The 115,343-nt window shown below is 41.8% G+C and carries 96 protein-coding genes, 1 tRNA gene and 1 pseudogene (1 of these 98 running past the window's edge); 75 read left to right on the top strand and 23 right to left on the bottom strand.

Annotated features, from left to right (window positions below):
• Positions 1 to 914 carry the 5' portion of a YeiH family protein gene (locus tag ACTJKG_RS07970; RefSeq protein ID WP_172334925.1) on the bottom strand. It extends 64 nt beyond the left edge of the window, so only the first 914 of its 978 coding nucleotides appear in the window; the start codon lies at positions 912 to 914; its stop codon lies off the left edge, out of view.
• A gap of 244 nt (positions 915 to 1,158) precedes the next feature.
• Here ACTJKG_RS07970 and ACTJKG_RS07965 point away from each other — a divergent pair, with 244 nt between their 5' ends.
• Positions 1,159 to 1,566, top strand: a complete 408-nt coding sequence (locus ACTJKG_RS07965; protein WP_440738896.1) for a DUF4199 domain-containing protein — start codon at positions 1,159 to 1,161, stop codon at positions 1,564 to 1,566.
• 4 nt (positions 1,567 to 1,570) lie between these two features.
• Here ACTJKG_RS07965 and ACTJKG_RS07960 read toward each other — a convergent pair whose 3' ends face one another.
• A complete protein-coding gene (locus ACTJKG_RS07960) occupies positions 1,571 to 2,773 on the bottom strand; it encodes an NAD(P)/FAD-dependent oxidoreductase (protein ID WP_440738895.1) in 1,203 nt (400 codons plus the stop codon).
• 221 nt (positions 2,774 to 2,994) lie between these two features.
• Between ACTJKG_RS07960 and ACTJKG_RS07955 the strand changes: the two genes are divergently transcribed.
• Positions 2,995 to 3,068: transfer RNA gene (locus ACTJKG_RS07955), tRNA-Pro, on the top strand.
• Between the two features lie 520 nt (positions 3,069 to 3,588).
• Here the strand turns inward: ACTJKG_RS07955 and ACTJKG_RS07950 are convergent.
• Genes ACTJKG_RS07950 through ACTJKG_RS07940 form a run of 3 tightly spaced genes read right to left on the bottom strand, consistent with a single transcriptional unit; the run spans position 3,589 to position 6,850 of the window.
• Positions 3,589 to 5,745: a xanthine dehydrogenase family protein molybdopterin-binding subunit gene (locus ACTJKG_RS07950; protein ID WP_172334922.1), complete on the bottom strand. Its 2,157-nt coding sequence runs from the start codon at positions 5,743 to 5,745 to the stop codon at positions 3,589 to 3,591.
• Positions 5,746 to 5,771: 26 nt separating this feature from the next.
• Positions 5,772 to 6,383, bottom strand: a complete 612-nt coding sequence (locus ACTJKG_RS07945) for a hypothetical protein (protein WP_172334921.1) — start codon at positions 6,381 to 6,383, stop codon at positions 5,772 to 5,774.
• Positions 6,380 to 6,850: a (2Fe-2S)-binding protein gene (locus ACTJKG_RS07940; protein WP_172334920.1), complete on the bottom strand. Its 471-nt coding sequence runs from the start codon at positions 6,848 to 6,850 to the stop codon at positions 6,380 to 6,382. Before ACTJKG_RS07940 ends, ACTJKG_RS07945 begins: the two co-directional genes overlap by 4 nt.
• Positions 6,851 to 7,479: 629 nt before the next feature.
• On the opposite strand from ACTJKG_RS07940, the gene ACTJKG_RS07935 reads away from it, so the two are divergent.
• Positions 7,480 to 10,665: a SusC/RagA family TonB-linked outer membrane protein gene (locus tag ACTJKG_RS07935; protein ID WP_440738894.1), complete on the top strand. Its 3,186-nt coding sequence runs from the start codon at positions 7,480 to 7,482 to the stop codon at positions 10,663 to 10,665.
• A gap of 11 nt (positions 10,666 to 10,676) precedes the next feature.
• Complete coding sequence (locus ACTJKG_RS07930) at positions 10,677 to 12,101, top strand: SusD/RagB family nutrient-binding outer membrane lipoprotein (protein WP_440738893.1); 1,425 nt, start codon at positions 10,677 to 10,679, stop codon at positions 12,099 to 12,101.
• Between the two features lie 641 nt (positions 12,102 to 12,742).
• On the opposite strand, the gene ACTJKG_RS07925 is transcribed toward ACTJKG_RS07930, so the two are convergent.
• Positions 12,743 to 13,555, bottom strand: coding sequence for a 3-keto-disaccharide hydrolase (locus ACTJKG_RS07925; protein WP_172334917.1), 813 nt, complete (start codon positions 13,553 to 13,555; stop codon positions 12,743 to 12,745).
• A gap of 572 nt (positions 13,556 to 14,127) precedes the next feature.
• Between ACTJKG_RS07925 and ACTJKG_RS07920 the strand changes: the two are divergent.
• Both ACTJKG_RS07920 and ACTJKG_RS07915 read left to right on the top strand, forming a co-directional pair.
• Positions 14,128 to 15,428 (top strand): annotated as a pseudogene (locus ACTJKG_RS07920) (NRAMP family divalent metal transporter).
• Between the two features lie 54 nt (positions 15,429 to 15,482).
• Positions 15,483 to 15,875: a BON domain-containing protein gene (locus ACTJKG_RS07915; protein ID WP_440738892.1), complete on the top strand. Its 393-nt coding sequence runs from the start codon at positions 15,483 to 15,485 to the stop codon at positions 15,873 to 15,875.
• Positions 15,876 to 16,002: 127 nt separating this feature from the next.
• Here ACTJKG_RS07915 and ACTJKG_RS07910 read toward each other — a convergent pair whose 3' ends face one another.
• The gene (locus ACTJKG_RS07910; RefSeq protein ID WP_440738891.1) at positions 16,003 to 16,773 is read right to left on the bottom strand and encodes a patatin-like phospholipase family protein; all 771 of its coding nucleotides are present in this window, start codon (positions 16,771 to 16,773) and stop codon (positions 16,003 to 16,005) included.
• A gap of 187 nt (positions 16,774 to 16,960) precedes the next feature.
• On the opposite strand from ACTJKG_RS07910, the gene ACTJKG_RS07905 reads away from it, so the two are divergent.
• Positions 16,961 to 17,335, top strand: coding sequence for a response regulator (locus ACTJKG_RS07905; protein ID WP_440738890.1), 375 nt, complete (start codon positions 16,961 to 16,963; stop codon positions 17,333 to 17,335).
• Positions 17,336 to 17,476: 141 nt separating this feature from the next.
• The gene (locus ACTJKG_RS07900) at positions 17,477 to 18,343 is read left to right on the top strand and encodes a universal stress protein (RefSeq protein ID WP_440738889.1); all 867 of its coding nucleotides are present in this window, start codon (positions 17,477 to 17,479) and stop codon (positions 18,341 to 18,343) included.
• 164 nt (positions 18,344 to 18,507) lie between these two features.
• On the opposite strand, the gene ACTJKG_RS07895 is transcribed toward ACTJKG_RS07900, so the two are convergent.
• The gene (locus ACTJKG_RS07895; protein WP_440738888.1) at positions 18,508 to 18,810 is read right to left on the bottom strand and encodes a hypothetical protein; all 303 of its coding nucleotides are present in this window, start codon (positions 18,808 to 18,810) and stop codon (positions 18,508 to 18,510) included.
• Positions 18,811 to 19,145: 335 nt separating this feature from the next.
• Here ACTJKG_RS07895 and ppsA point away from each other — a divergent pair, with 335 nt between their 5' ends.
• The 36 genes from ppsA (at position 19,146) to ACTJKG_RS07715 (ending at position 63,312) form a co-directional block, all read left to right on the top strand.
• On the top strand, positions 19,146 to 21,587 hold the full coding sequence (ppsA, locus tag ACTJKG_RS07890) for a phosphoenolpyruvate synthase (RefSeq protein ID WP_440738887.1): 2,442 nt from the start codon (positions 19,146 to 19,148) through the stop codon (positions 21,585 to 21,587).
• A gap of 55 nt (positions 21,588 to 21,642) precedes the next feature.
• On the top strand, positions 21,643 to 22,248 hold the full coding sequence (locus tag ACTJKG_RS07885) for an HdeD family acid-resistance protein (protein WP_440738886.1): 606 nt from the start codon (positions 21,643 to 21,645) through the stop codon (positions 22,246 to 22,248).
• 209 nt (positions 22,249 to 22,457) lie between these two features.
• Positions 22,458 to 23,252 (top strand): MlaE family ABC transporter permease, encoded by a 795-nt coding sequence (locus tag ACTJKG_RS07880; RefSeq protein ID WP_440739105.1) that lies wholly within the window; start codon positions 22,458 to 22,460, stop codon positions 23,250 to 23,252.
• 5 nt (positions 23,253 to 23,257) lie between these two features.
• Entirely contained in the window at positions 23,258 to 24,037 is a 780-nt protein-coding gene (locus ACTJKG_RS07875; RefSeq protein WP_440738885.1) for an ABC transporter ATP-binding protein, read from the top strand.
• Between the two features lie 6 nt (positions 24,038 to 24,043).
• Positions 24,044 to 25,024, top strand: coding sequence for an MlaD family protein (locus tag ACTJKG_RS07870; protein ID WP_440738884.1), 981 nt, complete (start codon positions 24,044 to 24,046; stop codon positions 25,022 to 25,024).
• Positions 25,025 to 25,039: 15 nt separating this feature from the next.
• Positions 25,040 to 26,632 carry an oleate hydratase gene (locus ACTJKG_RS07865; RefSeq protein WP_440738883.1) on the top strand — a complete coding sequence of 531 codons (1,593 nt, stop codon included), beginning with the start codon at positions 25,040 to 25,042 and terminating at the stop codon, positions 26,630 to 26,632.
• 641 nt (positions 26,633 to 27,273) lie between these two features.
• On the top strand, positions 27,274 to 29,112 hold the full coding sequence (glmS, locus tag ACTJKG_RS07860; RefSeq protein WP_440738882.1) for a glutamine--fructose-6-phosphate transaminase (isomerizing): 1,839 nt from the start codon (positions 27,274 to 27,276) through the stop codon (positions 29,110 to 29,112).
• Between the two features lie 641 nt (positions 29,113 to 29,753).
• Positions 29,754 to 30,416 (top strand): polysaccharide biosynthesis/export family protein, encoded by a 663-nt coding sequence (locus ACTJKG_RS07855; RefSeq protein ID WP_440738881.1) that lies wholly within the window; start codon positions 29,754 to 29,756, stop codon positions 30,414 to 30,416.
• Between the two features lie 39 nt (positions 30,417 to 30,455).
• Entirely contained in the window at positions 30,456 to 32,759 is a 2,304-nt protein-coding gene (locus ACTJKG_RS07850) for a GumC family protein (RefSeq protein WP_440738880.1), read from the top strand.
• A gap of 278 nt (positions 32,760 to 33,037) precedes the next feature.
• Positions 33,038 to 33,583, top strand: coding sequence for a UpxY family transcription antiterminator (locus ACTJKG_RS07845; RefSeq protein WP_440738879.1), 546 nt, complete (start codon positions 33,038 to 33,040; stop codon positions 33,581 to 33,583).
• Complete coding sequence (locus tag ACTJKG_RS07840) at positions 33,570 to 34,859, top strand: nucleotide sugar dehydrogenase (protein ID WP_440738878.1); 1,290 nt, start codon at positions 33,570 to 33,572, stop codon at positions 34,857 to 34,859. Before ACTJKG_RS07845 ends, ACTJKG_RS07840 begins: the two co-directional genes overlap by 14 nt.
• Positions 34,860 to 34,871: 12 nt before the next feature.
• Positions 34,872 to 36,311, top strand: coding sequence for a lipopolysaccharide biosynthesis protein (locus ACTJKG_RS07835; protein WP_440738877.1), 1,440 nt, complete (start codon positions 34,872 to 34,874; stop codon positions 36,309 to 36,311).
• Complete coding sequence (locus tag ACTJKG_RS07830; protein ID WP_440738876.1) at positions 36,308 to 37,483, top strand: DegT/DnrJ/EryC1/StrS family aminotransferase; 1,176 nt, start codon at positions 36,308 to 36,310, stop codon at positions 37,481 to 37,483. The genes ACTJKG_RS07835 and ACTJKG_RS07830 overlap by 4 nt, the downstream gene beginning before the upstream one ends.
• On the top strand, positions 37,480 to 38,340 hold the full coding sequence (locus ACTJKG_RS07825) for a glycosyltransferase family 2 protein (protein WP_440738875.1): 861 nt from the start codon (positions 37,480 to 37,482) through the stop codon (positions 38,338 to 38,340). Before ACTJKG_RS07830 ends, ACTJKG_RS07825 begins: the two co-directional genes overlap by 4 nt.
• Before the next feature lie 12 nt (positions 38,341 to 38,352).
• Entirely contained in the window at positions 38,353 to 39,474 is a 1,122-nt protein-coding gene (locus tag ACTJKG_RS07820; protein ID WP_440738874.1) for a glycosyltransferase, read from the top strand.
• Between the two features lie 32 nt (positions 39,475 to 39,506).
• A complete protein-coding gene (locus ACTJKG_RS07815; protein ID WP_440738873.1) occupies positions 39,507 to 40,277 on the top strand; it encodes a DUF2334 domain-containing protein in 771 nt (256 codons plus the stop codon).
• 22 nt (positions 40,278 to 40,299) lie between these two features.
• A complete protein-coding gene (locus tag ACTJKG_RS07810; RefSeq protein ID WP_440738872.1) occupies positions 40,300 to 41,562 on the top strand; it encodes a DegT/DnrJ/EryC1/StrS family aminotransferase in 1,263 nt (420 codons plus the stop codon).
• 16 nt (positions 41,563 to 41,578) lie between these two features.
• Positions 41,579 to 42,175 (top strand): sugar transferase, encoded by a 597-nt coding sequence (locus ACTJKG_RS07805; RefSeq protein ID WP_440738871.1) that lies wholly within the window; start codon positions 41,579 to 41,581, stop codon positions 42,173 to 42,175.
• Between the two features lie 224 nt (positions 42,176 to 42,399).
• Complete coding sequence (locus ACTJKG_RS07800) at positions 42,400 to 43,458, top strand: O-antigen ligase family protein (RefSeq protein ID WP_440738870.1); 1,059 nt, start codon at positions 42,400 to 42,402, stop codon at positions 43,456 to 43,458.
• Positions 43,458 to 44,519: a glycosyltransferase family 4 protein gene (locus ACTJKG_RS07795; RefSeq protein ID WP_440738869.1), complete on the top strand. Its 1,062-nt coding sequence runs from the start codon at positions 43,458 to 43,460 to the stop codon at positions 44,517 to 44,519. The genes ACTJKG_RS07800 and ACTJKG_RS07795 overlap by 1 nt, the downstream gene beginning before the upstream one ends.
• Before the next feature lie 17 nt (positions 44,520 to 44,536).
• On the top strand, positions 44,537 to 46,378 hold the full coding sequence (asnB, locus tag ACTJKG_RS07790; RefSeq protein ID WP_440738868.1) for an asparagine synthase (glutamine-hydrolyzing): 1,842 nt from the start codon (positions 44,537 to 44,539) through the stop codon (positions 46,376 to 46,378).
• A gap of 57 nt (positions 46,379 to 46,435) precedes the next feature.
• A complete protein-coding gene (locus tag ACTJKG_RS07785) occupies positions 46,436 to 47,134 on the top strand; it encodes a hypothetical protein (RefSeq protein WP_440738867.1) in 699 nt (232 codons plus the stop codon).
• Positions 47,131 to 48,036 (top strand): glucosamine inositolphosphorylceramide transferase family protein, encoded by a 906-nt coding sequence (locus ACTJKG_RS07780; protein ID WP_440738866.1) that lies wholly within the window; start codon positions 47,131 to 47,133, stop codon positions 48,034 to 48,036. The genes ACTJKG_RS07785 and ACTJKG_RS07780 overlap by 4 nt, the downstream gene beginning before the upstream one ends.
• 379 nt (positions 48,037 to 48,415) lie before the next feature.
• On the top strand, positions 48,416 to 49,135 hold the full coding sequence (locus ACTJKG_RS07775) for a glycosyltransferase (protein ID WP_440738865.1): 720 nt from the start codon (positions 48,416 to 48,418) through the stop codon (positions 49,133 to 49,135).
• 36 nt (positions 49,136 to 49,171) lie between these two features.
• Positions 49,172 to 49,624, top strand: a complete 453-nt coding sequence (locus tag ACTJKG_RS07770; protein WP_440738864.1) for a hypothetical protein — start codon at positions 49,172 to 49,174, stop codon at positions 49,622 to 49,624.
• A gap of 214 nt (positions 49,625 to 49,838) precedes the next feature.
• Entirely contained in the window at positions 49,839 to 50,933 is a 1,095-nt protein-coding gene (locus ACTJKG_RS07765; protein WP_440738863.1) for an NAD-dependent epimerase, read from the top strand.
• A gap of 195 nt (positions 50,934 to 51,128) precedes the next feature.
• Positions 51,129 to 52,547 carry a pectate lyase family protein gene (locus ACTJKG_RS07760; protein ID WP_440738862.1) on the top strand — a complete coding sequence of 473 codons (1,419 nt, stop codon included), beginning with the start codon at positions 51,129 to 51,131 and terminating at the stop codon, positions 52,545 to 52,547.
• Positions 52,548 to 52,819: 272 nt separating this feature from the next.
• A complete protein-coding gene (locus tag ACTJKG_RS07755; RefSeq protein ID WP_440738861.1) occupies positions 52,820 to 53,983 on the top strand; it encodes a glycosyltransferase family 4 protein in 1,164 nt (387 codons plus the stop codon).
• A gap of 12 nt (positions 53,984 to 53,995) precedes the next feature.
• The gene (locus ACTJKG_RS07750) at positions 53,996 to 54,799 is read left to right on the top strand and encodes a phytanoyl-CoA dioxygenase family protein (RefSeq protein WP_440738860.1); all 804 of its coding nucleotides are present in this window, start codon (positions 53,996 to 53,998) and stop codon (positions 54,797 to 54,799) included.
• A 36-nt stretch (positions 54,800 to 54,835) separates the two neighbouring features.
• The gene (locus ACTJKG_RS07745) at positions 54,836 to 55,807 is read left to right on the top strand and encodes a hypothetical protein (RefSeq protein ID WP_440738859.1); all 972 of its coding nucleotides are present in this window, start codon (positions 54,836 to 54,838) and stop codon (positions 55,805 to 55,807) included.
• Complete coding sequence (locus tag ACTJKG_RS07740; protein WP_440738858.1) at positions 55,804 to 56,310, top strand: GNAT family N-acetyltransferase; 507 nt, start codon at positions 55,804 to 55,806, stop codon at positions 56,308 to 56,310. Before ACTJKG_RS07745 ends, ACTJKG_RS07740 begins: the two co-directional genes overlap by 4 nt.
• Positions 56,311 to 56,337: 27 nt before the next feature.
• Entirely contained in the window at positions 56,338 to 57,363 is a 1,026-nt protein-coding gene (locus ACTJKG_RS07735) for a GNAT family N-acetyltransferase (protein WP_440738857.1), read from the top strand.
• Positions 57,364 to 57,584: 221 nt separating this feature from the next.
• The gene (locus ACTJKG_RS07730; protein ID WP_440738856.1) at positions 57,585 to 59,348 is read left to right on the top strand and encodes an SDR family NAD(P)-dependent oxidoreductase; all 1,764 of its coding nucleotides are present in this window, start codon (positions 57,585 to 57,587) and stop codon (positions 59,346 to 59,348) included.
• Between the two features lie 255 nt (positions 59,349 to 59,603).
• On the top strand, positions 59,604 to 60,056 hold the full coding sequence (locus ACTJKG_RS07725) for a hypothetical protein (RefSeq protein ID WP_440738855.1): 453 nt from the start codon (positions 59,604 to 59,606) through the stop codon (positions 60,054 to 60,056).
• A gap of 391 nt (positions 60,057 to 60,447) precedes the next feature.
• Complete coding sequence (locus ACTJKG_RS07720; RefSeq protein ID WP_440738854.1) at positions 60,448 to 61,920, top strand: PAS domain-containing protein; 1,473 nt, start codon at positions 60,448 to 60,450, stop codon at positions 61,918 to 61,920.
• A gap of 339 nt (positions 61,921 to 62,259) precedes the next feature.
• Positions 62,260 to 63,312 (top strand): response regulator, encoded by a 1,053-nt coding sequence (locus ACTJKG_RS07715; RefSeq protein ID WP_440738853.1) that lies wholly within the window; start codon positions 62,260 to 62,262, stop codon positions 63,310 to 63,312.
• Between the two features lie 410 nt (positions 63,313 to 63,722).
• Here the strand turns inward: ACTJKG_RS07715 and ACTJKG_RS07710 are convergent, their stop codons facing one another.
• The 4 genes from ACTJKG_RS07710 to ACTJKG_RS07695 form a co-directional block, all read right to left on the bottom strand.
• On the bottom strand, positions 63,723 to 64,988 hold the full coding sequence (locus ACTJKG_RS07710; RefSeq protein ID WP_440738852.1) for a L,D-transpeptidase family protein: 1,266 nt from the start codon (positions 64,986 to 64,988) through the stop codon (positions 63,723 to 63,725).
• A 589-nt stretch (positions 64,989 to 65,577) separates the two neighbouring features.
• Entirely contained in the window at positions 65,578 to 68,124 is a 2,547-nt protein-coding gene (locus ACTJKG_RS07705) for a cation-translocating P-type ATPase (RefSeq protein ID WP_440738851.1), read from the bottom strand.
• Positions 68,125 to 68,203: 79 nt separating this feature from the next.
• A complete protein-coding gene (locus tag ACTJKG_RS07700; protein WP_440738850.1) occupies positions 68,204 to 69,211 on the bottom strand; it encodes a zinc-dependent alcohol dehydrogenase family protein in 1,008 nt (335 codons plus the stop codon).
• Positions 69,212 to 69,249: 38 nt separating this feature from the next.
• The gene (locus tag ACTJKG_RS07695; protein ID WP_440738849.1) at positions 69,250 to 70,134 is read right to left on the bottom strand and encodes a universal stress protein; all 885 of its coding nucleotides are present in this window, start codon (positions 70,132 to 70,134) and stop codon (positions 69,250 to 69,252) included.
• A 228-nt stretch (positions 70,135 to 70,362) separates the two neighbouring features.
• Between ACTJKG_RS07695 and ACTJKG_RS07690 the strand changes: the two genes are divergently transcribed.
• Positions 70,363 to 71,019, top strand: coding sequence for a BON domain-containing protein (locus ACTJKG_RS07690; RefSeq protein ID WP_440738848.1), 657 nt, complete (start codon positions 70,363 to 70,365; stop codon positions 71,017 to 71,019).
• A 76-nt stretch (positions 71,020 to 71,095) separates the two neighbouring features.
• On the opposite strand, the gene ACTJKG_RS07685 is transcribed toward ACTJKG_RS07690, so the two are convergent.
• Both ACTJKG_RS07685 and ACTJKG_RS07680 read right to left on the bottom strand, forming a co-directional pair.
• Positions 71,096 to 71,497 carry a hypothetical protein gene (locus ACTJKG_RS07685; RefSeq protein ID WP_440738847.1) on the bottom strand — a complete coding sequence of 134 codons (402 nt, stop codon included), beginning with the start codon at positions 71,495 to 71,497 and terminating at the stop codon, positions 71,096 to 71,098.
• Between the two features lie 38 nt (positions 71,498 to 71,535).
• The gene (locus tag ACTJKG_RS07680) at positions 71,536 to 71,967 is read right to left on the bottom strand and encodes an Hsp20/alpha crystallin family protein (protein WP_440738846.1); all 432 of its coding nucleotides are present in this window, start codon (positions 71,965 to 71,967) and stop codon (positions 71,536 to 71,538) included.
• A gap of 159 nt (positions 71,968 to 72,126) precedes the next feature.
• Between ACTJKG_RS07680 and ACTJKG_RS07675 the strand changes: the two genes are divergently transcribed.
• A complete protein-coding gene (locus ACTJKG_RS07675) occupies positions 72,127 to 73,554 on the top strand; it encodes an MBL fold metallo-hydrolase RNA specificity domain-containing protein (protein WP_440739104.1) in 1,428 nt (475 codons plus the stop codon).
• Between the two features lie 96 nt (positions 73,555 to 73,650).
• On the opposite strand, the gene ACTJKG_RS07670 is transcribed toward ACTJKG_RS07675, so the two are convergent.
• Positions 73,651 to 74,412, bottom strand: a complete 762-nt coding sequence (locus ACTJKG_RS07670; protein WP_440738845.1) for a CHAD domain-containing protein — start codon at positions 74,410 to 74,412, stop codon at positions 73,651 to 73,653.
• Between the two features lie 349 nt (positions 74,413 to 74,761).
• On the opposite strand from ACTJKG_RS07670, the gene ACTJKG_RS07665 reads away from it, so the two are divergent.
• The 4 genes from ACTJKG_RS07665 (at position 74,762) to ACTJKG_RS07650 (ending at position 77,662) form a co-directional block, all read left to right on the top strand.
• Entirely contained in the window at positions 74,762 to 75,199 is a 438-nt protein-coding gene (locus tag ACTJKG_RS07665; protein WP_440738844.1) for a pyridoxamine 5'-phosphate oxidase family protein, read from the top strand.
• A 268-nt stretch (positions 75,200 to 75,467) separates the two neighbouring features.
• Positions 75,468 to 76,337 carry a universal stress protein gene (locus ACTJKG_RS07660; protein WP_440738843.1) on the top strand — a complete coding sequence of 290 codons (870 nt, stop codon included), beginning with the start codon at positions 75,468 to 75,470 and terminating at the stop codon, positions 76,335 to 76,337.
• Between the two features lie 30 nt (positions 76,338 to 76,367).
• Positions 76,368 to 76,799 carry a hypothetical protein gene (locus tag ACTJKG_RS07655; RefSeq protein ID WP_440738842.1) on the top strand — a complete coding sequence of 144 codons (432 nt, stop codon included), beginning with the start codon at positions 76,368 to 76,370 and terminating at the stop codon, positions 76,797 to 76,799.
• Between the two features lie 17 nt (positions 76,800 to 76,816).
• Positions 76,817 to 77,662 carry a universal stress protein gene (locus ACTJKG_RS07650; protein WP_440738841.1) on the top strand — a complete coding sequence of 282 codons (846 nt, stop codon included), beginning with the start codon at positions 76,817 to 76,819 and terminating at the stop codon, positions 77,660 to 77,662.
• Between the two features lie 60 nt (positions 77,663 to 77,722).
• Here ACTJKG_RS07650 and ACTJKG_RS07645 read toward each other — a convergent pair whose 3' ends face one another.
• Entirely contained in the window at positions 77,723 to 79,504 is a 1,782-nt protein-coding gene (locus ACTJKG_RS07645; RefSeq protein ID WP_440738840.1) for a hypothetical protein, read from the bottom strand.
• A 46-nt stretch (positions 79,505 to 79,550) separates the two neighbouring features.
• On the bottom strand, positions 79,551 to 80,519 hold the full coding sequence (locus ACTJKG_RS07640; protein ID WP_440738839.1) for a DUF542 domain-containing protein: 969 nt from the start codon (positions 80,517 to 80,519) through the stop codon (positions 79,551 to 79,553).
• Positions 80,520 to 80,677: 158 nt separating this feature from the next.
• Here ACTJKG_RS07640 and ACTJKG_RS07635 point away from each other — a divergent pair, with 158 nt between their 5' ends.
• The 12 genes from ACTJKG_RS07635 (at position 80,678) to ACTJKG_RS07580 (ending at position 94,570) form a co-directional block, all read left to right on the top strand.
• Positions 80,678 to 83,068 (top strand): heavy metal translocating P-type ATPase, encoded by a 2,391-nt coding sequence (locus tag ACTJKG_RS07635; protein WP_440738838.1) that lies wholly within the window; start codon positions 80,678 to 80,680, stop codon positions 83,066 to 83,068.
• Positions 83,065 to 83,226, top strand: coding sequence for a cbb3-type cytochrome oxidase assembly protein CcoS (ccoS, locus tag ACTJKG_RS07630; RefSeq protein WP_440738837.1), 162 nt, complete (start codon positions 83,065 to 83,067; stop codon positions 83,224 to 83,226). The genes ACTJKG_RS07635 and ccoS overlap by 4 nt, the downstream gene beginning before the upstream one ends.
• An 85-nt stretch (positions 83,227 to 83,311) precedes the next feature.
• Positions 83,312 to 85,444 carry a cytochrome-c oxidase, cbb3-type subunit I gene (ccoN, locus tag ACTJKG_RS07625; RefSeq protein WP_440739103.1) on the top strand — a complete coding sequence of 711 codons (2,133 nt, stop codon included), beginning with the start codon at positions 83,312 to 83,314 and terminating at the stop codon, positions 85,442 to 85,444.
• A gap of 196 nt (positions 85,445 to 85,640) precedes the next feature.
• Positions 85,641 to 86,549, top strand: coding sequence for a cbb3-type cytochrome c oxidase N-terminal domain-containing protein (locus ACTJKG_RS07620; RefSeq protein ID WP_440738836.1), 909 nt, complete (start codon positions 85,641 to 85,643; stop codon positions 86,547 to 86,549).
• A gap of 3 nt (positions 86,550 to 86,552) precedes the next feature.
• Complete coding sequence (gene ccoG / locus ACTJKG_RS07615) at positions 86,553 to 87,929, top strand: cytochrome c oxidase accessory protein CcoG (protein ID WP_440738835.1); 1,377 nt, start codon at positions 86,553 to 86,555, stop codon at positions 87,927 to 87,929.
• Between the two features lie 4 nt (positions 87,930 to 87,933).
• Positions 87,934 to 88,356 (top strand): FixH family protein, encoded by a 423-nt coding sequence (locus ACTJKG_RS07610; RefSeq protein WP_440738834.1) that lies wholly within the window; start codon positions 87,934 to 87,936, stop codon positions 88,354 to 88,356.
• Positions 88,353 to 89,042 (top strand): sulfite exporter TauE/SafE family protein, encoded by a 690-nt coding sequence (locus ACTJKG_RS07605; RefSeq protein ID WP_440738833.1) that lies wholly within the window; start codon positions 88,353 to 88,355, stop codon positions 89,040 to 89,042. Before ACTJKG_RS07610 ends, ACTJKG_RS07605 begins: the two co-directional genes overlap by 4 nt.
• 405 nt (positions 89,043 to 89,447) lie before the next feature.
• A complete protein-coding gene (locus ACTJKG_RS07600; protein ID WP_440738832.1) occupies positions 89,448 to 91,496 on the top strand; it encodes a tetratricopeptide repeat-containing sensor histidine kinase in 2,049 nt (682 codons plus the stop codon).
• A 944-nt stretch (positions 91,497 to 92,440) separates the two neighbouring features.
• A complete protein-coding gene (locus tag ACTJKG_RS07595; RefSeq protein WP_440738831.1) occupies positions 92,441 to 92,785 on the top strand; it encodes a hypothetical protein in 345 nt (114 codons plus the stop codon).
• Between the two features lie 34 nt (positions 92,786 to 92,819).
• Positions 92,820 to 93,854: an alcohol dehydrogenase AdhP gene (adhP, locus tag ACTJKG_RS07590; protein WP_440738830.1), complete on the top strand. Its 1,035-nt coding sequence runs from the start codon at positions 92,820 to 92,822 to the stop codon at positions 93,852 to 93,854.
• Between the two features lie 19 nt (positions 93,855 to 93,873).
• Positions 93,874 to 94,077: a ferrochelatase gene (locus ACTJKG_RS07585; protein WP_440738829.1), complete on the top strand. Its 204-nt coding sequence runs from the start codon at positions 93,874 to 93,876 to the stop codon at positions 94,075 to 94,077.
• Positions 93,980 to 94,570 (top strand): ferrochelatase, encoded by a 591-nt coding sequence (locus tag ACTJKG_RS07580; protein ID WP_440738828.1) that lies wholly within the window; start codon positions 93,980 to 93,982, stop codon positions 94,568 to 94,570. Before ACTJKG_RS07585 ends, ACTJKG_RS07580 begins: the two co-directional genes overlap by 98 nt.
• Here ACTJKG_RS07580 and hemN read toward each other — a convergent pair.
• The 4 genes from hemN to ACTJKG_RS07560 all read right to left on the bottom strand — a co-directional run bounded on the left by hemN (position 94,550) and on the right by ACTJKG_RS07560 (position 99,273).
• Complete coding sequence (gene hemN / locus ACTJKG_RS07575; RefSeq protein WP_172334911.1) at positions 94,550 to 95,920, bottom strand: oxygen-independent coproporphyrinogen III oxidase; 1,371 nt, start codon at positions 95,918 to 95,920, stop codon at positions 94,550 to 94,552. The genes ACTJKG_RS07580 and hemN overlap by 21 nt on opposite strands.
• Before the next feature lie 3 nt (positions 95,921 to 95,923).
• Entirely contained in the window at positions 95,924 to 96,955 is a 1,032-nt protein-coding gene (locus tag ACTJKG_RS07570) for a 2-hydroxyacid dehydrogenase (protein WP_440738827.1), read from the bottom strand.
• An 81-nt stretch (positions 96,956 to 97,036) separates the two neighbouring features.
• Positions 97,037 to 98,089, bottom strand: coding sequence for a response regulator (locus tag ACTJKG_RS07565; RefSeq protein WP_172334909.1), 1,053 nt, complete (start codon positions 98,087 to 98,089; stop codon positions 97,037 to 97,039).
• Positions 98,086 to 99,273, bottom strand: coding sequence for a PAS domain-containing sensor histidine kinase (locus ACTJKG_RS07560; protein WP_172334908.1), 1,188 nt, complete (start codon positions 99,271 to 99,273; stop codon positions 98,086 to 98,088). Before ACTJKG_RS07560 ends, ACTJKG_RS07565 begins: the two co-directional genes overlap by 4 nt.
• Before the next feature lie 239 nt (positions 99,274 to 99,512).
• Between ACTJKG_RS07560 and ACTJKG_RS07555 the strand changes: the two genes are divergently transcribed.
• The 9 genes from ACTJKG_RS07555 (at position 99,513) to ACTJKG_RS07515 (ending at position 111,563) form a co-directional block, all read left to right on the top strand.
• On the top strand, positions 99,513 to 100,700 hold the full coding sequence (locus ACTJKG_RS07555; RefSeq protein WP_172334907.1) for an acetate/propionate family kinase: 1,188 nt from the start codon (positions 99,513 to 99,515) through the stop codon (positions 100,698 to 100,700).
• A 15-nt stretch (positions 100,701 to 100,715) separates the two neighbouring features.
• The gene (locus ACTJKG_RS07550; RefSeq protein ID WP_440738826.1) at positions 100,716 to 103,073 is read left to right on the top strand and encodes a phosphoketolase family protein; all 2,358 of its coding nucleotides are present in this window, start codon (positions 100,716 to 100,718) and stop codon (positions 103,071 to 103,073) included.
• A gap of 131 nt (positions 103,074 to 103,204) precedes the next feature.
• Positions 103,205 to 104,038, top strand: coding sequence for a hypothetical protein (locus ACTJKG_RS07545; protein WP_172334905.1), 834 nt, complete (start codon positions 103,205 to 103,207; stop codon positions 104,036 to 104,038).
• Positions 104,039 to 104,045: 7 nt separating this feature from the next.
• Positions 104,046 to 106,607 (top strand): magnesium-translocating P-type ATPase, encoded by a 2,562-nt coding sequence (gene mgtA / locus ACTJKG_RS07540; RefSeq protein ID WP_440738825.1) that lies wholly within the window; start codon positions 104,046 to 104,048, stop codon positions 106,605 to 106,607.
• A gap of 10 nt (positions 106,608 to 106,617) precedes the next feature.
• Positions 106,618 to 107,337, top strand: a complete 720-nt coding sequence (locus tag ACTJKG_RS07535) for a TIGR00730 family Rossman fold protein (protein WP_440738824.1) — start codon at positions 106,618 to 106,620, stop codon at positions 107,335 to 107,337.
• Between the two features lie 133 nt (positions 107,338 to 107,470).
• A complete protein-coding gene (locus ACTJKG_RS07530; protein WP_440738823.1) occupies positions 107,471 to 108,271 on the top strand; it encodes a sensor histidine kinase in 801 nt (266 codons plus the stop codon).
• Positions 108,272 to 108,402: 131 nt separating this feature from the next.
• A complete protein-coding gene (locus ACTJKG_RS07525) occupies positions 108,403 to 109,512 on the top strand; it encodes a sensor histidine kinase (protein ID WP_440738822.1) in 1,110 nt (369 codons plus the stop codon).
• A complete protein-coding gene (locus ACTJKG_RS07520; RefSeq protein WP_440738821.1) occupies positions 109,509 to 109,946 on the top strand; it encodes a response regulator in 438 nt (145 codons plus the stop codon). Before ACTJKG_RS07525 ends, ACTJKG_RS07520 begins: the two co-directional genes overlap by 4 nt.
• A 156-nt stretch (positions 109,947 to 110,102) precedes the next feature.
• Entirely contained in the window at positions 110,103 to 111,563 is a 1,461-nt protein-coding gene (locus ACTJKG_RS07515) for a L,D-transpeptidase family protein (protein ID WP_440738820.1), read from the top strand.
• 29 nt (positions 111,564 to 111,592) lie between these two features.
• On the opposite strand, the gene ACTJKG_RS07510 is transcribed toward ACTJKG_RS07515, so the two are convergent.
• Positions 111,593 to 111,868, bottom strand: a complete 276-nt coding sequence (locus ACTJKG_RS07510) for a hypothetical protein (RefSeq protein WP_440738819.1) — start codon at positions 111,866 to 111,868, stop codon at positions 111,593 to 111,595.
• A gap of 343 nt (positions 111,869 to 112,211) precedes the next feature.
• Between ACTJKG_RS07510 and ACTJKG_RS07505 the strand changes: the two genes are divergently transcribed.
• From ACTJKG_RS07505 to ACTJKG_RS07490, 4 genes are read left to right on the top strand one after another with little or no spacing between them, the layout of a single operon-like run.
• Complete coding sequence (locus ACTJKG_RS07505) at positions 112,212 to 112,649, top strand: thioredoxin family protein (RefSeq protein WP_440738818.1); 438 nt, start codon at positions 112,212 to 112,214, stop codon at positions 112,647 to 112,649.
• A complete protein-coding gene (locus tag ACTJKG_RS07500) occupies positions 112,636 to 113,592 on the top strand; it encodes an FAD:protein FMN transferase (RefSeq protein WP_172334896.1) in 957 nt (318 codons plus the stop codon). The genes ACTJKG_RS07505 and ACTJKG_RS07500 overlap by 14 nt, the downstream gene beginning before the upstream one ends.
• Positions 113,593 to 113,595: 3 nt before the next feature.
• The gene (locus ACTJKG_RS07495; protein WP_172334895.1) at positions 113,596 to 113,823 is read left to right on the top strand and encodes a DUF4266 domain-containing protein; all 228 of its coding nucleotides are present in this window, start codon (positions 113,596 to 113,598) and stop codon (positions 113,821 to 113,823) included.
• Between the two features lie 14 nt (positions 113,824 to 113,837).
• Entirely contained in the window at positions 113,838 to 115,061 is a 1,224-nt protein-coding gene (locus ACTJKG_RS07490) for a DUF3570 domain-containing protein (protein ID WP_440738817.1), read from the top strand.
• Positions 115,062 to 115,185: 124 nt separating this feature from the next.
• Here the strand turns inward: ACTJKG_RS07490 and ACTJKG_RS07485 are convergent, their stop codons facing one another.
• Positions 115,186 to 115,338 carry a hypothetical protein gene (locus ACTJKG_RS07485; protein ID WP_440739102.1) on the bottom strand — a complete coding sequence of 51 codons (153 nt, stop codon included), beginning with the start codon at positions 115,336 to 115,338 and terminating at the stop codon, positions 115,186 to 115,188.
• Positions 115,339 to 115,343 lie beyond the last annotated feature (5 nt).

Below are 115,343 nucleotides of genomic sequence, written 5' to 3'. Positions count from 1 at the left end.
TGAAACAGAGGCCTGAAACCTACAGATAATAAAACCGCACGGGATAAACCGGCCCCGATCAGGAATAGGGTGAGCGTTAAACCTGCCTTGGCAATTTTGATGATGTAAGGGCTGATAACAGAAACGGCAGGTAAATAGGTATCAATGATCATGGCCAAAATAAACAGGCCTATAAAATAGGGCACTTTTATTTTTTTTGAGTTGTTTTTAAACAGGTATGAGGACAGAAAAGCTACAGGTATTATCCATAAAGCTCTGGCCAGTTTAACAGTAGTTGCAATTTCCAAAGCATGGGTGCCATATTTGCTGGCGGCGCCTACTACCGAACTGGTATCATGAATGGCTATCGCGCACCATAAACCAAACTGGCTTTGTGACAGGTTTAAATAATGCCCGATCAGCGGGAATATGAATAACGCTACGGAATTAAGAATAAAAATGCAGCCCAGCGCTACCGATATTTGTTTTTCTTCGGCTTTAATTACTGGTGATATCGCCGCGATGGCACTTCCGCCGCAAATAGCGGTTCCTGAAGAAATAAGGAAAGATGTTTTCTTTTCGATATTAAACCATTTACCCACGAAATATCCTAAAATAAGCGTTCCGCTGATAGAGGATATGGTAAATAGAAAACCTTCGTTACCCGCATGCAGCGCGCTATGAACGTTCATGCCAAAGCCCAAGCCTACAACCGATACCTGTAATAACAAATGTGTGGCCTTATGATTAAGATGGAGGTAAGGGTGACCGGTGAACTGAGCTATGATAAGCCCCATTAAAAGTGCTACCGCCGGACTTACAAATGGCGTTAAGCAAAGTATAAAACATATTATAAAAATTACTATGCGCGCGTTAGAGCTTACATTAAGCAATAACGTATTTGTGTTATTGGTAAATTGATGATTGGTATGCATGTGATATATAATTTAACACCACAAAAGTGAACTTTTACTCACTGCAATTTTTATCACAAAAGACAATCTTTGATAACTTTTAGTTATGGAGCGAGCGTGTTTTAATAAAATGTATATGATTAATGAAACAGGTAGGGATGTGCGTGTTTCTTCTGTAAAAGGATCAATAGATAAAATAATTGCCTTTGAATATTCCCTTTTTTATATGTAAATTTAATAAGACGCATTATTTAATACTGATCTGATGAAAAATGCATTTGTTAGCGGCTTAGTTGTAGGTATATTTAGCGGAACCTGGTTGTTCGTGATGCATACGTTTGGTTACAGTAATTCGGGTAACCATGTGTATCCTATTGAATACTTATCTATTTTAATACCATTAGTAGGTGTTTATATGGGGGTGAAAAGTTATAAGGAGAATGAGAAAGACAATAACCTTAGTTTTTTCGAAGCATTTTTTCAAAGTTTCAGAATATTAGTCATTGGTGGTATAGTTGCCTGTCTGGCCGGGCTTGTATATCTTAATTATGTGGATCAGGGTAATAACTTTCTGGGTTTTTCTGGTCGTTTATTCGGCGGAGCACTAATAGGGGTGTTGATTTGTGTAGCTGTATCTGTGGTTCTGATGAATCGTCCGGGTAAGCTGAACTAGGTTATCATCTGTTAAACCTGAAAATATCAGCGTTGTTATTTTTTTTACCCATTATCAAGTCATGTATAATTTCTGCTGCTATCACACTGAAGGTTATTCCATTACCGCCAAAACCCAGTGCAAAGAAAGTATTTGGTCTTTCCGGTATCGAACCTATATAGGGTAAGCCATCCTTTGTTGAGGCAAACGCGCCTGCCCAGCTAAAATCGGGCACCAGAGGAATGTGCGGCATTCTTTTCAAAAAAGCTTTCTGTAACATCTCTGTTTTCCGGCTAATTACCGAAGGGTGAATGTGAGGGTGGTGAAACGGATCATCTCTACCGCCTACCAAAATTCGATTTTCGCTAACTACCCTGAAATACATATAAGGGGTGGCGGTTTCCCATATCAGGCTGTTTTTATGCCAAAAGAATTCATCTGGTAATGGCTCTGATACCAATGCATAGGTTGAGTTGATGTCTGCGATTTTTTTTGGGATATATTGCAGGCTTTCGTAACCGCAGGCTATGATCAGTTTTTTTGCTTTTACCGTGTAACTATTGTTAGTATGCAGTATAATATTCTGCTTCGCATATTCAATATGTTTTACACCTGTTTTATTATAAACCTGGTGACCCGAACTCTGAAAGCTTTTAAATAAGGCATGTGTAAACAAATACGCGTCTATCTCACCACCATCGACAGAAAACAAGGCGCCTGGCGCGTCAAAATTGAATTTTTTTCTTACATCTGAGTTTTCAAGCCATTCCACTTTAAAACCGTGTTTTTTCCGAAGACTGAATTCATCTTGTAAAGCTTTAGTGTGGGTTTTAAAACTGGCGTATTGTAGGCTCGGTCGTAAGTGAAAATCAAATTTAGGTTTGAATGTCTGGCAAAGATCGCCGATATCATATATCGCCTTACGGCAAAGCTCATAACTTTTAACTGCATCCTTTTCTCCAACTAGGTTTTTCAGTTGGATTAATGGTGTATCTATCTCATATTGTAAAAAAGCAGTACTCGCGGCGGTACTGCCCATGGCAGTGTGGCCTTTATCGAAAACGGCAACAGATAATCCCGAATTTCGTAAATTATGAGCGGTTAAAGCAGCGCTTATGCCCGCACCCATAATAGCTACGTCTATTTGTAGATTTTGTTGCAAAGAGGGGTATGACGTAACAATACCATTCTTCATTAACCAATAAGGGTGCTGTTCGTAAAGATTCATGTCTGTTGAAAGTTTGTTTGAACAACAGGGTTGGTTATTTAAAGTTTTAATGCATTTCGTTATCTTAAATTATAGTAATTACAGGTTATAAACATTTACGCTGAAATTTTTTTAAGTTCAAATCTGTGCTAATGAATGGGTTAGCTTTTAACTTGAAAAATCTTTTAAAAAAAGTTTTGCAACTTGATTTAAAATCCTACTTTTGCAAACCCAATCGGGAACGGGATGTAGCGTAGCCCGGTATCGCGCCACATTTGGGATGTGGAGGCCGCAGGTTCGAATCCTGCCATCCCGACACCAGCGATACCAAACTGAGTCAAAACCCTCTAAATTGTAAGATTTGGAGGGTTTTTTTTTGACCATTTCAGTAATTATAGTCCAAGGCAACCCATATAGCACCAAACTTCTGAATGCCCTATTTCGCACCCTCTTTTTAATCTTTAAAATTGTTCAATGCGTTTTACTCGTAACTCGAGGTTGCTTGTAACTGATTTAATGTTTTAATCCGCCCAGCATAAATGGAAAGTTGTGGTGGTGGGGGAATAATATCAAATGAGTTTTAAGAATAATGGTATGAAAACAACAATTTCATTCAGCGTCCTTTTTTCTGAAAAGGATAAAGCCAGCAAGGGCCTTGCGCCCGTCTATGTGCGGATTAATGAAAAACTAGTACAGTACCGAGTGGTATGTTAGAGAGTTTCTGATCAAACAAAAAAACGAACCGACATCTACCTATCCCAATTGGAATTATAAGTTGGCAGCCGCCTGTTCATTATCTCCGTTTTGATAAACAATGACCGAGGAAATGAATGGATTTAGACGTTGTTTAAATTAAATGGGAGTTTCCTGATCCTTTTGCCGGTTAAGTCAAAAATGGCATCCGTAAGCGCAGGAGCAAAAGGGGGGAGGCCCGGCTCGCCCACGCCACCGGCATCCGCTGTGTTTTCCATAATATGCACTTCAACTGGAGGCATGTCACTCATCCTCGGCATCAGGTAGTCATAAAAGTTCTTTTGTTCTACTAACCCATTTTTGAAAGTGATCTCATGAATAGTAGCTGCGCCAAGGCCCATTACGACAGATCCTTCCACCTGCGCTTTGATAATATCGGGGTTCACATACCAGCCACAATCCATCACTGCCCAAACCTGGTCGATCTTAACTTTTCCATTGGTATGTCTGGAAACTTTAACAATCTGGCCTACAGTGGTTTCAAAACACTCGGTGATGGCTACGCCAAACCCTTGGTTCTTTTTCCTGGATTTCCAGCCTGAAACCTGTTCCATTTTATCGATCAAAGCCTGGCAGCGCTCATCCTTTAAGTATTTCCTTCGAAAGTCGAGCTGATCCTGTCCCGCTAAAACAGCCATTTCATTGATGAAGCTTTCATAGGCAAAACCATTAGTAGATGCATAAACTGAACGCCACCACATGTTGGGCAGGGGCATTTCATAAGGAACGTCAGCAAAGCTGATGTTTTTAATATTGTCGAAATAAGACTTTAAAAATCCTTCTGTTGTGCTACCATTTGCCTTATCTCTTTTGTTATTATTCCAGTGGTCTATATTTTGACCCGCCATTTTGAATTTCAAAGCGCTGATCTCGCCATTTTCAATCGATCCTTGTCCCCGGTAGGAGATCCCGGCACGATAAGGCCCCTGTGTCAGATCATCTTCTCTGGTCCAAACTACCTGCACCGGTCCGCCAATTTGCTTGGAGATGGCAACCGCTTCCTGGGTATAATCCAAAAAAGCTTTTCTCCCAAACCCGCCACCTAAAAATGTCATATTAACTACGACCTTTTCTTTCGGCATTTTGAATTTATCGCTAATGTCGCCTTGCACCCAATCTGGAGCTTGTATAGGTCCCCATATTTCTATTTTGTCGCTTTGATAATGGGCGACGCAATTTAGCGGTTCCATAGCGCCATGCGATTGATAAGGCGTCTGGTAGATCACGTCTATCTTTTTTGAGGCTTGTGCCAGTACGGGATCTGGTTCGCCTTGCTTTTTAAAAGAAAGCCCTTCTTTCGTTTTAAGTAGTTCCTCGTGGGCTTTATAGATATCGCTGGTGTTCACATGCTCAAATCCACTGTCATCCCATTCAACGCGCAGGGCTTTCCTGCCCTGCATAGCTGCCCATGTGGAATCGGCTATAACGACCACCCCATCCCGGGTAGTATTAAAAACAATCATTTGTACCTTAAATACCTGCTTAACACCAGGAACTTTTAAAGCTGCCGAACCATCAAAGCTTTTTACTTTGCCCCGTAGTCTTGGATTGCGCTCCACTGCCGCATAAAGCATTCCCGGTAGTTTTTTATCCAAACCGAAGATGGCTTCTCCATTAGTTTTCATTGGAGTATCAAGTCTTTGGAGCGGTTTGCGGATCAGTTTATATTCAGATACCTTTTTGAGCTTAACCTCTTTGGGGGCCGGTAGTTTGGATGCCGCGGTCACCAGATCCCCGTAATTCAATTTCTTGCCGGTGGGCCTGTGAATGACATGGCCAGACTCTGCATAACATTCGCTTACAGAAACGTTCCATTTGGCAGCACCAGCAATAATGAGCATTTCACGCGCAGTTGCACTTAATCTCAACAGGTTTTTATAAGCCCCTCTAATGGTCGAGCTTCCCCCGGTGATCTGACTTCCGTATTTCGTTGGACTACCTTGGGCAAATATCACATGGATATCCTTCAGATCAACTTCTAATTCTTCGGCGATAATCTGGGGTACAGATTGGTAAGAACCCTGGCCCATTTCTGCACGGTGATCGGTTAAGGTAACCTTTCCATTGGTATCGATGCGTATCCAGGCGTTAAATTCGAACGCCGCCTGATCGTCCGATACACCAGCAACTAAAATTTCCTTTTTCGCGTTTACCGGAAAATAAAAGCCCAGACATAGTGCCGTTCCAACAAGACTGGATGCTCTTATAAAATTTCTTCTTGATATTGTGTTAGTTTCCATAATGGTTACTATAATCGTTTAAATCTTTATTTTGCTTTGGCAGAGGGCGCATAAGCGCCTTTAGCTATCCATAAACGTACCTGTGTGGCGAAAGCCAGTCTGCTCATCGGCGGAAGGGTACGACCCTCTCCCGGATGCCAAGCCCAACCGACCAGTTCATCATTAGCCATATGATCTATGAGTTGTGCTTTTGTCCGTCCGCCGTTCTGCTTTGGGTCAAGCAGCTGTAGCGCGAGTTGTCGCGGCGTACGCCCCTGAAATACCATACGCATGTGAGCAGGCGGCAAGCCCCATTTAGGATTCCCTGGTGGCATATGTGGTCCGGCGGTATTTTCTGCCTGGTGGCAATTGTTGCAACGCATGGAGTAGACGCCTTTTCCATCTACACCCCGCTGTACATTCATGGTATGAATATGATTATCATCACCCTGTAACGGCGCATTGCCGGAGGGGTGGCAGTTCATGCAACGCGCGCTCATCAATACTTTATATACCGACATATATGCTTTCACAGAGCCGATACTATCCTTTGGCAGCGTAGCAAAGCTGCTTTCTTTTGTTGCCGGCAGCTCTCTGAATGACAATGTTATCATCCCTGCTATTAACACGATGCCGGTTATGATGATCAGTTTCTTCATGATTTTGCTCCTTCCGCCTGCATAGCAGCCGCTTTGTGTATCGCAGCACGGATACGCTGATAGGTTCCGCAGCGGCATATGTTGCCTGACATCGCATCATCAATATCCTGATCGGTGGGGTTTGGATTTTCCCGCAACAGTACCACTGCGGACATGATTTGTCCAGACTGACAATAACCGCATTGAGGAACATTCATTTCATTCCATGCCAATTGCAGGGGGTGATTATTACCAGAGGAGAGTCCCTCGATGGTTACAATATTTTGCCCGGCCGCCCGGCCTGTTTTTGTTACACAGGATCGCACCGCTTCACCGTTCAGATGAACGGTACAAGCTCCGCATTGAGCTGCTCCGCAACCAAATTTAGTACCTGTTAAACCAAGGATATCCCGAATGGCCCATAGAAGCGGCATATTTGGATCAACATCAATATCATGACGTTGACTGTTGACGGTAATGGTGATCATAGACGAAATGGTTAGTAAAGTAAATTTAAGCTAAAAATTAATATAAAATACCTACGCACATTAAATATTCTGAAGGATAATTACCAATCAGTCTTCGCTTTTGTCCGTTGTGACAGTTTGTTTTTTAATTACTCTTTGCCTGCTTTGAGAAGAATATGCGGTGATTAGGTATTTTTTGTCGTTCTATATAATCAATAGTCAAGGATAACCGCTAAAATACAATTTCGTCCGGATCATCGAACGCGGGCAAATCCGGCTTTAGGATGTTAAATCTATTGTTTTGGACGGTCATTATAAGTAACACTTCCTCGGCTTGAGGGACAGGCATTTGGTGAGAGCCAGGTGGGTATCCGGAAACAGGTAGATGTTTGTTTTATTGCCTTTTTATTTTTCGTTATTATGGATTGAAATGCTATTTACATTAACATAATTGTATTGATTGTAAATAGAAATAGAGTGGGAGCAAGCCATAAGTAGGGAGTCAAGGAACGCTTATCCGTTAAAAGTGATAATGTGAATGTGTTTTTCATTTTAACATATTTAATATGGAAAATTTATTTCCAAAAAAGTAATAAAGTAATCATTGAATGTTAAACTTTTGTTAATTTCAGTTCTAAAACCTACCACATATGAAAAAAAAACTACCATTTTTGGGTATTTTGCTGTTTTTCTCTGCATCTAACCTGTTTGCACAACGCACGATTAAAGGGAATGTAATTGACTTCAGAGATAAACTCCCGGTACCGGGGGTATCTGTTTCATTGAAAGGCACAACTACGGGTTCTATTACTAACAACAATGGCGATTTTAGTATTATAATTAATACGGATAACCCCATCTTAGTATTTAAATTTATTGGGTATCTGACACAGGAAGTGCCTCTGGTGCAGGAATCCGTCATCAACATTCAGCTAAAGCAGGATAATAAACAACTTAATGAAGTTGTTGTTACTGCCTTGGGTATCAAAAGAGATCAGAAATCCCTGGGGTACTCGGCTCAACAGATAAAAGGATCGGATCTTACGGTTACCAAAGATCAAAACGTTATCAATGATTTGGCCGGTAAAATTGCCGGTGCCCAGGTAACTGGTTCGTCCGGTGCGAATTTAGGCGGAACTGCCAAAATAAAACTGAGGGGTATTAACTCACTCAATGGTAGCGGTTCTCCATTAATGGTAGTAGACGGCACACCCGTAGCACAGGATAACTTTGCCGATACAGAAAATGGTGTTGACCGGGGAAATATTTCACAGGATATCAATCCTGATGATATTGAAAGTGTAAGTGTCTTGAAAGGCCCTGCTGCATCAGCCCTGTATGGATTGCGCGGGCAATATGGCGCGATACTTATCACCACTAAGAAAGGGATAAAAGGAGCTAAAAATGTATCAGTTTCGATCAACAGTGCTTTTTCCTTTGAGCATATCGGTAACTTCTTACCCCTCCAAAATACTTATGGTGTAGGTAATAACCAAATTTTCTCCACATTGGCTAACGGTCAAAAGTATATTAACGGCAATGACGAAAGCTGGGGCCCTAAAATGGACGGAACTCCCGTTAGAATGTATTACAGTTTTTATCCAGAAGACCCGCAATACGGTCAGTTAACACCATTTGTGCCACATCCTGATAATATCAAAGACTACTATCAAATTGGGCAAAATATCAATAATGGCATAACCGTTACCGGAGGAAGTGAAAATGCTGCTTATAGATTCAGCTATAACAATAACTACATCAAGGGCACTATACCCAATACTTCACTAAAGCGGAATAATTTGGGGTTAAGCACTTCTTTAAACTTAAACTCAAAATTAACCCTGGGCGCAAATGTCAGTTATGCAAATAACAGTGGCCAAAGACCTTCACAAGGTTACCAGGGATCATTTACCGGAGCCCAGCAATGGTTTCAGCGCAATTTAGATATCAACCGTTTGCGCAATTATAAATATCCCGATGGAACTATTTTAAACTGGAACGTTAACCCAAATTCGGCCGGAGTAATAATAACCAATAAACCAAGTGATTGGGATAACCCGTTTTTTGATGCATATGAAGTGCTTAATAATGATAGCAGGGATCGTGTTTTTGGGGATGTTAACTTAAGTTACCAGATATTACCCGGATTAAAATTAAGCGGTTTTGCCCGCTCAGATTTTTATACCCAAAACATCACCAATAAAACGGCTTTGGGGGGCATATCGGATGAGGGGTATGCGGTCGGTAAATATCAGAACACGGAAAATAATTATGAGTTTTTAGGGCAATACGATAAAAAATGGCATGATTTCTCGGCCAACTTCCTGTTGGGAGCCAACCTGCTTACGCAAAATTATTCCCAATTATATTCAGCTACGGTGGGTGGTTTATCCAGCCCAGGTGATTATACCATAGCGGCTTCCGTTAACAGGCCTTTAAGCACCTCTTATATCAGGAAAAAAGAGGTAAGAAGTGTGTACGCCACAGGATCATTTGGCTATAAAGACATTTATTTTTTAGAAGCTTCGATACGTAATGATATATCATCAGCATTGCCAGCCAACAACAACTCCTACTGGTATCCATCCGTATCAGGTAGTTTTGTTTTTAGTGAATTGTTGAAATGGGAGCCGCTATCATTCGGTAAAATAAGAGCTGGATATGCCATAGCAGGTGCTGACCTTGATCCCTATCAAACAAGTTTCACTTACGCCCTAGGTACTGTTTATCCAACCGCAACATCAAGCATCAATCCCTTAACAGTTCCTGATTTACTTAAGAATCCTAACATTAAACCTTCATTTGCTAATTCATTTGAATTGGGTACCGATCTTAAGTTCCTTAAGAATCGTTTCGGATTGGCGTTTACATATTATAATCAACAAAACAAAAATCAGATCATCAACTTATCAGTTTCTGGGGCAAGCGGCTATAATCAAACGGTGATTAATGCCGGCCTGATAGAAAACAAAGGCATAGAGCTTTCCTTAACCGGGCGCCCGGTACAGTCGAAGCTATTTAGTTGGGATGTTACATTTAACGCAGCCCATAACGAAAGTAGGATTAAGTCGCTATATCCGGGCATCAATACCTACCAGTTGGCTGTACAAACTTATTCAAGTGTGTCTGTTTACCTAAACTCCACTGTTAATCAGGGGTTCGGTAACATCGTAGGTCAGGGTTACCAGCGCGATCCGGCAACCGGAAAAATATTGCTGGGCACAGACAATATGCCGCTTTACGAAGCCAATCATAATTTTGGTAGTGTATTACCCAAATTTACCGGTGGTCTTCAGAACAATTTCAGGATATGGAAATTTAACCTGGCCGCTATGATTGATTTTCAAGACGGCGGGCAATTTTTCAGCTGGTCGCAAATGCTTGCTGTAAAATCTGGTCAAGCGGCAGAAACTGCCTCACAAAATGACAAAGGCTTTAATGTTCGTGACCCCTTAGCGAGTGGAGGTGGCGTTAAAATAACAGGCATCTCGAAGGCAACTGGCCAGGAAGTAACCGCATATGTAGATGCCAGGAGTTATTACCGCAATGTTTTGGGCACACAGGTGACGGAAAATTGGATATACAGTGCATCTTATATTAAATTAAGAGAAGTAAGCCTGGGCTATACATTGGATAAAAGCATACTAACAGGATCTCCGTTTAAAGCGGCAAAAATAGCCTTTATCGCCCGTAATCCATGGATGATTTGGCAAAAAGCCCCAAAAGGAGTTGACCCATCTGAACTTTCTTCCGGCAGTAATTCCATCAGCTGGATTGAAAAAGGGGAACTGCCCACAGTACGTTCATATGGCCTTAACCTGAGTCTGACATTCTAAGAAATCACAATATGAAAAAGATATTTATACATAATTGCTTATTGCTATCTGTTATTTTGTTATCGAGTAACTGCAAAAAATTCAGTCAATCAATTACAACCGATCCTAACAATCCCACAAAGGCATCAGGCACACAGCTCATCGCTAATGCCGAACTGACGCTGCCAACCCTTAGCTCATCACCTTATGGAGTGCATTACCCACAATACCTGTCCAATACATCATTTACGGATAACAGCAGGTATACTACGGTTAATTTTAATTTTTACAGCTTTTATACAGGCCCATTAAACGATCTGGAGAATGTACTCCAAACACAGCTTGATGCTAACCAAGGCCCTATAGCCAACCAAATAGCAGTAGCTAAAATTTTAAAGGCATACTTCTTTTGGCATATGACAGACCGCTGGGGGCCCCTACCATATACCGAAGCGTTAAAAGGAAACGCCCACTTTACGCCGAAATATGACAGTCAGCAGACCATTTATACTGCGGGGTTTAAATTGTTGGATGAAGCCAATGCAGGAATAGTTGCTACAAATGGAACTATAAAAAATGACATTGTTTATAATGGCGATATAACCAAGTGGAAAAAGCTGGGTAATACTATACATATGTTAATGGCGCTCAGACTATCAAAAGTTGATCCGGCAACCGGAAATCATGAATTCAACAAGGCCCTGACTAACGGTATTATGACGGCCAACAGTGATAACCTGGCTTATCCATCCGCTGCTGATCCGAATAATGAAAATTATTGGTATACCTCATTTACACGTTTGGGCAGAAATTGGTTTGCTTTGAGCAAGCCCCTGGTTGATTATATGCTTCCCTTAAATGATCCCCGCCTGCCAGTGTTTGGTGATAAAAATAGCACGGGGAATTATGTTGGTCTGGAATATGGCAAAGCTGTTCCTAATTCTAACGATATTAATAACGTGTCATTATTGGGTTCACCTCTTCGCCAGCAAACCTCGCCAGTTTATCTGGTTACTTATGCGCAGGCTTTATTTGCCATGGCTGAAGCTGCCAAACTGGGATGGATAGGCGGGGGTGATGTAACCGCAAAAAACAATTACGAATTAGCTGTGCAAACCTCTATTGCACAATGGACGGGCAGTACCGCCGGCGCGGCTGCGTATCTGGCGCAAAGCCAAATTCAATATAACCCGGCCACAGCAATAATGCAGATTGCTTACCAGCGGTGGGTACACCTGTTCCTGCATGGTTATGAGGGTTGGGCCGAATGGAGAAGAACTGGGTATCCTGTTCTGGTTGCAGCCCCAGGGGCAAATGGCGACCATATACCACGTCGGGAAGGCTATCCAACACAAGAACAAACAAATAATACCAGTAACTACCAGGCAGCCGTAGCCTCATTTCCATATGGTGGCGCTGATGATTTAAATACCAGATTATGGTGGGATAAACCATAGAAAATATGATCACGCTATCATGAATTAATATGGCCTAAAAGTTAAGCGAAAAAGCGGGTAATTGTCAGCGATTGTTGGGTTTATGTATTTTGAGAAAACCATGGGAGGAATTTGTATTAATGTGCCCTATTCGGTGCCCATCCTTTTTTTTTGATATAAAAAATTGAATATCATAGATATAAGTGGAGTTGGATCATCTGGCCATGAGCTCATTATTCATAACCTATTTATTCTTCCCCTAATTCTTTTTTCCGTTTCGCTCACATCGCTTCCTGTATGCCGGTTATGGTATTTTCCCGGTTTGTTTCAACTGCTCTACAAAAGATGCATTGCCCTCCGAATTCATATACTTGCCGCCAAAAGCGAACATATCTAAATTATTAGGCATCGTTTTGATGCCTTTTTTAGTTAAATAATACAGGGATTTTGATGCATTTTGAGACGAAGCTTTTTTATAAGAAATCCCTCCTGAACCAATAGTGCAAGCTTTGCCGTACATTACCTGTTCACAAATTCACGAAATGTATATTCTTCAATATACCTTAATTCCGTATCACCTTTTTCCTGGAATCCCACAGTCACGAGCTCTGCTAATATTGCCTGTGCTTCCGGTTTTTGGTAATGCACAAATAATAACTGGCTTAATGATCAGTCTCCGGTAACTGCTTGATCTCTATATTCCTGAAATCGACAGGCTGGCCCTCGCTTTGCAGGGCAATAAAGCCACTACTTAATGATTTTCCATCCTGTTTGTACTTCAGGTCATAGCCATGCGCCACGCCGCCGCCAATGGTGGGCTTGGAATATTGGAGCACGGTATCTCCGTTGATGATATGGGTAATTAATTTATTGCCGAGGACGATCAGCTCGCCCTTTACCCACTGCTCCCCATCATAGGTTTTTGAAGTAGAATTGATACAATGGTCAGGCGAGACCCTGCCTTTATAAACAACGTCGGTTCCGGGTGAGCACATATTCCCCGTAGGCCTTGGCTTTCCATCACCAAAGCCACCTAATAACTGCATTTCTATAGAGATAGGCCAGTCCTGATCCTTTAACATGGTCCTGGGATCCTGTGAATGAAACATGACGCCACTATTAAGCAGGGTGTAGTCCGGTGCGCCTTTTTGCTGTTTACCAACAAAGCGATACTCAAACCGCAGCTTATAGTAAGAAAACGGTGTTTTGTAATAAAGGTGGCCAAACTGATCGTTGAAATCGCCATACTGGTCATAGCTGATCCTGATCATGCCATCTTCCACCCGAAACGTATTTCCGAAATTTTCACCAACCGGGTGGTGGTTGATCTTGACAAACCAGTCGTTAATGTCTTTGCCGTTAAACAGCTTCCTCCAGCCTTTGTCTGTGTGGTTAGTATCGGCCAGTTTTTTTGTACCGGTACAACCCAAAAGAAGAAAGCAGGAAAGCATAAAAAAATAAGATGTTTTTTTCATAAGTGATAAAGTATTTTGTTATGCATATATTTCAATAATCAAAAATAGTATGTTTATATTCAGCTGTTTAGTTATTTGTTTTTAATCGGGAAATGATATTTACCAGACACTAAGTCATATATCAATTGGTTGTTTTCTGATTTTGAAAATTTGACACCAATATATTGGGATAAATCTTTAATCATATCAGTTATAGTGCCATGATAAAAATGGTCTACACCTGAGAGTATCCTCGATGGCAAATACGTCCTTAATTTAACAGGGAGCGATTTATGCGTCGTGAAATAAGAAGTTGATAAATAATAAAGATGTCTGATTCATTGTAGATGTGCTGTCTTTTACATTAATGAGCTCGATGACTAACTTAATATCAGAAGGAAGCTTTTTTGATATTAGACTCAGTGGACTTTGCAAGTTAAATAGAAATCAAGCATGGGATAAGAATTAGGACTGTTAGTTTTAGGTGGATTTATATAGCTATGAAATAATGATTAGCCTCATTTTCTTTTGTGACTGATCTCATCATTTACGAAACATTTAAGCTATAACTTTATCGAAAAGCATAAAGTTAAATGAATCTAAAGCCGATTACTAAAAGACCAAGAAACAAGCTAAGTCGATTCTTGCGGATTTTGGGACCCGGCCTTACTACGGGTGCTGCTGATGATGATCCCTCAGGTATTGCTACCTATTCTCAAACGGGAGCTCAGTTTGGCTATGGACAATTATGGACTGCATTATACATGCTAACATTTATGATCACCGTTCAGGAGGCCTGCGCGCGTATAGGCATGGTGACCGGCAGGGGTATTGCCTCAGTCGTTAAACTGCACTATAACAAAGCAGTATTGTATGGGGTTGTGTCTTTGGTACTCGTTGCTAATGTGATCAATATCGGTGCTGATATTGGCGCGATGGCATCTGCAGCACAACTCTTGGTGCCGGTCCCTTTTGTGATACTAACCTTATTCTTTACGATTATTATCCTTTTATTAGAGATATTTACCAATTACCACACTTATTCCAGAATTTTAAAATGGCTGGCGCTGACTTTGTTGGCATACCCTATAACGTTGTTTATTGTGCATCAGCCCTGGGCTACAGTGATGAGGGCAACCTTTATTCCACATTTTGAGTTTACCTTTAGTTTCCTTTTTATCATCACCGGTGTTTTAGGTACCACGATATCTCCCTATATGTTCTTTTGGGAGGCGTCGCAGGAGGTCGAAGAGGAAAAAGAGCACAACAAATTTGTGAATGAGTTGCCTGTCGTCAGTAAGGCCGCTATTAGAAATATGCGCATTGATAACAGTTCAGGTATGTTGTTTTCTGAATTTGCTACCTGGAGCATCATTATAGTTGGCGGAACGGTTTTGCACCAAAATGGTATACCGATATCAAGACGGCTGCAGATGCTGCGAAGGCATTAGAGCCGCTGGTGCACAGCTTTCCTCATGCAGGCTTCCTGGCCAAACTGATTTTTTCGATAGGGGTTATTGGGTTAGGTCTGTTGGCGATACCTGTTTTATCGGGCTCAGCCGCTTATGCCGTTTGTGAAGCATTTGCCTGGGATTCAGGTCTGAATCTCAAGTGGGATCGTGCCAAAGCTTTTTACCTCGTTATTTGCATGGCCACTCTGATTGGATTGCTGATTAATTTTATTGGGATCGACCCGGTGAAGGCACTGGTTTACGCTGCGGTATTAAATGGGGTTGCCGCGGTACCTCTACTGTTTTTAATAGTCAGGATTTCCGGCAATAAAAAGATCATGGGGGACTATAAAAATGGTCTGTTGTCCAGCTCGTTTCTTTGGTTTACATTTTTGGCTATGGGAGCCGCTGCAATAGCCATGTTTTATACAATTTTCAAATGATCGGAATCATTTAAGATTGTGTTTTTGATCTAAAGTACTTATTGCCAATACTTAATGAAATTCTCGAATGATAACACAAAAGCTCTGAAATGGAATACTGCAGTACAGGAAGAAAAGATAAAGATAAAGGTTGAGAATGGTATTGTTACCCTACAGAGCGAGGCCGAATGGGCCTTTCAACGTAATAATGCTAAAATAGCCGTCGACAATCTCGCAGGGGTACGTTCCATCATTAACCTGATTGAAGTTAAGCCGAAGATTTCCGCATTTGAACTGGAACAAAAGATCGGCGCAGCATTTCGTCGCAAGGCCAACATCGACGCCGGAAGGGTGAGGGTAGCGGTTAATGGAAGCAAGGTAATACTTACTGAGCGTGTAAGTACGCTAACGGAAAAAGATGAAGCGGAAAATGTAGTATGGGCTGTGCTCCCGGGGTGTACAGCGTAGAAAGCAAACTAAAGGTCGAAGAGCCGGAAGGTATGTTAATGTAAAGAATTGAATGCATTATTTTTTCAGGGCTGTCTCCAAAAAACGGTCCCTGTTTTCGTTTGATAAAATAAAATCCCATCTATGTTTACATCTTCGGTTCAACCCATGCTTTCAATAATTCCTTCTTTTCCAAAACGGCATCATACCCGGCTTTGAATAGCTGATCAACATGTCTCATTTCGAACATCTGATGGCCCTTTAGCTCCGGTTCCAGAAAAAGATCACACAGCCGGGCGTATTCGGCAACGGTATTGGCCACGGCAAGGTGAAAGCTTTTTTCCAGCACCTGGAGTCTTCCCAGTTGCTCCGGGTGATCGTGGTAAAGTTTATTTACATGACTGCCAAGTATCTTACGACATTTATTTCTGATGCAATGCACCGGCAGGTTGTCCCGGACACCGCCATCTATCAGGTAACGCTGAACAAATTTTACCGGTGTGAACATGCCGGGTATGGACGATGTGCCTATAAGAACAGGATGCAATTCTCCTTCAGAAAAGGTAACGGATTCGCCGGTTCCGATGTCTGTGGCAGTAACGTATAAAGGGATGGATAATTGGTCAAAGTTATTATGCGGGATAGTTTCCCTTAATAGTTTTCCAAGACCGGAAGGAGAGAAAAGTCCGGAAGGAGATAAGATCATCCTGACCAAACTGGATGAGGTGTGGGATTTAACCAGTGCTAAAATATACTCAGGAGAGTGCCCTGCCGCATATAAAGCGCCTGTCAGCGCACCTGCACTTACCCCGGAAATAATATCCGGCCGGATACCGATTTCCCCGAGCCCTTGCAGGACACCTAAATGGGCGATACCTCGTGCCCCTCCTCCGGATAATACCACTCCAATTCCAAGCATAGTTCAAGATAATAATTATATACACATCCTAATAAAAAAGATCTTTTATTAGGATGTGACTTCGGGGATGGATAAGTTACCAGGCCATCTTTAAACAACCATATGTAACATGATAAAATAGTTTTATATTTATTTCGCTTTTTGGGAAGTTTTTTAAAAATTGATCATTTGATAAATAATTTCTACAATGCCCACAACGATATTATTTATTGAAGATAACATCGATATCAGGGAGAATACAACAGAACTCCTTGAACTCGAAGGCTATCATGTTATTGTTGCCGATAACGGCCCGGATGGGATCAGCATGGCCATGCTTCATCAACCTGACCTGATCATCAGTGATGTGATCATGAGGGGAATGGATGGGTTTGAAGTTTTTGAATTGCTGCTTCTTAATGATAATACCCGGCATATTCCTTTCATTTTTACATCTGCGATGTCTGAAAGATCTCATATTGAAAAGGCATTTTCTATAGGACATTGTAATTACCTGGTCAAACCCTACGACGATAAAGATTTGTTTTCAGTTATAGAAAAGGTTCTGGGATTTAAAACCTGATTTACTTTTCCTAAATGTGCCATCAATCAAAATCTGGGATGACTTCGGTCATGGGATGCGGGCAGATGATTGGTCATATTTGTTATGTTACCTTGTGTAAAGAGGAAAAACAAAAGTTTAATGTTTTAACAAATTTTGATCATGAGAAAGATTCTGGTACTAACCGACTATACGGATAATGCGAATCATGCCGCAGCCGCAGCTGTTTCGCTGAGCGCAAAATTAAATGCGAATATTTTATTATTTAACACATTTGTCAGCCAGCCTGTTCTATCAGAATTTGGCGGTACACCTTATGCGGCGGAGCGTATGATCTGGGTGGATGAAAGCAAGGAGAAGATTACTTATCTGAAGGAGAACCTGGAAAAACTTATTGAGGAAGTGCCGCGAAGGGGGCATCGGGCAAGCATCAATTGCCAGCGGGAGGAGGGAAGTTTGGAGTATCAGCTGAAGCTCCTGTTGGAACGAAAAGACATTGAGCTCATCATAATGGGATCCCGCTCTGGGACAACCATGCAGCATTTGCTGATCGGTAGTGACACCAGCACAGTGATCAATCAAACAGATCGGCCGGTCTTAATTATTCCCGAGCACGCCGACCTTCAAAACATTAAAAAGGTTACCATCGCCTGCGACTTTGATGAAGGCGATCTGCATGCGGTACATTATCTCACCAGGCTCGGCCGCCTTTTTGGTTTTCACCTGGAAATCCTGCATGTGTCTCTTTGGGGCCATGATGATACCCGTGAAATAGAAATGAGAAATAAGTTTTCCACTCGCGTGAAAAAATACCGGTATCCTAATATATCATACCAGAACATCTCCGGTAAGGATTTGTCGAACCGGTTGAATAGACATTGCGAAGAGAACGGTTCTGATTTGCTTGTCCTGGTTCATGATCGGCATAGTTTTTTGAACCGGGTATTTAAGGGAAGCCATACCAGTGAGCAGTTAAAACGCCAGCAGATACCGATGTTGGTGATCCCGGCAGGTATGGAAGAAAGGTAAACTACCAAAATATCATGAAAGCCGCGGAAAACTTAATTTCCGCGGCTTTTTTATGAGTCCAGCATTTCTTTTTTGAAAAGAGATCTAATGAAAAAAGCCGGGTGTCTTGTAAGAACCTGGCTTGAACACGGGATGTGATTGATCACAACGAAGGGCTTTGCATTTTACATCCATTCGGCAGCAAACCGGTTGAATTCATGCCGCAATGCCATGAAAAGCTGATCTTCCGTGAAATAGTCTTCGGCTAACTGGTTATAAATGGCCACAGCATCCCGGTTAACATGACCGTCTGATCCGGCCATTTCATATTGAAGGACTTTCATGTTCTCGTGAATGCGGTGTTTCAAGCCATCCAGGTAATCGCGATGAATGATGAACTGATTTTGGAAGTGTTCCACTTTTTTGGATACGGCTTTACCTGTATTGTCTGCCGCAATTTCTTCCAGTCTTTCCTCTAGGAAATCCAATTCAAGTTGATAGAATTCGAGACCTCTCAACCACGCGTTGTGCGCGAAATTCAAGTGTTTTATACTGATCTGTTTCATAGGTCAAGGATAGGCAGCTTTTCTCACCAAAAAAATGACCGTCAGCATTTTTTGTTGTGATGCTACCGCAGAGAAGATGACCAATAAATGGGTATGAACGTGTTTTCGCGGAATGCGCAGGATCACCTGGGGTATTGACTTAGGTCATTATTTAAGCTGGTCTTTAAAGAGAAATTAGCTCTGTATTAAAACGAATGACCAGTCTGTTATACTGGATAAACAAGTAAGCCTTTTTCTAACCATTTATACTAATACATATGGAATCCTTTATAAAAAAATTCAGTGAAACCGATTTACGGGATATCGCAGAGGTGGGCGGCAAAAATGCCTCCATCGGAGAAATGTTTACGCATTTAGCAGCTACAGGAGTGCAGATCCCGGACGGCTTTACGGTTACCGCTGCGGCTTACCGGTATTTTATAAAGCGTAATGAGTTGGAACAGCGCTTGCAGGATATACTTCAGGAGCTCGACCGGGATAATTTTAACAATCTTTCCCGGATTGGGGCTAAAGCCAGGAAATTGATGATGGAAGCGGAAATGCCCCAAGATCTCCAGATAGCCATTATCGACGCTTATGACTACGTGTTTCGTTTTTCGGACCCGTCAGTAGCCGTACGCAGCAGCGCCACAGCCGAGGACCTCCCGGATGCCAGTTTCGCCGGTCAGCATGATTCCTATTTAAATATACAGGGGCATTGGGCGATCATCTACGCCGTAAAACAGTGTTTCGCATCGCTATACACTGATCGTGCCATTAAATACCGGGAAGACAAAGGCTTTGATCATGCTAAAGTGTTCCTCGCTGTGGGTATTCAGCTCATGGTTCGTTCAGACTTGGGCTGCTCAGGAGTTGGCTTTACCCTGGAACCGGAATCCGGTTTTCGCGATGTGGTGCACCTGGCTGGCGTTTGGGGTTTGGGTGAAAATATGGTACAGGGTGCCGTTGTCCCGGATGAGTTTATGGTGTTTAAGCCTACTTTGAAAAACAACGAAGAGGCGATCATACAGAAAAAATTAGGCAGCAAAAGTAAAATGCTGGTTTATGCACAGGACGGGGACGAACATCGTACAACAATCAATCAGGATACGCCCTGGGAACTGAGAGGGAAATTTGTTCTGAACGACGCGGAAATCGAACAGCTGGCTCGTTGGGCGCTGATCATCGAAGATTATTACCAAAAACCCATGGACTTTGAATGGGCCAAAGACGGGGAGAACCACCAGCTTTATATCATACAGGCCAGGCCGGAAACCGTACACAGCCGGCAAAAAGTGTTACAGATCAAAACCTGCGCTATTGCTGAAAGAGGCGAAACACTCACAACGGGAGCTGCGGTGGGGCGTCAGATCACAAGCGGATTTGCACGCTTGTTAAGTTCGCCATCTGATGCTTTTAAATTGAACCCTGGCGATATTCTTGTCACGGATACAACCAGCCCGGATTGGGATCCTATTCTCAAAAAAGTAGCCGGGATTGTCACTAATAAAGGTGGCAGAACCAGCCACGCGGCCATTATCGCCCGTGAACTGGGTGCCGTGGCTATTGTCGGTACTGAAAATGCGACTGTGAATATCAAAGATGGTGAAGAGATCACCGTCTGCTGTGCTGAGGGCAAGACTGGTACTGTTTATCGCGGTAAATTGAACTGGAATGAAACAATAACGGATATAGAGAAAATTCATCTGCCGGAACATCCCAGAGCACAGCTGATCGTCGGTGATCCGGAGCAGGCATTCCAGCTGTCATTTTATCCTAATCATGGTGTCGGGCTGATGCGGCTGGAATTCATTATTTCGCATGCCGTACAGGTGCACCCGATGGCATTGATCAATTTTGACCGTGTTACTGACGAGACGGACCGATTAAAGATCGAGCATCTGACCTCAGCCTATACGGATAAGACCTGTTATTTTGTTGACCGGCTGGCCCAGAGCGTAGCAACCATAGCTGCGGCTTTTTATCCGAAAGAAGTTGTCGTTAGAATGAGCGATTTCAAGACCAATGAATATGCCGGTTTGATCGGCGGCAAATACTTTGAACCGAAAGAAGAAAACCCGATGATAGGGTTCAGGGGAGCTTCACGTTATACCCATGAACGTTACCGGGAGGGCTTCCGTTTGGAATGTGAGGCTATGAAGAAGGTCAGGGATAATATGGGCTTTACCAATGTTAAATTGATGATCCCTTTTTGCCGTACGCTTGAGGAAGGTAAAAAGGTTCTGGCCGAGATGCAAAAGAATGGACTGACAAAGGGTGTTAATGGATTGGAGATCTTTGTAATGGCAGAAATACCCAGTAATGTTCTGCTGGCCGAAGAGTTCGCCTCGGTTTTTGATGGTTTTTCCATCGGATCCAATGATCTTACGCAATTAACACTGGGTATCGACAGGGATTCCTCCGTAATTGCGGGCTTATTTGATGAGCAAAATGCGGCCAGCAAGAAATTGATCGTTTTGATGATTCAAAAGGCCAATCAACTGCAGCGGAAGGTTGGACTTTGTGGGCAGGCACCAAGTGATTCCAAAGAATTTACCGAAATCATCGTAAATGCAGGAATTGACAGTATTTCATTTAACCCAGACGCGCTCATCAATGGTATTAACAATATCAATGATACGCTCTCTCCACTATTCCAATCGCACAAAACAGAGGACCATCCCACCAGAATTGAAAACTTAAACAACATTCATAAATAAAAACACTACAACTCATCTGCCAGGATAGCTGAAATTAAACTAACATCATTACAAAATGGAAACTTTGCCTTTTAATATTGTGCGTAACATGATCAACCGCTGGTGGCTCATGTTATTTGCCGGACTTCTTCTGATTGGTATGGGTGTCTGGGTTATAGCATCTCCTTTTGAATCCTATCTTTCACTTAGCTGGGCATTTGCCTTTTGTATGATGGGGGCCGGAGCATTTGAGGTCACGTTCTCGTTAATTAACTACAAATCAATTTATGGCTGGGGCTGGGCGTTTGCCGGCGGTCTGGTTGACTTGTTTATCGGCGGTTATTTATGGCGCTATCCACTGATCACTATGGTCATCCTGCCCTTGATTGTGGGTTTCTGGACACTTTTCCGGGGAATCATGGCGGTTGCCAATGCACTGGATATGCGCTCCTTCGGCTTTCGGGACTGGAAATTGCTTTTATTTACAGCCGTATCTATTATTGTTTTTGCTCTGCTTGTCCTGGCCTATCCTGCTTTTGGAATAGAGAACCTGATTTTCTGGACCGGGATGGCTTTCCTGCTTGCCGGTGTCTTCCGGATCTGGTTGTCTTTGAAGATAAAGAGGATCAAGGATGAACTTTCAGAACATCATCGAAGAGGAAAATCGGAAGTGGCAAGATAAAGACCTTTATCAGGAGTATACAGATTATTTGAGCTTCGGTTGGCGGCCAGGAGATGGCCGTTGACCTGGGCTTTTTGATGAGCAGTTTTCTCCCAAGTAATTGCAGGCACACAGACTTAATGATGGAGGTCATAAACATAGATGATGCTCATCATTCGCCGGCAAAAGCAGGGCTTGTACTTTTAAATAAAATTCAGACCCTGTTTAACATGGATAGCATAGATAAAACTCGTTGGGCTTTTGCTGACCACATACTGGACTTCTTTAAAGAAACTGGTCAGATAAACAGATTTACAGGGCGTTTTTTTTCTACGGGGCTGAAACCTCGTTTTGAAGTAAAGGAGCTGCTGGTCCAATGTTATTTCATTGGCTACCAGTCCCTGCCATTGATCGGCCTGACCGGATTTATTATGGGACTTGTGCTGACCATGCAGTTAAGGCCTTCCTTGGTCAGCTATGGCGTAGAGTCTGAGCTGCCAGTGATGGTCGGTATCGCTATTGTCCGGGAGATTGGCCCGGTGATTACCGCTTTGATCTTTGCCGGTAAGATCGGCAGTAGTATTGGTGCCGAGTTAGGCTCTATGAAGGTAACCGAACAGATTGATGCCATGGAAGTAAGCGGCACCAATCCCTTTAAATATTTAGTAGCCACAAGAGTACTGGCAGCAACTTTAATGTTACCCATTCTAACCATACTTAGTGATGCGATCTCCCTGTTTGGCGCTTATGTCGGGGTCAATATTCGATCGGTAACGAGTGTTCGACTGTTTTTTACCCAGGTGTTTGACAGCCTGAGCTTTGGTGACCTTACACCGGCGGTGATCAAAACCTTTTTTTTTGGGTTTGCGGTTGGTATTGTCGGATGCTACAAGGGCTATAACTCCAGTAAAGGCACCCGTGGTGTAGGAAGTTCAGCCAATACAGCCGTTGTGCTGGCTTCAGTACTGATATTTATCATTGACCTGCTGGCTGTGCAGCTCACGGATGTTCTGGGACTAAATTAATAGTTATGGAAACGTCAACCGCATCATCAATGTCAGAAAAAAAGATACGAGGAGATCGGGAAACGGTCATCGAGATCGCACATCTCTGTAAAAGATTTGGAGAAAATGTCGTGCTGGATGATTTTAACCTCAAAGTGTACCGGAATGAAAACGTGGTGGTGCTTGGCAAATCAGGAGCGGGAAAATCCGTTTTGATCAAATGTGTCATCGGGCTTTTAAAGCCGGATAGTGGAACGATCATGGTTCTGGGTAAAAATGTACCTGAATTAGATCATGAAGACCTGGATAATATCAGAACAAAAATTGGTTTTCTTTTCCAGGGAAATGCCCTCTATGATTCCATGACGGTCAGAGAAAATCTGGAGTTCTCTCTCCGGAGACAGTGGATCAAGCTGCCGCAGGCAGCGGTGGACACATTGGTGAAGGAAGCCCTTGCAAATGTAGGCTTGCCACATACCGCAGATATGATGCCCGCTGAACTTTCGGGAGGTATGCTGAAAAGAGTGGCACTCGCCCGTACACTAATTCTTAAACCAGAGATCATTTTGTATGATGAGCCGACGACTGGGCTGGACCCTGTGACGGCCAGGGAGATCGACAATCTCATTATAGCTCTCCAGAAAAAATACCACACAGCTTCCATTATTATATCACACGATATGAACTGTGTTAAAAACACAGCTGACCGGGTGGTTTTACTACTGGACGGAAAGTGCTATACTGAAGGTACCTATCAGGAATTGGAGGATGCCGCTGATGAAAATATTAAACAGTTTTTTGAGTAAAACACCATGACAAACAAGGGAGAAAATAATATAAAATTGGGCGTATTTACGCTGGCAGGACTGCTGGTGCTCATCTTTTCTTTTTATATGATCGGGAAGAATCACAACCTGTTTGGTGTTGATTATGAAGTGAAAGTGCGCTTTTCAAATCTGAATGGATTAATAGCCGGGAATAATGTGCTGTATTCCGGGATCCAGGCTGGAACGGTAAAAAATATCGAATTGCTTAACGACACGGCCATCGAGGTGACCTTATCGATCGACCCTAAAGTGAGCGCATTTATACATCAGGATGCCATTGCAACGATCGGGACCGAAGGTCTGATGGGAAACAAGGTCATTAATATTCAACCTGGAAGGGGTAAAAGAGGGGCTATCAACAAAGGCGATTACCTGCAAACCCGGAAAGCTGTAAATACCGATGCCATGCTGCAGACGCTTGATAAGACCAATAATAATATTGCATTGATCTCGGAAGAATTAAAAAATACAGTGGTCCGCATCAACCAGAGCAAAATATTCGAGGTGCTGAATGATCAGGAGCTTGGCGTTGGCCTCCGGTCATCTTTAGGCAATATTCACCAGGCAACAGCGGATGCCAGGGATATGGCCACAAACCTGAATCTTTTAGTGAAAGGGGTCAAAGAGGGAAAAGGTACAGCGGGGCTCTTATTGACCGATACCGTCTTTGCCGGGAATTTGAATAACACGATGCAAAAGGTCAGGATGGTCAGTGATAATACCAACCAGGCGACTATTCGGTTGAATACGCTGATCAATAATGTTAACCAGGATCTTTCCTCGAAAAACGGCTCCTTGTATGTACTGCTCAAAGATTCGGTGGTGGCTGGGCAGCTGAGAACTACCATGAAAAACATCCAGGACGGCACTGCAGGGTTTAACCAGAATATGGAAGCCTTAAAACATAACTTCTTGCTGCGCGGCTATTTTAAAAATCTTGAAAAACAGAAAAAACAGAAACATTAATTAAAATTTTAACAAATGAAGAATACAAATGGTATCGGAAAACATCCCCAGGTTTACCTGGTGGGTGGTGGTATAGCCTCGCTGGCCGCTGCGGCCTATTTTATACGTGATGGAGAAATCCCTGCGGATCAGATTACGATCTTTGAAGAAATGAACATTGCAGGGGGGAGTCTGGACGGCGGAGGAACACCTGAAAATGGGTACGTACTGCGCGGTGGGAGAATGCTTAACTTCAGCTATCACTGCACTTATGACCTGTTCTCTTTTATTCCTTCACTGACGGATCCGGATGTGACCGTTTTGGAAGAGATTAACGCGTTCAATAAAAAGATTAAAACACATGCCGGTGCACGTGTAGTAGAAGGCGGCAGCATCATCGATGTGTCTTCTATGGGATTCAGTAATAAAGATCGCCTGGATTTGATGGAAATAATGGCCGTAACCGAAAGTTACCTGGGGACCCGGCGGATTGACGAATGGTTCGATCCCGCTTTTTTTAAAACCAACTTCTGGTTTATGTGGGATACCATGTTTGCGTTCCAGCCCTGGCATAGTGCAGTGGAATTTAAACGATATCTCCACAGGTTCCTGCATGAGTTCAGCCGCATCAATACACTTGCTGGGGTAGATCGGACGCCTTATAACCAGTTTGATTCCCTGGCTAAACCATTGATTCGCTGGCTGAAAAAACGAGGTGTCAGGTTTGAAACGGGTGTTCAGGTGACTGCTCTTGATTTCCGGGATAAGAATGAAAAAAAAGCCGTTGAACGCATACATTATACCCAAAATCAACAGGAACTGGAAATCAGCACTACATCAAAAGATTTCGTGCTGGTGACCATCGGCTCAATGACGGCGGATTCCAGTTTGGGCACGATGCATTCGCCGCCAAAACTAATAACCGGTAAAAAAGATGGCAGTTGGAGATTGTGGGAACAAATAGCCCAGCATAGCTCAGAATTTGGTCGCCCCTTTGTATTTGACAACCGGGTGGAGGAGTCCAAATGGGAGTCTTTCACTGTGACTTGTCAGGGCTCACAGTTCTTTGACCTGATGGAAGAATTTTCAGGTAACCCTGCAGGTACCGGTGCGCTGGTCACTTTTAAAGATTCTAATTGGCTGATGTCCATTGTGCTGGCTTATCAGCCGCATTTTATTGGTCAGCCAGATGGCGTAACCGTATTTTGGGGTTATGGTTTGTTCCCGGACCAGGTCGGTAATTTTGTGCCAAAGAAAATGGCGGATTGCACAGGGGCAGAAATCATGATGGAATTGCTTTCCCATTTACGGTTTGATCATGCCAAAGAGCAGATTCTCAACACATGTAACTGTATCCCATGCATGCTGCCTTATATTACCAGCGAATTCCTGACGCGTGCTCAAGGTGACCGCCCGGAAGTGGTTCCTGATGATTCGGTAAATCTGGCTTTTATCGGGCAGTTTGCCGAAGTGCCGGATGATACGGTATTTACCGTCGAATACTCAGTCAGGACGGCACAGACGGCGGTATACAAGCTGTTGAAGCTCGACAAAGAGCCTGTGCCCATGTACCACGGTGGGCATAATCCTGAGGTGTTGTTTGATGCGATGAAAACCATGCTTACCTGAGATCTCACTGATCAGCAAAGAAAACAGACCCATTGGGGCTGTGTTCTTTGCTTTGAGCGATCTTATCGTGCCAAAGTCTGTTAATTCCGTATCCGAACGCCATAGAAAAAAGATTGAGTTATCCGTACAGGCTATGCGCGGAAATGATCATGATTACGATGATGATCGCAAAGATGATCATAGCAGTTAATCCGTTGATCCATGTTTTATCTTTTACCATCGTTTTGTTTTTATGGATTTACTCCTGTTAATACTTTCTATTGAAAGTTGGAGATAAGGGCGCAGAATAGAAATGATCTTGGTCGGAATTTAGGTACATATAGTGTTATTTTACAGGCTATTTGTCACCTGATTGTACAACAGGTATCATTTTTACAGTTTATATATTAACCCGAAAATGGCTATAGTAACTGGAGCCGACCTGGGCATCGGCAAACCCTTTGCCCCAATTTTTACCCCAGGCAGGTGCATACGTGGACCTCGTTGGTAATCGCGAAACAATAGCCGGCAGGTATTAATACTCATATACACATAAAAATCGATGTGATCAATCTCATTATTAATAGTGATAAGGATCACAACAAAGCTCATAAAAGGTAGGGATATTTAGTTTTTTTTAACAATAAAAACAACCAACCCTTATGTGTGGAATTGTAGGTTATATCGGGTTCCGTGAAGCATGGCCCATTGTAGTTAAAGGTTTAAAAAGATTAGAATACCGCGGTTATGATAGCGCAGGTATTTCCATTATAAATGATAATGGATTTAGTATTTACAAGAAAGCAGGGAAAGTGGCTTTTTTGGAGGACTTTACAAGAAACCAGGATAGAAGCGGAAGAGTAGCCATGGGGCATACCCGATGGGCAACACATGGAGAACCTTCAGACATTAATTCACATCCACATAGTTCTAATGACAAACGTTTATATATTATTCACAACGGTATAATTGAAAATTATGCTACGCTTAAAGAGGAACTGCTTAATCGTGGTCATCAATTCGAAAGTGATACAGACACAGAGGTGTTAATTCATTTGATAGAGGAGATACAAGGGATTGAACAAATAGATCTGCTGGAAGCTGTTCGCCTGGCTTTGAATACTGTAATTGGTGCATATGCTATTGTTATTATGGATCGGGAAAATCCGGATCAGTTAATTGCAGCCAGAAAAGGTAGTCCCCTGGTTATCGGTATAGGTGAGGGAGAATACTTTATTGCATCTGATGCAACGCCAATTGTAGAATACATTAAGAATGTTATTTATTTAAAGGATAATGAAATAGCATTGATAAAACGGGATGCTTTATTAGTTAAGCGCCTGGACAATGTAATTCAGACTCCATTGATCCAGGAGTTGGAGTTAAAGCTCGAGGAGCTTGAAAAGGGCGGCTTCGATCATTTTATGTTAAAGGAAATATACGAACAGCCACGTTCTGTAAGAGATTGTATGCGTGGTCGTATCAATGCCGAAGAAGGTAAAATAGAATTGGGTGGTATTAAAGAATATGCAGATAAGTTAAAAAATATTGAACGCATCATCATCATAGCATGTGGTACATCCTGGCATGCGGGTTTAACAGGAGAATATTTGATAGAGGAATACGCCCGTATACCGGTTGAAGTTGAATATGCTTCTGAATTCAGATATCGTAATCCCATTATTACTGAAAAAGATGTTGTAATTGCGATATCACAGTCGGGTGAGACTGCCGATACAATGGCCGCTATAGAAATAGCGAAAGAAAAAGGGGCGACAATTTTTGGAATTTGTAATGTAGTCGGCTCTTCTATACCACGCATTACGCATGCTGGAGTTTATACACATGCTGGCCCGGAAATAGGAGTGGCCTCAACTAAGGCTTTTACTGCACAGGTGACGGTTTTAACTTTACTTGCTTTTTATATTGCACAGCAAAAGGGCATGTTGACTGTGTCAAAACTAACTAGTCTTTTAACAGAATTGGATAGTATTCCGGATAAAATACAAACAGTTTTGGCCACAAATAATGTAATAAAAAATATAGCGGCTAAAATTAAAGACGCCAGAAATTGCTTGTTCCTGGGAAGAGGCAGTGGTTTTCCTGTTGCTTTAGAGGGGGCTTTAAAATTAAAAGAAATATCTTATATTCATGCAGAAGGTTATCCGGCTGCTGAAATGAAACACGGACCTATTGCGTTAATTGATAAAGAGATGCCAGTTGTTGTTATTGCAACTAAAAACTCATCTTATGAGAAAGTGATTAGTAACATCCAGGAAGTTAAGGCGCGTAAAGGAATAGTAATTGCCATAGTAACAGCAGGAGATAAAGAGATTGAAAAAATGGTTGATTATTGCATTGAAATACCCGATGCTGATGAGGCTTTTTTACCTCTTCTGGCCATCATTCCATTACAGTTACTTGCTTATCATGTTGCGGTACTGAGGGGCTGCAATGTAGATCAGCCTCGTAATCTGGCTAAATCAGTTACGGTGGAATGAGTTACAAATATTATAGATTAATGTGATTGTTAAAAGCATCGCTCATATACTTTATCAACTAATCTCGCAAATACCACGTTAAATGCTAAGAATATATTTATTCTTAGCATTTTTTTAACAGCTATTTCCTTCCCAAAAATGCGCATGGCACAATCTTTAAAACAAGGTTTTATGTGCCATTTATTTGAATATATAACTCATGGTGCAGTTGCCAATTCACCAATTTAGTTTGCCGTTATTTTGAAATAATTCGATTCTATACGGATGGATTATTTAACTATTTTTTATTAAATAAAAAAGCTTTGCTAAAAGCCCGTATTTATAAAAATAATCGCCGTAAATTATTCGAGATCTGCTATGGTTTTTTTACAACAGTTTTACATGTTTTGTAAACTTTATCAAGTAGATTTTTACATTTTGTGTGAAAATATATCCTTAGTTTACAATTGAAATTCAATCATAAAAATCATGCACTATATTGTTTTTCAAATAGATACATTTGATATGTAAATCAAACCAAGATAAACAAACGCTCATACTTATCACTCATGACTATAAAAGTACTATCAAGAATATGCGTCTTATTGGTTTTTGTAATAAGCGCCTGTGCACCCCGAAGAGACCTGGTTTATTTTAGTAACATGGCAAATGCTACAATTACAAAAGATGAACAAAACAATGATATTGTTATCCGTCTGAATGACATTGTTAGTGTTACGATGAACAGCTCAAATCCTGAATCTAACACCCTGTTTGCCGGCAATAAAAACGACCCTTCAAATGCGTCATTAAAAGGCTACAGGGTAAGTAAAAGTGGCACGATACATTTACCATTAATAGGTGATTATAAGATAGAAGGACTAACTGTTGAAGAAGCAGAAAAAGGAATCGCCTCTGCATTAGTTAAGTATGTGAAAAATCCGGAGATAGAAGTTCAGATCACTAATTTCAAAATTACTGTAATAGGTGAAGTAAATAAACCCTCCACATTTGTCATAACTGATGAGAAAGTCAATCTTCTGGAGGCACTTGGAATGGCGGGAGATATGACCGTGTATGGTAAACGGGAAAATGTATTGATCATTCGTAATGAAGATGGCCATAAGGTCATGAAAAGACTTAACCTGAATCAGCAGGAAACCATGAATTCACCATACTTCAATCTCAGGCAGAACGATATTGTATATGTTGAGCCTGATCGGTCAAAAGCTGTTGAATTTAGTACTAATACCCGGATAATGCCTATGATCATTGCTTCTATATCTGCTGCTGCTGTTTTGGTTGCTGTATTGCTAAAGAGGTAGAATCATTATAACTATTGCCCATATTAAAAATCTTAGATTATGGCTTCAAATTTCAGTTCAAAATCAGCTGCACGTCCCGATAATTTCAGGGAAAAGCTTATGCCATATTCAAAACGATGGTATTTATTTTTGATCACATTGAGTATAAGTATGGCAGTAGTGTGGTTTTATCTGGACTATGCAACCCCTTTATATAAAATAAGCAGCACCTTATTAATACCTGATGATAAGAAAGGAGATGGTATCCTAAAAGCCACAGCCTTTAGCGATCTTAATATGTTTCAAGAGCCCAAAACTGTAGATAATGAAATGGAGATTTTAAGATCCAAGGATTTGATCTATAAAGCACTAAAAGGCCTTAATCTGGATATATCTTATTTCTATTCACAGAGGTTCAAAACCCGTGAACTTTACGCAGATGAATTACCGTTTAAAATTTCTGTTAAAAAGCTAAACAAGGGCGCTTATCTAAAAAAACTCCAAATAAAAGGTATATCAGATTATACTTTTTTGTTACAGGAGGGTATTGTAGGGTGGGTATATCGATATGGTCAACAGATACAGCATTCCGATTTTGTATTTAAAGTAGATAAAGGCCCAGCGTTTTTAAGCACATATGGGCCAGTACAAATACAATTTAAGGATTTATATAAACTGGCCGCCACTTACAGTGCTGGAAAACTAAACGTAAACCCGGTAGTAAAAGAATCAAATACGGTTATTTTAAGTCTTACTGATCCAATACCTTCCAGGGGAGTAGATATACTCACCAAACTTATTAATACTTACAACACCGAAAACGTTGAGAAAAAAAATGTTATAGCCGTAAATACCATTTTATTTATTGATAAACGGCTTAAAGATATGGAGCGGGATCTTTCTAACGCAGAAGGGGGAATTGAGATTTATAAACAACAAAATGGAGCAGTGGATGCCGGCAGTGGCGCCCAGCTCAACTTAACAAAATCTGCCGAATATAACCAATTGCTTGAGGCATCAGATGTGCAGCTTGGTATAGTTCGGTCTATTGAAAGATATTTGGATAAATCAGTTAATCAATTTAATGTCGTTCCAAGCACTATGGGATTAAAGGATCCTGTGCTTAATACTTTAATCAGTCGATTTAACGACTTGCAACTGGAACGAAACAGGATGCTGAGCAGTGCTAATTTAAGTAACCCTCTTGTTGAAAATTTGAGTAGTCAGATATCCGACCTTCGTTTAAAGATCAAAGAAAACCTTGCGAATATTGAGCAGGGATTTACTATCGAGCATGATCATTTGAAAGTGAATTCCGCTCAATATGATTCCAGGGTCCGTTCGGTACCCGCATTGGAACGCGGGCTTCTACAGCGCAGCCGTGAGCAAAGTGTTAAAACAACCTTGTATCAGTATTTATTGCAGAAACGCGAAGAAACAGCTTTGTCTTTATCGGCAACTATTCCAACTTCACAGGTTATTGATAAACCAGCTTATGATTCCGTTCCTGAGTATCCTAAATCCTCTTTACTGTACCTATGCGGGGGGATTGTTGGTTTACTATTGCCAGCTTTGCTTATTTACGCACAGCAACTGTTGAATATAAAGGTTAAGGACCCCTCAAGTTTAAGTTATATATCGGGTGTTCGGGTTTTGGGAGAATTAAATCATCATGAAGTTGAAAATCAAATAGTCATACAAAAAGGAGAACATTCTACTATTTCCGAATTGTTCAGGTATATACGTACGAATCTGGGTGTATTAAATCCAGATGTACCCAATCAGGTAATGCTGGTGACTTCCTGCATGAAAGGGGAGGGTAAAACATTTTTTAGCATTAACCTGGGGTTAACGCTCGCATTACTCAATAAACGGGTATTGATGCTTGAATTTGATTTACGCAAGCCCGATCTGTTACAAAAAATGAACATGCTTCAGCAAAAAGGTATTACTGATTATCTGCAGGGTGATACCGACAACCTGCATGATTGTATCCAACAGTATTCTAATGCTGATAATTTATATGTAATGGGCTGTGGTTCTTTACCACAGGATCCTGCAGAATTGCTCATGAACGACCGCATGGATATGCTTTTTGATTGGGCAAAAGAAAGATTTGATTATTTAATTATAGATACATCGCCGGTTGGTGCTGTTGCAGATGCTTTTAGTTTAGCGCAATATGCCGACCTGAGTGTTTACCTGGTTCGTTATAACTATACAAACACGCATCAGTTAGATATTCTGAGGGATGTTTATGATAATGGAAAATTTAAAAACCTGATGGTGGTTTTTAATGATGCTAAAAAGGAGAACCGTCAGGCTTATGCTTATGGTTATGCTGCTGAAAAAGGCAGTAAGTAAACAATTATTGCCTGGTATCTAATTCAAGTTTAATATTTAAAAAGAAGCGCTATGTAAGTGGTATGGCGAAGCTATACCAAGCCGGCATCGCTGCCATATGATTGGGTGAAATAGAAATTAACATTCCTTAACTCGCCTGATGTCAGAAAACGCTTTACCATGATTGGCCTTAGCCAACGACCTAAATAAATAGCAATCAGTTTACCAATGGCATCATGTAAGTGATATGGCGAAGCTATTGAACCTCCCGAAACCCCGGTTATTTTCAAATCAGATATATGAATCCGAAACAGTTAAATGAAAAAAAATGGCTGGTTATTTATACCCGGCCACGATGGGAAAAAAAGGTCGACATGTTACTGCAGCGACAGGGCATAGAATCTTATTGCCCCTTAAAACAAGTTCAAAATCAATGGGCTGACCGCAAAAAGGAGGTGAGTGTGCCTTTGTTTAGCTCCTATGTTTTTGTCAGGGTTAATCTCCGTGAAGAAGGATTGGTACTTTACTGCTTAGGTGTTATGGGATATGTTTATTATATGCAGCATCCCGCGGTTGTAAGTGATACGGTGATTGAAGAGATCAAAAGAAACCTAGCCATCTACAAGGATGTTGAGGTTATTAACCTTCAAAGCATATCCATAGGCGACCGCGTGTTGGTAAAACAAGGCGCATTCGTTAACCAACCAGGCCAGGTTGTTCAGATACAAGGTAAAAATGTGCTTATGGTTTTTGATAATATTCATTGCGCATTGGTAACCCGCATACCCTTCCAGCATATCGCTATACAAAACTTAAATCAGAATAAAAAAAATGCTACAAAATAGTAAAATAGGAATTATAGGTCTTGGATACGTTGGCCTTCCCTTAGCAGTAGAATTTGCTAAACAATACAAGGTGTTTGGTTATGATATTAATTCCAGGCGAATCGATCAGCTTAAAGAAGGGCTGGATCATACCATGGAAATTAGCGAAAAAAAATTAAACGCTGTAATTACATTGGAATGTACAACTCCGAAAGGTTTGTATTGTACCAGTGAAATTGAAAAGCTGAGAGCTTGCTCTATTTATATTGTAACCGTACCTACTCCGGTTGATAAAAATAACAGACCCGACCTGAGTCCGCTGATCAATGCCAGTTTATTGATTGGTAAGATACTTAAGAAAGGAGACATTGTTATTTATGAGTCAACAGTTTATCCAGGTGTTACAGAAGACGAATGTGTACCGGTACTTGAAAAAACTTCAAAACTCCGTTATAATATTGACTTTTTTGCCGGTTACTCGCCCGAGCGGATTAACCCAGGGGATAAACTTCATACCGTAGCCAACATTCGTAAAATTACTTCAGGCTCCAATGCTAAAACCGCAGAAATTGTAGATGCACTTTATAGTTCTGTTATTTCCGCAGGTACGTTTAAAGCCGACTCCATCAAAGTGGCCGAAGCTGCAAAAGTTATTGAAAATGCACAACGCGATATCAATATAGCATTCGTCAACGAGCTTGCTATGATCTTTAACAAACTGGGAATTGATACACACAAAGTACTTGAAGCTGCCGGTACCAAATGGAATTTTCTAAATTTTCGTCCAGGACTAGTTGGTGGGCATTGTATAGGCGTTGATCCATATTATCTGGCGCAAAAAGCGCAGGAAGTCGGTTACCACCCCGAGATAATACTGGCCGGTCGCCGCATAAACGATTCCATGGGAGCTTATGTTGCTGATCAGTTCATAAAAAAAATGATTTGTAAAGGCACTTCGCTTACCACCGCAAGCGTGCTTGTATTAGGATTTACGTTTAAGGAAAATTGCCCCGATGTTCGTAATACCCGTGTGATTGATATTGTACACCGTTTGGAGGAATATAAGGTTAAGGTGCATATTCATGACCCCTGGGCAAATGCTGATCAGGCAAAACGAGCTTACGGCATCTTATGTGAAAACGGCGAATCAAAAAAACGCAAATATGATGGTGTTTTGCTGGCCGTTGCTCACGAAGAATTTAAGGCAATAGACATCAAGGCACTTTGCAAGCCGGATGCAGTTACGTATGATCTAAAAGCATTTTTACCTGATAGCGTAGTTAACGCCCGTCTTTAGAGTCTACCAAGCATGAGTTTTAAAGAAAAGGCCGTTTCCGGTGTGCTATGGTCTTTATGGCAGCAAGTAAGCGGTAAACTGGTAGGTTTTTGCATTTCTATTTTCCTGGCACGGATACTTGATCCAGCACAGTTTGGGTTGATTGCCATGTTATCCCTTTTTATAACCGTAGGAAATACTTTGTTAGATGGTGGGTTGACGGCTTCACTTATCAGAACCACCAACGCGAATCAAAGAGATCTGTCGACCATATTTTATTTTAACTTGGCTGGAAGCATTATGCTATATGGCATACTTTTCTTGGGAGCTCCGCTTATTGCACTCTTTTATAAACAACACCTTTTAATAGCCATTGTTCGTGTATATGGTTTGGTCCTGGTCCTCAATGCCTTTTTTGGAGTGCAAAGTACGCTATTAGTTAAAGAATTGAAATTTAGGAAACAGACTAATATTCAGGTCCCCGCTGCTATTAGTGGTGGCATACTGGGTATAGTGTTAGCCAAAATAGGTTATGGGGTTTGGAGTTTGGTTTGGATGGGTTTGTGTACTTCGTTTTTATCAACGGCCATGCATTGGATCTATTCGAAATGGCGACCAGGGCTCTTATTTGATAAAGAGTGTTTTAAAAAACATTTCAATTTTGGTTACAAAATGACCCTCTCAGGAATATTAGATACAATTTATCAAAATATTTACCTGATCATTATCGGAAGATATTTCTCGGCAGTCCAGTTAGGATTTTACTCCCGCGCCGAATCCATCAGTCAATTACCTATAGGTAATATATCTGCGGCGGTTAATAAGGTGGCCTATCCTATGTTTGCTGAAATATCTAATGATGTTGTACAGTTAAAAAATGTATATAAAAGGCTTATGCAACAGGTGCTTTTCTGGAATGCACCGGTACTTATCTTTTTATGTGTTGTAGCCGAGCCTCTATTCCGGTTTTTGCTAACTGATAAATGGCTACCTTCTGTTCCATATTTCCAGATTCTTTGTATCAGTGGTATCATGTACCCTTTACATGCTTACAATCTGAATGTTTTAAAAGTGATGGGTAAAAGCGCCCTGTTTCTGAAGCTGGAGATCGTTAAAAAAGTACTCAGTGTCATTGGCATTTTATCTTTCATCTCTTTTGGCATCTATGGGCTGCTTTACTTTCAGCTGTTTTTCAACTTTGTTGCCTATTACATTAACTCTATATATAGTGGCAAATTGATCCACTATCCGGTTAAGGAGCAAATTGAAGATATTCTGCCCATTCTGATACTGGCCGGTAGTATTGGAGTCGCTTGCTACTTTTTAGATATGTTACTCGTTCGCCTGTTTGCCCCAGACCTGGTGCGCATTGCAATAATTGGTATAGGCTATGCCCTTTTTTACTATGGCTTTAGCTTGCTCATCAAAATATCGGCAATGAAAGATTTTAAACAATTAATCCTGAAAAAATGATACCAGTAACCAAACCTTTTTTGCCCCCTGAGAAAGAATTTAAAGTTTATGTGAAAAGTATTTGGGAGCGGCAATGGCTCACCAATAACGGCCCACTTGTAAATACGCTGGAATTAAAGCTGAAAGAATATCTGGGATTAGATCACATGCTTTATGTATCAAACGGCACTATGGCATTGCAACTTGCCATAAAAGCACTCAACTTAACAGGCGAGATCATTACAACACCTTTTTCTTTTGTAGCCACAACCAGCACGATAGTATGGCAGGGATGCAAACCTGTATTTGTAGATATTGATGCACATACGTTTAATATTGATCCGGCTAAAATTGAGGCCGCTATAACGCCGAATACCTCAGCTATATTGGCCACACATGTTTATGGCAACCCTTGCGATATAGATGCTATACAACAAATCGCTGATAGACACGGGTTGAAAGTAATTTATGATGCGGCGCATTGTTTTGGTACCCGATACAAAAACAGGTCAATATTTGAATATGGAGACATAAGCACAACAAGCTTTCATTCTACCAAGTTATTCCATACCATTGAAGGAGGGGCCGTATTTACCCGGCAGCCCGATCTGTTAAAAAAAATGGCACTCATGCGCAATTTTGGATATTCCGGAGTAGATGAATTTGCCGAATTGGGTATCAATGCTAAAAACTGTGAGTTTCATGCAGCAATGGGCTTATGTAATTTGCCCCATATTGATGAAATTCTTAAAAAAAGAAAGTACTTGTCCTCGCATTATAAACTTCGTTTAAACAGACTTGACGTACAGTTTCAACAATTGGATAATGCGGAGGATTATAATTATGCTTATTTTCCTATACTTTTCAAGAGCGAGGATTTAATGAAGGAATGTAAGGCTAAGTTGGAACTGGCACAAATATACTGCCGCCGCTATTTTTACCCCTCCTTATCTGCATTACCTTATGTTGAAAATGTGGAAATGCCGGTTTGCGATTCTATTGCCAGCAGGATCATGTGCCTGCCCATGTATCATACTTTAACCTTATCTGATTTAGATCTTATTTGTCGCTTGTTGTTAAGAATCCAGAACAATGAAAGCAATGAAGCAGTATCGAAAAATTTCGGAGCACTGATTGTCGATCAGATCGAATCTGAAATCAATATCCAAACGGTTAAAGAAAATGGGGCATGATGAACAAGCAGAATCCAATGGTAAGTATTTGCTGCATTACCTATAATCATGAAAAATTTATCGCCCATGCAATAGAAAGTTTTATAATGCAACAAGCCAATTTTGAATTTGAGATAGTAGTTGGTAATGATTGTTCTACCGATGAAACTTCAAAAGTTGTCGAATCATTTTTAGAGAAATATCCGGCTAAGATCAAGCTGGTTTCTACAAAAAAGAATATGGGGTCTCATTATAATCTCATCAATACGCTTAAAGTGTGTCGAGGAAAATATATTGCTCTTTGTGAAGGAGACGATTATTGGACAGATTCCTATAAACTTCAGAAACAAGTAGATTTTCTGGAGAAAAATGCTGAATATATTATTTGTTGCCATTATACCCGGGTAGTTGATGAAAACAATAATACTTTATACGTCAATCCCAAGCCTATGCCTCTGATACATAGTTATCATGATTTGCTCGCCGGTAAGCAGGAGGAAACCAAAACAGCAACAGTATTATACCGTAATGTGGCTGAAGTACATCAATTATTTAACAGACCATGGTTCTTTAAATGTTATGCGGGCGATAAAATGTTTAAACTCTTTGCGACTCATTATACCGGACGCAAAATTTATGTGATGCCAGAGGTAATGAGCTGCTACCGTAATCATACCGGTGGCGTGTGGAGTATGATCAAGGCGAGTGACCGAATGGAAAGGATGATCAGTGACTTTAACCTGATTATTACCCACTTCAACTACCCGGCCATACAAAAAAAGAAACTTTTATTATTATATATTCAGCGATACTTACTGTTTGAGTTGAGACAGTTTAAAGTAAAGAAAGCCTATAACACAGTGAAGTTTTTGCTTTAGCCTTTTATTTTCATGGAAATCACATCTGCTTTGCCAAAAAAGCAACGGATACTTTTTGTAATACCTTCTTTGATGGGTGGCGGAGCAGAACGAGTGCTCATTTCTATAGCTAACCATTTCAATCAAAAAGGCTGTGTTTCGATAATAGTAACATTAAATCGGAGTGAACCTGCATACGATATAAATAAAGAAGTAAAAGTTATTTACCTGCTTGATAGAAAAAATAATAAGCTCCGACACAGATTGAAATATATGTGGCTTACGTTTTATAAATTAATGAAGCTGCTACTAAAAGAAAAACCGGATAGCGTTTTATCTTTTATTACTTCGGCAAATATTTGGACTGGGGTTACTTGTAGTGTTTTGCGCATACCTTTCGTCGTTTCAGAACGAACATCACCTAAACGCAGTATCAATCAATTCGGAGATAAGGCTAAAGTGTTAATTGCTTTATTATATCAGAAATCAAAGGCCGTTGTAGTAGGGGCACAAGGAATTGAAGAGTGTATTCGTGAAAATAAGGCTTTCAAAAACCTCAAGAATATCTGCAGAATAACGAATGCCGTACCTGTATTTAATACAGTGTCTGGCAATCCAGTGCATCATCGTCGGTTTATACTTGGGGTGGGGCGCTTAGAGCATGTAAAAGGTTTCGATATGTTGATAGCGGCCTTTAGCAATGCACAGCTGAGTGATATTGATCTGGTTATTGTTGGAGATGGCAGTGAAAAAAGCAATTTAATATGCCAGATTTATAATCTGGGATTAAGGGATAAAGTGATTCTTGCAGGTTCTAAAACAAATCTCCAGGATTATTATAGTCAGGCAGAATTGTTCGTGTTACCTTCTAGAAATGAAGGTTATCCCAATGCGCTGGTTGAGGCCATGAGTTTTGGATGTCCTTGTATTGCTATGGATTGTGAGTTTGGTCCATCTGAGATTATTAATCATGAACAAAATGGACTTTTGGTTCAGGCTACCAACACTACCGATCTGGCAAACGCCATCAATAGGTTAATAAATGCTCCACAACTTAGGGGCGAGCTAAGTAAATGTGCCTTGAATATTAATGATACCAATAGTCCCACTCTAATTGGCAAACAATGGGAAAGCTTGCTTTTAAATAACATTTAATTATAAGTGGATTAAAGTAAATAGGGGGCTGTATGGTACAATATTTAATACGATTGGATGATTTATGTCCAACCAACAACCTGAAAAAGTGGGAAAGATTCTTTAATCTTTTTGATCTCTATGATATTAAACCCATCATTGCGGTTATACCTAATAATCATGACCCTAAGCTGAGTGTATGTGGTCAGTTTAACCCATACTATTGGCCGCTTGTTCGGCATCTTCAAAAAAAAGGCTATATCATTGGAATGCATGGTTTTGAACATCTCTATCAAAATAATAATTCAGGTTTATTCCGGATCAATGGCCGTTCAGAATTTGCAGGTTTACCGCTATATGTTCAGGAACAAAAAGTGAAAGCTGCCGTTGCAATATTTAATCGGGAGGGGGTTCGTACTCCACTTTTTATAGCTCCGGCGCATACTTTTGACTATAATACACTTAAGGCACTTGGTAAGCACTCTGAAGTATTGATCATCAGCGATGGCCTATTACATTCGCCCTATATTAGGTTAGGCTTTGGTTGGGTACCTGTTCAGCTCTCGGAAGTCTGCCTAAAAACAAAGCACACCTGGACATTTAATTATCACCCAGAAACTTGTACGGACGAGGCTTTTGAAAAACTCGAACAGTTTATTGCCAAAAATTACCCGCACTTCGTATCCCTTTCGCAATTGACCTTTAGAGATTACTCCTGGAAAGATTATATTAAAGAATACTACCTCATTTATCGTAGGGTAATACTTGACTTTTTAAAAAAACAGGTTTATCGTTTTCGATATGCTAAACCGGCCAGAGTCTGATAAGCTTAATCATTATATATATATGAACAAGATAGTACCGTTTTCTCCACCTTTTATTGACAATGAAGTAGTTGAAGAGGTTTTACATACACTCTATTCAAAATGGATCACTACTGGCCCCAAAGTAGTGGCTTTAGAGCAGGAAATTGTTAAACTAACCGCATGTGCATCGGCTATTTGTGTTAACTCCTGGACGTCGGGTGCTATACTGATGTTAAAATGGTTCGGCATTAAAGAGGGAGATGAGGTTATTGTACCAGCATATACTTACTGTGCAACAGCACTTTGTGTTTTACATTGTGGTGCAACTCCGGTGATGGTTGATATCGACGAAGATTTTTGTATATCTGTTGATGCGATTCGTAAAGCTATTACTTCAAAAACAAAAGCTATTATATCTGTAGATATTGCCGGCTGGCCATGTGATTATCAGGCGCTTCATGAGCTAATCAATGAGCCCGAAATTGCCGCTTTATTCAATGCGACATCTGTTAAACAAAGCTTATTGAACCGTATTTTACTGATCAGCGACGCTGCACACTCGCTCGGATCCAGATATGGTGGTGTGGCCGCCGCAAAAGCGAGTGACGTAACCATATTCTCATTTCACGCGGTTAAAAACATTACAACAGCTGAAGGAGGATGCATCAGTTTGAATCTGCCAAGACAGTTTGACATCATAGCAGAATCCAAATATCTTAAAATGTACACGCTAAATGGACAGACCAAAGATGCTTTTTCCAAAGCACAGGGTGGCGGATGGCGATATGATATTCTTTTTCAGGGGCTTAAAATTAATATGCCTGATATTTGTGCTGCAGTAGGGTTAGCCCAGATCAGGAAGTATGAAACCGAATTATTGCCATTACGTAAGCAAATCGCCTTACAATACAGTGAAAGGTTTAAGAACCACGATTGGGCTATTCTACCTCCTTTAATGGATGAAAAACGTGAATCGAGTTATCATTTATACCCTCTTCGGATCAAAAACATAACAGAAGCACAACGCGATCTGATCATAGATGATATTACAATTACCGGGGTTTCTGTAAACGTGCATTTTATACCCATGCCTATGCTTACTTACTTTAAGAGCCTGGGGTATCAGATAACCGATTATCCGATTGCTTATCAGCAATATGCCTGCGAAATTTCACTGCCTATATATCCACAGTTAACGACTGAAGAAATAACCTATGTTATTTCTTCAGTCGTTAACGCTGTTGAAAAGCAACTTGATATTGTAACTGAATCAAGCACAAGTAACACTGTTGCAAACGTGTAATTGTAAGTTTAAAACAATGCTTTTGAAAAGGGTCTTTGATGTGTTTTTTGCTCTAATAGGGGTTATTATTTTATTACCCTTATTCGTCATTATAGCAATCTCCGTCAGTATAAACTCAAGAGGGGGCGTGTTTTATATTCAACATCGGGTTGGAAGAAATGGAGTTGATTTTAAGCTGTTAAAATTCAGAACTATGTATGCCAATGCGGATAAAGCTGGACTTTTAACTATTGGACATCATGATTATCGCATTACGACAGCCGGTTATTGGTTGCGTAGGTACAAGCTTGACGAGTTGCCGCAGCTATTCAACGTTCTCATTGGCGATATGAGTTTTGTAGGGCCGCGTCCTGAAGTAAGGAAATATGTGGAGATATACTCTCCAAAACAGCGGAGAGTATTGAGTGTAAAACCAGGCATAACGGATAAGGCTTCCATTATGTATTTTAATGAAAATGAACTTTTGGCAGCTGCCTATGAGCCAGAGCAATTTTACATCAAAGAAATTATACCATCAAAGATCCAATACAACCTGGAATATATTGATAAACACAATTTGTGGCTCGATATTAAAATTATATGGCAAACTTTAAAAAAGGTTGCCAGTAAATAACTCGGTATATGTTAGTTAAAAAGTTGATTGTTTTTAGCATAGTGCTAACCTATCTGTATACACTTGTCTTTGGCATTTTTATGACAGATATTTTTCGGGTACCCGCGCCCGTAGTTTTGGGAATACTTCTGTTACCTTTTATAAAAGCACCTGTTCAACATTTTGCCTATTATAAAGAATGCGTATTTATCATTGTTGCATTGTTCTTATACTATATAGTTGGCATGGCAGATTATAAAGCATTTTTTGCCAATGCCATCACCATCTTAACCTGCGCGTTTTACTTTAATCATTTTGTGGGTTTAAATAAACGACGTTTTAATATATCGGTCATCATCATATTCCTTTTACTATCGCTATCCATGCTCTTGATGATCCTTGACCATACACAGCAAGGCATCATTGATCCCTTAAGATCAACAATGCTTGGTGAACCTGTTAAACAAAGCCCCTCGGGCCTTGCCACAACTCAATTCACCTTTGGCTATCAAATAGCAGCCTTTACAGCTTTTGTTTTTGTAGCCACGTTCACGTTCAAGTTGCACACGATAATTAAGGTTATTGTTTTTTTTGCGTGTATAGTATGCCTTTATCTGGGTATGAACCGCTCGGCACTTATCAGCTTTGCTGCCGCTGCTGTGATATTTATATTCATTTATTACAAGTTTAAGGCTGTATTATTGCTGGCAGCAGCCACCATCATTTGTTTTCTGAGCTATACTTATTTGTTAAAAGATACCCTGGATAGTAAAAACAATATTCTTTCAAAAAATGAAGCTAAGGGGGCAAATGATTTTAACCGGGCAAACATGGCAGAAGAGAATTTGAAAATCTGTGCCGATTATCCCTTTGGTCTCATATTTTATGGTAAAACCTGGGAAGATGTAACCTACCGCAACCCCTTATTCACTTTTGGCCTAACCTCACATAACGCTTATCTCATGTTTATAACTTATTTAGGTCCTTTTTTAGGTTTGGGATTGTTAGGGGCTATTTATTATAGAGTTACACGACTGTCTCGAGAAATTATGCAACATGTAAAATTGAGGTACAATGCTTTAATGCCATCCTTATGGTTTTCTTTCATCGCAGTATCGCTGAATGCACTTTCTCATAACGGATGGTTGATGAGTGCCGATGGTCCAACCCTGTTTTTGTATTTCGGTGTAATGCAAGGAGCAAAAATATACGCGCAACAACAAAATAGTGCGGAATCATCAGGGACGCTTGAACCAGCGGCAAATTCAGCAGCTCAAGACCGGCTGCAAACCATTGTTTTATAATGAAGAAAAAGATTTTCCTGATTGTCGGATCGCTTGGGGCAGGTGGGTCCGAAAGGGTTTATTGGCTGCTTTCTCAATATTTTAATAAAGAAGCATATTCCGTATCTGTTGTGTTTTTAAATGCCAGGGAGCAATGTTTTCCGACCAATATTGAGGGGATAGAATTTATCGATCTTAAAACGATAAAAGCTTCAAGGTCATTCTTTAAACTATACAAGCTTTTAAAAGATGCCAAGCCTTTTGCTGTTTTTTCAACTAATGATCATATTAACATTTTAACAGCAATGGTTGCCTGCTTTTTGAAGGTGCCAAACCTGATAGCCAGGGCGTCAAACAATCCGCAGCAGATGAAACAATTTTATGGTCTTAAATCCCGCTTTTATAATTTATTTACCCGGTTTTTATCCTTCCGGTTTAATTTTATTGTTTGCCAATCGGTTGAGATGCAGCAGTCGATCTCCAAATTATATGGTATTAGCTTGAATAAGTTAAAGGTTATTTCCAACCCGGTTTTGTATACATCTGCAATAAAAAAACAATCATATAACTCTGCACAAAAGAAATTGATAATAGTGGCTCGTTTAAACAGAGAGAAAGGTTTGTTTCGGCTGCTCGAAGTTATGGAGGAGTTACCCGAAAATTATATTTTAACCATTGCAGGAGACGGGCCTTTAATGGGAGATCTGAAAGACCGCGTTTGTTTACGAAAACTGGATAACCGGGTTACTTTTTTAGGAGAAGTTAAAGAAGTTTCAACCTTAATTTCAGTTCATGATCTTTTTGTGTTGTGCTCATTTACGGAAGGGTTTCCGAACGTTATTCTGGAGGCGCTGGCCTCCGGAGTTCCGGTGGTGACTTTTAGAGTAGGGGGAATTGACGAGATGATTTGCGAAGGTTTTAATGGCTTTGTAGCCGAGCAAGCCAATTTGATGCAATTAAAAGAGCGGATCATAAAAGCATGTTCCCAATCATGGCAGCATGAAAAAATTAAAGCGGATACTTATTGCAAATTCTCCCTTGATAAAATAGGAAAGGCTTATGAAAGCCTCTTGCAAAATTAATACTAAAATCAATTGATATGTGTGGAATCTACGGCTCAACTGTTTACTATAATGATGAGATCATTCGGGCAAAGCTGGCAAGAGTGCAATTTCGTGGGCCTGATTATTCTGGTTTTGAGCGTGTAGAGACCGTAATTTTAGGACATAACAGGTTGGCAATTGTAGATCTGGATCCACGCTCAAATCAACCGTTTACCTATGAACATTTGAAGATTGTTTTTAATGGTGAATTATATAATTATAAACAATTACGAATTGAATTAAAATCATATGGACATCGATTTAAAACGGATTCAGATACAGAAGTACTTGCTGCTGCTTACCTTGAATACGGCATACATTGTGTGGATCATTTTAATGGGATGTTTGCTTTTGTAATTTACGATACTAAACAACAACTGCTTTTTGGTGCAAGAGATAGGCTTGGGAAAAAACCTTTTTATTATACCCATCGGGGTTTAGAGTTTGAATTTGCCAGTCAAGCAGCACAAATTACGATTGCCAGGCAGCCAGATTTAGATTTGCAAGCCATTAACGAATATTTTATATGGGGGTATATACCCGAGCCCCGTACAGCCTGGCAGAGAATTAAGAAGCTTGATGCGGGCCATACTTTCATTTTTGATATTATTTCAGGGCAATTCAAAACGGAAAAATACTGGGATCTTGCCCCTGTTGGTTTGAGCAATTATATCGGAAGCTATTCGCAAGCTAAAACAGAACTGAAAAAACTATTGAAGGATGCAGTTAATATACGGATGTATGCTGATGTAAACCTTGGCGTTTTTCTTTCTGGAGGAGTCGACTCATCGTTGGTGGCCGCATTTGCAGCTGAAAATAATAAACAGATCAAAACATTCTGCGTCAAGTTTAATGAAAAGGGGTTTGATGAAAGTGTCTTTGCCAGGAATATTGCTAAATACCTCAAAACAGATCATTATGAGATTGAATGTGACGAGGAAGAAGGTATCGGGCTAATTGGAGAATTTGGTACATATTATGATGAGCCGTTTGCTGATTCAAGTGCAATTCCAACGTTGTTGCTCAGCAAATACACCAAAAAACATGTAACGGTAGCCCTGAGTGGCGACGGAGGTGACGAAAGTTTTATGGGTTACTCCAGGTATAAATGGCTAAATATGGCCAATCAATTTTTTAATTGCCCGCTTGTATTGCGCAAAATCATGGGGGGGCTTGTAAAGCTATCACCAGACTATCGGCATAAGCTCATTGCAATGGGTATGAGTACAGCAACAGTTGATTTGCTATATGCGCTCATGCTTGGTGGATTAGAATATTCATGGCTACAACAACCTCAGGCAGGTTTAAATGTGCCATTTATGGATATGTTGTCTGCAGAATCAGGAAGTTTTTTACAAAAAATGTCAGCATTTGATATCAAAACCTATTTAAACGGTGATATCAATACGAAGGTAGATCGAGCTTCGATGGCTTTTGCAGTAGAAGCGCGGGCACCACTAATGGATCATCGGGTAGTAACATTCGCGCAACAACTCCCAGATAATTATAAATATGGCGCTGGAATACAGAAACGAATATTAAAAGACATTTTATATCAATATGTACCTGCTCACTTATTTGATAGGCCTAAGTCGGGTTTTACTATGCCTTTTAGTTATTGGTTTAGGCACCAGCTTAAGGATTATGTACTTGATCAGCTATCATTGCATGACCTGAAAAATATACCAGGTATTGAGGCAAAAACTGCATCAGACATGATTAATGATCATATGACCGGTAAATGGAACCGCGCACCTCAAATTTGGAAGCTGCTGGTACTCAAACAGTGGTTAGAGAATCAAAAAATAAGCACTTTTCCAGTATATCAAACAGTTTAGGCCCCGTTAATGATAACCTATTTTATGATCGAGATCAAAACCCAGGCTTTTCGCCTGATGCCTGTTCGTGTAATTTGGTTTGCAGGCAGACCCCAAATGTGGCGATGTCTTTTTAGCTATTACAAACAAAGTTCCTATAACAAAACGGTTTCAGGATATTACCAGGAAGCATTTTATACCAAAACTATCGATATAAGCACTCCGGTGACCGCTTTTGAATCAGCCTTTGATCAAAAAACCATTTATGAGATCAGGCGGGCTGTTAGAGATGGTGTAACAACAACTACAGAAACGAATTTTACCCGATTTATTAATTTTTATAATTTATTTTCCCAAACCAAAGGTTTGCCAAAACTCAAGACGAATTTTAGTAATTATAGATCTCATACCGTTATTACCAAAGCTGTTTACAATCAACAAGATATTGTTATGCATGCTTATGTTGTTGATGGTGAGCAGAAAAGGGTGAGGTTGTTATATTCAGCCTCGCTTTTTAGGAATGAGGAAGCGCCCCAGCTTAAAGCGACTATAGGCAGAGCAAATCGCTTATTACACTTTAAAGATATGTGCTTTTTTAAGGAACGCGGATTTGAAGTTTATGATTTAGGAGGTTATGCGGCGAATACGAATAACGCAGCACTTCAAAGAATAAATCAGTTTAAAGACAGTTTTGGAGGAGAGTTGATACAGGAAAGTGATTATTTGCCTTTACCCACATTGATTTTATCTTTTTTCAATAAAATGTTTAAATCATGAGTTTGGCCATAAAACTTCAAATGGTTTTTGATAAGCTATTTAAGAGTGATAAGTGGAATATCGGTTATATTAATCAAAGCCCTGAAAGTCTGATTAATTCACAGAAGCTAAATGACAAAATAAACTGGCTTCAAGAAGATAGCGTTGATTATGCAGCCGATCCCTTTATTGTCCATATAAATGGGAATTATCATATTTTTTATGAAGAGTTAAACTTCTTGAAGGGTAAAGGCGAAATAATGGTTACCAATGGATTAAGCTTTAAAGACAAAAAGAAGGTTAAAATTATAATGAACCGTTCTATACATTTCTCTTATCCTTACTTGTTTAGTGAAAAAGATAAACTTTACTGTATTCCTGAAACCTCTGCAATTAAACAGGTACTATTATATCAGATTGACACTGATAATTTACAGAAATTTAAAAAAGTAAGGACCATTTTAGACGGAGATGATTTCGTAGATAGTTCTATTATACAGTATAATGATAAGTATTGGTTGTTTACCAGTGTATCCGGAAAACCAGGTGCATTGTATATATATTATTCAAATACTCTACTCGGCACATTTAAGGCACATAGCTTAAACCCAATTGCGGTTGAAAACCATGCCAGTAGGTCAGCCGGGAGGTTATTTATTGTTGATCAAAAATTATATATGCCAAGTCAAAATCCCGGAAAATGTTATGGTGGTTCAATTATGATCAATGAAATTACTCATATTAATGAAACTGAATTTCAATATCGAACTGTTTTTGAGTTGTTACCACAGCATCCTTACAACATCGGTTTGCATACTATAAATTTTGCAAAAGGTTTGCTGGTTGTCGATGGTAAACGCAACAAGTTTAGTGTGTTTACCCCATTAAAAAAAATTGTTAGAAAGATCAGAAGTCATGTCTAATCCTGGCAAAATACCTACAACCGATAAAAATGTACTTTTTGTTTCCATGACCAACGCGGCTAACGGTGCAGAAAATGTGTTGTTTATGGCTGCAAGCGCTATAGGGGCACCGATGATATTTGCAAAAAAAGTAAACTTTGGTGGCTTAGATATCCCGAGCGGGCAATCGTTGTGTTACGCAAGCAGCAATAGCATGTTTGTGGGTTTTTTAAAACTTATAAAGTTACTCAAACCTTACCGAAAAGATTTCATTTTGATCAGCACTCACCCTTACTTGAACGCTTATTTGGGGTTTTTAAAAAGGGTAGGTTATATAAAATCTCAGCTTATTGTACGCGAGTGTACCTCTGTCTTTACCAGATTTACCGGATTAAAAAAAATGAGTTATGAACTGGCTTATTATTTAGGATATCCGGCTGTAGATCTTGTTGTTTGCCAAACAAGTTTGATGCGCTCTCAATTTCTACGGCATATAAATTTTATACCAAACCAAAAGGTAATAGTACAGGGAAACCCTATAAACCTAAAGCTAATTAGTACTAAGGCCAAATTACCCTTAAGTGATGCGGATACAACCGAGGACTTTATCTGCGCTGCCGGACGACTGATTCCTGAAAAAGGATTTGCGGTTTTAATACATGCCTTTAGCTATATCGAAAAGCAATATCCAACTTTAAAGTTGCTGATATTAGGTGAGGGGGGCAAAAGAACTGAGCTAAACAGGTTAATTGAAACCCTGGGACTTACAGATCGCGTCATACTAAAAGGCAGGATCGATAACCCTATCCCTTATTTTAAGCAGGCGAAAACATGTGTAGTATCATCTATTAAGGAAGGTTTTCCGAACGTACTAATGGAAATGATGTCTGTAAATCCATCAGTCGTTACAACTCTTTGCGCCGGGGGAATAGAAACAATACCCGGAATCTTGAAAGTAAAACCAGATAGCGTTAATGAACTGGTGATCGGTATTGGAAAAGCACTTGATAAAAATATTGGAAGCTCAAGCCCAGTAATTAAGCAATATCTGTATAACAGGACACCTGAAATATTTATTAACTCCTTATTAAAAAGCCTTTCCACTGTAAACGGCCTTTAAATAAAAAGGATATTGTTACACTTTAATTTAAATCACATGAGACGCAAGCAAAAGTTTCTTGAAAAAATAGTGCCTTTAATTATGTTAATAGGCATATTCATTTTTCTCAATGGTTGTAAAAAAGGATTAGAAAGTCCGGCACCTGTTAAAGTAAAAACACCTGTAGAGATAAGAGCAGGTTTATTTGCCATAGATTTTGATGGCTTAAGATCTGATGGTGGGTATGCCTGGAAAATTGGGTATGTAATAGATGGGGGAGATTCAAACGAGGCGCCCTCAGCCTCACTTCTCCGGATTTTTGAAAATGGTGTAGAGTTACATCCACCTCATTCCCCACATCAGGATATCCGTGATTTAGGAAAAGGGCGCTTTAGCCACTGGGGTACAACACTCTATTTCTCTACCACTGATAATACAGATCCGGTTGCTAATGGCCGCGAATATGCTTACACCTTAGATGGTTCAGGATATCCTGCAGCAAAAAATTGATAATATACCTGCTTGTTTTTTTATAAATTATCAAAGCGACGCTTTACTGAACTCATCTTGTCAAATTTTATAAGGAACAAAAGCTTCGAAGGTTATACATCGGTAACCACTTACTAATTTGATTTACAAGTGCTCATGCTTGTTTAATATAGACATCCTCGTTTCTCCCTTTATTTTAAAGGGTTATTAGTTCATCTTTTAAACTTAAAATCTTATGAAAATTTTAGTTACCGGCACTGCTGGTTTCATTGGCTATCATTTGGCCAAGCGGTTGTTAGATAGGGGCGATATAGTAGTCGGTATCGATAATTTAAATGATTATTATGATGTGAGATTAAAATATGCTCGACTTAAAGAAACCGGTATTAGTATAGCTGGATTGGAATATGCAAAACCTGTTTGCAGTGCAAACTATCCTAACTATACATTTATAAAACTTGATCTGCTGGATAAAGAGCGCTTGGAAGCCTGTTTTCAAAAATATAAATTTGATGCGGTGTGTAATCTGGCAGCCCAGGCTGGAGTACGCTATAGTTTAACAAATCCCGAGGTTTATATAGATTCAAATATCAAAGGATTCTTGAATATTTTAGAGTGCTGTCGGCATTTTAAAGTGGGACATTTGACTTATGCGAGTTCTTCCAGCGTTTACGGATTGAACAAGAAAATGCCCCTTAATGAACATGATATAGCCGATCATCCTGTTTCGTTGTACGCTGCTTCGAAAAAAGCCAATGAAATGATGGCGCATACCTATAGTCATCTGTTTAATTTACGTACCACAGGGCTCCGTTTTTTTACTGTTTACGGGCCATGGGGCCGACCAGATATGGCACTGTTTATTTTTACAAAAGCTATGTTAGAAGGCAAGCCTATTGAGGTTTTCAATAACGGTAATATGAAACGTGATTTTACCTATATTGATGATATTGTTGATGGCATTGTACATGTGATTGATGCGCCCGCTGAAAGCAACCCCAATTGGGATGCCCAAAAACCAGATCTGGCTACTTCAAAAGCTCCTTACCGAATCTTTAATATTGGTGGTGGTGCTCCCGTTAGTCTACTTGATTTTGTAAACGAGATAGAAAAACAAATTCACCGCACTGCAAAAAAAGTGTTTTTACCTATGCAGGAGGGTGATGTGGCCGAGACATGCGCTGATGTATCCAATTTAAAAGGGGTTTTAAATTATAAACCTTTGACTACGGTGCACGTTGGGATTTCCAGATTTATTACCTGGTATAAGGCATTTTATAAACCGAATGAACAGAATTTACAATCAATCTCTTCGACAGTAGAAGTATAGTAATGTCATTTTAATGTCATGAAATGTGCAGTTTTATACAGTTGGTTTACAATTATATTATACATGTTATTGATGTTAACGCTTTAATTGAGGCTTTTTTGAACCCATTTTGATTTAAGTCTATTTTCCATGTGATTTTTATTGGCAATTTTTCAAACACACCCCCGTTTGATGGCCTAATTGAAAAAAACACATATGGAAAGAAAAACAACACCTTTTAAAAAAATGGTAACGGCAGGTTTGATGTTAAGCACAATTATCCTGTTGGGTAGTTGCCAAAAAAGCGGGAATTCTCCTGGGCTTGCATCTAATAATGCCGCACTAACAACAGTTTCAGAAACTACTGCTACCACAAGTACGGTAGGTACAAGCACCAGTACCGCTGTTGATTTAACGGGATTAAAGTCAGATGGTGGTTATTCCTACAAGATAGGTTATCCGCTTAGTAAATCTGGGGACTCTAATACGCAACCCACGGCATCAACCATGCGTCTTTTTGAAAACGGAGTCGAATTAAAACCTCCTCATTCTGTTCATCAGGATATTCGCAATTATGGGAAAGGTCGTTTTAGTCATTGGGGTACGGAGCTGATGTTTTCGGCTTCTGATAATACCAATCCAGCAACCAATGGCCGAAAGTATACATATACTCTTGACGGATCTGCAGGTACTGCGACAACTGGAACGTCTAATAATTCTGCATCAACTTCATCGGTAACTACAACCGGGCTAATGGGATACGCTATGTACAACGGAACAACAACCGGTGGTGCAGGCGGCACATCAGTTACAGTAAGTTCACTTGAAGCGTTAAGAAGCGCGGTAAAAGGTAATGCTCCGAAAATAGTTTACATCAGTGGCGCAATTAAGAGTACCGGGGACGATTTGGTTTATGTAGGTTCCAATACATCAATAATCGGTAAACCGAATGCTTCCGTAGAAGGCCTCACACTTTTTATGGAAACCGTTAGCAATATTATTGTTCAGGATTTGCGTCTTAAGAATTATGTTTATGATGCCGGTATTCAAATCAAATACTCATCTCATCACATTTGGGTAGATCATTGCGAATTCTCATGTGATCGTTCAAAATGGGGATACTGGGGTAAGGATATTGCCATTACAAGGGAGTCTGACTTTATAACAGTATCATGGTGTAAATTTCATGATAATAACTTATCAGTACTCATTAGTGGAGGCATAGTAGGGCACGAATCTGATCAAGGAAAACTTCACATCACTATGCATCACAATTACTGGTATAACGTTAGTGAAAGAGAGCCAACAATGAACTACGGTCGGGTGCATCTTTTTAATAACTATCATTTGAACAACGCAAGTTATTCTATATCGGCCAGAGCCGGTGGTATTGTCAGAACCGACAATGACTACTTTGCAAACGGTCACAAACCCATTACTACTAATTTGGATGGTGATCCTCCAGGTTATATCAGTGGTGCAAATACGGATATCTTTGTTAACTGTGGTGCTAACGATATAACTACCCCGATATCTACATGGGTGCCTGAGTATGCCTATAAACAATATTTGAATGCGGCTGCCGATGTACCTGCACTTGTAGTACAAGGCACAGGGCCAAGAGCCATTCACTAATCGTTTTATAAAGTTTAATGTCCCTTTAACAGCCCAATTGTTCATACAATTGGGCTGTTAAAATTTAGTATCATCAACCAATCCTTTAACCGTACGCCCAGTACAGGCTCTTTTCCTTTTAAACCGGGTTGCATTTTTAAGATGTCCAGCTGAGGGATAGTATTTACCTGCATTCTTTAGCATAAATGTCAATCTCTTCTTGTACAGGTATAACAGCTCTATATAAGGTTGTATTATACATGCAGGTATTGTAATAATAACATGAATTCAAAATGGCACAAACGGTTCTGATCGCTTGCGATTCCTCGAAATCATTGATGGACTTTAGGGGTAACCTGGTTGAGTTGATAGCTCAGCAACATAAAGTGCATGTATACACTTCCGGTATAATGCATCCAAGTTTTCGGGAGAAATTAAAACTTATGCAGGTTAAGGTTCATGAAATTGAACTTAAGGGAGGTGTTGTATCTGTTTTTTTAGATCTCATGTACATGATACAGCTTTATAAGCTCATGAAAAATATCAAGCCCGACGTTTTTTTTCCTTATACACTAAAACCTGTTATTTACGGAACATTGCTCGCAAAAATATGCCAAATTAAAAGCATAACACCAATGCTCACTGGTTTGGGTTATAATTTTACATCAGCGTCAAAAAATAAACTGGTAAGCCATATTACGCGAAGGCTGTTGAAGTTTAGCCTGACGGAAAGTAAACGGCTTAAGATAATCTTCCATAATAATGATGATTATCAAACGCTTTTGCAATGCAATATATTAAACGAAAAGCACCAGGCTGTTATCGTGAATGGCTCAGGAGTCGATCTTGATTACTACACCTATTGCGAACCAAATGCAAAAAAAATCAACTTTTTGATGATAGCCCGCTTAATAAATGCAAAAGGCATACGTGAATATTACGAAGCAGCAAAAAATATCCGCTTGCGTTTTCCGGAGGTTACTTTTAACCTCATCGGTACTTACGGCGATAATGTTGATGTCATAGACGACGAACTGTACACTAAAATATGTAGTGGTGATGTGGTTAATTATCGCGGCGAGGTTGGTGATGTGCGCCCGTATATTCAAAATGCCTCGGTAATAGTTTTACCCTCTTATAGAGAGGGGATGCCCAGGAGCCTGCTGGAAGGAATGGCCATGGGCAGAGCTATCATTACTTGCGATGCTGTGGGCTGTCGGGAAACGATTAATAGTGAAGGTGAGGTTAATGGCTTATTAGTTCCGGTAAAAAATGTTCCGGAGCTTGTGGCTAAAATGGAGTTTTTTATTAATAATACAGATGCCATATATCATTATGGTATCAACGGGCTTGCTTTTGTCCGGAAAAAATTTGACGTGCACATGATCAACGCAGAGATGCTGAACATAATGCATTTGGATAAGGAATATGCAGATCTTAATGAAATAACCAATTAAACTTTTTATATAATGGAAAATGAATTTAATTATGCAGAAAGAACGATTAGGAGTTTTGAAAAAGCAATGGATAACTATGGATGGATTGCCTACACTGATGCGTTAAACCCTGATTTTATTAAAACGATCAATGATGATTTGGTAACGGCATATGATTACAGAAGAAAAATTCAGGAGAAGAATGGTATTAGTGCAAATATGGACGGAACTCTGCATCATTTATTAGAGCGGGATAACTTTGCACTCCGTTTTCTTGAAAAAATGTTTTGTCACGATGAGATCAGTTATTTTTTGAGAGGCAATTATATCCTCAACGGTATCAACGCTGTTATACACGCAAGGCAGGAGCATCCCTATCTCAGTAATATGCATCGTGATGTGAGAACCTTTATGAAAGATACAAAGCTGTTGATTCAGATGATTGTTACATTGGATGATTTTACTTTAGAGAATGGAGCAACTTATTTTCTTTCCGGTTCGCATAAAACAGATCTGCGTCCGGACGAAACTTATTTTTATAAGCACGCTGCCCGGGCAATTGTCCCTAAGGGCAGCATTATCCTCTTTAATTCAAATATTTGGCATGCTGCTGGTGAAAATAGTACAGCCTACTTAAGAAGGGCTCTGACACTAGGATTTACCAGGCCATTTTTTAAGCAACAAATGGATTACTCAAGGTTTTTAGGATATGACTTTGTTGCAGAATTAAGTCCTGAACTGCGCCAGGTTATTGGGTATAATGCACGTATTCCGGAAAACCTGGATGAATATTATCAGCCTCCGCATTTAAGGATGTACCAGCGCGATCAAGGCTGAGTATAATTAGAATCATACAATTTCAATCCTTTAGCAATGCAAAAAAACAAACCTAACCCAAAATCGATGGGGGGGTACTTTGAGCTGCAACTTACTCCCGGCATTGATTACTATCCCAATTTAGTGCGTTTAAATACAGGTCGAAATGCTTTGGAATACATTTTAAGGCGAAAAGCCTATACTAAAATTTACATACCTTATTTCACATGTGAAGTTATACTAGAACCTATAAATAAATTGAATATAGCTTATCAGTTTTATACTATAAATGAGAATCTTGAACCAATTATTGATTTTGCGATCGAGCCGCATTCCTGCCTTTTATATACCAATTACTTTGGCATCAAACAGGAAGTCGTAAAAGAATTAAGTAAGCAGATCAAAAACCTAATTATCGATAATTCACAGGCTTTTTTTTCTGAACCCTTGCCTGGTATTGATACATTTTATTCTTGCCGGAAGTTTTTCGGCGTTTCTGATGGAGCGTATCTTCAAATTAAAAAGAAACTTAGTAAAAAGTTACCAGTTGACTTATCCATCAACCGGTTTTCTCATCTTCTAAAAAGCATAGAATTAGGTATTGAAGCGGGTTATAGCGATTATAAAGCCAATAACGAGGTTTTGGAAAATAATGAAATTAAAGGTATGTCGCGTTTAACGCAGAAAATCCTTTCGGGAATTGATTATGAAGAATGTGCCAAGATAAGAAAGCGAAATTTTAATTTTTTGCATAAGCACCTGCAAGCTCATAACCTATTAAAGTTCAATATTTCAGAGAGCTCTTCTCCAATGGTTTATCCATTTCTGAGCACGAACCGGGATTTGAAGCTGCATCTGATACAGAAAAAAATATATGTTGCAACTTATTGGCCTAATGTTTTTAAGTGGACTAATAAAAAAATGTTCGAACATCGCCTGGCCCGTTATCTGGTGCCTTTGCCAATAGATCACCGATATAACCTTCAGGATATATTTTTTATGTTAAATATTTTACAACAGTTTTTATGACGATTTCTGTATATATACGCCCCCTGGTACTAGAAGATGCCCAAACCTCTTATTTATGGAGAAATGATCCGCAAATATGGACATTTACAAAGTTTAAAGCTACAAAGCGCATCACATCCAGAATGGAAACTGCTTGGCTACAAGATAATTTGCGTAAGCCAGATCAAATCCGCTTTGCCATATGCTTGAAGGGGCTCGATACCTATATCGGTAATATTCAACTACTAGATATTCAGCAGAATAAGGCAGAGCTGCACTTGTTTATTGGTAATAAATTGTATTGGGGTAAGGGGATTGGTTATCAGGCTACTATGCTTATACTAAAATATGCTTTTTTTTTCAAAGATCTGGAAAGTTTATATCTAAGAGTACACCCGGCGAATATTCCCGCTTTATCGATTTACGAAAAAGCCGGATTTGAAATTACCGGTGAAAAAGACGGGCTTGTCATGATGAGTATTTCAAAAAAGAAGTTCATTGCTCATGAAGATCTCAAGAGATGACCATTTTCTAAATAAACCAATAACCTTATGATTAGAATATTTACCATCCACCATAAATTGGAATGGATTTCCTATGTTCAAAAAGCAGCTGAGTATGACTTCTATCATACCTGGCATTATCATACCTTGGAAACCGGCGGTGCGCCAATTTTAGTTGTATATCAGGAACATGATGATTTTATTGGAATTCCATTACTACGAAGAACAATTCCCGGATCTGAATTTTTTGACCTTAGCTGTGTGTATGGTTATACGGGACCTTTTTCGAATAAAAAAATAGAGGAATTGGATGAATCGCTTATGGGAAATTTTAAACGAGCTTTCCTTCAATTTTTATCAGACGAAAAATATGTCTCTGTATTTATTCGGATGCACCCTTTTTTCAAGCAACAATTATTGCTCAAAGAATTTGGAGGGGTACACGAAAATGGCCTAACCGTTGTTATTGACCTGTCTTTAAGCATCGAAGCTCAACGCGAAAGATACCGGCAATCAACCATGGATGCCGTAAAACATGCCAGGAAAAGAGGGTTTGTGATTAAAGATGAAAAGCACCGGGAAGCTGTTGCTGTATTTGTAAATATTTATCAGGAAACGATGAAACGGGTGGGCGCATCTGATTACTATTTGTTTAATGAAGACTATTTTGTCAGAATACTGAATACCAATGAATATGACGCCCGGCTTTTAACAGTATATGACGGTGATGAAGCCATTTGCAGTACCATAGTCACATTTACAAACGGTATTATCCAGGCACATTTATTAGGTACCCGTGCAGAATACCTGCATCACAGTCCGTCGAAATTTTTGGCCGATGAAATTTCAATAATAGGAAGGTCAGCAGGAATGCGTTACTACAATTTGGGTGGAGGATTGGGTTTTAAAGAGGATGCACTTTTTAAGTGGAAGTTAGGCTTCACCGATCTTTGCCTTCCGTATAAAAGCTGGCGTTATGTAGCCAACCCTTGCGCTTATCAAGAACTTCTTGCAAAAAAAAATATCGATAAAAATTCAGATATCGATTTTTTTCCACTTTACAGATACGTCTGAAATTATAAATAACCGTAATCTTATTTATTATGTTACTTATCAGAAATTTACTATTTCAGGATAGAATTCATTCCAGGTGGTTAGTTCTTCTGATCGATTTGGTGATAGTTTTTATATCCCTTTGTCTGGCGATTTCTTTAAAGGACAAACTGGATATGAAGTTAAATAATATTTATTATATGATTTTTTATTGTGTCAATGCCATTTTAATATTCCTCATTATGCGCATTCACACCCGTATTATCAGATATTCCAACACCAAGGATATGTTGCGTGTTTTCATGGCCGTGTTGGTAAGTAATGCCGCATTCATGTTGCTTTGCAATATCTTTTTTGCACCTTACTTTCAGTTTAGTTTAAGTGGATTAGGTGATATTCTGCTCATTAATTTTTTTATATCATCGTCATTACTTATGGGTATGCGTATTGTGATAAAAGACCTGTTTCTGTACCTTGATGGTCCCTTAGCTGCGGTAAAAAAAGATAATATACTGATATATGGTTCAGGCACATCCTCTATTTTAATCAAGAAGGCCATCGAGGCCCAAAAAGGACTCATGATACAGGTTCAGGGCTTTATAGATGTTGGGTCTGATAAAATAAATAAATGCCTCGAACAAAGACAGGTTTACCCGGTAAGGGCACTTAAGGGTCTAAAGGAAAAATTTGCCATTAAAACCATATTGGTAACTTCTGAAGACCTGAATATTGACGGTAAAAAAACTGCCATAGAAAAATGTATAGAATTGGGTATCAAAGTTATTACAGTACCGCCTTCCGGTCAATGGCTAAACGGAAAACCTAATTTAACCCAATTTAAAGATTTAAAAATTGAAGATTTGTTAGAACGTGCACCTATTGAGTTAGGCAAGGATCATATTTTTAGCGAACTCAGTGGTAAAAGAGTTCTGGTTACCGGTGCTGCCGGTTCAATAGGATCTGAAATAGTGCGGCAGGTAATGAGTTATAATCCGGAATATGTCATATTATGCGATCAGGCTGAAACTCCGTTACATGATATACAGCTTGAAATTGAAGACGGAAATAGCACATGCAAGACAAAGATATTTGTTGCGGATATCCAAAATACTAATCGGATTAAATCATTATTTAACTTATACAAACCACAGATTGTTTTTCATGCCGCTGCTTATAAACATGTGCCCATGATGGAAAATAATGCTGTAGAAGCGGTGCTGACCAACGTATGGGGTACCAAAAACATGGCAGATATCTCGTTGGAGTTTGGGGTGCAAAAGTTTGTAATGATTTCAACAGATAAAGCTGTGCGGCCTACCAATATTATGGGGGCATCTAAGCGAATTGCAGAAATGTACATACAGTCTTTAGGTACCGAGCTCGCTGATAAAAACTCTCTTTATTTAGTAAATGATAATAATGCAATACATCGCACCAAATTTATTACAACCCGTTTCGGTAATGTTTTAGGTTCAAATGGCTCCGTTATTCCAAGATTTAAAGCACAAATTGAAAAGGGGGGACCTGTAACAGTAACCCATCCTGATATTACCCGTTATTTTATGACCATCCCTGAAGCGGTACAACTGGTTCTGGAAGCAGCAGTAATGGGTAAAGGTTCCGAAATATTCCTGTTTGATATGGGCGAACCTGTTAGGATAGCAGACCTGGCAGCTAATATGATCAAGCTGGCCGGTCTTAGACCTGATGAGGACATCAAAATTGTTTATACCGGACTTAGGCCTGGTGAAAAGCTATACGAAGAAATGCTAAATGTAGACGAACATATTATTCCAACTCACAATAAAAATATAACGATTTCTAAAACTATACCTAATTGTTATATCGAAGTTAATAAAGTAATCAAAGAATTGTTGGAATTGAGCATGCTTAATAATACCGATCAAATGGTGCTGAAAATGAAAAGTATCCTGCCAGATTATATCAGTAATAACTCACAGTATGAAAAGCTGGATATGATGCTCGTTAATACCGAAATAATATAGGCTAAAGAATGATATTGGGCTCTTAATAACTTGTAAAACATATTGTTCAAAATCACGGGTAAATGTGATGCAAATCACTTTTTAGTGTTTTCATTGATTTATTTTTATTAAACATAATAGCAAGGTGAACAAGATGAACAGATTGAAAATAGTAAGCGAATCTTATTTGATATGATTGGCTACTTATCACATTAGGTTCATACATCAACCTGCAAAAGTTTTTAATAAGGTTAGATATATTAAAAAAATTAAGGTATGTATAATAAAATCGATTATCCGGTTGTGAGTTATGATAACAATTCTATGAGGTCTCCTAATTATTCGGATATAAATTACGGCCAGGTAGTAGAGCGTGTGGTTCGAAGAGATCCTATAGGTATTAGCGAACTTGCCAGACGGTTGAATGTGAGCCGACGTACTATTTATAATTGGTTTGAAACGGAGAAACTGAGCTTTGATATTATCTGTAAAATTGGGTTTGTGATTGGACACGACTTCTCTGACGAACTTCCTGAGGATTTTGCCCAAAAAAGCAATAATGCAACAGAAGAGTCTTTTACCGAAATAAAAAACGGAACGGAACAGCCACCAAATGCCATTTATTATTGGATGGATAGGTATATAAAGTTATTGGAAAAGTTTAACGAAACATTAAGTCACGAAATGAAAGACCATGATTCGCACTCAGATAATGCTTGGAACAGATAATCTGAACCCGCTTTTTTATATAGCCTGTAAATTTTAACAAACGAAGCCATTGACAAATAGTCAACGGCTTCGTTTGTTTTATATCTCAAGATCAAATTTGTGCGGAAATCACAGTAGCATGGTTTACTTTAATTAATTTAAGAAAAAGAGAGCGGCAAGATACTCAGTACAAACGATGAATTTAAACACACATATCATAACATTATATCTCCTTAACATACTAATCTGATTTTATCATGGTCGTCGTAATTCAGGACAAGATTGTATCAAATTTAACAAGCAAATGGTAATTGGTTGATGACGGTTTGTTATTAAAATGATCATCATCACTATTTTATATCTGTATAACTATCACTTTTATACTATTGTAATTTACAAAGCCCCGATCCATATGAATACCATTACTTACAAAAAGCATGCGCCAGATTTTGAAATAGTTCATCAATCGATAGTAATGTTCGCTTATTGGGATCGAGGCCTGATATGTCGATATGCGAGCGAAGCCTATGCCATGTGGTTTGGCAGGCGGATTGATAGTATGATTGATGTACTAAAATTGCCCGAATTATTAAAAGATAATTTTCCGGAAAATTTACCTTATATAACTGCTGTACTGGAAGGTGGTGAACAGCGTTTTGAATATAGTACCAGGGCATCTTTCGGTGAAATAAGGAAAGGCATGGTTACTTATAGCCCTAATTTTGCAAATGGGGAAATAGATGGCTTTTTTGTTCATATAAAAGACATTGCCAACAATGAAAATAAAAATGCACTTGTTTCTCATAAAAACCTAGAAAGTTTTAATTCCTTACCTGAAAGAATACCCATCGATGTGGAAGCTACATTGAAGTCATGTCTGTTTGCAGAGTTTCCAGGAATAGCGAAACTTTCAAAGCAACATTTTGTATCAGAGTCAAAACTGAAGCGAGATTTTAGAGCTAAATTCAATATGAGTGTCTTTGCCTACTACAGGAACTTGCAAATGGAGTTGGCCGAAAAATATCTGGAGGAGAATTTGTATAGTAAAAAACAATTAGCTATTATATTTAATTTCTCTAATCCGTCCAATTTTACTGCCCGTTATAAAAAGTATCTTAATGATAAAACTGAAAATTATGTAACAAAAAAGAACATTTCAGAAAATAAATATGAGCTATTTGTTTTGCAAGCGCCATTTGCTATGGCCATGTTCGACAAGAAAATGCGCTATATGGCATTTTCAAATAAATGGTTAAAGGATCACAACCACCTCAACGGCGACTTAACCGGCACCGTTTATAACCCAGTTTTATTAATTGGTAAGTTGAGGTCCATTGAAATTTATAAAGCAACAATGAGAGGTAGCATTAATAAATGTGATGGTGAACTGATCGAAAAACCTAATGGTGCAAAAACGTGGATAAAATGGGAGGTAAGACCCTGGTACGACGATAAAAATGTGATAGGAGGATTATTAATATATACAGAAGATATTTCTGTTTTAAAAATGCGGGATATCGAAAACGATGATGTGTCAGAAATTTTGGGGAAAGCTAATGAAATAGCTCGAATTGGGAGCTGGAAGTGCGACGTTAAAAATAACAAAACCTTTTTGAGTAAAATCGCCATGGAAATATTAGACATTCCTGTAGGTGCGGAGGTTGATTTCGGGATGATTTTAGAGTGGTTTAAAGAAGGAAGCGACCGTAATTTGATCAAACAAGCTTACATGCATGCGCTAACAAAAGGATTGACATTTAGCATTGAGGCTGAGGTAACCACATGGACGGGGAGCCCGAAAGGGGTGAGGGTAATAGGTTATTCGGAATTTAAGGAGGGCTCCTGTCAAAAAATTGCGGGTATATTTCAGGATATTTCAAGATAAATAGTGTGATAAAAACACTTAAAATAAGATGTTTGAACACGAGAATGGCCGCGTATAGGTATATATTGGCCCTTTGCGAGTTTAATTTATAAATATAAATTGTAAATTTGTGCATCCTTATAAAATTACTGAGTTTGTCAAAACGATATTATTTGCCAATTTTATAACTAACAACATTTTATTTACAACCTAAACTGAGTACACATCTTTTCGAATCATAATCGGGACTGATAAACTCTGGATTTAGATTATTGTTTTTAATTGTTAAGTTGAAAAGTTCTGATCTGCCTATAATGAGTTAAATCTAAGTTATCCCTAATAACTTTAACCTTATTGATTATGAATGAATGTATACTTATTATCGACGATGATGACTTGATGAGAGCTATCACGACCAAAGTATTAACACAAGCTGGATACGCTACAGTTCAGGCAAACAATGGGAAAACAGGCGTTGCATTAATATCGCAAGTAAAACCAGACCTGATATTGTGTGATATCATGATGCCTGGATTGGACGGGTATGATGTTTTACAAAAACTTAGTAATAATAAAGAAACAGCAAGTATCCCGTTTATTTTTTTAACTTCTAAAAATGATCCTTTAGACTTTAGAAAAGGTATGCAACTGGGAGCCGACGATTATATTATTAAACCGGTTAATAGTACAGAATTAATTAGTTCAGTAATATGCCGGTTAAATAAAAACGAAGCCCGGAGAATTTCATTTAACCGGACCATGCACAGCATGGATATACTGACGAATAACCCCCAAGGTGAAGAAATCGAATTAAAAGCATTGATAGCCAGCAGAAAAATACGTCAGGTGAAAAAGAAGCAGGTTTTATATTTCGATGGTGATCAACCAACTGGTATATACCTGGTGCTTGATGGCTGTATTAAAACTACTAAGTTATCAGATGATGGAAGAGAATTTATGACTGGTTTATATAAAGCTGATAATTATTTAGGCGTAAAGGCTTTATTACTAAACGAGATCTATAAAGAAAGTGCTGTGGCGGTTGAGGATGCTACTGTATGTCTGCTGCCTAAGGATACTGTTTTATCATTGTTGGCCCGTTATCCATCTATCAGTCAGCAGTTTTTACGATTGCTTTCAAATGATATAGCCGAGAAAGAAGATCAGATGTTAGAACTCGCTTATAATTCTGTAAGAAAACGATTGGCACAAACGCTATTAAGATTAAGCAAAAAGTTAAACGATTTCTTGCTGCTTAAAATATCCCGGGAAGAATTGGCTGGTATGGCTGGTATGGCTATGGAAACCGTTAGCAGGACCTTAACCGATTTTATAGAAGAAGGGCTGATTGAAAAAAAATCCGGTCATATTACAATCCTGGAACCTAACCGCTTGGAAAGGATTAAAAATTGAGAGGAAACTGTTGGTTTAGAATTTGTCAACAGGTTTATTTGATAACAATAAAGACCAGGCCGTTGCGGCGTTGAGTATGTTATAAACGATTGCTTATTCCTGGGGTACTTTCTGCAATTAGTCTTCTTTATCTATCTTAAAACAATATCCCAGCTTGAAAGGCATTGAGAGCACCTTTTAATCATGCTAATGTTTGCTTTCATCTCGACAAATTAGGCTTAGATGCGGTCCGTATGAAATTTAAGTGGTTTTTATACCTTCCGCGCTAAGACTGCGCATATACGAGATCCAAACATGTTCTGATTAACTTGTCGCGAAATATCGGATGCCAATTTGCTGGAAAAAATGAAAAGATCATCTAACCACTACCACGGGGGCCGATAATATTTTTCCCTATAACGAGAATGAGTCTATTTTTTACTTGAAAAAATCTGGTTAAAATGATAAAGCGCCATTCCCAGGCTTTGATCCATCGCGTAGATATCTTTATAACTGATCAACCTGCCCCCTTTTACTTCACAGGTCAGATAGGTAATTTTTAATGGAATTGGATGCCGTAGATTGAATTGTTTCTTTCGATAGAAGGAGATAGCCTGATGCAGATTACTAACCTGTTCCGAACTTTGATCATTTTCCAGGATCAAAGCGGCCAGCTGTTCCGGATGTTCAACCCGGATACATTGATCGCCCAGATCACGATCTGCCCGTTGAAATAACTCCAGGAAGGGAGTGTCATGCAGATAAATGCCATATGTATTTGGAAAGCGGAAAACGAGCAGGCCCAGAGCATTACCACAGCCTACAGATTGCCGGGCGTAAAATGCCCCCGGGCGCTGTTGAATCTCCAAAAGCCTGGCAGTTGTTGGCTCGACATAGTTCCCCTGTTGATCATAGATTACGTATTGATTATTCTCCAGGTATTGTTTATCCTTGATGGCCTGAGGCAATAATTCCTCTACAAACATTTTTGACGGAACCTTCCATTCCGGGCAGGTAATAAAATAGTTTATTTCGCTTTGCAGGGTTGGGGTTGGTGTGGACGGTTTGCCGGTGATCACTTTAAATTCATCGAGGTTCCCCGCATGGTAAAACTTCAGCGTATAGGACGGAATATTGACCTGGATATAATCACCTTTTTCAGGTGTTATCCAGCGTAAGCGCTCCATATTAATAGCAATTTTCAGTATGTCGTCCTTTGGCTTTTGATAACAGCTATTTTGATAGGGCCCGGTTAATAGCTGAAGCTGGCGCTTTAAATCCAGGTAGGCGATTGATACGGGTTGGGCTGTCTCCAGCATTTTTTTAAAGTCCCTGCCGTGTATCGCATTCAGCAGCAGTTGCGGTGCATTAAATCCATTGACCACCGCAGAGTCCAGATAGTGATCCGGGAAATCGGGATTTAGCTTACCATAATGCATGTTGTTGATCATATACAGTACTGCGTCCGTAAGCAGGATATCGAACCTGGATTTCTGATCATTCCCGGTTTGCCCGAAATGGACGCTGAGGTAATGTAATTTATCAATTAACAGATCTTCAGGATGATAGTCGTCAAATGAAAGCCCATATTGTAATGCACAATCAAGCATCAGCATGGCCTCTGTCGCCGGGGTCCGGACACTGTCTGGGGCTACCCACAAAAGCTTGTAGCCATTCTGCTGATAACAGCGTGCCACCGAATTAGGATAATATAAATCACCCTTATGGTTTCTCAGCTGATTTTTTAGTGATTCGGCTATTGGAGTATCGACGCGAGTCAAAGAGTGCTGATAATATAGATTTAAAGTTGTCGCTTGTGTACTGTTCGGAAAAAACAAAATAATTAGATAAGCCAGTAGCCTTAAATCTCCATGAAGTTTGTTCTCTGACCGTTTCTGTGTTTTGTTCAGTGTTTCCATATCCGTAATTATTTACCGGAATAAATATCTTGTTTTGTAATCCCTTAAATAATGATGTTTGTCATTCATTTGGTTGATAATCAGCATTATTTATGTTCTTTAGCCTCCTGAGGAGTGATTTTTAGGAATGGGCGTTCCGTGTGGAGGCCGGAACGCAAAACACTGATGTTTTTATTCTGTGGACGGTAAAAAAACGGAACCGGGGTTTCCGGTTCCGTAATGGGCAGCACTTCAGTCCTTAAAGACGAAGTCTACTGCTTCATCTACCGAAACAGGAATAAATTCCATCCCTCGGGTAATACAAATATCGCTTACGGGCTGTTTTGTGATGCTGTAATCCATCATACTTTATATTGATATTCGTCATTTAATGATGGATCTGGCTTTGAAGCAAGATAGCTCTTTTGCCCGGTTTCAATACCTCAACCCAAATTACGGAAAGTGTGCCCACTACCGAACTGATGGATAACTGGACAAGGCCTAAAGGTTCAAATCCAAAAAATGTTGACAACGGATGGATATAAAATAATGATCCGGAAACCAGGATCGTGATGCCAAGCAAAGCAGGCACGAGGTTATTCCTGTACTTAATGGTAGTTAACAAGGAGTAATAAAAAGAACGGTTTACCAAAGTCAGCAGGATATTAGCAACGATCAGGGTACTGAATACCATGGTGCGTGTAGTGGTTTCATTGAAATGCCGGGATACGGCAAACAGGTAAATACCCAAAGTACCAGCCGCGATGACCAGGCCCTGAATGGCACTCGTCAGGAGTTCTTTTCCGTTAAAAAAGGTTTGGGTAAATGCCCGGGGTTGCTGCATCATGGTATTCTTTTCCATGGGCTCATTTTCATAAACGATGGAACAGGTAGGCCCCATGATCAGCTCGAGGAAAATGATATGTACAGGTGAAAAGATATTGGGATATGTCCAGCCGAGTAACAGTGGAATAAATACGGTGAGGATTATAGGGATGTGGATGGAAATGATATACTGGATGGCCTTTTTAAGATTAGCATATATCCTTCTGCCCATGGCTATGGCATCTGTCATTTTTGACAGGTCATCATCGACTAGGACGAGGGCGGCTGCTTGTTTGGCAATCTCTGTTCCTTTTTTGCCCATTGCAATGCCAATATGTGCCGCTTTTAATGCTGGCCCGTCATTGACGCCATCCCCGGTCATGGCCACAATCTGACTGTGAGTTTTCAGGGCCCGAACCACCTTTAGCTTCGCCTCGGGGAACATTCGCGTAAACATGTTTGTTTGGAGAACGGTTTTTCGTAACTCTTCATCGCTCTGTGTCATTAAGGCCGTGCCGTCGATGCATTGATCATATCCTTTGAATCCGATCTGCCTGGCGATGGATGCAGTTGTCGCAGAGTTGTCACCGGTAATGATTTTCACCGCCAGGCCTGCTTTATAGAATGTCTGCAGTACTTTCTTAATATTTGCTTTTGGGGGATCGTAAAAAGCAACGACCCCTTTAAATGTAAATCTGAATTCCTGCTGGCTGGCTGGGAACTCTTCTTCTCCAAAGATAGCCTCTCCAACGCCTAAAACCCGGTAACCGTCATCAGCAAACGTGGCAATGGCGGCCAGCGTACATTGATACTCCTCTTCGCTTAACACGCATACCTGCATAATGGCCTCTGGGGCCCCTTTGGCGGCAATGATCCGGCGCCCCGAACCATCAGTGAAAATATGGGTCATCATGGGAGGTTTGCCGCCCAGCGGATATCCGTAGATCATATGATAAAACGGCCTTTCATCAGTTGGGAATAGCTGCATATAAGTATGATGCAGGGCGACCTCCATCGGATCAAAAGGTACGGGTTCACTGGCCCACATAGCCATTCTGATCAACTCCCGTTCATTTGAATCAAACAAACCTACATTATCAGCGACGCGATTTGATCTCAAAGCGAAAACACCGGCAAGGCTCATCTTGTTTTCAGTGATCGTTCCCGTTTTGTCGGTACAGATTACTGTAGCGCTGCCGAGGGTCTCCACCGTTTTCATTTGTTTGACCACGACCCCCATCTTCATCAGGCGCCAGGCACCAATGGCCATAAAGGTGGTAAAAGCCACCGGTATCTCTTCCGGCAAAATACTCATCGCCAGCGTAAGTCCCTTCAGCAGGCTATCCAGAATAAGGGCCGATCGGTAATAGTTGATGGCCCAGACAATCAGGAATATGACAACACCGGCAATCACCATCTTCTTGACAAAGCTACTAATCTGCAGTTCGAGTGGTGTTTGCTCTTCGGGTATGGCCTCCAGACTTTTGCCAATTTTTCCCAGCCTTGTTTCATGGGCAATAGCTGTTACCGTAGCAATGGCCAGTCCGCTGGCGACCATTGTGCCCTGGTAGATAAAATGGTCACTTTGTTCCGGATCTTTATAAACGGATAGCGATTCCCCGGTGAGAATGGATTCATTCACAGAGAAGTCATTGGATTGAACGATTGCGGCATCGGCCATAATAGCTGCGCCCTCTTCAACAACCAGACTGTCACCTACGACCAGTTCCTCGGCTCTTATACTTACTGTTTTACTATTCCGGATAACCTTACAGCCGGCTTGGGTATAGTTCCTGAGTTGCTCCATGGCGTTGCGACTCCGAGAGTCCTGATACAGGGAAATAGCGGAAACCAATATAATGGCAGAAGCCAGGAAAAAACCATCACCGGTATTGCCGCTGACAAAATAAATTCCTGAGGTTGCCAGCAGCAGCAGGACCATAGGCTCTTTGAACAGACTTTTGACCGCATCAAAAAAACGATTCCCCTTTTTATAAAGCAACCGGTTGAACCCGAATTGTTTTCGGGCCTCGACAACCTGCGCATCATTCAATCCGGCTATTTTTACGGTTGAAAATCCGGGACGAAGGGTAATAGGAGTAGTTTCCATTATTTATTTTTTAGGCATCGGTTAAACAGTAGTCAAAAGGTTGAATGATGAAAAACTTTTCGATAGCTAAAGCCCGGCTTCAGGCCATGGTTAAAACCGCTGCTCCGCTGATCTGGCCTCTCCTTAATTTTTCAATGGCTTCATTGGCCTGTGCAAGAGGGAATACGGTGGTCTGTGTATGAACGGGGATTGTTTTCAGTGTGTCGAAAAAATCCAGGCCATCCTGGCGGGTCAGGTTAGCTACCGATTGGATGGTCCTTTCTCCCCAAATGAGCTCATAGGGAAATGCAGGGATCTCACTCATATGAATGCCGCCGCAAATGACCTGCCCAGCCTTTTTTACCTGTTTTAAAGCCATAGGGATCAGCTCACCGGCGGATGCAAATATCATAGCGGCATCCAGTAGTTCAGGAGGCGCTTCAGTACTGTTGCCGGCCCAAACGGCTCCTGATTGCCTGGCAAATTCCTGCGCGGCCTCATCGCTGTTACGGGTAAAGGCAAAAACTCTTTTTCCCTGCGCCCGGGCAATTTGAATGATAATATGCGCCGCTGCGCCAAAACCGTAAATGCCTATATTGATCGCGACGGGATCGATCATCCGGTAGGAACGAAAACCGATCAGACCGGCACAGAGCAGCGGTGCAGCTGAAGCGCTATCATTATGAACGTCAATGGGGAAACAATATCGTGCATCAGCTACGGCGTACTCGGCGTAACCGCCATCAATTGTATAACCGGTAAACAGCGCATGATCACAGAGATTTTCCCTCCCCTGTTTGCAGTACCGGCAATTCCCGCAGGTATAACCCAGCCAGGGTACACCGACCAGGGAATTCAGTGCTTGTTCTTTCACGTCCTTTCCCCATCCGGCTACCGCTGCAATGATTTCATGACCAGGGATCAGCGGAAGTTTAGGCTGATCAAGCTCGCCGTCCAGGATATGCAGATCCGTTCTGCAGATACCGCAAGCCAGGATTTTCAGCAAGACCTGCCCGTCGGCCGGTTTGGGTACCGGTACCTGTTTAAGGGTAAGTGGCTGGCCGGCTTTTTCGAATATCATGGCCCGCATATAACCTGGAGTTTTCATTTCGCGGTGTTTAATTGTGTTTTAATACAATGCTTGTTTTATAGTACCGCACAGCAGTCGGGCGGGAATACCAGTAATGGAATGGTGATATGTTTAGCCAGCCGCTGTGTATGACTGCCACTGATCAGTTTCGAAAGAAAATGATGAGGACGATGAACCATGGCCAGCATATCGATCTGGCTGTGTTCATAAAGCCAGTTCAGGCCGCGATCCACATCGATACTCTTGACATGCCGGTAATATATTTTTGGATAATTGACTTTATCCGATACTTCGGCCAGGAAATCGTCGATCTCCCGTTGTTCGGCATGTTTTTCATATTTTTCATCCGTAATATGACTAACGAGGATCTCCGCGTTAAAATAGTGCGCCATGCTGGCCAGGGAATGAATCACTTCTATATCCCCCTTGCTCAAATCGGTGGCAAAAGCGATCTTTTTAATAGGCTGATAAATAAAATCTCCCGGAATAAGCAGTACCGGGAATGTGGTTTTTTCTATCAGATCACGGCTGTTGCTGCCCAGGAAAAAACGGCTCAGGCCCCCTGCTCCTGACATACCCATTACGACCAGGGACATTTTCTGTTCATCCATCACATTTCTGATCACCTCGGTTACCGAGCCAACCTCACTGCTGTAACCAATAGCTGGCTGGTAAGCTGGTGGTAGCCCCTCCGCTTGTTCCTCGAGTTTTTGTTCCAGCTTTTCTACAGACAGCTCCAGTTGTTCTGTCACGAAGCTTTTGATAGAGGTGTAATCTTCCAGCGGCCAGGCAATTTGTGGGGCCATCGGAGCCTCTGCGGGCACTGAAATTGCGCTACATAACCGGATGCCGGTTTTCATGCTTTTGGCCAGATGGAGGGCATAACGTGCGGCATTGTTTGCAGGCGCGGAAAAATCGGTGGGGACTAATATCGTTTTCATGTCGGGTGATTTTAAAGTTTTATTCCATACAAAGTTTGCTTTTTCATCCCTATCGGTAAATGTCCCTGGTCACCTGGATATATGATATCGGACACAAACAGTTCATGCCGGGTTGCTCTGTTATTGACGCAGGTTTGATCAGCATCAGGCAATGTACTGAGCGATATCATTTTTTAAGGGTATTGGAGGTTGCAATTTTGTTGGATCGATCATTAAATCAAAAGCGTTATGAAAACAGATAAAGAAATCCGTCAAGACATTATCGAAGAACTGCAATGGGAGCCCATGGTTAATTCAACCGAAATCGAAGTGGGTGTCCACGAGGGAGCGGTCACATTGAGCGGTCATGTATGCTCCTTTGCCGGGAAAATGATTGCCGGGAAAGTGGCGCGCCGGATCAAAGGTGTAAAAGCTGTGCATGATGAACTGGAAGTGGTGCTCCCTGCCGACGCCCAATTACCCGATGAGCTGATCGCCAAAAATGTATCAAATGCCCTGAAATGGCACACCACAATTCCCGATGACCGGATACAGGTAAATGTGAAAAGCGCTGAAGTATGCCTGGAGGGAGAAGTTGACTGGGCCTATCAAAAAGAAGAAGTTTGTAATGCCATTTGCGGTCAGAAAGGTATTAAGCAGGTCATTGACAGGATCGTTGTAAAGCCCCGCCCTGACGCAATACTGATCAAAGAAAATATCGCTAAGGCACTGCAGCGCCGGGCGAACCTGGAGGCTACAGGAATTCAGATCGAAATACAGGGTGATCAGGTCATATTGAAAGGCAAGGTACATTCCTGGAACGAGAGAACGGAAGCAGCCTATGCAGCATGGGCTGCACCGGGAGTGTCCACCGTAGACGACCAGATCGTCATAGATTACGATTGAAGAATGGGGCAATAGCTTGCCCTTTTTTAGCTATAAAAAAGTACCTCCGGAAACTGATGTTATTTTGTGCGCTGCCTTAATAGGTAAACGGCGTAGTGATGCGCTTGATGTTTGCGATCAATAGGAAAAGTTCTGTTTTAGTTGCGCGATAATCTTTGGCTAAGCGGTTGTTGAACCTTTCTAACGGAGACTGGTTAGCATATAACAAAGTTTGGTCCTCCGACAGGGACCCGGTTAGGATCATTTCGAGCTGTTTAAGCTGATGGCTAAGTTGCCTGTCCGCTTGCTGCAGGTCTGTTTCTAATTGGTAAAGTTGCTTTCCTGCCCGTTTGAGTTTAGCCAGGTATGGTGGTGCCGATAAGCGGATGAAATAATCATCCAGCAAACGAAGCAGGAAAGCTGTTTCAATTTTATAGAACTCCAGATCGGCCGCCCGCCGTTTGGTCATAAGATATTGCCTGGTAAGGTCTGACATCATGGTGTTGTTAAGATTGAAACCTGTTGGACTGATGCGGATCAGTCAACTTTTACTTCTTTTTTGGCCGGGAGAACCTTGTCTGATTTTTTAAGATCAACAACCAGTAGGCCATCTTTGTACGATGCTTTGATCTTTTCTTCCTCAACATTTTCCGGCAGTTTGAAAGAGCGGGTAAAGGCTGTTTTTGAAAACTCTTTACGGGTGTAGTTTTCTGTCTCTTCCTTTTGCTCCTTACTGGTTTCGGCGCTGATCGTCATCAGACCATTTTCGGTTGAGATCTTAAAATCCTCCTTTTTGAAACCTGGTGCTGCTACTTCCAGCTCAAAATTATGTTTGGTTTCCCGGATGTTTACCGCAGGTAATTGCTCTCCTGTAAAAAGAGGTTTGTCAAAGAACTTGTCGGTGTTCCAAAAATCTTCCATCATTGACCTGAATGAAGGAAGGCCGTTAGTTTTTACTAAAGTTGACATAATGATTTAATTTAATGTTTATAGTCCAAATTTCCCGGTATTTATTAAAAACTGCTATGATTCAAATCAGTTCCCAAAATGATCTTCGTCAATAATCCGGTTTGGGCAGCGCACTAATTTTACGGGATCATATAAACCGACTATTCAAAGCTATTGATCATGAACAACGAAAATAATGATCTTCATAACCAGGCTGTTTATTTACAGTCTTTTGGGGCCGCGGAAACTGTTACCGGTTCAAAACACCTTTTGCAAACACCGGATCTGAACATCCTGGTAGATTGTGGCTTATTCCAGGGTATTAAGTCTCTCAGGGAAAGAAACTGGGAAAAACCACCGGCGGAACTTTCAGCTGTCGATGTGATGATCCTTACCCATGCTCATCTGGATCATTGCGGATATATTCCCTTATTCGTCAAAAACGGGTACCGGGGGAAAATTTACATGACTTCACCTACCCGTGACCTGACCGAACTGATCCTGAGGGACAGCGCAAAACTACAGGAAGAGGATGCCGATAAAGCTAACAGGCATGGTTACAGCAAACATCAACCGGCCGAACCATTATATACGACAGGGGACGTGGAAACGGCATTACAGTATTTTGTCACTATAGAAGCTGGCCATGATTTCCAGCTCCACGAGGAGATTAGGTTTAAATTTTTCCCCGCCGGACATATTTTGGGGGCATGCTCCGTGGAAATCAACTGCTATGGGAAAACAATTGTATTTTCCGGAGACATTGGCCGGTATCATTCAGAATTGCTGCCCCCGCCGGTTCACCCGGTTAAAGCTGATTTCGTAGTGATGGAGTCTACGTACGGGGATCGCCTGCACGGGGAAGCCGATCCGGCGGAAGCATTCGCCCTGGCCATCAAAGACACGATCTTTCAGGGCGGTAATTTGCTGGTTCCCTGTTTTGCCGTTGGCCGGGCGCAGGATGTGATGCATATTTTATACCGCTTGAAAAACAGCAAAGCAATACCTCAAAGTATCCCGGTTTTCCTGGATAGTCCGATGGCTGCCTCGGCCGGCCGGTCCCTGTTGAAATATCCGGACTGGCTAACCCTTCCGCCAGCGGATGCTGCACGCATGTTCAGCGGAGTGACCATCAATCCGGATTATCATCACACGGAAAAGATCATTCGTCAGCGGGGGAGCAAGATCGTACTTGCTGCTAGCGGGATGCTTACCGGTGGCAGGGTTTTGGAATATCTCAAACATTATCTTGGGAATGCGAGGAATACCATCCTGATGATCGGTTATCAGGCCGAAGGTACCCGCGGGAGGGCGCTGCTCAATCAAGTAGCGGAAATTAAGATACACGGACAATATTACCCGGTCAGAGCGCGGATTCTGGAGATCGGCGGCTTGTCCGCACATGCCGATCAGGGCGAGCTGCTAACCTGGGTAAAGGGATTTGTAGCATCACCGGTGGCGATTTTTTTGGTACACGGGGAACCTAGCGCGCAGGAAGCGCTCCGGGTCAAAGTAAAGGACGAACTCCACGTTCCTGTTACGATTATGGAGGAAGGTAAACCAAAACTACTGTTTGCAGTAAACCACAATGAGTTGAAAGCACAATAAATCATTGGAGCGGACAACATTTTGAGGCCTAACCAGATATAGGTTGAATTTACAGAATATTGATGGAGACGAAGTTATGTTCTAAAAAAAACAGTTTCAAATTCCTGTAGTAGTTGCCCGGTGATAAAAATTATGGGTAAGATTGATGATCTCCTCTTTAAGTTTTTGTTGTGGCTCACTCAGGACATTTACAGCCGTGTTTGTTGTATGATCAAGTGATGGGCCACCGGTTAAGGACAATGAGTAATCGTGCCAGTTGCCAATTGCTTCCTGTACCTGTTTCAGGTAATCTTCATTCAATGTTAAGCCAAGCGTAGTTTGAACAACTTGGTAATTGTATAACAGCACTTTAATGCGTTTTCGGCACTCATGTAATTTTTCGTTAAACTGAATTGGCGCTAACGTGCCTGCAATTTGTTGAAGCTGGTCCTGGTAAAAGTGATAGACAGAAGAGTCTTTGAGGGGTTTTATATTCCTTTTAAGTCTGCGGTATACACTTTGGGCTTTTTTCAAATATCTGCGGGTTTTCAATCTGAAATTCGTACTGCACTTTTCTACGGTCAAATCCCGAGATGTTCTTTTCCTGGCTCCGGGTTCGTTAGTTAATTTCAATTTGATATAGGTGTTTCGCAATTTACCCGCTTCTTTAAAGATTTTCTTTACCGATCTGAACTTTTTGTTCATATGGGAGTGGGGCAAGAGGCTATCGGATAAGGTAGAAAAGGCTCTTAGCTTTTTTACCTGCACCCGGAACCGATGCAGATCTTCCTGTTCCCCTTTCTTTAAGTAAGATTTGAGATCAGCCTTCATATCCTTCCACTCCTGTTTGAAATATTTAATGCCGTTCTTCTTTTTCATGTGACCAGACTAACTTTTGTAAGATTATCTTATAAAATTACCGAATAGGTAAGTGCCACCATATGACTATGGTCACGCTGGTCTCCCGCCCAGGTCACCTATTGAAGTGATGATCATCATTTTATGGCTATGCTTCTTTTTGAATATTTGTTGTGATCATTTTACGGGAGATAAAAACTGGATGAACCGTATAGCAAAAATAATAAAGAAGGGCATAGTAAGGGTAAATCCTTATGTGCTTTTTCTATTGGTGGAGTTACTGCTGCTTATTCTTTTTGTGATTCTCCATTTTTTTTAGCCCGTCAGGTTTTTAACTATAATCGTGAGGAAACAAGATATGTTAGGTAAATTGACAACGAAGGAAATAGAGGACTTGTTAAGGCAACAGGTTACCGGCCGCATCGCCTGCTATGCTGATAGCCGTATTTATATAGTTCCAATTAACTATGTGTATGACGGTGCGTATATATATGGGCATTCTGCCCAGGGAAAGAAAATTGATATGATGCGCAGGAATCCTGAGGTATGCTTCGAGATTGACGATATCCAAAGCATATTCCGCTGGAAAAGTGTGATCGCCTGGGGAAGATTCGAAGAAATAACGGATATGGATGAAAAGCAACAGGCGATGCAGGCGATTATCCACCGGATCATGCCCCTTTCGGAAAATGCGCCCGACCACCCTTCTCACGGTATCACAGAAAAAGAAAGTGATGTAGGGAATAAAGTGGAACTAATTGTTTATAAAATTGCCTTGGGTGAAAAGACCGGCCGGTATGAGTATTAAATCGGTAATATTTACTTTGGTTGTTTTTTTCAGTCATCTTGCCGCATTTGCCGTCCATCCCCTTTTGTTAAGATAATAATTCTCAATACGACAAAAAACGGAAAATGGCTATGGGTATTTCCAAGGTAGGCCTGCTTACTTGGAAGAAAACCATAGTGACAAATAACACCAATTGTCGGATCCTGTATCATTATAAAATGTGATCATCGTCAGTTTTTCGCTGCGTACAATTTAGCAGCTTTACCAAACAAATTAGAGGTGTAAAGTCATGAAAACAATAGTAATTACTACCGATTTTTCGGATGGATCGAAACAGGCGGTTCGTTATGGATTTGAATTGGCCAGGCAGTTAAAGGCTAATATAACGCTTTGTAATGCCATGATTATTCCGGCAGAGATCCCACAAACAGGTTTTGTAGGTTGGCCACCGAATATTTTTGAGGAGTTGATGAATGACAGCGCAAAAGAGTTAAATACGCTTAAAGAGGGCTTGCTGGCTGATGGTCCAATGCCAGGTCAGTTTAAGCCGGTTATTACTTGTGTAAGTCAGCCGGGTACCGTATGTGACGTAGTTAGTCAGGCTGTTGATTTGCAAGTTACGGAATTGGTAGTGCTTGGAGCTCATCAAAAAGAAGGTATAGGTCAATGGTTGATTGGTAACCATACGCAAAGAATAATTGATACAAGCAATATTCCTTTATTGCTGGTATCAACTGAAATTCCTTTCAAAAAAATCAAAAAAATAGCATTCGCGACGGATTTTAGTCATTTGCAGGATGATTTGAACTGCATACGTAAACTGATCACGATCGCCGAACCGCTGAACGCGGGCATTTTGCTTGTACACGTCAATAATGAAAAACATAGTACTGTCCAGCTGCAACATTACTTGGATGAAGTACTGCAGGAATTAAGTAAAAAGTTAGGCTATAAAAATATGGAATACAAACTAATCAAAGACAGCCGTGCTGTGGCAGGAATGGATTGGCTGAGCAAGGAGGGGGATATAGATATGCTGGCCATGGTGCATCGTGCTCATGGTTTTTTTGCCGGCCTTTTAAAAGGCAGCCATACGCAAAAAATGGCAGGGCACATCCATATTCCCTTGTTGATTTTTTCCGATACCTTGTCTGTTTAAAAGTTAATATTTACCAAATACCACTTAGTTATGAACCCAACACCAACCGACGGCCAACTGGAGTATGAACTGCAGGAGCTGTATATTTTAAGCGAGCATTGGTTGCAGGATATCTCTTTTATGGAGGATGAAATTCATTTTTTTAAAAATATCCTGCCTAAATACAAGGACACGGACATGCTGAATAAGGTTCCGTCAAAAGCGCAGGACTTTACAGCAAAAATCCGGGAGCAGGAACTGCATCTCGAATCTCTTAAAATAAAGGTTCCGGAGTTTCTCCGTTTTCTTGAACCGTTCATTGGCGGCCAAAAAAAGGAAATGGATCTAAGCTTCCTTGAAAAATACAACAAATTGGAAACAGAGTTAAGAACCTTGTTTGCCGCGATTAAAGCAACTAAGAAAGAGCTCTTCAGCTATACGGAAGCGATCATAACCACGGAAAAAGCGGTGCAAACACGGTAAGCTTCCATCCCATAGTTATGAATACTATCGCTGTACTGACCGATTTTTCAGAAAGATCTGTCCACGCCACCCGTTTTGCTATGCATATGGCCAAAAAAATGAAGTCAAAAGTATTGTTGTTTAGCATGAACACTGTTCCTGCAAACCAGCAGCTGGTGACGGCCGGTGGATTACCGTATTTAATGGATTTCAGCAATGAGTTGGCAGATTTTACCCTGCGTATGGAACTTGACCTGCAAAACAGGTCATTTCCGGGGGCCTTTTTGCCCGAAGTGACTTTTAATAATGAAGGTCCTGAAATAGTGGACATCATGACAGCTATCATGAAAAACGGGGAGATCAATATGATCGTTACTTTTCCCTCCAGGGCTGACGACCTAGCGACTTATATACTCAGCGATGTTTGTACACGTGTCATTGACTGGGCTGCTGTTCCGGTGCTTGTGATACCTGAAAGTACTGCAATCAAAAATTTTGAAAAGATAGCTTTTGTGTCGCAACTCCACGAAGAGGATATCAATTCCATTGCCGAACTGGCTGGCCTTATGGAGGGTTTTGCTGCTGAATTGATGATTGCCCATCTGAATGAAGACCCTTCGGACATCTGTGTACAAAAGGCTGAAGAAAAACTTACTCGTGATTTGTATCAAAAGCTGAACTACGGTGGATTTTATTTTCGTAGTATTCCTGATACGAGAGTCCGGAAGGATTGGAGTTGGCTGAACGCGAATAAGAAGACGGATCTGCTCGCCGTCGTTCAGCAACCGGGGGAACAAATGGCAAGGTTTTTTAAAAGAGGGCAACATAGCCAGGTGACCTATCATATTACCACCCCGGTGATTATTCTTCCCAAGAGACCCTGAACACTTGAAAAGCATATGAAAAGGGCTGTACTAAAGGTACAGCCCTTTCCGTGTTTTAGCTCATATGTCTATCTGACTTAATTTTGTTTCTGAATGTGTTAGCTCTGTGATCCAATCCTGCAAGAATAGGTTTGTTTGGCTGGCAGACTCAGCGAAAAGTGTTTTATAATAGCTGATACCATCCTGTAACTGGAGCTTGAATTTGGTTAGTTGTTTCTTCTTTTTATCGCCCAATTCCTTCAATTGAGATTGGAGGTCACGCTGAAGGTAGTCGATATACAGGTTCAACTCCTTGATAAACATATGAGGCCTCCTGACCTTTTCCAACAGGTCCACTGTGCCATAGATATGCCGGGTCATTTCTTCCAGCGTATAAATTCTGGAAAAATAGGCCAGGTTCGGCCCGGGGCAAATCGCAACCGCGTGGTTTTCCCTGGGTTTCAGCATATCATATTTGATATAGGCGGAGGCGCAAAGACCTTCACAAAGGCATATTTTTTCAACTATGGATTGGTATTGTTGGTCATATTCCGACTCTGGAAGATTCAGGGTACGTAATTGATCTATTTTTAGCCGCTGGTATTTCCGGGAAGCAGTGCAGATGGGCTCTTCGGTAAATTCTGTATTTGTGCATAAATATTTTTTGGTACATGGACTGCCCGGTCGATTATTGTCGAGCCGCCTTTGGCGGAGTATTTCCGACGTGCTCTTTCCAAAATTATTGAACAAAATGCCAAGAGGAGACGCGCCGCTTAGATAATAATCTCCTTCCTCAGCTTGTTCCAGTTGCTCCAGTGTTTCCTTATCCACATTAGTGACCTCCGGGACCAGTAAAAAAGGGCTGCCCCAGCCAGTAGCGTCCATTTCGTAGTGCTCAAGCAGAAACTCGTTTTCCGAAGCTGTGCCGATCCCGCCCTGAACACTCAGTCGTTGTATAGGGGCTTCAGTACAGGTAATTCCTTTTTCCAGTAATGCGTTTTGGTAACTTTGAAAAAGCTCTTCTGCCATTTCCTGTCGCCTCTGCCTGAATTCCTCCAGGATTGGTCCAAGGAGGTACCCTTCCGTCGCGAACGCATGACCGCCGCAATTCAACCCGGATTCCACCCGGAACTCGGATACCCATATGCCCTTTTTAGCAAAAAATTTCGCCTGGATAAATGCAGAACGAAAATCACTCACCTTCAGGATAACTTTTTTTCTCAGAAGTCCGTTTTCATCAGGATAAAAATCCGCGAATGTTTCCACGTAACTGTATAACCGCGGGTTCATGCCTGCGGACAGGATCACTGAAGATTGCAGGTTGCTGAGGGCAAAGCCGCGAAGAGCAGCTAATGCATCTGTATTCAGGTCACCACTGGAATCTCCGTTTGCTGTATAATTCATTTTATCTACTTTAGACATGATATTCACATCAATGGCGCCCGGTTTTATTTCCCGTTTGAGTAATCCCTGCAAGTGTTCTTTTTGCCAATCATCTTTGAGCTCCCACATCAGATCATAGCCCTGTTTTAAACGTGAATATTCGGGAAGCAGATTGAAGTAACGGCATAGATCATTTTCCGCTTCAAATGGCAAAGCTTTCAACTCTTCAAACTGCTGGTCCACCAGGCGGTCAACCAGGTTCAGGTAAGCGGTGATTCTTCTGGCTCTCGCATCATCCTCTTTTTTTAAAATGGGGTTAAAGGCTTCACCGGCGACCTGTGTATGGTATTGGCGCATTCTTTCGATCAGCTCGTCATCCACAACAGACATGCTGGAGGATATGCCATATCGGGCAATTTTTATAGGTGTATCAATAGAATAACCTAATCCTAAAACCGGTATATGAAACGTATGGCTCATGATAATATAGTTAACTTGTTTAATTGAAATTTGAATATTCGGTTTATTAATAAATCATTTGTTTTCCCCTCAGCAGGCCTTCCATTTCATCAGCTTTAGGGAAAAGGATATTATTTTCCAGGTGGAAATGAAGAATAGCATCATCTTCATACTCAGCGAGTAACTTGTATAATATAGAGCAGGTACTGGAGGTATAGGCGGGCGCAGTATAATCGTTGGTGAGCAACCTTATTTGCTTAAAATTTTCGGCCACTTTTGCATTTTCCGCCCCTAGTGGGTATAAGAAATTCGCTATAGACCCAAAGTCAGCCGCTCTTATTTTTACCCTCGTTTTATAAGCAACATTTAACTGGATTATATAAGAAAACAGGATGGCCTCTTCATCGGCGCCTTTCAATTCGAGTAGCCTGCCCATGCTGGAAAATAGATCTGCGATCTGCTTAATTTCAGGATAGCGCACCCGTTCAGAGTCAGCGACTTTATATGCCAGCTCGGTAATGAACCTGGTTTGTGAATTGATAAATTGATGATGAAACTGGATGATATAATTGATCAAAAAAGCAATGTCCCAACCCGCATAGTTTGTTCCTTTCTCGGGCGTTATATGGCTCACTTCGGCCAACTGCCGGGAGACTTTTTCATAGGACAATCCCTTTTCCTCGCAAGCTTCCCGGAGGGTTTTATAGCCGTCGAAACTAAAATCGATATTCAGGCTTCTGAGCACCTGTGCTTTCCGGTAATCTTCTGAAATGATCCTGACTAACGTTTTCTCATTGTCGCTTATCTTATTTTTTATAATTTCTACGCTCCAGATCGCCGGGCCATTTTCAACCAGTTTCCATTGAAAAGCTCTTCCGCGTTTGGCCAGCAGCAGGGAATAAAGAGGCGATGGGTCACGATCATCAGTAACGATCATCGCATTTTTCGGTCTTAGGGCATCAAATTTCTCAAAGAAGACCAGGTGTTTTAAACCGGGGGTAACAGTGCTTATATTTATTATTTCGGGTATGTCCATCTAAAGTATTTGCCTGCAAAGCTATTCCGTGATGGTTGTTCAATAAATGACCAGGGTCATTTATCACTGAAAGTGACGGAGATCACTTTTTTAATTAATTCCAATCATTCCGGGGGAAAGGCATTTCCTTCATTTTTGAGATAAGAAAATAAAGAAAAATGCCGGAAACCATAACCCCTGTTAAGGTCAGCTGCTATCATTGCGGTGACGAATGCCTGACCACATCTTATAAAATAGAAGAAAAACAATTCTGCTGTCAGGGTTGCCAGAGCGTCTATAAAATATTGTCCGGTGCCGGGCTTTGCAGCTATTATAATTATAATGATCACCCGGGTACTACGCGTGTAAGGACAGATAAAAGGTTTGATTACCTGAGTGATCCGGTGATCCTGGCCGAACTGTTGGATTATACTGATGAACGTTTGTCGATCATTACCCTGTATATTCCACAGATCCATTGCAGTTCCTGTCTTTGGTTACTGGAACAACTGAACCGTTTTAACCCGGCCATCTATTATTCAAGGGTAGATTTTTTAAAAAAGCAACTGATCGTGCGGTTCGACCCCAGGGTGTTCAGCCTGCAGCAACTGGTGGAACTCTTATATGATGTGGGGTATGAGCCCCTGATCAGCCTGCAGGATATTATCCAAAAGCAAAACAAAGCAGAAAAAAGCAACCTTGTACAAAAGATCGCCGTGGCGGGTTTTTGTTTTGGTAATGTCATGCTGCTCAGCTTTCCGGAATATTTCGGGCTTTCAGGTTATGAACAGACATTCAGGCATTTTTTTGGTTACCTGAACCTCCTGTTTACTTTGCCGGTGGTATTTTTTAGCGGACGAGGTTACTTTACTTCTGCCTGGCATAACTTGAAAAACCGAGTATTGAACATTGATTTTCCGTTGGCCCTGGGTATTGCTGTGCTGTTTCTGCGAACTGCGGTGGAGGTTATTACCTATACAGGGGCAGGCTTTGCGGATACTTTATGCGGGCTGGTGTTTTTCCTGTTGGTGGGAAGATTTGTCCAGCAGAAAACCTATCATCATATCTCTTTTGAAAGAGATTACCGCTCTTTTTTTCCGGTCGCGGTTCAGACCATCGAGGGGACGGGAGAAAAAGCGGTACCACTTTCCGGCCTGGTGACCGGGCATCGTATGGTGATCCGTCATAATGAGATCATTCCCGCCGATGCCATCCTGCTGAAGGGACAGGCCTTGATCGATTTTAGTTTTGTTACCGGAGAATCGGTGCCTGTTAGTAAAACATTAGGTGAGATCATCTATGCAGGGGGACGACAGACGGGCGAGGCTATCGAATTGGAAGTGATTAAACCGGTTTCTCAAAGTTATCTGACCCAGTTGTGGAATAATGAGGCGTTTACCCGCAAACAGGATAACCGCATGAAAACATTTAATGAAAGGGTCAGTAAATATTTTACGATCGTTTTGATCGCCATTGCTGTGGGCTCCTTGCTATTCTGGCTGCCTTTAAACTATAGGCGCGGGATTGACGCTTTTACCGCAGTGCTCATTGTGGCTTGCCCCTGTGCGCTGGCATTAAGTACCCCATTTACAATGTCGGCCGCGTTAAGCATTTTTGACCGCAACCTTTTTTACCTCAAAAATACTGCGGTGGTGGAACAGATGGCCCGTATAAACACCCTGGTTATGGACAAGACGGGCACGATCACTACCGGCAACAGTAAGCGCATCGATTTAAGCGGGGAGTTGTCAGGGGATCAGCAGCAATTGATCTACAGCACCTGTATTAATTCCATCCATCCCCTAAGTCGTATGATCTGTCAATACCTCGGCTCCATGGAAAAGCTCCCTGTACTGAATTATAAGGAATTGCCCGGAAAAGGGATTACAGCTACCATCAACGGGCATCAGGTACGCATTGGCAGCGGTGAGTTTGTCTTCGGCTACTTTACGGAAACCAAATTGATGACCCGGGTTCATTTAATGATTGATGGGAGTTATCTTGGCTATTTTACCTTTTTGCAGGAGTATCGTCAGGGCATGGAGCGGATAGGGGAGTTAGAGCCGGCGTATTCGCTTTACCTGCTATCAGGAGACCAGGATCACGAACGGGATGAACTGCTCCGTTTTTTTGATCATAAAGGACACCTGTACTTCAGCCAATCCCCGCAGCAGAAGCTTGACCGGGTTGAAACGCTCCAGCAGCAGGGCCATAGGGTTATGATGCTGGGAGATGGCCTGAATGATTCCGGGGCATTAAAGCAAAGCGATCTGGGTGTGGCCGTTACGGATAATGTGAACAATTTTTCGCCGGGAAGTGATGCGATCCTGGACGGTCGTTCTTTTCATAAATTGCCGGCATTTCTATGTTTTTCAAAGGACGCCGTTCGTATTATCCATGCCTCTTTCCTGATCTCGCTCACCTATAATCTGGTCGGCCTGAGCTTTGCGGTTACCAGTCGTCTGTCGCCCCTGGTGGCCGCCGTATTGATGCCGCTAAGCACCGTGACCATTATCTCATTTACCACCCTGGCCACTCATTTCGCCGCAAAAAGGAGAAGACTCATATGAATATCATCTATTTCCTGATCGGGTGCAGCGTTTTGCTTGCCCTGATCTTCCTGGGCGCATTTTTCTGGGCTCAGCGCAGTGGACAAAATGATGACCTCTATACCCCATCGATGCGGATCCTGCTTGATGATGATGAGCGGAAAGCCGATGAAAAATGATCTCAATCATTTTTAAAGCCCCCTGTCATCATGCGATCACCCGATAAGCCTTAATAATTTTATGACCATAAACAGAGAACAATTTATGCAACCCGAAAGTTTTTACTATGACAACAAGATCGTCCGGAATTTTGGTATTGCTACCGTAGTCTGGGGGATTATCGGCATGACCGTCGGCCTCATCGCAGCTATCCAGCTATTCCATCCTGGTGCCAACATGCACAATCAGTATACAGCCTTCGGGCGTATCCGGCCGCTGCACACTAACGCGGTAATTTTCGCCTTTGTAGGCAACGCTATTTTTATGGGAGTATATTACTCTCTGCAGCGACTGTTGAAGGCAAGAATGTTCAGCGATGTGCTGAGTCAGGTCCACTTCTGGGGCTGGCAGTTGATCATCGTTTCCGCCGTCATCACCCTGCCACTGGGTTTTACAACCTCACATGAGTATGCAGAACTGGAATGGCCTATAGATATCGCCATTACCATCATCTGGGTAGTGTTTGGCTGGAATATGTTTGGCACCATTTTCAAACGCCGCGAAAGACATCTCTACGTGGCGATCTGGTTTTACATTGCTACGTTTGTGACCATTGCAGTACTGCATATAGTCAACTCGTTTGAGTTGCCGGTATCTTCTCTTAAAAGTTATATGGTTTACGCTGGCGTACAGGACGCGTTGGTGCAATGGTGGTACGGTCATAATGCAGTCGCATTTTTTCTGACCACACCCTATTTGGGCATGATGTATTATTTCCTGCCGAAAATGGCTAACCGCCCGATCTATTCCTATAAACTAAGTATCCTGCATTTTTGGGCGCTCATTTTTATTTATATATGGGCCGGCCCTCACCACTTGCTATATACCACACTACCGGGCTGGGCCCAATCATTGGGTGTTGCCTTTTCTATTATGCTGATCGCTCCGAGCTGGGGCGGTATGATTAATGGTCTGCTAACCCTTCGCGGAGCCTGGGACAAAGTAAGGGATGACGTGATCTTGAAATTCATGGTTGTCGGGTTGACTGCCTATGGTATGGCCACCTTCGAAGGACCAATGCTTTCCCTCAAACAGGTGAACGGGATCGCGCATTTCAGTGATTGGATCATTGCCCATGTGCATGTCGGTGCACTGGGTTGGAACGGATTCTTAACTTTTGCTATCCTGTACTGGCTGATACCGCGTATCTATAAAACGGAGTTGTTCTCTAAAAAGATGGCTTCCTTTCACTTCTGGATCGGGACGCTTGGCATCCTTTTTTATGCTATACCGATGTATTGGGCAGGTTTTACGCAAAGCCTGATGCTCAAGGAATTTACCCCTGAAGGTATGTTGAAGTATCCCAACTTTTTGGAAACGACCCTTCAAATCCTCCCTATGCATATGATGCGTGCTGCCGGGGGAGCCATGTATCTGCTGGGTGTTATGGTGATGGCTTACAACCTGATGCGTACTGCACTGCAAGGCAAGTTAGTAGCTAATGAAGCCGCACAGGCTTTGCCATTAATACCGGTTCATCAAATCGCGCAGGAAAGTGGCTGGCACCGTCGACTGGAGCGCAGACCCATTCAGATGCTGATTGCCGCACTGTTGGTTATCCTTATCGGTACCTTTGTGGAGTTGATGCCGACGCTAACGATTTCTTCTAATATTCCTACGATCGCAGCGGTTAAGCCTTATACACCACTGGAGCTGCAGGGCAGGGACCTCTATATCCGAGAAGGATGTTCTAACTGTCACTCGCAAACGGTCAGGCCGTTCCGCTCAGAAACAGAACGCTATGGAGAATACAGTAAAGCGGGCGAGTTTGTTTATGATCACCCATTTTTATGGGGATCCAAACGTACAGGACCTGATTTGGCCAGAGAGGGACAGAAATATGGCAATGCCTGGCACTATAATCACCTAATGGATCCGCGGCTGATGTCTCCAGGCAGTATTATGCCGGAATATGACTGGCTGATCTCGCAAAAATTGGATACGACCACGACGCGGACCAAAATACATGCCATGCGTATGTTAGGCGTTCCCTATCCTTTAGGTTATGAGAATATAGCCAACCGCGACCTGGATAAACAGGCGAAACAGATCAGTGATAACTTATACCTGGACAAGATCAAGGTTAGAAACAACCGGGAGATCATAGCGCTCATCGCCTATCTACAGCGCCTGGGTACAGATATCAAAGCCAATAAAACAGCCAATAACTCTAAATAAGAAAAACCATGTTTAAGCAATTTACCGAAAATATCAACGCAAATCAGGTCTACCTACTTTTCTCTTTAGGGATATTCTTTGTGTTCTTTATTGTTGTAACGGTCATGCTGATCCGCATCCGGAAACAACATGTGGATCACATGCGTGATCTTCCCCTGCACGACAGTTTAACGGATTCAACACAATCTTTACAATCATGAAATACCACCGGATACTCTTATTTGCAACCTTTTTGTTGCTTGCTATGCAGCCGGCCATGGCCAGCGATGACAGTCTGATACCCGGAGATGTCATGAATTATATCGGGTTTGGCGCCATCGTAGCTATGTTGCTGCTCTTTGTTATCGTCATGCTGGTGCTGTTAAAGACATTTAAGATACTGACGAGGGTGGTATTAAGGGAGCAGGGTTTGACAGCAGCAGAAATAAATGCTGAAATGAATCCCATTAAACCCAAAAAAGAGAGGAAACCAAAGGCGGAGGTATGGCAAAAGCTTTTATCCCTCAAACCGTTGACAGAAGAGCGGGAACTGCTGATAGCACATGATTATGATGGCATTCAGGAGCTCGATAACCCAATCCCGGCATGGTTCATGTACCTGTTTTATGGTACAATCATTTTCGCTGTAGGTTACTTGCTGAACTACCACGTATTAAAAACGGGACAGCTACAATATTCGGAGTACCGGACGGAAATGGCACATGCGGATATCGAAAAGAAAGCCTTTTTAAGTAAAGCTGCTAACCGCGTGGATGAAAATACGGTGAAGCTGATGACCGATCCTTCGGTGATCGCCTCGGGACAGGCTATCTTTAAAAGCACCTGTGCCCCTTGTCATGGTGACCATGCCCAGGGGAATGTTGGGCCCAACCTGACCGACGATTACTGGCTGCATGGTGGAAAGATCAATGACCTGTTTAAAACCATTAAGTACGGGGTTTTATCCAAAGGCATGCCAACCTGGGAAAAACAATTATCACCCAAGCAGATTTCTGATGTGGCCAATTACATCGAATCATTGCATGGATCTAACCCTGCAGGTGCCAAGGCTCCTCAGGGAACGAAAGAAACAGATACGGATCAAAAACTTGTTGCCAATAAATAGATCATGGACGCACTTCTGGTAGCAAAAGAAACACCAAAACGCCAATGGCTCTATCCGCTGATCCGGAAAGGAAAGTTGTATCACTGGCGCTCCCGCATAACCTATGTTTACCTGGCTGTATTTTTTGCCGGCCCGTATTTACGTATTAACGGGCAACCATTTTTGCTATTGGATTTTATAAACCGTCAGTTTGTTATTCTCGGACAGGTTTTCTGGCCACAGGACATTTTCCTTTTTGCGCTCGCGTCGCTTGTCTTTCTCCTAGCTATCGTCTTGTTTACCATCGCGTTCGGCAGGATATTTTGCGGTTGGATTTGTCCCCAAACCATTTTCATGGAACTTGTATTCCGAAAAATAGAGGTCTGGATCGAAGGTAGCCCGGCAAAAGCCAAAAAACTGGATGCCGGTCCCTTGACCCGGGAGAAAATTTTTAAAAAAGGGACAAAGCATGCGCTCTTTATTTTCATATCCTTTTTGATTTCCAATACCTTCCTTGCGTATATCATTGGCAGCGGAAGTTTGATCAGGATTGTTACCGAGCCGGTAAAGACCCATTGGGTGGGATTTATCAGTATATGGCTATTCACGCTGGTTTTTTATTTGATTTATAGCAGGGTACGCGAACAGGTATGTACGCTGTTTTGTCCTTATGGCCGTTTACAGGGTGTCATGATTGATCAGCATACGCTGGTTGTTGCTTATAATGATATCCGGGGGGAACCCCGTGGGAAATTAAAGAAGAAGGATGATTCACTTCGTCAACATAAAGGAGATTGTGTGGATTGCGGCCTGTGCGTGGATGTTTGCCCCACAGGTATTGACATCCGGAAGGGTACCCAGTTGGAATGTATCAATTGTACGGCCTGTATTGATGTGTGTAACGACGTGATGACTAAAATAAACAGGCAACCAAACCTGATAGGTTTCTATTCTGAAAACATGATCCGGGAAAAGGAAAAACCGGCCTTTACCTGGAGAATGGCGGGATATGGCGGGGTCATCTTTGTGATGATGGCGGTACTCTGTTATTTCATTTTCAGCCGGGCCAATATGGATCTGGCCATTTTACGCAGCGCTGGAATGCTTTATCAGGAACAGCCCGGGCATTATATCAGTAATATCTACAATGCGGAAATTATCAATAAATCCAATACGGACAGGAACGTCGACATTGTTCCGGCTGACCCAGCGATTAAAATAAAATATATCCAGGCACCGGGGGAGGTCAACGCAGGAGGTTCAACGAAAACGGTCTTTTTCCTGATGATTCAGGACAAAGACATTAAGGCCGAAAAAACGGATGTGAAAATTAACCTGGTCTTTAATAAGAAAATTATACAAACGGTCAGCACCACTTTTGTAGGACCATCAAACGATTAAAGAAATGAACTGGGGAAAAGGAATTATTTTGGGCATGGCCCTGTTTATGCTATTTATCATCGGCATGTGTGTACACATGTTCAGGATGCCTGCAGATGAATATGATCATCACTATTATGAAAAGGGTCTGAATTTCGATCAGGATTATAATAAAGAAATGCAGGTTGTAACCGATAGGACCAGGCCGGAAATTCGGATTAACGGAGATGTTGTCCATATTGATTTTAAGAAATCCGCAAAGGGGAATATCAGATTTATCAGGCCTTCTAGCGAGGCGTTGGATAAAGTATTTCAGCTGAATACGGGCACGGGGAAAACAGCTTTGTTTTCCATCGTTACACTGGTCAAAGGTCGCTGGCAGCTGGTTTTGGAGTGGAAAAGCGACCAAAAGAATTATTTATATGAACAGGAGGTGGATCTCCGATGAGCAGCAACCAGATCGCTTTTTTTATTGGCCTGTTTGGCAGCATGCACTGTATTGGTATGTGCGGACCGCTGGCTTTCGCGATACCTTCGTTTGATATCCGTTGGTGGCGGATCATCATTGACAAAATTGCTTATAATGCCGGGCGAGTGATTACCTACTCGTTTTTGGGTTTACTGATAGGTTTGCTGGGGCACCAGCTTTGGCTAACTGGATTGCAACAAGGTGTTAGCGTGATCAGCGGCTTGCTAATTATCGGCGCCGGCTTTTCTAGGCTGATCAAGGTTGAAATTTCCAGCAGTCGGCTAATATCTGCATTCCTGACGCCCATTACCCAGCTAATCAGTTATGCCTTGAGGCATAAAGCAGGGCATTTCGCCGTCGGTATGCTGAACGGGTTCCTGCCCTGCGGTTTTGTTTACCTGGCATTGATCGGCGCGGTCAACACTTCATCTCCTTTTTCATCAGCCTGGTATATGTTCTGGTTCGGGGTAGGTACCTTTCCCTTAATGCTGCTGGCAACGGTCGGTACCGGATTTATCGGTCCTGTATTCCGCCGACGGATCAATAACGCCATGCCTTACCTGATGGTTTGCCTGGGCTGCTGGTTTGTACTGCGCGGCCTGGGCATGGATGTTCCTTACCTGAGCCCGGTAAAACAAGTGTCTGGCATCTCTGTTTGTCATTAATTCTTTATGCAGACCCAAAAATGAAATTTATACTCAGACATTTAGGAAACCGCCGGGCATATGGACATGATGTGAGGATCGCCACTTTGTAAAGCCTTACTGCCGATTTGGTAAATGCGACGGGCTTTTAGCAGAGGGGTTTTGTTTTATGGTAAAATAAAATGACAATTGATATAACTTATGTGAATAGGGTTGGGATCTGGCATGGATTTCGGAGTAAGTTCACAGACTAAGATTTTACGAAAAAAGTTTAAGCGGACTGAATTTAAATATTTTTATATCAATCATTTATAACTTTGTGTATAAATTAAATAAATTACCCGATGAGGTATATGCATTAAGGATAATTTAAATTAGTTTCCATCGTTTGTTACATCAGAAAATACCCCTCTAAAATAACAATGAATGTACCACCAGCCTATCGCTTATTTGAAGAAAACAGCTTTAATAATATCCATCACATTTATCTTAGCTGCTTGTCATCAATCCGACATAAACGGAAAAAACTATCCGACCCGTACGGATAGTATATTGGACCGGGCAAATTTGTTGCTGAGCGCGGGCAAAATCCACCCTTCATTACACTTTGTAGACTCAGCTTACCGGGCTTTTCCTGAAGCAGGTCCGGCCGACCTATGGAACAAGTACAATTATTTGTATAAATTTTACTTAAACGACCAACCGGATACTACAAAATGTAAGGCTTATATTGATAGTATGATATTGGTTCTAAGAGGGCGGGAAAGTCTGTATAAAACAGAATATGCCCATACGCTATTTGCCAAAGGCGATCTCCTGATGTCAGAAAAAAAATATACAGAAGCTTTTGGTTATTATTATAATGGTCGTAGCTATGCCCAAAAAAATCTGGATAGTTGCAGTCTGTCTGCGTTTACCTACCAACTGGCTATGGTCAGATATAACCAGTTGCAGTTTCGGGAGGCAATTCCCTATTTCAAGCAAACTTTAAAAGAAACAAACTATTGCGAAACAGGGACAAATTTCACCAATCGTTTTATGCTGCCGCAGAATATTATGCGCATGACCGGACTGTCTTATGCGCAGCTCGATCAAAGAGATAGTTCTATTTATTACTACAAGCGGACATTGGCATTTATAAACCGAATGGAGTCACTTTTTCCGCAAAAAAAAACCGATATTCTGATAGCCCGTGGTATGATCTATGGCAACCTGGGCGGCGCTTATATGTGGAGGAATATTGATGACAAAGCAGAATATTATTTAACGGAAAGTATCCGAATCAATGATCAGCTGGGGTTTAATAACACTGATGCTATAGGGGTCAGATTTACCCTGGCATATCTTTATATCCGTGCCTCCAAATTGGATTCGGCAGCCAGATTGATCCGCGAGATACAGAATGGATTGAAAATTATTAGAAAACCGGATATGGATGAGTATTGGGTAAACCTTTACAGCATAAAGCGAACTTATTATGATAAAGTTCCCAATGTAGATTCCGCTTATTACTACCAGACAAAATTTTTCACTTATGTTGATTCGCTTAGGAAAGCCCAAAAAGATCTCCGGAAAGCGGATATGGAAGGAGCTTTTAAAAGTACAGAACAGCAGTATAAACTAGAACTGCTAAACCGGGACGATAAACTGAAAACAGTTTACCTGCTGGCAATTATTACCTTTGCAATTATGGCGATCATAATCCTTTTGGTGATCTGGGGCAATTTAAAACGTACCAATAAAGCCAACAAACAAATCAGCGAAAAAAATACCCATATGCAAAAGGCCCTCAGCGCTTTGGAGCAAAGCCAGGAGGACAATACCCGGATGATGCGGATCGTTGCCCATGATTTACGGAACCCGATTGGAGCCATCACCTCTGTCGCCTCCCTGATGTTGGAAGAATCGGAGCATTCTGAAGATGACAGAATGATGCTGGAACTGATCAAAACGTCCGGGCAAAACTCGCTGGAGCTTGTTAGCGATCTTCTCCAGGTACATACCCGCACGGAGGAATTAAAAAAGGAGCCGGTAGATTTATATCAGATGCTATGTTATTGCATTGACCTCCTGAATTTTAAAGCTGAAACTAAGGGTCAGCAATTAATTTTAAAGGCGCTACCTGTAATTATACCACTTAACCGCGAAAAAATGTGGCGGGTAGTCAGCAACTTAATCACCAATGCTATCAAATTCAGCCCAAGTGGTTCCCATATTACAGTGCAATTATGGGAAAAACCACAGAGTGTGGTTATCACCGTACAAGATCATGGCATTGGTATCCCGATGGAAATGAGCAGTAAAATATTTGATATGTTCACAGAAGCTAAAAGACTTGGAACAGCAGGCGAACAACCTTTTGGCCTGGGACTGGCCATTTCCAAACAAATCGTTGAGGCTCATGGCGGGAAGATCTGGTTTGATAGTATGTTGGGTAATGGAACTACATTTTATGTAGAATTGCCACAGCCATAGTATGACCATAGTAGGTTCATCCATTTGCGCCTCAACGCTCACAAAGTTTTTGTTAAAAAGGTTGCCGATCTTTTCTTGCGGAAAAACTTCAGCTATCATTTTTTTTTAAAAGATGCACCAAGTAGCTGAACAATCCACAAAAACATACTTGTTTTCTTTTTTTTAGCTTTTTCTTTTATCTGTTGGAAACTGAGCCCGTGTTCAAAATGTACCCTTTTCTTTTTGTATCCATCCAAAAAGGGATCAATAGTAATAATAATATTAACTGAATCACTTCTTTCTTCGTACCCGGGATTTGTTTCTTTTCGACCTTGAATGACCAGCGAGCCATCTTTACAAGATGCATTTTCTCTATGGTACCATTGGGCCTCCTTGTTTCTAATAAAACCTAATCTGAAGGTCCGCTTTTTGGTGCAGGAGCACCATTTCCGTTAAATTCATCTGGCCAGACCAATTGATAGTTCTCTGATTTGAAAGCTCGTTGAATAGCTATTGTCTGCTTATGCCTGATTAACCTAAAACCACTATATATGAATGCTGCGCTGAGGATAAGCAGGGTCAAAGGCATTGATGCCTTTCGATGATAATAGCTTAATGATTTCTGTGGGTCTATATTTATACATTGAAAATAATCCGAACTATGATCCATTCCTGATCGCATCACTTTGTTGATTTAAATACAATGCAAAAAAGAGAAGCTAATTTTTACCGGTACAAATCAGCAAAAAAGTGGGTCAACTCACCTGTAATATATTTTTTTTCTTCTGGCATTTATATTGGTTTATATCTTATTTATGACATTTTTCGGATTAAGCTAAAACACTATTACTGGCAGTTTTCAGGTCAGGCCGGATGAAAGGTGATCCATATCATTTTTAAACAACACCTTCATCATGGAACAGGCTATGGCCGCAACGGATATTTGTACTATTAAAATATCAATTATGGCAACCTTAACAGCACCTGCCCAATGGAATACCAAAGCGGCAGTAAAATCTAAATCAAATAACCTTATCAGCAAATGGACCGCTTTTATGGAAAGTCAGTCCGGAAATAAAACGCTATGGTTTCTGGTGTCCCTGGTGGTTCAGGGTGTCTTTTTTCTCCCGGTTCCGGCGGTGCTCATTTACTATTTTGACGCTCCTGTACTGGTACTGGCCGTTACACTGACGCTCTTCTTCGCGAATATTATAGCAGGCATGGGGGGCGCCGGAATCAGGACATTGCTTCGGCTTTTTGCAGCCAGTATCATCATTCATACCCTGATGGTGTTGGTCTGTATTGTATAAATGATGAAACAGTGTTTTTTTAAATAATTGCGATATGATACCTCAGAAAATGAAAGCAGCGGTGATTCATCAGTTTGGCGCACCCTTGCAAATAGAAGAAGTGGCTGTAAAAACACCGCATGCGAATCAGATTCTTGTAAAAGTGATCGCCTGCGGAGTTTGTCATACTGATCTGCACGCCTGTAACGGCGATTGGCCTGTAAAACCCAAACTTCCGCTTATACCGGGTCACGAAGCCATTGGTTATGTTGTTGCGATGGGTGCGGATGTACAAGACATTAAAGAAGGCGATATTGTTGGTGTGCCTTGGCTTCACAGCGCCTGTGGGTGCTGTGAATTCTGTATCACTGGTTGGGAAACACTATGCGGGACTCAGCAGAATGGCGGTTACAGTATTGACGGAGGTTTCGCGGAATATGTCTTGGCTGATCCCCGATACGTAGCACGCTTTCCAAAAGGCATTAATTTTACGGAAATGGCGCCGATCATTTGTGCCGGTGTTACGGTTTACAAGGGCCTGAAGGAAACAGAGGTTAAGCCTGGAGAATGGGTCGCCATTTCCGGCGTTGGCGGTCTTGGCCATTTGGCTGTTCAGTATGCGAAAGCCATGGGGATGCATGTTGCTGCCATAGATATCGCTGATGATAAACTGAATCTGGCTAGAAAATTGGGCGCCGATCTCGTAGTGAATGCGAGGGAAGAGGATCCCGGAGCCTTTCTTCAAAAAGAAACAGGAGGAATGCACGGTGTGTTAGTTACCGCTGTTTCCCCGATAGCCTTTCAGCAGGGTATTTCCGCGCTGCGCCGAAAAGGCACCATCGCCCTGAATGGACTGCCTAAGGGGAGTTTCGATCTTTCGATATTTGATACGGTATTGAACCGATATACAGTCCGCGGGTCCATCGTCGGAAACCGTAAGGATATGCAGGAGGCTATTGCATTTGCTGTAGAAGGCAAGGTGAAAGCAACAGTGCATGCCGCAAAGCTGGAAGATATCAATATGGTATTTGGTGATATGAAAAAAGGCCTGATCGACGGACGTGTGGTTCTGGAAATTGCGAAACCTTGAACTGCTCCACATTTTATATATGCGAAAAGAACTTTTACTGGTCAATTTAGGTACGCCGGACAGCCCGGCCGTTGGCGATATACGGAAATATCCGGCCGAGTTTTTAATGGATAAAAGGGTGATCGATGTTCACCCTTTTTTACGCTTTCTACTGGCGCGCGGGTGGCATTGTGTCTTTTCGCGTAACAAAATCTGCTGGGCTCTACCGGCAGGTCTGGAATGACCGGACCGGTTCTCCCTTATTGCACTTTAGTAAACTCCAACAGCAGCTGCTCAAACCGGAGCTGGGCAATGATTACATCGTTGAACTCGGTATGAGGTATCAATATCCGTCTATTGAATTGGCGTTAAATAAACTGAAATGTGCCGGTGTCAACAGTATTACAGTTATTCCGCTTTTTCCGCAATATGCTTCAACTACTACGGGCTCAGTAGTTGCCGAAGTGATGCGGGTGATAAGCCGGTGGCCGGATATTTTGCCGCTTAGCGTTAAGATAGCGTTCTATGATCATCCGATATTCATCGATGTTTTCACAGAAAAGGTGCAGCATTACGACCGAGGTCCTTATGATCACCTGTTGTTCAGCTTTCATGGCTTGCCGGAAAGGCAGTTAAAAGCCTGTGATCCCTCGGGGACGTATTGCCTGATGCGCGCTGCGGGCGATAGTAATGGAGAAATCTGTCTGCCCGCTTGTTTAAATAGCCATACTAAATAACTGAGAGGATGGCTTGTCTGCCCACAGCCGGGTATCAAAGCACATGCAGATGTTGCGTAGAAACCGCTTACCAAGCTGGGTCACCTCTAATCCTGAAGGATCTATAATCACCAAGCCATCACTTGCCAGTGGGTGCAGCCGGATTAATACTTTTGAAAGCTCGTGGTTAGCTCCATGGAATTGTTTCCAGGAGGTATATCCTCTGCACATCATATTTAAAATTTGTTGGCGGATAACCAGGTCTGTTCCACTGAGGAGGTGCCCTTTAACAACAGGAAGATCATCCTTACGGATCATCTCCAGGTATGCTTCCACTGTCTTTGCATTTTGTGCGAAACCATACCATGAATCACTGATAGCCGAAACTCCCAAGCCGATGAGCAATCGGGTATGCTGTGGAGTATAACCCATGAAATTCCGGTGCAGGGTACCCTGTTTTTCAGCACGAAACAATTCATCCTCAGGCAACGCAAAGTGGTCCATGCCAATCTCCCGGTAGCCATGGTTAATGAGTAAATTCCTGCCGGTTTCCTGTAGTTTACCCTTCATTTCCGGATCAGGAAGATCGTCTTCCGTAAATTTACGCTGGCCGGGTTTTATCCAGGGCACGTGCGCATAGCTGTAAAAAGCGATCCGGTCCGGTTTTAGTTCAGCTACTGTGCTCATGGTTTTGACCAGTCCTTCTATTGTCTGCAATGGCAGGCCATAGATCAAATCATAATTAATGGACGTATAGCCGATTCTCCGGGCTTGCAGTGTAACCGTCTGCACCTGTTCAAAGGTCTGCCGCCGATTGATGATCAATTGTACCTGAGGATCGAAATCCTGAATGCCGAGACTAAGCCTGCGGAAACCCAGACCGAATAAAGTCTGGAGATGGTCCACTGTAGTGTTCGCCGGATGTGCTTCAAAACTAAAGTCCGCATTTTTGTGGATATGGACGTCCCTCAACAAGCCGTCGATCAGCTTATGCAGGTTGTGCACGCTAAAAAATGTGGGTGTACCGCCGCCCAGGTGTATTTCCCGGATAACGGGTGTTTCTTTGAGAATGTTGCGGTATAATTGCCATTCCTTTAATACCGCAGCGATATAAGGTTCTTCAACCCGGTGATTTTTGGTGATACGCGTATTGCAGCCGCAATAGGTGCATAAATTTTCGCAAAAAGGGAGATGAATATATAAACTGATACCGGATGCTTGATTACTTTCATCAAAAGAAAGCTTAACGGATTTTGTCCAGGATGCAGTGTTAAAAGAATTACTGTCCCAATAAGGCATCGTCGGATAACTGGTATAGCGCGGCGCCGCGACATTATATTTAGCGGTGAGTTTTTTTAATCTGTTTTCCATAATTCAGGAATGAACGGAATCTTCGGGTTTGGGTGTTTTGTTACATTCATGGGAACAGGCGCAAGCCTTCCCCACACATTTATTTTGCTGCCAGAGGTCCAGGCTTTTGATAGTTTGATCGGCGATCTCCTGCAAAGCTTCTTTGGTTAAATAGGCCTGGTGTGGAGTGATCAATACATTCGGGAAACTCATCAGCTTCTGTAGTAAAGGATCTTTAACCATGTCCTGCTGATGGTCCCCGAAAAACAGGCCATTTTCAAATTCATAAACATCCAGACCGAGGTAACCCAGCTTTCCGCTGTTCAGGGCCGAAAGGATATCCGTTGTATTTAACAGTTCCCCTCTGGCGGTATTGATCAGCATTACCCCATCTTTCATCTGGCTAAGTGTTTTCTCCCGAATCAGGTGTTTGCTTAAAGGAGTAAGTGGAACGTGAAGGGAAATAATATCAGAATTGTTTAATAAGGTTTCCAGGGCAACTGGTTTTACAAAACGGTTATGATGAACGGTGTTGACATCATAACCAATAACATGACAACCCATGCCATGATAGATCGCCGCCGCTGCCTGACCGGTTTGCCCCATACCGATGATACCGACGGTTTTTCCTGAGAAGTTGAAACCGATTAGTCCGTCATTGGAAAAGTTAAATTCATGACCCTGCAGATTGGCTTTAATCAAATGGCGGCTGAGTGCAAGGGCCAGCGCGATGGAGTGTTCGGCAATCGCTTGCGGTGAATACGCCGGGACACTGGCTATTTTGATACCATGTCTTGCGGCTGCCGCTTTGTCGATATGATCTGTGCCGGCGGACCGGGTAATGATATATTTGACCCCCAGCATCGCGAGTATATCAATAACGGTACGGGAAACATCATCATTAATAAATACGATCACCGCGTCTTTGCCTTCCGCGTAAGCGGCCGTATCCGGGCTTAGTGGGTTTGAAATGAGCGTAATGTCGTGTTTTTTCTGGTTGGCTTTTGCCAGATATTCCTTTTCAAATGGCTTGATACTATAGGCTACCGCTTTCATCTGTTATCGTTTATGAAAACAAAATTACCCTTAAGCCCACAGGCCCAGTATGAGCGGCGTCAGCAATAATAATGATTTGAGTCAGTTTTTCATTTTGGCCAGTTTCTCCGGATTAAGAACCTGGATAAGGCTACCTTTCTTCTCAATTAACCCTTCCTCTTTAAAATCGGACAATGTGCGGCTTACGGTTTCCGTCGCCATTCCTGCCATGGCGGCGAGATCTTCACGCGTAATTTTAAACCCATCCTTCTCACTGCTTTGCTGCTTGTACAAGCGCGACAGCGCTTCGGCCATACGTTTTCGGACAGAATGATAGGCCAATTGCATCAGTTGATCTTCCTTATCCCGAATATCATTGGCCAGCAGTTTAATAAATTCACGTGCTACTTCCGGGTACAAATGCAGTAATTGCTCCAACTGGTCTTTGGGTATCAGACAAAGCGTGCTGTCTTCCAGAGCCGTTGCTGTGTCGGTATAAACTTCATTGGATAACATCGCATTGACACCCAGATACTCGTCTGCACCATAAATCCCGGTCATTAGTTCACGGCCGTCTTCGGCTAGTTTAATCGTTTTGATCTTTCCACCGGTGACCAAGTAAAGGCCATTACCTTTATCGCCATCATAGTATATCACCTGATTTTTTTTGAATAGCCTGACCTTACGTTCCTGGATGATCTTTTTAAGCTCTGCCAATCCATCGTTTTTTCCGATCAGGTTGTTTAAACGGTCCAGAGATTTACTGTAAAAATTCTTCTGTACCTCCTGTTTCTTCAGCCGGCTTTCGATCGCGTTCAATAAGTCCATGTCATCAAAGGGCTTGGTCAGGTAATCATCCGCGCCCATCTCCATACCTTTTCGAAAGTCTATCCGTTCAGCCTTGGCTGTTAAGAATATAAAGGGTATAGCGCTGATTTCTGGATTCTTATTCAGCATGTATAAAACACCATAGCCATCCAGCTCGGGCATCATGATATCGCATAAAATAATATCAGGAGGATTTTTAAGTGCGAGTTCCACGCCAGTTTTGCCATTGTTGGCATCAGTTACCTCGTAACCGGCCAGTTCCAGTATTTCAACCACGTTCTCGCGGATGTCATTATTGTCTTCAATAATTAATACTTTTTTGCTCATGATATTGGAAATTTAATGGTGAATATGGTGCCTTTGTTGATGTCGCTTTTAAATTCGATCTGGCCGTTCATCAGGTTGGCATAGCGCGCGACGATATTCAAGCCTAATCCGGTTCCCGGGATATTGCCAGTGTTATGTGCCCGAAAAAATGCTTCGAACATGTGTTTCTGATCGGTTTCCGGGATGCCAATTCCATTATCTTTGACTGCAATCAGGCAAAATTGTTCATTGACCTCTGTGTTAAATTCTATGAAAGTATTTTCTCCCGAGTATTTAATTGCGTTGCCGATGAGATTGATCACGCAGTTCCTGATTAAGTTTTGATCTAGGATAGCGAGGCTGCTGATTCCGGTATGCTGGTAAATAATGCTTTGATTTTGTTTGGCCACCATTTGCATTTCTTCAGTAATTTCTTCCGAAAGTTTAACCAGGTCGAAAGCCTCGAATGAAGGGGTTACTTTTCCGGCTTCCAGCTTTTCCAACGATAGAAAATCATTCAGGATAGCCGTAAGGTTGCCGATTGCAGTTTTTATTTTGGTTACGTGCTTGCCGATGTTTGGATTATCAAAGGGCTGTGCATATTTTTCTATTAAGGAGGATGACAACTGTATGGCACTTAGCGGTGTGCGGAACTCATGAGATGCCATGGATACAAACCTGCTTTTTAACTGCCCCAGTTCTTTTTCTTTTTCCAGGGAAAGACTTACTTCTTCTTTGGCCTCCTGCAAGGCCTCAACTGTTTTTTTTAGCGATAAGGTTCGTTCCTCAACCAATTCCTCCAGATGGGCGGCATACTCCTTTAATTGTTCTTCCGCTTCCATCTCGCGGCTAAGGTCATGGATAAAGCCGGCATAGATCTTTCTCCCCGAAAAAGGTACATCGCTCACGCCCAGCTTAAATGGGAACGTGGTACCGTCTTTACGCAAGCCCGTCACCACCCGTCCAATGCCGATGATATGCGGCTCGCTTGTGCGCTGATACCTATTGATATATTCATCATGCTGTTCCTTGTAAGGCGGAGGCATTAAGGTAGAGATATTTTGTCCGATTACCTCTTCCGGGCTGCAAAGGAATAACTTGCAGGCGGCGGGGTTGATCGTTTCTACGATACCTCTTCCGTCGATCGTAATGATACCATCAATGGCGTTTTCAATGATTGCTTTTAACAGGGCGGTGTTTTCCATATGCTGGTTTTATCAAATACTGATTGTGATCACAAATATTGGCAATCGAAACCGGATAAAATATAATTGTTTTCACGCAAAAAAGTGACGATGGTCATTTTTTTACTCCCGCCATTTTACATAAGCCATAATCAATACAAAGGTGACCGGGATCACCTTTGTATTGAACGGCCGTCATTTATCCGGCGATGGGTTGATCGTAGCTTAGTCCCAATTTAAAGCGTGTTTAATCAGAAATCATGACAACTCCGTCTGGCTCCTATATATTAACGATCAATTGTGGCTCTTCGAGCCTGAAATTCAGCTTGTGGAAATCCCAAACCTTCGCTATGAAATTGTATGGATCTGTTGCGCTTTCCGGACCGCAGGAACGGTGTTTCCGCATTCATGATAAGGACGGACAAATATTGCAAAGCCACCCGATAAAGCATGACAATATCCGATCAGCTGTTCTGGAACTCACGGTCTGGTTGCTCAATAATAAGAGGCTATATCCGCTTGTTGCGGTAGGCCACCGTATTGTACAGGGTGGTCCCGATCACCGCGCTCCGGAAATCATTACGGAAAAGTTACTGAAGACTTTACAGAAACTCATTTACCTGGCGCCGAATCATCTCCCAGATGAAATCCGCACTATCAAGATTTTTCAAACTGCGTTTCCAGCTATTAGACAGGTGGCCTGCTTCGATACTTTTTTTCACCAGGATATGCCGACTTGTGCTAAATATTACCCATTACCGGAAGTCTACAAAAAGCAAGGACTGATCAGATATGGTTTTCATGGACTTTCTTATGAGTATATTATCACAAAGCTTGCTGAAAAAGATCATGCCTGGCTGAAAAAGAAGATCATTATCGCCCATTTGGGTAATGGAGCCAGTATCACGGCTGTTAAAAACGGGATTAGTATAGACACGACCATGGGACTGAGCCCGGTTGGCGGCCTTATTATGGGCAGCCGTTCCGGGGATCTCGATCCCAGCGTTCCGTTATATTTATTGAAACAGGAGCACTTGACTCTTGACGAACTTGACGATTTACTGAGCAAAAAATCAGGCCTACTGGCTATCGCCGGAACGGGTGACATGCAAACTCTATTACGGCATCGGGAAGATGATACAAAAGCACAGGAAGCTATTACGCTGTTCTGCTACCAGGTAAAAAAGAACATCGGGGCCTTGGCGGCCGCGATGGGGGGCCTGGACTTGCTGGTATTTACCGGCGGAATAGGGGAGAACTGTCCGCTTATCCGGGAATATAGTTGCAATGACCTCGGTTTTTTAGGTATTTCCATTGACAGACAGTTAAATCAAGGTAATCACAGGCTGATTTCCGGGCCATCAAGCAAGGTAAAAGTGCAAGTGCTGGCGACGGACGAAGAGGCCATGATCGCCCAACATACCTATCCATTTATAAAGAATCAATAATCAAGCATCAATATCATGAGCACATTATCATTAAAAGAACTGACCAATATACATGCTTACTGGCAGGCTGCCAATTATCTAGCAGCTGGACAGATTTATTTACAAGAAAACCCGCTATTAAAGGAACCTTTAAAGCCAGGAGATATTAAACCGCGTTTGCTTGGCCATTGGGGAACCTCGCCCGGATTGAACCTCATTTATGTCCATTTGAACAGACTGATCAAAAACACCGGTGCCAATGTACTTTATGTTTGCGGGCCTGGCCATGGCGCCCCGGCTATTGTCGCCAATACTTATTTAGAGGGTACTTATTCGGAGGTTTATCCCGAGGTTGGGCAAAATGAACAGGGTATGCGGCAATTATTCCGGCAGTTTTCGACACCGGGAGGCGTGCCCAGCCATGTTGGTGCCCATGTACCGGGCTCGGTGCATGAAGGCGGTGAGTTGGGATATGCATTGGGTCACGCCTTTGGAGCAGCCTTTGATAACCCGGACCTGCTGGTAGCCTGCGTGGTAGGCGATGGGGAGGCCGAAACCTGCCCACTGGAAGGTAGCTGGAAATCGATAGCGTTTCTGAACCCGGCGAGGGATGGAGCAGTTTTACCCATACTTCACCTGAATGGTTACAAAATATCCGGACCAACAGTGCTCGCCCGGATGAGCAATATGCAGTTGACCCAGTTGTTCTCTGGTTATGGCTATGATGTGCTCTTTGTGGAGGGCGATATCCCCGCAGCTGTTCATCAGCAAATGGCCGGAGCGCTGGACGAGGCTTACAGGAGGATTAAACTGATTCAGGAAAAGGCCAGGACTGGTAACACAGCACCTGTTCAATGGCCTATAATCATTTTAAGAACGCCAAAAGGCTGGACAGGACCAAAAGAATGGAAAGGTGTGCCGATTGAGGGGACCTTCAGGGCACACCAAGTACCCTTGACCGGGGTGAAGGAAGATCCGGAAAAACTGAAGCTGCTTGAATCCTGGATGCGCAGTTACCGGCCCGAGGACTTGTTCGATACAAAAGGAAAACTAATCCCTGAACTTGCAGTTCTGGCGCCGAAAGGTGATAAGCGTATGAGTGCATTGCCTGTTGCCAATGGAGGAGTGTTGCTCAAAGATCTCCTGTTGCCTGATTTTAGGTCATATCAACTGGAAATAACGGGTCCAGGTGAAACGCAAGCGGAAAGCACCCGTAATTTTGGTAAATATCTCCGGGATGTTTTTACGCTTAATAAAGACGCTAAGAACTTCAGGCTATTTTGCCCGGATGAAACTACCTCCAACCGCCTCGAAGCAGTTTTTGAAGTAACCAACAGGTGCACCCAGGAACAGATTTTTCCGAAAGATGATAAACTGGCCACAGACGGCCGGGTGATGGAAGTATTGAGCGAACATTTGTGTGAAGGCTGGCTGGAAGGTTATCTGCTGACCGGAAGACATGGCCTATTTCCTTGCTATGAGGCTTTTGTCACCATCGTAGATTCCATGGTGAGCCAGTACGCTAAATGGATCAAGACATCGCGTGAACTGCCCTGGCGCAAACCCGTAGCCTCCCTGAACTATTTATTGACTTCCCATACCTGGCGACAGGACAACAATGGTTATAGTCATCAGGGGCCTGGTTTTATAGACACCGTAGTCAATAAGAAAAGTTCGGTGGTCCGGATCTATCTGCCGCCTGATGCCAATACGCTTTTATCAGTAATGGACCATTGCCTGCGCAGTAAAGATTACGTCAATGTAGTAGTAGCAGGTAAACAACCGGAATTACAGTGGCTATCTATCGACGACGCTGTGGAACATTGCGCCAGAGGGGCCTCGGTCTGGAAATGGGCAGGTAATGATCACGGGCAGATTCCGGAGGTTGTATTGGGATGTGCCGGTGATGTGCCGACACTGGAAACGGTTGCGGCAGCACAACTGTTAATGGATCATTTTCCGGACCTGAGGGTCAGGGTGGTCAATGTGGTGGACCTGATGGCCTTGTCTCCAGTGGCTTATCATCCGCATGGAATGAGTGAGGAATTATTCAGCGAATTGTTTACAAATACGGCTCCGGTTATTTTCGCGTTCCACGGTTATGTACGCATCATTCATGACCTGGTGCACGGACGGCCGGATCCTGCCCGTTTTCATGTACGCGGCTTTATGGAAGAAGGGACCACGACTACGCCTTTTGATATGGTGGTGTTGAACCAGATGAGCCGTTATCATCTCGCCATGGAAGCTGTAAAAAGGGTGTCACGAATGCACCTGCAAACAGATGGTTTTATCAACTTCTGTGAATCCAAATTAAAGGAGCATCACAACTATATCTGCGCTTACCTGGATGATATGCCCGAAATTAAAAACTGGAAACTGGACCGGCACTGAAACAGGGGTAGCAAAATGATTACTTCTTATAAATAGCCTGACCTCAAACAATTCTTTACGTGACAAGGATCATTTAATTGCCGGGGCATTATAGCAAATTTTACGACACCAGAAATTCAACCAGATACGTTATGAAAACTATTATCGTCCTCAATGACAATTCGCCCGCTGACATTCATGCGGCTGCATTTGCCACCATGATAGCCAGAAAGATCCGGGCAAAAATGGTGATTTGCCATACCTCAAAAGTACGGGAACAGAAACGTGAAAAAGTAAGAATTGGAACAGATCTTTACATGGACCATCATGAGCGTCTTGAAAACAATGCATTGGATAAAACAGGAGAGCCAGGTCGTTTTGAAACCGATAATAGCCCGATAATCGAAGAAATAATGATTGCTGATTTCAACATCCCCGGCTTTGTGGAGATGGTTAATAAGGATCAAATATATATGATCATCAAGGGTTTGCCTCATGAGGTAAAACAGAAAAATATCAAAGAGAAACTCGATGCTTATTGCTTATTAAATAGGGTACGCTGCCCGTTGCTGCTGATCCCGGAGAGCTGGCCCCTAAAGGATCTGGAACGTCTGGTATATATCGCGGACCTGCGTTATTGTCGCTTAGTCGTTGTTAAATATCTGGCTGAACTGGCCAGATCTATCTGTGCGAGCTTAACGATATCCCATTTGTCTGCTAAAGGGTTACCGCCTATTATGGAACCTTATGCGCAAACCTTATTTGAAGAAACAGTATGTTCACCTATCGATTATGATCAAGTGTTTTTTAATAACATTATGGAACGTGACCTGACCAAAGCTGTAGATGTGATGATCAACGGCATGCATAATGACCTGATCGTTCTGGTCAATCACCGCTTTCATTTTGAGCAGATCATAGGTGATTATGTTGGACATTCCCTACCGGCACATATCGCCGTACCGCTGATGATTTTTCCCTATTGATCAAACTATGGAAAGCATCGCAGATACTGAAATAAAATTCTGGCAGCTCGATATGGAAACAGCCTGCCGCCGGTTGTCCGCTGATCCTAAGGGTTTGTCAGATCAGGAGGCTGCGATGAGATTGCGGCAATATGGCCCCAATGCGATCAGGAATCATCCAAAAACATCGGTTCTCCTGTTGTTCCTGGCACAGTTCAAAAGCCCGGTCACCCTGTTGCTGATCGCCGCGGCTTTACTTTCCGCAGGCCTGGGTGATTTGGCGGATACGGCAATCATACTGGCCATTGTGCTGATTAGCGGTTTTTTAGGTTTCTGGCAGGAAAAAGGAGCTGCAGATGCGGTTAAGGAACTGTTAAAACTCGTACAGCTGCATTGTGATGTGCAGCGGGAGGGCCGGATTAAAGCCGTCCCTGTGGAAGAAGTTGTCCCTGGTGATATCGTCAGCTTGACCGCCGGTGACTTTATCCCGGGAGACAGTTTACTGCTGGAGTCGCAAGAGCTATTTGTCGATGAGGCGGCATTTACAGGCGAAAGTTTTCCGGTTGAAAAGAGTTACGGCGCCGTTACCGCCACCGCGCCCATGGCCGGGCGCAGTAATGCGCTGTTTATGGGATCCCATGTGATCAGCGGTAAGGCCAAAGCTTTGATTGTCCAAACTGGGGCCCGGACGGAATTTGGTAAAATATCGGCAGAATTAATGAACCAGATACCCGAAACCGATTTCGAAAGAGGCATCAGGAAATTTGGGTATATGCTCATGGAGATAACCTTACTGCTCGTTATCATCATATTTGCCGCGAACGTGCTGCTTCATAAACCTGTACTGGATTCTTTTTTATTTTCCCTGGCGCTGGCTGTTGGCTTGACACCCCAGTTATTGCCCGCCATCATCAGTGTAAATTTAGCCGCGGGAGCCAGGAGAATGGCCGGTCATCAGGTGATCGTCAAACGGCTGTCTTCTATTGAGAATTTTGGGAGCATGAATATCTTATGCACCGATAAGACCGGAACGATCACCGAAGGCAAGGTAACGCTTGGGGAGAGCCTCGATTGCCATGGCGCGCATAGTGAAAAGGTATTGCAATATGCCTGGCTTAATGCGGTCATGCAGCAGGGTTTTCATAACCCCATTGATGAGGCCATTTGTACTACACAGGCCGGAACAGCAAACGATTATCAACTGCTGGCAGAAATTCCCTATGATTTCATCCGGAAAAGACTGACGGTACAGGTTAAAAATGATGCCGGTACTATGGCGGTAACGAAGGGTTCTCTGAAGGGCATTTTAGCCCTGTGCAGCCAGGCGGAGACAGGTGAGGGAAAATGTGTTGGTATCCGGGAAATGGAAAGGGTGCTTAATGAACAGTATACCAAGTTGAGCGAAGCTGGTTTCAGGACTCTGGGCCTGGCCTACAAGTCCATTGACAGTGGGCATATCATCACCAGGGAAGATGAGTGTGATATGATCTTTTTAGGCTTTATTACCTTGTTCGACCCGCCGAAAGCAGGGATTTATGATACAATTAAAAAACTGAACGGGCTCGGGGTCCGGTTGAAAATGATTACCGGCGACAACGCCCTGGTTGCGAAAAGCTTAGCGCTGCGAATTGGTATCGGGCAGCCCCGGCTGCTCACCGGATCGGCGATACAGAAAATGAGCAACGCGGCATTGGCCCACCAGGCGCCCCTGACAGACATATTTACGGAAGTGGAACCTAACCAGAAAGAACGGATCATCATGATCCTAAAGAAAGCCGGGCATGTAGTCGGTTTTATGGGGGATGGCATTAATGACGCACCGGCCTTGCACGCAGCCGATGTAGGTGTTTCTGTGAATACCGCGGTAGATGTAGCTAAAGAGGCGGCTGATATTGTACTGCTCAGCCAGGACCTTAACGTCCTGCTCGAAGGGATCCTGGAGGGTAGAAAAACCTTTGCCAATACCATGAAGTATATTTTTATGGCCACCAGCGCGAATTTCGGGAATATGTTCAGTATGGCAGGCGCTTCCTTATTTTTACCTTTTTTGCCGCTGCTGCCCAAGCAGGTACTCCTCACCAACCTGTTGACGGATTTTCCCGAAATGGCCATCGCGACGGACCGGGTAGACGATGTCAATGTCCGTACGCCGCAGCGCTGGGATATGAGTTTTATTCGCCGTTTTATGGTCATGTTTGGTTTGCTGAGCTCGATTTACGACTACCTCACTTTTGGCGTGCTGTTGTTGGTTGTTCATGCCAATGAGAAAGTATTTCAAACAGGCTGGTTCACGGAATCCGTGATCTCGGCGGTACTGATCGTTCTGATCGTTCGTACCCGCCTTCCCTTTTTTAAAAGCCTGCCAGGAAAATACCTTTTTATGGCAACGATCATGATCTTGTTGACGGTATTGGCCCTGCCTTTGACCTCTTTTGCGGCCTGGTTTGGTTTTGTTCAGTTGTCCTTTACTTTTTATGGCTGGATGTTATTGATCATCGCCTGCTATATGCTTAGCGCTGAACTTGCCAAATATTGGTTTTATAAGGGTACTCAGCGTCTTTTGAAGAAGCGACGCTTTAACTTATTTTAATTTTTGTGTGATGAATCAAACTGAGATCCGTTTCCTGGAAGGTCCGCATTCGCGCTTACAGGAATTGAAATTTACTTTACAAACCATGATTGACCTCATCCATGGTTTGCGGGCCTTGCATTTTATTGGGCCCTGTATTACCATATTTGGTTCCGCAAGGTTCAAAGAGGACCACCCTTATTATGAAATGACGCGCCGTGCGGGTGGGGCATTTGCCGGCTTAGGTTTTACCATTTTAACCGGCGGAGGCCCAGGGTTAATGGAGGCTGCCAACCGTGGAGCAAAAGACGTCGGGGGGCGCTCAGTGGGCTGCAATATACAACTGCCTGTGGAACAGCTACCCAATGCATATCTTGACAAGTGGGTGTATATGAGGCATTTCTTCCTGCGCAAAGTATTGCTCGTGAAATACTCATTTGCTTTTGTGGTGATGCCAGGCGGATATGGAACCCTGGATGAGTTCTTTGAGGCGCTGACCCTGATACAGACCCATAAGATCCATAATTTTCCGGTCATTATTTTTGGTAAGGAATATCATCGGGAATTGCTTGAACACATCGCTGTAATGCAAAAGGATAAGACTATCAGTGCCCCAGATACGCTCCTTTACCTGGTGACCGATGATATTGAAGAAGCTGTAAGTCTGATCAGGGAAAAAAGCATCAGGCAATATGGCTTGAAGCCCAAACGTATACAAAAGCCGCGCAAATGGTTGTTTGAGTATGGTTGATATCAGACGGCAAAATCACTTATAGAATCAACCCATATACCGCATCCAACAGTATATGGGAGATTTATTTTCACCAAACACATTTGACCGGATATAGAATGTGCTCTTTAAACCCATCTTATTACAAATGATCATGAAAGAAAGTAAACCCCCACTGGAGAATGACGCGCCATCGCTTGCCGGGGTGAAAAAGGAGTTTGAAACTTTATTGGCCAGGGAAAGGGAGGTAAGCCGCTTAAAAGGTCAGATGGTCTCCATCGCTTCTCACGAATTCAGAACACCGTTAAGTAGTATTCAGTTATCTGCCTCCATGATCGAACATTATTTTGACCGGCTTGACCGTGCCAAGATATTTCACCACCTGAAAAAAATCATACAGGCTGTACAGGATATGACCGCTGTACTCGACGATATTCTATCATTAGAAAAAATAGATTCAGGCAAGATTCCATTAAACAGGAGACATTTCGACCTGGCTTCCCTTGGTAGAGAGATTTTGGATGAAATGCAGAGCCTGACGAAAAAAGATCAACAACTTCAATATCGTTATGATGGTGAAGAGTGCTGTGTTTATCTCGATCAAAACCTGATCAGGCACTGCATCACGAACCTGATTTCAAATGCTATTAAATACTCACCGGAAGCCGGGATCATTGAGCTGAAGACGGATATAACAGAACAGTTTATCTGTGTTCAGGTAAAGGATAACGGTATCGGCATCCCGGAAAAAGAACAGCCAAAGCTTTTTGAAACATTCTTTAGGGCCGGTAATGCAAAGGATATACAGGGCACAGGGCTGGGCTTAAGTATTGTTAAACGCTATGTGGAACTAATGGATGGGAGCGTAAGTTTTAGCAGCGTGGAAAATATCGGAACGGTATTTAATTTAAGTTTTCCAAGGGGAATGAATGACAGGGATCAGCCCGTTAAATGATATTCATCACAATTGGTGCGCCTGGCTACTGCGATATTAGCATATGCAATTATCTTTCCAAGAAACATAAATACATATTTTATAATTGAAAGCAAGCACTCACTGTTAACTTAATTTTGAAAAAATACCCCATGGATCCTCACACCAAACAATTACAGTTATTAAAGTTAGTAGACGAAATTGAGGGGTACGCCATTTTAGTTCTAGATAAGAGGGGAAATATTGAGACGTGGAACAATGGTGCGGAAAAGATCAAAGGTTACAAGGCTGAAGAAGTTATCGGACGGCATATACGCATTTTTTACACAGACCTCGATTTAATGATCAGCTTGCCGGAAAGACTTCTGGAGGAAGCCGCACAGAAAGGGACGGCCTACAATGAAAGCTGGCGGGTAAGAAAAGATAAAACAATGTTTTGGGGTTCCGTAACCATTACAGCCTTACACGATGACGACGGTAACATAACTGGATTTGCCAAAGTAACCCGGGATCTTACCGAGAGAATGCTCACAGAAACAACCATACGGCAACATGCAGAGGATTTGGAAATTAAGAATAAAGAGATTGAGCAATTTGTTTACATCGCTTCTCATGATCTCCAGGAACCCTTGTTTACCGTGACCAGTTTTATTGAGTTCTTTCGGACGGAATACGGCCATTTGCTTGATGAAAATGCCAACACCTATTTGAATTTTATAGTCCAGGCAACCGACCGGATGAAAAACCTGATCAAAAATTTGTTGGACTATTCACAGCTGGGTTCAAAAAAGAAATTGGCCAAAATTGACTGCAAGCAGCTTTTGGATACACTGACCGTAGATTTAGATAGTCAGATCAAAAAATCGGGTGCTAAAATACATTACGGGAACCTGCCGGTTATTAGGGGGTATCCGACCGAATTGAGTCAGTTATTTCAGAATTTGATCAGTAATGCCATTAAGTTCCGGGATAAAAAGGAGTCTCCCGAAATTGAGATATCTGCGCTAAAAGAGCATGATGGCTGGCATTTTAAAGTAAAAGATAACGGGATTGGTATAGACCCCAGGTTTCAGGAAAAGATCTTTTTGATCTTTCAACGCCTGCATGGCCGGCATGAATATGAAGGAAACGGAATAGGTCTGGCTCATTGCAAAAAAATAGTCGAGTTACATGGAGGAAAGATTTTCGTAGAATCCAACCAGAGCAAGGGGAGTTCCTTTGTTTTTACTATTCCGTTCAAACCAAATTTAATTACAGTATGAAAAAATACCAGGGGCTTGAAGGCATTCTTTTAATTGATGATGATCTTCCGACTAATTTTATACATAAAAAAGTTATTGAGAAGGCATTTATTGATGCCGTGGTGAAAACTGTCACTAATGTAGAGGAGGCACTTGATTTTATCACTTATTCGGGTATTTATGAAGATACCTCGGATATTCCAAGGCCGGGACTGATCTTCCTGGATATCAATATGCCCGGATTAAACGGATGGGATTTTATGGACGCCTATCGCCAATTGGATAAACGTTTTAAAGCGACAGCGGTTATCATAATGCTAACAACTTCGCTTGATCCTGACAATAAGGAATTAGCATTGATCGATAAGGAGGTCGTAGTCTTTTTGAATAAACCGCTGAAACCCGAAATGGTTACCACCCTGGTCAATAGCTATTTTAAAGAAATCTCAGATTAGTGAAGATTGGGATACATTTAAAGCGCCGGTAATTACCGGCGCTTTTACTTTTTAAGGGACTTGGTTGATATTAATGCCGATGATCAAAAATTAGGGTGAGCGCTATCATTATTTAAGAAATAGTCTTCGTCGATCTTTATATCATAATTCAATGTTATGGAAACCAGAGTTAGCCAATATTTATTATCCATAGGAGTGGTAATACTAATCGCATTCAATCTGCAAAATTGCAATGCCCAAACAAGATTTGCACAAAAGACCGGGACTCTTGCGCCTGATACAGGATTGAGCCAGGAGATCAACAAGCAGGTTCAGGCTGGGCGCCTCGATGTCCAGCTATATTATCCAAAGTCTGTTCATCGCTTTTATCAGCAAAACGGATTTAAACCTGCCTGGATCAAACCGCAAAGCGAGACTGGGCCAGCTTGGCAAACCATGCTGATGCTGGATTGCGTATTACAGTTCGGGTTGTCACATGCCGATTATCACCCGCAGGAACTGCTATATAGTCGCCTGCATGACATATTGGATACTCCAGGGAAGGTAAAGCCAGATCTTCAGGCTCGTTTCGATATCATACTTACTGATGCGGTGATCACCTTAATGAACCATTTGCACTACGGCAAATTAAATCCGGAATTTTTAGCAGGCCGCATAGATAAGGGGGTGGGCAATGGCTTTGAAGCAGCTTCTTATTTATACAGAGCGTTGAAAGAAAAAGATGTTATGGCCGCCATTGCCCATGTTCAGCCTAAAGCAAAAGAATACACTGCTTTACAATACCAGATGCATTTGCTGGAAGGGCTTTACCAGGGTGATTGTTATGAAATACCGGAAGAGAAAGTAAGAAAGATCGCCATCAATATGGAACGTTTGCGCTGGGCCAATACTGAGGATAGTGTTTATGTTCAGATCAATATACCCTCTTACAGCTTAAAACTAAGTCTACCGGATTCTACCTATCAGTTCAAAGTGATCGTAGGTAAGCCGGAAAACCCCACACCCACATTGGTAAGTAAGATCGTTTACTTCACCACTGCCCCGGAATGGAAGATCCCCGCCAAAATATTCCGGCAGGAAGTGCTGCCTAAGGCACTGGCCGATAATGTATATCTTGAAAATAGTCATTTCGCGATCTATGATCACCAGGGAAACTATGTGGAACCGCTTAAAATCAATCTGGCAAATGTCAAACGCAACCCGGATCTGTATTATGCCAGGCAGTCCGCTGGATGTGACAACGCATTGGGCCTGCTCGTTTTTCGTTTCCCCAATGTTTATGATATATACCTCCATGATACCCCTGAGCAAAAACTTTTTAGACAAAAAGAAAGAGCGCTGAGCCATGGCTGCATCCGGGTTGAGCAGGCAGAGAAATTAGCGGCTCTTTTATTGAAAAATGATGGTTCAGCTACAAAGATCGCGGCATTGCATAACGGGGTAGTTAAATACCTCAAACAGGATATTTATCTGAAAAAACCTGTTGCCATCAAGATCACTTACCTGACCTGCGAGATAAAAGAAGGAGAATACATCACTTATAATGATATTTATAACCTTGATAAGAGTCTGGAGATGGCTTTGTATGGTGTAGATCAGCCCTTGAGTATGCGATAAAGAAATTAGTTATGGGATGTTAGATAAGGCTATACTTCAGGAGTGATCCGGTAAAAATGCTTATTATAACGCTGTGATATTTTTTCTACAAGACCAGCGTCTACTAACTTTTTTAGCCTGGTATTAAATGAACTGATGCTCATGTTGCTTCCTTGATCTTTCATTCCAAACCAAAGTGTTTCCGCATCTTTTGCCTCGTTAACACGCTTTATATATTCAAATATTTGGGTATTTAGACGATCATGATTTTCCTGCTGCTTGGTAATTCGCGATTTAGAAGATCTGTATTGAGGTTTGATCATCATAGATTAAACTGTATGTTCTACGATTATTTGATGAAATAATCAGGTCTCTCGCCAATTTAGTTGACAAATTTGAAGCAAATCTGAAGTTGTGTCCCGTCAATAGTTTTCGGTTTTTGACTCCACATCAATCGGAGAGAATTCCCGAACTGGTTTTGGCCGGTTACTTGTGTTTTATCATCTCAATGGCCGATCAATCTTGTTAAAATTCGTTAAACGAAGGCATTTTCATGCCAACTACAGAATCTTCTGATATTATTGTTCCTGAAGCGATGTGAAGGCTTCCGGCATATCAAACTACTTAGCTGGAATATCGCTGTTGTGTCTCATTTAAAAATATATAAAAATGAAACTATTAACTGTCTTTCTTTTCCTATTGACAAGCAATCCTCCTACATGGCTCGGCGATTTCAATAAAGCGCAAGCTGAAGCGGCAGCGGCACATAAACTAATCCTGGTTAATTTCTCCGGATCTGATTGGTGTGGCCCATGCATAAGGTTGAGGAAGGAAATCCTGGAATCGGAAAAATTCAATGATTTTGCTACAGATCACCTGGTGTTGGTTCGTGCCGATTTTCCCAGGCAAAAGAAAAATCAACTGAGCAAAGAACAGGTAAAGCTGAACGAAGCTCTGGCCGACAAATATAACCCCGATGGTAAGTTCCCTTTTACCCTATTGGTTGATGAGCATGGTAAAGTATTAAAGGAGTGGGACGGATACCCTGATGAAACGCCTGATCAATTTATTAATCAAATCAAACCTTTTGCGAATGCCAGTCATTGAAACGATAGAAAAAGCACGAATCGTGCATAAGCGAATCCTGAAATTGATGGGAAACAGGTTCGAGATCAGCGTGGTTAGCGATGATGTGGATTGGGCAAATAGCCGTATCGATATGGCTGTTGTCGAGATCAACCGTATTGAAAAGCTACTGACAACTTTTAGCGACGATAGCCAAACCAACCAAATTAATGCAGCAGCCGGTATCAAACCAGTGAGAATAGATCTTGAAGTTTACCAGTTGATAGAGCGTTCGCTGAAAATATCTCAGCTTACTCAGGGTGCATTTGATATTACCTATGGTTCTATCGATAAAAGCCTTTGGAATTTTGATATTAACATGAAAACGTTGCCAGATGCTGAAACTGCACTTCAATCCGTTGGACTGATCAATTACAGGAATGTCATTCTTGATCCTGATAACACAACGGTTTTCCTAAAGGAGAAAGGTATGCGCATAGGCTTTGGGGGAATAGGGAAGGGCTATGCGGCTGATCGTGCCAAAGTTGTGCTGCAACAAAACGACGTAAACAGCGGGATCGTGAACGCAGCCGGTGACTTGATCACCTGGGGAACCCAACCCAATGGCAACCCCTGGACGATTGCTATTGCCGACCCCGATAAGCAGATGACGCCGTTTTCTACACTTAATATCAGCAATATGGCCATTGCTACCTCGGGTAATTATGAAAAGTATGCTATTATCAACGGTAAAAAATATTCGCATACCATCGATCCCAAAACTGGCTTACCGGTAAGCGGGATCAAAAGTGTAAGCATTATCTGTCCCAGTGCCGAGTTTGCTGATGCCATGGCCACACCGGTAACGGTGATGGGTATTCGCGTGGGGCTTGATCTGGTAAACCAACTACAACAACTCGCCTGCGTCATTATTGATGACGATAACCGGCTTTACACGTCCAGAAATATAAACGTTAAAAATTAACACATGAAAAAATTACCCCTGATTAAATTATTGCTGGCCGGCAGTATACCTGCTCTTGGATTAAGCTCATGTTCATCGGTAAAAGCATATCAAAAAAACAGGTTAAACGACGCGGAGATGGAGCTTTCTGCCCGTAAGTCACAGAAGTTTGAACAAAGTTTCCAGTTATATCGCGAAGGCGGTTCGGGGGCTAATGGCGGAAAAAGCGGTGGTGGCTGCGGATGTAACTAAAAACGCGGCTTTACATGAGAAAAATATACCTATGTGTTGCCGCCCTATATTTAGGGATAGTTGCTTCACATGCGCAAACCAAAACATTACCGGTTAAGGACAGCAGTAACTATGAAGCCCGCAGACTTAAAATTGAAGAGATCAACATCATCTCAGCGTACTATCATCAGGATGGCAATAACTCTGCGGTTACCGGCGGTATCGGTACTGAAAAGTTGACCGACTTTGCCAACACCTTTGATCTGCAATTATCAAAATATGGTGCCAGCGGTAAAAAGCACACTTTTACATTTGAACTGGGCGTAGATCATTATACTTCGGCATCTTCTGACAAGATTGACCCGAACAGTATCTCCTCCGCCTCCAGGCAGGATACCCGCGTATACCCATCTTTGAACTGGACGGTTTCAAACGACAAAACTGGTAATGCTTTCGGATTAACAGGCTCTTATTCGCATGAGTTCGATTATCAGTCTTTTGGCGGTGGAATAAATCTTACACGGGTGTCTAAAGATAAAAATACCCAGTTTGATTTTAAGGGAATGGTTTTCCTGGATACCTGGAAGGTGATATTGCCTGTTGAACTGCGACCGCCAGGCTACGGTTCAGGATCAGATCGTGAAGGTAAAGGGCCGGTTGATCACAGCCCCCGTAATTCATTTAGTGTTTCGTTTTCTTTGTCTCAGGTACTCACCTCAAGGCTGCAGGCCTTACTGATCATCGAGCCTTCCTATCAGCATGGTTTGCTGGCCACTAAATACCAGCGTGATTATTTTACCGATGGATCTGAGAGGGTAGAAAACCTGCCGGGCAGCAGGTATAAGCTCCCTATAGCGATACGGTTTAATTACTTCCTGGATGATCATTTTGTGATCAGGACATTTTACCGGTATTATATGGATAACTGGGGTATACGCGCCCATACCGCAGAAGTGGAAATACCTGTTAAGCTAACTTCATTTGTATCGATTAGTCCTTATTATCGCTATAATAACCAACAGGGTACGCGCTATTTTGCACCATATGGGCAACATAATCCTGCGGATACCTATTATACAAGTGATTATGATCTGTCTACCTTACACAGCAATTTTGTTGGGGCTAATATCAGGTTATCTCCGCCAACTGGTGTGTTTGGCTGGCAATATTTCAATTCGCTGGAGATCAGGGCTGGCCACTATATGCGTTCTACCGGCCTGAATTCAAATATTGTAACCCTGGCTATGAAGTTCAAATAGGGTATTGGTATTCAAATAGAAGATTAATCGCAGCAAAAGCTTAGGTAATCCATTGAAAACCATCAGGGATGTTGTAATTAATATGACTGATGGTTTTTCTGCTAAATTGGTTGCTCGAAAACGATTAAGGATGACCTCCCCCTCCGTTGATCATATCGGAAATAATACCCTTATTACTCTTATGCTCGGCTAAAAAAACACCGACAAGATGAACAAAGATAAAGGCAAGTATCAGGTACATACAAAAGCCATGGACTTCTTTAACGCTGTGCCTGATAGATT

Origin of the sequence: Mucilaginibacter sp. 22184 (assembly GCF_052045695.1) — a bacterium.
In the GTDB taxonomy this organism is placed as follows: Bacteria; Bacteroidota; Bacteroidia; order Sphingobacteriales; family Sphingobacteriaceae; genus Mucilaginibacter.
This window is presented reverse-complemented; position numbering and strand designations above follow the sequence as displayed.

Excerpts from the sequence above, each read along its gene's own strand:
- ACTJKG_RS07965 (WP_440738896.1), top strand. The coding sequence starts at position 1,159 with ATGAAAAATGCATTTGTTAGCGGCTTAGTTGTAGGTATATTTAGCGGA.
- ACTJKG_RS07960 (WP_440738895.1), bottom strand. The coding sequence starts at position 2,773 with ATGAATCTTTACGAACAGCACCCTTATTGGTTAATGAAGAATGGTATT.
- ACTJKG_RS07950 (WP_172334922.1), bottom strand. The coding sequence starts at position 5,745 with ATGGAAACTAACACAATATCAAGAAGAAATTTTATAAGAGCATCCAGT.
- ACTJKG_RS07945 (WP_172334921.1), bottom strand. The coding sequence starts at position 6,383 with ATGAAGAAACTGATCATCATAACCGGCATCGTGTTAATAGCAGGGATG.
- ACTJKG_RS07940 (WP_172334920.1), bottom strand. The coding sequence starts at position 6,850 with ATGATCACCATTACCGTCAACAGTCAACGTCATGATATTGATGTTGAT.
- ACTJKG_RS07935 (WP_440738894.1), top strand. The coding sequence starts at position 7,480 with ATGAAAAAAAAACTACCATTTTTGGGTATTTTGCTGTTTTTCTCTGCA.
- ACTJKG_RS07930 (WP_440738893.1), top strand. The coding sequence starts at position 10,677 with ATGAAAAAGATATTTATACATAATTGCTTATTGCTATCTGTTATTTTG.
- ACTJKG_RS07925 (WP_172334917.1), bottom strand. The coding sequence starts at position 13,555 with ATGAAAAAAACATCTTATTTTTTTATGCTTTCCTGCTTTCTTCTTTTG.
- ACTJKG_RS07915 (WP_440738892.1), top strand. The coding sequence starts at position 15,483 with ATGAAATTCTCGAATGATAACACAAAAGCTCTGAAATGGAATACTGCA.
- ACTJKG_RS07910 (WP_440738891.1), bottom strand. The coding sequence starts at position 16,773 with ATGCTTGGAATTGGAGTGGTATTATCCGGAGGAGGGGCACGAGGTATC.
- ACTJKG_RS07905 (WP_440738890.1), top strand. The coding sequence starts at position 16,961 with ATGCCCACAACGATATTATTTATTGAAGATAACATCGATATCAGGGAG.
- ACTJKG_RS07900 (WP_440738889.1), top strand. The coding sequence starts at position 17,477 with ATGAGAAAGATTCTGGTACTAACCGACTATACGGATAATGCGAATCAT.
- ppsA (WP_440738887.1), top strand. The coding sequence starts at position 19,146 with ATGGAATCCTTTATAAAAAAATTCAGTGAAACCGATTTACGGGATATC.
- ACTJKG_RS07885 (WP_440738886.1), top strand. The coding sequence starts at position 21,643 with ATGGAAACTTTGCCTTTTAATATTGTGCGTAACATGATCAACCGCTGG.
- ACTJKG_RS07880 (WP_440739105.1), top strand. The coding sequence starts at position 22,458 with ATGGATAGCATAGATAAAACTCGTTGGGCTTTTGCTGACCACATACTG.
- ACTJKG_RS07875 (WP_440738885.1), top strand. The coding sequence starts at position 23,258 with ATGGAAACGTCAACCGCATCATCAATGTCAGAAAAAAAGATACGAGGA.
- ACTJKG_RS07870 (WP_440738884.1), top strand. The coding sequence starts at position 24,044 with ATGACAAACAAGGGAGAAAATAATATAAAATTGGGCGTATTTACGCTG.
- ACTJKG_RS07865 (WP_440738883.1), top strand. The coding sequence starts at position 25,040 with ATGAAGAATACAAATGGTATCGGAAAACATCCCCAGGTTTACCTGGTG.
- glmS (WP_440738882.1), top strand. The coding sequence starts at position 27,274 with ATGTGTGGAATTGTAGGTTATATCGGGTTCCGTGAAGCATGGCCCATT.
- ACTJKG_RS07855 (WP_440738881.1), top strand. The coding sequence starts at position 29,754 with ATGGCAAATGCTACAATTACAAAAGATGAACAAAACAATGATATTGTT.
- ACTJKG_RS07850 (WP_440738880.1), top strand. The coding sequence starts at position 30,456 with ATGGCTTCAAATTTCAGTTCAAAATCAGCTGCACGTCCCGATAATTTC.
- ACTJKG_RS07845 (WP_440738879.1), top strand. The coding sequence starts at position 33,038 with ATGAATCCGAAACAGTTAAATGAAAAAAAATGGCTGGTTATTTATACC.
- ACTJKG_RS07840 (WP_440738878.1), top strand. The coding sequence starts at position 33,570 with ATGCTACAAAATAGTAAAATAGGAATTATAGGTCTTGGATACGTTGGC.
- ACTJKG_RS07835 (WP_440738877.1), top strand. The coding sequence starts at position 34,872 with ATGAGTTTTAAAGAAAAGGCCGTTTCCGGTGTGCTATGGTCTTTATGG.
- ACTJKG_RS07830 (WP_440738876.1), top strand. The coding sequence starts at position 36,308 with ATGATACCAGTAACCAAACCTTTTTTGCCCCCTGAGAAAGAATTTAAA.
- ACTJKG_RS07825 (WP_440738875.1), top strand. The coding sequence starts at position 37,480 with ATGATGAACAAGCAGAATCCAATGGTAAGTATTTGCTGCATTACCTAT.
- ACTJKG_RS07820 (WP_440738874.1), top strand. The coding sequence starts at position 38,353 with ATGGAAATCACATCTGCTTTGCCAAAAAAGCAACGGATACTTTTTGTA.
- ACTJKG_RS07815 (WP_440738873.1), top strand. The coding sequence starts at position 39,507 with ATGGTACAATATTTAATACGATTGGATGATTTATGTCCAACCAACAAC.
- ACTJKG_RS07810 (WP_440738872.1), top strand. The coding sequence starts at position 40,300 with ATGAACAAGATAGTACCGTTTTCTCCACCTTTTATTGACAATGAAGTA.
- ACTJKG_RS07805 (WP_440738871.1), top strand. The coding sequence starts at position 41,579 with ATGCTTTTGAAAAGGGTCTTTGATGTGTTTTTTGCTCTAATAGGGGTT.
- ACTJKG_RS07800 (WP_440738870.1), top strand. The coding sequence starts at position 42,400 with ATGGCAGATTATAAAGCATTTTTTGCCAATGCCATCACCATCTTAACC.
- ACTJKG_RS07795 (WP_440738869.1), top strand. The coding sequence starts at position 43,458 with ATGAAGAAAAAGATTTTCCTGATTGTCGGATCGCTTGGGGCAGGTGGG.
- asnB (WP_440738868.1), top strand. The coding sequence starts at position 44,537 with ATGTGTGGAATCTACGGCTCAACTGTTTACTATAATGATGAGATCATT.
- ACTJKG_RS07785 (WP_440738867.1), top strand. The coding sequence starts at position 46,436 with ATGCCTGTTCGTGTAATTTGGTTTGCAGGCAGACCCCAAATGTGGCGA.
- ACTJKG_RS07780 (WP_440738866.1), top strand. The coding sequence starts at position 47,131 with ATGAGTTTGGCCATAAAACTTCAAATGGTTTTTGATAAGCTATTTAAG.
- ACTJKG_RS07775 (WP_440738865.1), top strand. The coding sequence starts at position 48,416 with ATGAGTTATGAACTGGCTTATTATTTAGGATATCCGGCTGTAGATCTT.
- ACTJKG_RS07770 (WP_440738864.1), top strand. The coding sequence starts at position 49,172 with ATGAGACGCAAGCAAAAGTTTCTTGAAAAAATAGTGCCTTTAATTATG.
- ACTJKG_RS07765 (WP_440738863.1), top strand. The coding sequence starts at position 49,839 with ATGAAAATTTTAGTTACCGGCACTGCTGGTTTCATTGGCTATCATTTG.
- ACTJKG_RS07760 (WP_440738862.1), top strand. The coding sequence starts at position 51,129 with ATGGAAAGAAAAACAACACCTTTTAAAAAAATGGTAACGGCAGGTTTG.
- ACTJKG_RS07755 (WP_440738861.1), top strand. The coding sequence starts at position 52,820 with ATGGCACAAACGGTTCTGATCGCTTGCGATTCCTCGAAATCATTGATG.
- ACTJKG_RS07750 (WP_440738860.1), top strand. The coding sequence starts at position 53,996 with ATGGAAAATGAATTTAATTATGCAGAAAGAACGATTAGGAGTTTTGAA.
- ACTJKG_RS07745 (WP_440738859.1), top strand. The coding sequence starts at position 54,836 with ATGCAAAAAAACAAACCTAACCCAAAATCGATGGGGGGGTACTTTGAG.
- ACTJKG_RS07740 (WP_440738858.1), top strand. The coding sequence starts at position 55,804 with ATGACGATTTCTGTATATATACGCCCCCTGGTACTAGAAGATGCCCAA.
- ACTJKG_RS07735 (WP_440738857.1), top strand. The coding sequence starts at position 56,338 with ATGATTAGAATATTTACCATCCACCATAAATTGGAATGGATTTCCTAT.
- ACTJKG_RS07730 (WP_440738856.1), top strand. The coding sequence starts at position 57,585 with ATGCGCATTCACACCCGTATTATCAGATATTCCAACACCAAGGATATG.
- ACTJKG_RS07725 (WP_440738855.1), top strand. The coding sequence starts at position 59,604 with ATGTATAATAAAATCGATTATCCGGTTGTGAGTTATGATAACAATTCT.
- ACTJKG_RS07720 (WP_440738854.1), top strand. The coding sequence starts at position 60,448 with ATGAATACCATTACTTACAAAAAGCATGCGCCAGATTTTGAAATAGTT.
- ACTJKG_RS07715 (WP_440738853.1), top strand. The coding sequence starts at position 62,260 with ATGAATGAATGTATACTTATTATCGACGATGATGACTTGATGAGAGCT.
- ACTJKG_RS07705 (WP_440738851.1), bottom strand. The coding sequence starts at position 68,124 with ATGGAAACTACTCCTATTACCCTTCGTCCCGGATTTTCAACCGTAAAA.
- ACTJKG_RS07700 (WP_440738850.1), bottom strand. The coding sequence starts at position 69,211 with ATGAAAACTCCAGGTTATATGCGGGCCATGATATTCGAAAAAGCCGGC.
- ACTJKG_RS07695 (WP_440738849.1), bottom strand. The coding sequence starts at position 70,134 with ATGAAAACGATATTAGTCCCCACCGATTTTTCCGCGCCTGCAAACAAT.
- ACTJKG_RS07690 (WP_440738848.1), top strand. The coding sequence starts at position 70,363 with ATGAAAACAGATAAAGAAATCCGTCAAGACATTATCGAAGAACTGCAA.
- ACTJKG_RS07685 (WP_440738847.1), bottom strand. The coding sequence starts at position 71,497 with ATGATGTCAGACCTTACCAGGCAATATCTTATGACCAAACGGCGGGCG.
- ACTJKG_RS07680 (WP_440738846.1), bottom strand. The coding sequence starts at position 71,967 with ATGTCAACTTTAGTAAAAACTAACGGCCTTCCTTCATTCAGGTCAATG.
- ACTJKG_RS07675 (WP_440739104.1), top strand. The coding sequence starts at position 72,127 with ATGAACAACGAAAATAATGATCTTCATAACCAGGCTGTTTATTTACAG.
- ACTJKG_RS07670 (WP_440738845.1), bottom strand. The coding sequence starts at position 74,412 with ATGAAAAAGAAGAACGGCATTAAATATTTCAAACAGGAGTGGAAGGAT.
- ACTJKG_RS07660 (WP_440738843.1), top strand. The coding sequence starts at position 75,468 with ATGAAAACAATAGTAATTACTACCGATTTTTCGGATGGATCGAAACAG.
- ACTJKG_RS07655 (WP_440738842.1), top strand. The coding sequence starts at position 76,368 with ATGAACCCAACACCAACCGACGGCCAACTGGAGTATGAACTGCAGGAG.
- ACTJKG_RS07650 (WP_440738841.1), top strand. The coding sequence starts at position 76,817 with ATGAATACTATCGCTGTACTGACCGATTTTTCAGAAAGATCTGTCCAC.
- ACTJKG_RS07645 (WP_440738840.1), bottom strand. The coding sequence starts at position 79,504 with ATGAGCCATACGTTTCATATACCGGTTTTAGGATTAGGTTATTCTATT.
- ACTJKG_RS07640 (WP_440738839.1), bottom strand. The coding sequence starts at position 80,519 with ATGGACATACCCGAAATAATAAATATAAGCACTGTTACCCCCGGTTTA.
- ACTJKG_RS07635 (WP_440738838.1), top strand. The coding sequence starts at position 80,678 with ATGCCGGAAACCATAACCCCTGTTAAGGTCAGCTGCTATCATTGCGGT.
- ccoS (WP_440738837.1), top strand. The coding sequence starts at position 83,065 with ATGAATATCATCTATTTCCTGATCGGGTGCAGCGTTTTGCTTGCCCTG.
- ccoN (WP_440739103.1), top strand. The coding sequence starts at position 83,312 with ATGCAACCCGAAAGTTTTTACTATGACAACAAGATCGTCCGGAATTTT.
- ACTJKG_RS07620 (WP_440738836.1), top strand. The coding sequence starts at position 85,641 with ATGAAATACCACCGGATACTCTTATTTGCAACCTTTTTGTTGCTTGCT.
- ccoG (WP_440738835.1), top strand. The coding sequence starts at position 86,553 with ATGGACGCACTTCTGGTAGCAAAAGAAACACCAAAACGCCAATGGCTC.
- ACTJKG_RS07610 (WP_440738834.1), top strand. The coding sequence starts at position 87,934 with ATGAACTGGGGAAAAGGAATTATTTTGGGCATGGCCCTGTTTATGCTA.
- ACTJKG_RS07605 (WP_440738833.1), top strand. The coding sequence starts at position 88,353 with ATGAGCAGCAACCAGATCGCTTTTTTTATTGGCCTGTTTGGCAGCATG.
- ACTJKG_RS07600 (WP_440738832.1), top strand. The coding sequence starts at position 89,448 with ATGTACCACCAGCCTATCGCTTATTTGAAGAAAACAGCTTTAATAATA.
- ACTJKG_RS07595 (WP_440738831.1), top strand. The coding sequence starts at position 92,441 with ATGGCAACCTTAACAGCACCTGCCCAATGGAATACCAAAGCGGCAGTA.
- adhP (WP_440738830.1), top strand. The coding sequence starts at position 92,820 with ATGATACCTCAGAAAATGAAAGCAGCGGTGATTCATCAGTTTGGCGCA.
- ACTJKG_RS07585 (WP_440738829.1), top strand. The coding sequence starts at position 93,874 with ATGCGAAAAGAACTTTTACTGGTCAATTTAGGTACGCCGGACAGCCCG.
- ACTJKG_RS07580 (WP_440738828.1), top strand. The coding sequence starts at position 93,980 with ATGTTCACCCTTTTTTACGCTTTCTACTGGCGCGCGGGTGGCATTGTG.
- hemN (WP_172334911.1), bottom strand. The coding sequence starts at position 95,920 with ATGGAAAACAGATTAAAAAAACTCACCGCTAAATATAATGTCGCGGCG.
- ACTJKG_RS07570 (WP_440738827.1), bottom strand. The coding sequence starts at position 96,955 with ATGAAAGCGGTAGCCTATAGTATCAAGCCATTTGAAAAGGAATATCTG.
- ACTJKG_RS07565 (WP_172334909.1), bottom strand. The coding sequence starts at position 98,089 with ATGAGCAAAAAAGTATTAATTATTGAAGACAATAATGACATCCGCGAG.
- ACTJKG_RS07560 (WP_172334908.1), bottom strand. The coding sequence starts at position 99,273 with ATGGAAAACACCGCCCTGTTAAAAGCAATCATTGAAAACGCCATTGAT.
- ACTJKG_RS07555 (WP_172334907.1), top strand. The coding sequence starts at position 99,513 with ATGACAACTCCGTCTGGCTCCTATATATTAACGATCAATTGTGGCTCT.
- ACTJKG_RS07550 (WP_440738826.1), top strand. The coding sequence starts at position 100,716 with ATGAGCACATTATCATTAAAAGAACTGACCAATATACATGCTTACTGG.
- ACTJKG_RS07545 (WP_172334905.1), top strand. The coding sequence starts at position 103,205 with ATGAAAACTATTATCGTCCTCAATGACAATTCGCCCGCTGACATTCAT.
- mgtA (WP_440738825.1), top strand. The coding sequence starts at position 104,046 with ATGGAAAGCATCGCAGATACTGAAATAAAATTCTGGCAGCTCGATATG.
- ACTJKG_RS07535 (WP_440738824.1), top strand. The coding sequence starts at position 106,618 with ATGAATCAAACTGAGATCCGTTTCCTGGAAGGTCCGCATTCGCGCTTA.
- ACTJKG_RS07530 (WP_440738823.1), top strand. The coding sequence starts at position 107,471 with ATGAAAGAAAGTAAACCCCCACTGGAGAATGACGCGCCATCGCTTGCC.
- ACTJKG_RS07525 (WP_440738822.1), top strand. The coding sequence starts at position 108,403 with ATGGATCCTCACACCAAACAATTACAGTTATTAAAGTTAGTAGACGAA.
- ACTJKG_RS07520 (WP_440738821.1), top strand. The coding sequence starts at position 109,509 with ATGAAAAAATACCAGGGGCTTGAAGGCATTCTTTTAATTGATGATGAT.
- ACTJKG_RS07515 (WP_440738820.1), top strand. The coding sequence starts at position 110,103 with ATGGAAACCAGAGTTAGCCAATATTTATTATCCATAGGAGTGGTAATA.
- ACTJKG_RS07510 (WP_440738819.1), bottom strand. The coding sequence starts at position 111,868 with ATGATGATCAAACCTCAATACAGATCTTCTAAATCGCGAATTACCAAG.
- ACTJKG_RS07505 (WP_440738818.1), top strand. The coding sequence starts at position 112,212 with ATGAAACTATTAACTGTCTTTCTTTTCCTATTGACAAGCAATCCTCCT.
- ACTJKG_RS07500 (WP_172334896.1), top strand. The coding sequence starts at position 112,636 with ATGCCAGTCATTGAAACGATAGAAAAAGCACGAATCGTGCATAAGCGA.
- ACTJKG_RS07495 (WP_172334895.1), top strand. The coding sequence starts at position 113,596 with ATGAAAAAATTACCCCTGATTAAATTATTGCTGGCCGGCAGTATACCT.
- ACTJKG_RS07490 (WP_440738817.1), top strand. The coding sequence starts at position 113,838 with ATGAGAAAAATATACCTATGTGTTGCCGCCCTATATTTAGGGATAGTT.